Genomic DNA, 110,297 nt, shown 5'->3' with positions numbered 1-110,297 from the left:
ACCGATCACCACGGTGATGGTGCCCGGGTGCCGGACCCAACCGGTCTTGGGCCAGTATTTGCCGGCGTTGTGCGCGATCGGCAGCACCGGCAAGTCGGCATTGACCGCCAGCGCGCTGCCGCTGCGGGAGAACTTGCCCATCTGGCCATAGGGCACGCGGGTGCCTTCAGGGAAGATCAGGACCCAGACATTGTCCTTGAGCAGTTCGTCGCCCTTGCTGGCCACTTGCTTGAGCGCGGCCTTGGGGTTGTCGCGGTCGATGGCGATCGGGCGCAGCATGGCCATGGCCCAGCCGAAGAACGGCACGAACAGCAGTTCACGCTTGAGTACCTGGCTCAGCGGCTCGAAATAGGCCGAGAGGAAGAACGTCTCCCAGGTGCTCTGGTGGTTCGAGACAATCACGCAAGGGCGCTCGGGGACGTTTTCCGCGCCCTTCACTTCCACGTCGATCCCCAGAAACACCTTGCTCAGCCACAACGCGCAGCGGCACCAGTAGACGTTGATAAAGCGATAGCGCGCCTTGAACGGCAGGAAAGGCGCGATAAAAAAGCTCAGGGAGCACCACAGCAATGAACTGGTGCCCAGCAGCAGGTAAAAGAAGAAGGTTCTGATTGCCTGCAGGATCGACATAGCGACGTTTACCGTTGCGGGCATTGCCCGCCTCTAAAAAACGCACCCCTGACAGTCCTTGGCCAGCATGTCAGAAGAACGCTTTGTGGATAAGTTCAGTTGTGGACAAGTTCAGCGGCAATTGCCGCCAAGTCGTCAAAAATCAAGGTTCCAATCGGGAGGGTTTTGCCCAAGGTCTTTTCGCCTTTCCCGGTCTTCACCAAAACTGGCTGACAGTCGACGGCTTTTGCGGCCTCCAGGTCACCGAGACTGTCGCCCACAAACCATAGACCAGCCAGATCCACCGCGTAATGCTGGGCAATGGCCTGCAACATGCCGGGCTTGGGTTTGCGGCAGACGCAGCCGTCGTCCGGGCCATGGGGGCAGTAAACAATGAGGCCGAGCTCGCCGCCCTGCTCGGCCACCAGCGCGCGCAGGCGCTCATGCATGGCCTCGAGGGTGGCGATATCGTAGTAACCGCGAGCGATGCCCGACTGGTTGGTAGCGACCGCTACCGTCCAGCCGGCCTTGCTCAACTGCGCGATGGCCTCGACCGAGCCGGGGAGCGGAATCCACTCCTCCACCGATTTGATGTAAGCGTCGGAGTCGTAATTGATCACTCCGTCCCGATCGAGAATCAGCAGCTTCACGTACGCCTTACCCCAGCAACGAGATGTCGGCGACACCGAGGAACAGGCCTCGCAGGCGTGCCAGCAGCGCGTAGCGGTTGGCCCGCACGTTGGCGTCTTCGGCGTTGACCATCACCTTCTCGAAGAAGGCATCGACCGGCTCGCGCAGCGCAGCCAGGCGGGCCAGGGTCTCGCTGTACTGACGCGCCGCGGCCATTGGCTGTACGGCCTGGTCCGCTTGCTGGATCGCCGAGTACAAGGAGAACTCGTTGGCGTTGTCGAAGTACTTGGCTTCCACGGTGGTCGGCACGTTGCCTTCGATCTTGCTCAACAGGTTCGAGACGCGCTTGTTCACCGCCGCCAATGCCGCCGCTTCCGGCAACTTGCGGAAGGCCTGGACGGCTTGCACGCGCTGGTCGAAGTCCAGGGCAGAACCCGGCTTCAGGGCACGTACCGACAGGTAGGTGGCGACTTCTACGCCTTCGTCTTCGTAACGCGCACGCAGGCGGTCGAAGATGAACTCCAGGACCTGGTCGGCCAGGCCGGCGCTCTTGACCTTGCCGCCGAACGCGCTGACGGCGAACGCCACGGCTTCGGTCAGGTCCAGGTCGAGCTTCTTGTCGATCAGGATGCGCAGCACGCCCAGCGCGGCGCGGCGCAGTGCGTACGGGTCTTTGCTGCCGGTGGGCAGCATGCCGATGCCGAAGATACCGACCAGGGTGTCGAGCTTGTCGGCGATGGCCACGGCGGCACCGGTGACGGTGCTTGGCAGCTCGGCGCCGGCGCCACGCGGCATGTACTGCTCGTTCAGCGCCAGGGCGACGTCTTCCGGCTCGCCGTCATTGAGGGCGTAGTAATAACCGGCGATGCCTTGCATTTCCGGGAACTCGCCGACCATTTCGGTGGCCAGGTCGCACTTCGACAGCAGGCCCGCGCGCGCCGCACGCTGGGCGTCGCCGCCGATGCGCGGGGCGATGAACGCGGCCAGTTTGGAGACGCGCTCGGCCTTGTCGTAGACGCTGCCCAGCTTCTCCTGGAACACCACGTTCTGCAGGCGCAGGTTGAAGTCTTCGAGCTTTTGCTTCTTGTCCTGCTTGAAGAAGAACTCGGCGTCGGTCAGGCGTGGGCGAACGACTTTCTCGTTGCCCTCGATGATCTGGCGCGGGTCCTTGCTTTCGATGTTGGCCACGGTGATGAAACGCGGCAGCAGCTTGCCGTCGACGTCCAGCAGGCAGAAGTATTTCTGGTTGTCCTGCATGGTGGTGATCAGGGCTTCCTGCGGTACTTCGAGGAAACGCTCCTCGAACGAGCACACCAGCGGCACCGGCCATTCCACCAGGGCGGTCACTTCGTCCAGCAAATCGGCTGGAACGATGGCAGTACCTTCCTGCAGGCGCGCCAGTTCTTCGGTGCGCTTGCTGATCAGCTCGCGACGCTCGTTGGCGTCGGCCAGCACATAGGCGGCGCGCAGGTCGGCGAGGTAGTTGGCCGGCGAGGTGATGCGCACGCTTTGCGGGTGATGGAAGCGGTGGCCGCGGGAGTCGCGACCGGCCTTCTGGGCAAGGATGGTGCAGTCGATGACCTGGTCACCGAGCAGCATCACCAGCCATTGGGTCGGACGTACGAACTCTTCCTTGCGCGCGGCCCAACGCATGCGTTTCGGAATCGGCAGGTCGTTCAGCGAGTCTTCGACGATGGTCGGCAGCAGGCTGGCGGTCGGCTTGCCCTTGATGCTCTGGCTGTAGCGCAGCTTCGGGCCGCTCTGGTCGATTTCGCTCAGGTCCACGCCACATTTCTTGGCGAAGCCCAGGGCGGCCTGGGTCGGGTTGCCTTCGGCGTTGAAGGCGGCCTGGCGCGGCGGGCCGTCCAGGTTGATGCTGCGGTCCGGCTGCTGCGTGGCCAGCCCGCGGATCAGCACCGCCAGGCGGCGCGGCGCGGCGTAGACATGCTTGGCCTCAAAGTTCAGGCCAGCGGCCTGCAGACCTTTCTCGATACCGCCCAGGAAGGCTTCGGCCAGGGTGTTCAGGGCTTTGGGTGGCAGTTCTTCAGTGCCCAGTTCAACCAGAAAATCTTGCGCACTCATTGTGCCGCCTCCAACTTAGCCAACACTTCATCACGCAGGTCCGGCGTTGCCATCGGGAAGCCCAGCTTGGCGCGGGCCAGCAGGTAGGCTTGCGCGACGGAACGCGCCAGGGTGCGCACACGCAGGATGTACTGCTGGCGCGCCGTCACGGAGATCGCGCGACGGGCATCCAGCAAGTTGAAGGTGTGCGAGGCCTTGAGGACCATTTCATAGCTCGGCAACGGCAGCGGCTGATCCAGCTCGATCAGGCGCTTGGCTTCGCTTTCGTAGAAATCGAACAGTTCGAACAGCTTCTCGACGTTGGCGTGTTCGAAGTTGTAGGTCGACTGCTCCACTTCGTTCTGGTGGAACACGTCGCCGTAGGTCACCTTGCCGAACGGGCCGTCGGCCCAGACCAGGTCGTAGACCGAATCCACGCCCTGCAGGTACATGGCCAGGCGTTCCAGGCCGTAGGTGATCTCGCCGGTCACCGGGTAGCACTCGATGCCACCGGCTTGCTGGAAGTAGGTGAACTGGGTCACTTCCATGCCGTTGAGCCAGACTTCCCAGCCCAGGCCCCAGGCCCCGAGGGTCGGCGATTCCCAGTTGTCTTCGACGAAACGGATGTCGTGCACCAGCGGGTCGAGGCCGACGTGCTTGAGCGAGCCCAGGTACAGCTCCTGGAAGTTTTCCGGGTTCGGCTTCAAGACCACCTGGAACTGGTAGTAATGCTGCAGACGGTTCGGGTTTTCGCCGTAGCGGCCGTCAGTCGGGCGACGACTGGGCTGCACATAAGCGGCGTTCCAGGTTTCCGGGCCGATGGCGCGCAGGAACGTGGCGGTATGGAAAGTGCCGGCGCCTACTTCCATATCGTAGGGCTGAAGTACCACACAACCTTGCTCGGCCCAGTATTGCTGGAGGGCGAGGATCAAGTCTTGGAAGGTACGCACGGCTGGCGTAGGCTGGCTCACGAAATTCACCTGTTACTTGGGCTGCGATTTAAAGAGCGGGAGTATACCCGATTCAGTTGTGCGCACGCCCACTGGAGCCTTATGCCACGCTGCTTTTGGTGCAACGAAGATCCCCTGTACATGGCTTACCACGATCAGGAATGGGGCGTGCCGCTACGCGATGCGCAGCGCTTGTTCGAGTTGTTATTGCTCGAAGGGTTCCAGGCCGGCCTGTCCTGGATCACCGTCCTGAAGAAGCGCGAGCGTTATCGCCAGGTGCTGTTCGGCTTCGATGTGCAGCGCGTGGCGCAGATGAGCGATGCGCAGATCGACGAATTGATGCTCGATCCCGGAATCATCCGCAACCGCCTGAAACTCGCTGCCGCCCGGCGCAACGCCCAGGCCTGGTTGGCGCTGGAAGACCCGGTGGAGTTCCTCTGGTCGTTCGTTGGCGGAGTGCCGAAAATCAATCATTTCAAGGACCGCAGCGAGGTCCCGGCGGTCACTGCGCAAGCCGAGGCGATGAGCCGCGGCCTGAAAAAGGCCGGCTTCACCTTTGTCGGGCCGACCATCTGCTATGCGCTGATGCAGGCTTCGGGCATGGTCATGGATCACACCCGCGACTGCGATCGCTACGCCATCCTGACAAACGGCCGGTTAGAATAGCCCGCTTGCGACAAGGTTCATGATCCGGATATCAGGAGTCACCTGTGGATAAGTTTAAAGGCGCGCTGCTGGTAGGCGCTTTGCGATTGTTTGCCCTGCTGCCCTGGCGCGCGGTGCAGGCGGTCGGTTCGGCCATCGGCTGGATCATGTGGAAGACCCCCAACCGTTCCCGCGACGTGGTGCGGATCAACCTGGCCAAGTGCTTTCCGCAGATGGACGCCGCCGAACGCGAGCGCCTCGTGGGCCAGAGTCTGAAAGACATCGGCAAGTCGCTGACCGAAAGCGCCTGCGCCTGGATCTGGCCGGCCGAACGTTCGATTGCCCTGGTGCGTGAAGTCGAGGGCCTGGAGGTGCTGCAAGAAGCGCTGGCGTCGGGCAAAGGCGTGGTCGGCATCACCAGCCACCTGGGCAACTGGGAAGTGCTCAACCACTTCTATTGCAGCCAGTGCAAACCGATCATTTTCTACCGTCCGCCGAAGCTCAAGGCGGTGGACGAACTGCTGCGCAAGCAGCGGGTGCAACTGGGCAACCGCGTGGCGGCCTCGACCAAGGAAGGCATCCTCAGCGTCATCAAGGAAGTGCGCAAAGGTGGTGCGGTGGGCATTCCCGCCGACCCGGAACCGGCCGAATCCGCCGGGATCTTCGTGCCCTTCTTCGCCACCAGGGCGCTGACCAGCAAGTTCGTGCCCAACATGCTGGCCGGCGGCAAGGCGGTCGGGGTATTCCTGCACGCGCTGCGCCTGCCTGACGGTTCGGGCTACAAGGTGATCCTCGAAGCCGCGCCGGATGCGATGTACAGCACCGATACCGAAACCTCCTGCGCGGCGATGAGCCAGGTGGTCGAGCGCTATGTGCGGGCTTATCCGAGCCAGTACATGTGGAGCATGAAGCGTTTCAAGAAACGTCCGCCCGGCGAAGAACGCTGGTACTGACCGCCTGGCACGATCTGTGGATAACCTTTTGCCGAAGGTTATCCACAAAGGCTGCAGCAGAGCACAGCACATGCCCGATTCACGCAAATCCCTGAGGATCAAGATCCAGCACGAAAGCTTCGGCGAATGCCTGGGGCAGACGCGCAACCTGTCCGCCAGCGGGGTGTACGTCAAGCACCCGGCATTGGCGACGCTGCCCAAGGGCGCGGTGGTCTACGGCCAGGTGCAAGGCCTGCCGATGACCGCGCCGCGGGTGAAGATGGAAGTGGTGCTGGTGGACGCCGAGGGCATCGGCCTGCGTTACCTCTGAAACGTTCGGACATCCTGTAGCCGCTGCCGAGCTTGCGAGGCTGCGATCGACCGCGAAGCGGTCGCAAGACCAGACGCTGCGATTCGCCTGACAATCCCGCTGTTCAGATTCAGCGAGGACTTACGTCCTCGCGCGCAGCCTCGCTCCCTCGGCAGCGGCTACAGTCCGCCTTTGCCCTGGCGCTCGAGCTTCTTGAGAAACACCGTCATTTCCTTCTCTGCCTGTTTGTCGCCATGCGCGCGGGCCGCCTTCAGGCCCTGCTCCCAGGCCTGGCGCGCCGCTGCATAATCCTCCAGACCCTGGTAAGCCTTGCCCAGCAGCTTCCACGCCGCCGAATACTTGGGATCGAAGCCGACGCAACGTTGCAGGTGCTCGGCGGCCTTGGCGTATTCGTGCAGGTCCAGATAACCCTTGCCCAGGCCAAAGCGCAGCAGCGAGTTATCCACACCCTTGGCGAGCATTTTTTCCAGGGATTCGAGCATGAGGTCACCTTGAAATGAAGGGGCTGCGGGATCGCTATCGCGGGCACGCTCGCTCCTGTAGGAGCGAGGCTTGCCCGCGATGACGCCAGTACCAGCGACGCAGGTCCCGGATCAGAAGAAGCTCAACCCAACGTGGAACAACTTCTCCACATCGCGGATATGTTTTTTATCCACAAGGAACAGAATCACGTGGTCGCCCGCCTCGATCACCGTGTCGTCGTGGGCGATCAGCACTTCCTCGTCGCGAATGATCGCGCCGATGGTGGTGCCCGGCGGCAGTGCGATGTTCTCGATGGCCCGGCCGATTACCTTGCTCGACTTGGCATCGCCATGGGCAATCGCTTCGATGGCTTCGGCCGCGCCACGGCGCAGTGAGTGCACGCTGACGATATCGCCACGGCGCACGTGGGCCAGCAGGGTGCCGATGGTGGCCAGCTGCGGGCTGATGGCGATGTCGATATCGCCGCCTTGGATCAGGTCGACATAGGCCGGGTTGTTGATGATGGTCATCACCTTCTTCGCCCCCAGGCGCTTGGCCAGGAGCGAGGACATGATGTTGGCCTCGTCATCGTTGGTCAGGGCCAGGAAGATATCGGCGTCGGCGATGTTTTCTTCCATCAGCAGGTCGCGGTCCGAGGCGCTGCCCTGCAAGACCACGGTGCTGTCGAGGTTGTCCGAAAGGTGCCGGCAACGCGCCGGGTTCATCTCGATGATTTTCACCTGGTAGCGACTTTCGATGGCTTCGGCCAGGCGTTCGCCGATCTGCCCGCCACCGGCGATGACGATGCGTTTGTACGACTCGTCGAGACGGCGCATCTCGCTCATCACCGCGCGGATGTTGGCCTTGGCGGCGATGAAAAACACCTCGTCGTCGGCCTCGATCACCGTGGTGCCCTGGGGCAGGATCGGCCGGTCGCGACGGAAGATCGCCGCGACGCGGGTATCGACGTTGGGCATGTGCTCGCGCAGCTGGCGCAGTTGCTGCCCCACCAGCGGCCCGCCGTAATAGGCCTTGACCGCTACCAGCTGGGCCTTGCCTTCGGCGAAGTCGATTACCTGCAGGGCGCCGGGGTGTTCGATCAGGCGCTTGATGTAGTTGGTCACCACCTGTTCCGGGCTGATCAGCACGTCGACCGGAATCGCCTCGTTGTCGAACAGGCCGGCGCGGGTCAGGTAGGCCGCTTCGCGGACTCGGGCAATCTTGGTCGGCGTGTGGAACAGGGTATGGGCGACCTGGCAGGCGACCATGTTGGTTTCGTCGCTGTTGGTCACCGCCACCAGCATGTCGGCGTCGTCAGCGCCGGCCTGGCGCAGCACTGTCGGGAACGAGCCGCGACCCTGCACGGTGCGGATGTCCAGGCGGTCGCCGAGATCGCGCAGACGATCGCCGTCGGTGTCGACCACGGTAATGTCATTGGCTTCGCTGGCCAGGTGCTCCGCCAGGGAACCGCCCACTTGCCCCGCTCCGAGGATGATGATTTTCATCCAGTCACTCCCTTAGAACATTTATTGACCGCGCGCGGCGGCAATCTTGATCAGCTTGGCGTAGTAGAACCCGTCATGGCCACCTTCCTGCGCCAGCAACTGGCGACCGTGGGGCTGCTTCAAGCCGGCCGGAGGCTGACCCAGTTGCCCGGCGATGTCCAGTTCGCGCGCGCCCGGGGTACGGCCCAGGAAAGCCTCGATCACCTCGGTGTTTTCCGTCGGCAGGGTCGAGCAAGTGGCGTACAGCAGGATGCCGCCGACCTCCAGGGTCGACCACATGGCGTCCAGCAGTTCGCCTTGCAGGGTGGCCAGGGCGGCGATGTCGTCGGCCTGCCGGGTGAGCTTGATATCCGGGTGGCGACGGATCACCCCGGTGGCCGAACACGGCGCGTCCAGCAGGATGCGCTGGAACGGTTTGCCGTCCCACCAGGTGGCGATGTCGCGGCCGTCGGCGGCGATCAGCTCGGCGCTAAGGCCCAGGCGATCGAGGTTTTCCTGCACGCGCAGCAGGCGCTTGGCTTCCAGGTCTACCGCGACCACGCCGGCCAGCGCGGGCTCGACTTCAAGAATGTGGCAGGTCTTGCCGCCAGGGGCGCAGCAGGCGTCCAGCACCCGTTGTCCCGGCGCCAGCTCCAGCAGCTCGGCGGCCAGTTGCGCGGCTTCGTCCTGCACGCTGATCCAGCCCTCGGCGAAGCCCGGCAGGCTGCGCACGTCGGCGGCTTCATCGAGCACGATGCCGTCCTGGCTGTAGACGCAAGGCTTGGCGGCGACGTCGGCTTCGCTCAACAACTGGAGGTAGGCGGCGCGGGAATGGTGGCGGCGATTGACCCGCAGGATCATCGGCGGGTGGGCGTTGTTGGCGGTGCAGATGGCTTCCCACTGCTCGGGCCAGAACGCCTTGAGGGATTTTTGCAGCCAGCGCGGATGGGCGGTGCGCACCACCGGGTCGCGCTCCAGCTCGGCGAACAGCGCTTCGCTCTCGCGCTGGGCGCGGCGCAGCACGGCGTTGATCAGCGCCTTGGCCCAGGGCTTTTTCAGCTTGTCGGCGCAGCCCACGGTTTCGCCGATGGCGGCGTGCGCCGGGACGCGGGTATAGAGCAACTGATAGAGGCCCACCAGCAGCAGCGCCTCGACGTCGGCATCGGCCGCCTTGAACGGCTTCTGCAACAGCTTGGCCGCCAGCGCCGCCAGTCGTGGCTGCCAGCGCGCGGTGCCGAAAGCCAGGTCCTGGGTGAAGCCGCGATCGCGCGCTTCGACCTTGTCCAGCAGGATTGGCAGCGAACTGTTGAGCGAGGCTTTGCCATTGAGGACCGAGGTCAGGGCCTTGGCGGCGGCCAGACGTGGGTTCATTGGGCGTCCGCCGCTTGTCCGAGCACGGTGCCGGTGGCGAATTTCTCGCGACGGCTGTTGAACAGGTCGCTGAAGTTCAGCGCCTTGCCGCCGGGCAATTGCAGACGGGTCAGGCACAGCGCTTGCTCACCGCAGGCGACGATCAGGCCGTCCTTGCTGGCGCCGAGGATGGTGCCCGGCGCGCCCTTGCCTTCGGCGAGGCTGGCGGCCAGCACTTTCAGGGCTTCGCCGTTCAGGCTGCTGTGGCAGATCGGCCAGGGGTTGAAGGCGCGCACCAGGCGCTCCAGCTCCACCGCCGGGCGGCTCCAGTCGATCCGCGCTTCATCCTTGTTCAGCTTGTGGGCGTAGGTGGCCAGGCTGTCGTCCTGCACTTCGCCTTGCAGCGTCCCGGCGGCGAGGCCGGCGATGGCCTGCACCACGGCCGGCGGGCCCATTTCGGCGAGGCGGTCGTGCAGGCTGCCGCCGGTGTCGGTGGCGCTGATCGGGGTGCAGACTTTCAGCAGCATCGGCCCGGTGTCCAGGCCGGCTTCCATGCGCATCACGGTCACGCCGCTCGTCGCGTCGCCGGCTTCCACGGCGCGCTGGATCGGCGCCGCCCCGCGCCAGCGTGGCAGCAGCGAGGCGTGGCTGTTGATGCAGCCCAGGCGCGGAATATCCAGCACCGCCTGCGGCAGGATCAGGCCATAGGCGACCACCACCATCAGGTCCGGCTCGAGGGCCGCGAGTTCGGCCTGGGCCTGCGGGTCGCGCAGGGTTGGCGGCTGCTGCACGGGGATGTCGTGCTCCAGCGCCAGTTGCTTGACCGGGCTTGGCATCAGCTTTTGCCCGCGCCCTGCCGGACGGTCCGGCTGGGTGTAGACCGCGACGATCTCGTAAGGGCTGTCGAGCAGGGCCTTGAGGTGTTCGGCGGCAAATTCCGGGGTGCCGGCAAAGACAATGCGCAATGGCTCAGTCATGGGAGTTCTCGGTAATGAACAGCTCGGTAGTAAACATGCGGAAAAGAAAAAGGCTTGCCGTGGCAAGCCTTTGCAAAACGGTCATCAAGCCTGTTGGCGATGCTGCTTTTCCAGCTTCTTCTTGATCCGGTCGCGTTTGAGCGTGGACAGGTAATCGACGAACAATTTGCCGTTGAGGTGGTCGCATTCGTGCTGGATGCACACCGCGAGCAGGCCTTCGGCGATCAGTTCGTAAGGTTGGCCGTCACGGTCCAGGGCCTTGATTTTCACGCGTTGCGGACGATCGACGTTCTCGTAGAAGCCCGGTACCGACAGGCAACCTTCCTGGTACTGGCCCATTTCGTCGGTGAGCGGTTCGAACTCGGGGTTGATGAACACCCGTGGCTCGCTGCGGTCTTCGGACAGGTCCATGACCACGATGCGCTTGTGCACGTTGACCTGGGTAGCGGCCAGGCCGATGCCGGGCGCCTCATACATTGTTTCAAACATGTCGTCGACCAACTGACGCACTTCGTCGTCCACTACGGCCACTGGTTTGGCGATAGTGCGCAGGCGCGAGTCGGGAAATTCGAGGATGTTTAAAATGGCCATAAGCGTAGTTGCTACACGTGTGAAGTAAGTTCGGAGTCGGAGGCCTTGCGGTTTCTGGAAGGGCAACCGTTGTAAAACGTGCTCGATCAGGAGCAGGGAGCGCACAGGCGCTGGCGTTTCACGCGAATGCACATAATAAAGGGATTCACCGCATGAGGAAATCACTACTCGCCTTGCTGCTCGTGGGCTGGGCCGGTATCGGCCAGGCGCAGGTGCCGCTCCGGGAGGGTTATCCACAGCGCTACACGGTGGTGGCGGGCGATACCTTGTGGAGCATCGCCAATCGCTTTCTGCGCGATCCCTGGCAATGGCCGGCGCTCTGGCAGGCCAATTCCAGCCTGGCCGACCCCAACCTGATCTACCCCGGCGACTCCCTGGCGCTGGTGCAAGTCAACGGCGAGCCGCGCCTGACCCTGGAGCGCGGTGCTTCGCGCGGCACCCTCAAGCTGTCGCCCCAGGTGCGCCGCACACCGTTGGTCGAGGCGATCCCGACCATCCCGCTACAGGCCATCGACAGTTTTCTGCTGAGCAACCGCATCCTCGACCGGGCCGACGCCTTCGACAGCGCGCCTTATATCGTCGCCGGCGACGCCGAACGGGTGCTCAGCGGCACCGGCGACCGGATCTTCGCTCGGGGCCGCTTCGAGCCGGAACAATCGGCCTACGGCATCTTCCGTCAGGGCAAGACCTACACCGACCCGCAGAGCGGCGAGGTGCTGGGGATCAACGCCGACGAGATCGGCGGCGGCGAGGTGGTTGCGGTCGAGGGCGATATCGCCACCCTGCAATTGCAGCGCACCACCCAGGAAGTGCGCTTGGGCGACCGCTTGTTCAGCGGTGAACCGCGGGCGATCGACTCGGCCTTTGCGCCCAGCCCGCCAAGCCGCGCGGTCGAGGGGCTGATCATCGACGTGCCACGGGGTGTCACCCAGATCGGCGCGCTGGACGTGGTCACCCTGAACAAGGGGCGGCGCGACGGCCTGGTCGCAGGCAACGTGCTGGCGGTAATGAAAACCGGTGAAACCGTGCGCGACCGAGTGGTCGGTGACCCGGTGAAAATACCGGACGAGCGAGCGGGCCTGCTGATGGTTTTCCGCACCTACGACAAGCTCAGCTATGGCCTGGTGCTCAACGCTTCGCGCTCCCTGGCGATCATGGACAAAGTGCGTAATCCGTAAAAACCCTCAACAAGTTACCAACAGAGTTATCCACAGCTTGTTACGGCTGCGGACGGCCTTATAACGATCAAGGATGATCCCATGTCACTGCTTGCCCAGGTGCCGGTTTCCCCTGCGGAACTGGAAGCCCGTCTACGTTTGCATCGTTTGCCGGACCTCGGCCCGAAGCGTTTTCAGCTACTGCTCGAAGCCTTCGGCTCGGCCTCCCGGGCCATCAGTGCGCCGGCCAGCGCCTGGCATGCCCTGGGCCTGTCGAAAGGCGCGGCCGAGGCCCGGCGCAGCGCCGAAGTGCGTGATGGCGCCAGCCACGCATTGGCCTGGCTGGAGCGTCCGGGCCAGCATTTACTGATGTGGGACCAGCCTGACTACCCGTCACTGCTGCATGAAATTGCCGATGCGCCGCCGCTGCTGTTTGTTGCCGGTGATCCACGGATCCTGGAAAAACCGCAGCTGGCGGTGGTCGGCAGCCGGCGCGCTTCAAGGCCCGGCATGGACACTGCGGCGGCTTTTTCCCGCAGCCTGGCCGCGGCCGGTTTTGTTATCACCAGTGGCCTGGCGCTGGGGATCGATGGCGCGGCGCATCAGGCCGCGCTGGACGTCGGCGGGCAAACCGTCGGCGTGCTGGGTACCGGCCTGGAAAAATTTTATCCACAGCGCAACCGGCGCCTGGCCGACGCCATGATTGCCCAGGGCAGCGCGCTGGTTTCCGAGTTCCCGCTGGAGACCGGGCCCCATGCCAGCCACTTTCCGCGGCGCAACCGAATCATCAGCGGCTTGTCCCTGGGCGTGCTGGTGGTGGAGGCCAGCGTCGCCAGCGGTTCGCTGATCACCGCCCGGCTCGCCGCCGAGCAAGGCCGCGAGGTGTATGCGATCCCCGGGTCGATCCATCATCCCGGGGCCCGGGGTTGTCACCAGTTGATTCGCGATGGCGCGGTGCTGGTGGAAACCATCGAACATATCCTCGAAGCCCTGCGTGGCTGGCAGCGGCTGCCGGTATCCACGACCCCGTCGCCCGCCTCTGCCGCCCACCCGTTGCTGGCGCTGTTGCATGCCGCGCCGCAGACCAGCGAAGGCCTGGTCGATGCCAGTGGCTGGAGCCTGTCCAGGGTGCTGGCGGCGCTCACTGAACTGGAGCTTGAAGGCCGCGCGGTATGCGAAGCCGGCTGCTGGTTCGCGCGGGCAAGCTAGCCTGTGCGGGAAAACTGGCGATGCGGCGAGCAGACGGCTGTAAAAGCAGCCTCGCAATGCTTATTCAGGGCGTTATGGTCGAGCGCGCCGGGCGCTTCCTCGCTTGCCTTTGCCTTGCCTGATCGGCGCTCCTCGAGTTTTCGTACAGAACTAGGTTTTATGGGCAGGATCGGTAAACTGCGCACAGCCTTAATCCGGAGAGTCAGCAATGGTCAGCAGTTGGCGTGTGCAACAAGCCGCACGAGAAATTCGCGCAGGGGCGGTGATTGCCTATCCAACCGAAGCAGTCTGGGGGTTGGGTTGCGACCCGTGGAACGAAGAGGCGGTGGACCGGTTGCTGGCCATCAAGTCACGGTCTGTGGATAAGGGCCTGATCCTGATCGCCGACAACATCCACCAGTTCGATTTTCTTTTCGAGGATTTCCCCCAGGAATGGCTCGATCGCATGGCCAGCACCTGGCCGGGCCCGAACACCTGGCTGGTACCCCATCAGAATCTGTTGCCGGAATGGGTGACGGGGGTGCATGACACCGTGGCGCTGCGGGTCAGCGACCATCCGCTGGTGCGCGAGTTGTGCGCGCTGGTGGGGCCGCTGATTTCCACGTCGGCCAATCCCCAGGGCCGCCCGGCGGCCCGCACGCGGATCCGCATCGAGCAGTATTTCCGCGGGCAACTGGACATGGTGCTGGGCGGCAGCCTGGGCGGGCGCAAGAACCCGAGCCTGATCCGCGACCTGGTGACCGGCAAGATCGTGCGTCCGGCCTGATACCGCGTCATCGTTTATCGCGGGCAAGCCTCGCTCCTACGGATGTGGATCGCACACCATCGCGTAGGAGCGAGGCTTGCCCGCGAAGCATTTCAAGGCAACAGAATGGTCGAGCCGGTGGTGCGTCGCGCCGACAGTTCGGTCTGCGCCTTGGCCGCATCCGCCAACGGATAACGCTGGCCAATCTCGATCTTCAATTTGCCGCTGGCGATCATGCCGAACAGATCGTCGGCCATGGCCTGCAGGTTCTCGGCGTTGTTGGCGTAGCTGCCCAGGGTCGGACGGGTGACGTACAGCGAGCCCTTGGCCGCCAGGAGCCCCAGGTTGACCCCCTCCACCGCGCCCGAGGCATTGCCGAAGCTGACCATCAGGCCCCGTGGCTGCAGGCAGTCCAGGGAGGTCAGCCAGGTGTCCTTGCCCACGCCGTCGTAGACCACCGGGCATTTCTTGCCGTCGGTCAGCTCCAGCACGCGCTGGGCCACGTCTTCATGGCTGTAGTCGATGGTTTCCCAGGCGCCGAGGGATTTGGCCAGCGCGGCTTTCTGCGGCGAACTGACGGTGCCGATCAGCTTCACGCCCAGGGCCTTGGCCCACTGGCAGGCGAGCAGCCCGACCCCGCCGGCGGCCGCGTGGAACAGCACGGTTTCGCCGCCCTTGAGCTCGTAGGTCTGGCGCAGCAGGTATTGCACGGTCAGGCCCTTGAGCATCACTCCGGCCGCCTGTTCGAAGCTGATGCTGTCCGGCAGGTGCACGAGATTGTCCGCGGGCAGCACATGCGCATAGCTGTAGGCGCCCAGCGGGCCGCTGCCATAGGCCACGCGATCGCCGACCTTGAAACGGGTCACGGCGCTGCCCACGGCCTCGACCACCCCGGCCCCTTCGGCGCCCAGGCCCGATGGCAAGGCCGGTGGCGCGTAGAGACCGCTGCGGTAGTAGGTGTCGATGAAATTCAGGCCGATGGCCTTGTTGCTCACGCGGACCTGTTGCGGGCCCGGTTCGGCGGGTTGGTAATCCACATACTCGAGTACTTCCGGGCCGCCATGGGCGCGAAACTGGATACGTCTGGCCATCTGCAATGTTCTCCTCGGTCGTGTCGCGAAAGTGCGTTATCGGACTCCTACTGCTTGACCGTCGTCAACTGCGGCGGGCCCCTGTGCGGTGTTATGCTACGCGCCCATTTGCGCAGGCCCTCCGCTGTATCCCTGGCGCCGCGTAGCTTTGCCCGATTCAAGGTGATGCCATGACTACCCGCACCGAGGCCGTAAAAGCCTACCTGCTCGACCTGCAAGACCGCATTTGCGCAGCCCTGGAAGCCGAAGACGGCGGTACGCGCTTCGTCGAAGACGCCTGGACCCGGCCGGCCGGCGGTGGCGGGCGCACCCGGGTGATTGCCGACGGTACGGTGATCGAGAAAGGCGGCGTCAACTTCTCCCACGTGTTCGGCAGTGGCCTGCCGCCTTCCGCCAGCGCCCATCGGCCCGAACTGGCCGGCCGGGGCTTCGAGGCGCTGGGCGTGTCGCTGGTGATCCATCCGCACAACCCGCATGTGCCGACTTCCCACGCCAATGTACGGTTCTTCATCGCCGAGAAAGAAGGCGAAGAGCCCGTCTGGTGGTTCGGCGGCGGTTTCGACCTGACCCCTTATTACGCCAACATCGACGACTGCGTGCATTGGCACCGCGTCGCCGAGAAGGCCTGCGCGCCATTCGGCGCGGACGTCTACCCGCGCTACAAGGCCTGGTGCGACAGCTATTTCCACATCAAGCACCGCAATGAGCCGCGTGGCATCGGCGGCCTGTTCTTCGACGATCTCAACGAGTGGGACTTCGACACCAGCTTCGCCTTCATGCGCGCCATCGGCGACGCTTACCTCGAGGCCTACCTGCCGATCGTCCAGCGCCGCAAGGCCCTGGGCTACACCGAGAAGCAGCGCGAATTCCAGGAATACCGCCGCGGCCGCTACGTCGAATTCAACCTGGTCTACGACCGTGGCACGCTGTTCGGCCTGCAATCGGGCGGTCGCACCGAGTCGATCCTCATGTCCCTGCCGCCGCAGGTCCGCTGGGGCTACGACTGGAAAGCCGAGCCGGGCAGCGAAGAAGCGCGCCTGACCGAGTATTTCCTCCAGGACCGCGACTGGCTGGCGGGCTCCGCGTAAGGCGTTGCAGCCGGCTGGCCAGCGCTGGACGATAATGCAGATTGAACAGAACAGCGCAGCGCCCCTTGTTCGCCGGGGCGCGCAAGAGGGTTTTATCGGATGGATCAGTACGTCGTTTTTGGTAACCCGATCGGCCACAGCAAATCGCCGATGATTCATCGGCTGTTCGCCGAGCAGACCGGGCAGCGGTTGGCCTACACCACCCTGCTGGCGCCCCTCGACGATTTCGCCGGGTGTGCCCGCGCGTTCTTCGCCGATGGGCGCGGCGCCAACGTCACGGTGCCGTTCAAGGAAGACGCCTATCGCCTGGCCGACAGCCTGACCGCCCGCGCCCAGCGCGCCGGTGCGGTGAATACCTTGAGCAAACTCGCCGATGGCAGCCTGTTGGGCGACAACACCGACGGCGCCGGCCTGGTGCGCGACCTGACGGTCAACGCCGGCTTCGGCCTCACGGGCAAGCGCATTCTGCTGCTGGGTGCCGGCGGTGCGGTGCGTGGCGCGCTGGAGCCGTTGCTGGCCGAGCAGCCGGCGTCGCTGATCATCGCCAACCGCACGGTGGAAAAGGCCGAGCTGCTGGCCGAGCTGTTCGATGACCTGGGGCCGGTGTCCGCCAGCGGTTATGACTGGTTGCGCGAACCGGTGGACCTGATCATCAACGCCACCTCCGCCAGCCTCACCGGTGACGTGCCGCCCATCGCCGCCAGCCTGATCGAACCGGGCCAGACGGTGTGCTACGACATGATGTATGGCAAGGAGCCGACCGCCTTCTGCCGCTGGGCCAGCCAATATGGCGCGGCGATTTCCATGGATGGCCTGGGCATGCTCGCCGAACAGGCGGCGGAAGCCTTCTTCCTGTGGCGCGGCGTGCGTCCGGATACGGCGCCGGTGCTGGCCGAGCTGCGGCGCCAGCTGGCGCTCTGAGCGGTCGCGTCATCGTTGATCGCGGGCAAGCCTCGCTCCTACGCAAACGCATGCTTGCGTAGGAGCGAGGCTTGCCCGCGAACGCTTCGCCGCATTACCAATGCGCTCTCGCGCTCAATCCTCAAAGCGGATCGGGCATTTCTCCGCGCCTTCGAGCTTTCTCAACTCCTCGATCACCGAGGCCCGCGCGCGGCGCAGGGTCAGGCTGCGGTTCTGCCGCAGCAGGCGGCGGGCTTCCTGATGCAGCATGGCCACCCCGGAATAGTCGATGAAATTGATCTGCCGGGCGTCGATCACCAGGCGCGGCGCATGGCAGCGTTGCATGCGCACTTGCAGGTAATGGCTGGCGCCGAAGAAGATCGAGCCGCCGACCCGCAGGATGTCCTCGTCGCCTTCGCGCCCGTGCTGCACGCGCGGTTGCGAGGTGCGCTTGAGGTAGAAGAACAGCGATGCCAGGACCCCGGCATAAATCGCCGTCTGCAACTCCAGGAGCAAGGTGGCGACGCAGGTCAGGCTCATCACCAGGAATTCGGCGCGACTGACCCGGTACAGCGCGCGAATGCCGCGATGGTCCACCAAGCCCCAGCAGATCAGCAGGATGCTCCCGGCCATGGCCGGAATCGGAATATGCGCGATCAGCGCCGCGCCGGCCACGGCGAACAGCGCCACCCACAGCGCCGAGAACACCCCGGCCAGCGGCGAGCAGGCGCCGGCCTCGTAGCTCAGGGCGGAGCGGGTAAAGGAGCCGGACGACAGATAGCCGGAGAAAAACGCGCCGACGATATTCGACACGCCCTGGGCGCGGACTTCCTGGTTGGCATCGAGCAATTGTTCGGAGCGCGCCGCCAGCGAGCGGGCAATCGACAAGCTGGTCACCAGCCCCAGCATGCCCACCGCCACGGCGCTGGGCAGCAGGCGCAGGATCATGTCCAGGTCCAGCGGCAACGGGCTGAACGGCGGCAGCCGGCCGGTAAAGGCGCTGACCAGCTTGACCTGGCCGAACAGCGTCGGCCATAGCCACACCACCAGGCCGCTGAGGATCAGGCTGATCAGCAGCGACGGCCAGCGCGGCACCAGCAGCTTCAGCGCCAGGCCGACGGCCAGCGTGCCCAGGCCGAGGATCAATGAAGGTTTATCCACCGCATCGAGATGCTCGAACAGCGAGGTCAGGCTGTTCAGCGCGGTGGCTTCGCTCGGCAAATCCACGCCCAGCAAATTCGGCAATTGCCCGAGGGCGATCACCACCGCGGCGCCGAGGGTGAAGCCGAGCACCACCGAATGGGAGACGAAGTTCACCAACGCGCCGAAGCGCAACAGCCCCAGCAGCCACTGGAACACCCCCGCGAGCAGGGTCAGCAACAGGATCAGGGTGATGTAGTCTTGGGACGCCGGCACCGCCAGGGGGCTGACGCTGGCGTAGAGGACGATGGAAATCGCTGCGGTGGGGCCACAGATCAGGTGCCAGGAAGATCCCCACAGGCAGGCGATCAGCACCGGTACGACCGCGGCATACAGGCCGTATTCCGGGGGCAGGCCGGCGATCAGGGCATAGGCGATCGATTGCGGCAGCGCGAGGATGGCGCCGCTCAGGCCCACCAGCAGGTCGCGCCCGACGCTGGCGCGGGTCTGCCGGGGCAGCCAGCTCAGGAAGGGCAAGAGTGAATGGCGATTGGGCCAGGCCATGGGTCCTCGCGGTCGGGATGGGGCGAAAGGCGTCAGGGTAAAGCATTGCCGGCAAGCTTACCTGTAGGAGCGAAGCTTGCTCGCGATGCCGGCGACTCGGTCTTGCAGATGGACCGCGTGCACCGGTTTTTGGGGCTACTGCGTAGCCCATCGCGGGCAAGCCTCGCTCCTACGACGGGCGTTAGAGTTTGGCCTGCACTGCCGGCAGCGCATCCTTGCCATCGAGGGTCTTCACCCCGTCCAGCCACTTGTCCAGCACCGCCGGGTTGGCCTTGATCCAGGCCTTGGCCGCGTCGGCGTTGCTCACCTTCTTGTTGGCCACCTCGGCCATGATGCTGTTCTCCATTTCCTGGGTGAAGCTCAGGTTGCTCAGCAGCTTGCCAACGTTCGGGCAGGCCTGGGCATAGCCCTTGCGGGTCAGGGTGTAGACGCTGCCGGTGTCGCCGAAGTACTTCTCGCCGCCCTTGAGGTAGCGCATGTTCAGTTGCACGTTCATCGGGTGCGGGGTCCAGCCGAGGAAGGTGACGAACTTCTGCCGTTTCACCGCCCGCGAGACTTCGGCGAGCATTGCCTGCTCGCTGGACTCGATCAGCTTCCACTGGCCGAGGTTGAAGTCGTTCTTCTTGATGATCTCCTGCAACGACAGGTTGGCCGGCGCCCCGGAGCCGATGCCGTAGAGCTTCTTGTCAAACTTGTCGGCGAATTTGTTTAGATCGGCAAAGTCATGCACGCCCGCCTCCCAGACATAATCCGGCACCGCCAGGGTGAACTCGGTGCCGTCTAGGTTCTTCGCCAGCTGGGTGACATCGCCATTGGCCACGAACTTGTCGTAGAAGCCTTGCTGCGCGGGCATCCAGTTGCCCAGGAACACATCCACATGGCCATCCTTGAGCCCGCCGAAGGTGATCGGCACCGCCAGGGTGTCGACCTTGGCCTTGTAGCCCATGCCCTCGAGCAGGAAACCGGTGATGGCGTTGGTCGCGGCGATGTCGCTCCAGCCCGGATCGGCCATCTTCACGGTCTCGCAACCCTGTTCGGCCCAGGCCAGGGCCGGGATCGAAACACTGCCTAGCGCCAGAAGCGCGGCAGTCACTGCTGTGGATAACCTTTGCATGCTCTTCCCCTTACGTTATTGGTTTTGGCAGGGTTGTGGATAACGAGCCTTGCGCTCCAGATCGTCGAGGTCGATGTGGTTGCGCATGTATTGCGCACTGGCGTCGACCAGTGGCTGGTGGTCCCAGCTCTTGAGTTTGCCCAGGCTCAAGGCGCCGGCGACGAAGCGCCGGCGGCGCTGGCTGGCAAGGACCTGTTGGTGAATGGCCGGGATGTCCCATTTGGCGCGCGCCTCGCGGAGAAAATCCTCGAATAGCGGGCGATGTTGCGGCGATTGGCTGAGTTCTTCCTGCTCGCGGGGGTCGTTGGCGACATCGAAGAGCAGGCACGGGTCGTCCTCGCTGTAGATGAACTTGTAGCGGCCGCGGCGAATCATCATCAGCGGGCTGATGGTGCCTTCGGCCATGTACTCGCCGAAGACTTCGTCATGCCCGCCCTGCCCTTGCAGGTGCGGCACCAGGGAGCGGCCGTCCAGCGCCAGGCCCGGTTGCAGTTCCCCGCCGGCCAGCTCCACCAGGGTCGGCAGCAGGTCGGCGGTCGAGACCGCCTGGCTTACCCGGCCGGCGGCGAATTGCCCGGGCGCGCTGACCAGCAGCGGCACCCGCGCGGCCATCTCGAACCAGTGCATTTTGTACCAGAGGCCACGCTCGCCGAGCATGTCGCCGTGGTCGCCGGAGAAGACGATGATGGTGTCGTCGATCAGCCCGGTTTCCTCCAGGGTTTCCAGGAGTTTGCCGACGTTGCTGTCGATATAGCTGCAAGCGCCGAAATAGGCGCGACGCGCATCGCGGATCTTATCCACAGGCAGCGGCTTGTCCCACAGGTCGTAGACCTTGAGCAGGCGCTGGGAATGCGGGTCGAGCTCGGCCTGGGCCGGCGCCTGGGGCAGCGGAATATCCTCGTCGCGGTACAGGTCCCAGAAGGCCTTGGGAATGGTGTACGGGTCGTGCGGGTGAGTCATCGACACGGTCAGGCAGAACGGCTGGTCGCCGTCTTCGCGAACGTGATCGAACAGGTATTGGCGGGCCTTGAACACCACCTCTTCGTCGAAATCCAGCTGGTTGGTGCGCACGCACGGCCCGGCCTGCAGCACCGAGGACATGTTGTGGTACCAGCTTGGGCGCACGTCCGGCTGGTCCCAGTTCACCGCCCAGCCGTAGTCGGCCGGGTAGATGTCGCTGGTCAGGCGTTCTTCGTAACCGTGCAGCTGGTCCGGGCCACAGAAATGCATCTTGCCCGACAGCGCGGTGCGGTAGCCCAGGCGACGCAGGTAATGGGCGTAGGTCGGGACGTCGGCGGGAAAGTCGGCGGCGTTGTCATAGGCGCCGATCTTGCTCGGCAACTGGCCGCTGACCAGGGTGAAGCGCGAGGGCGCGCACAGCGGGCTGTTGCAGTAGGCCGCGTCGAACACCACGCCTTGGGCGGCGAGACGGCTCAGATGCGGCAGCTTGATGGGCGACGGACCGTAGAACGGCAACATTGGCGCGGCCATCTGATCGGCCATGATGAAAAGAATATTCTTGCGCTTCATGTATTCGCGGCATTCCATAGTGGGTAGTTATGCGAAAGTGCTGCGATCGAGCATGTAACCCGTGGCTTTTGCGGTAAAGCCCATGTGCGGCAATGACTAGGATAAGTACAGCTTATGTATGAAGCGCTTGGCGACCTGTCCCTGGACCTGTTTCGCGTATTCGAGGCGGCGGCGCGCCAGCGCAGCTTTACCGCCGCGGCGGTGGAGTTGGGCACCACCCAGCCAGCCATCAGCCAGCAGATCAAGCGGCTGGAGGAACGGCTCGGCACCCGGCTGTTCGACCGCATCTACCGTGGCATCGAACTGACCGAGGCCGGCAGCCAGCTGTTCGAACAGGTGCAGGCCGGTTTGCAGAGCATCGACAGCGGCCTGAGCGCCATCACCGCCCAGCATCAGCATGAGGTGCTGCAAGTGGCCACCGACTTTGCTTTTGCCGCCTACTGGCTGATGCCGCGCCTGCATCGCTTCCACGCCGCCAACCCGCAGGTGGACGTGAGCCTGGTCACCAGTGAGCGTAGCCACAACATGCTGCGCACCGACATCGACATCGCGGTGCTGTTTGGCGATGGCCGTTTCAAGCAGGGTGAAAGCCATTGGCTGTTCAACGAAGAAGTGTTTCCGGTGTGCAGCCCGCTGCTGCTCAAGGAGCGGCCGCTGCCCCTTCGCGCGCAGTCGCTGCTGGAGTTGCCGTTGCTGCACCTGAAGGGCGAAAGCAGCAGCCACTGGTTCGACTGGAGCGGTGTGTTCCGCGAACTGGGGATCGCTACCCCGCCGGCACCGGGGCAGCTGCGTTTCGACAACTACACGCTGCTGATCCAGGCGGCGATCGGTGGCCAGGGCGTGGCCATCGGCTGGCGCCACCTTGTGGATAACTTGCTGGCGCAAGGGCTGTTATGCCGGCCGATCAGCGAAACGGCGATTTCCCGCTACGGCTATTACGTGGTGCTGCCCCAGCGCAAGCGCCGCGGGCCGCTGATCCAGCGGTTTTTCGACTGGCTGATGGCCGAGCAGGCCGACAGCGCGCAATCCCTCAAGGGGCTGTCGCTGCCGCCCATTGCCCTTTAAGCGCCTTGAACACGGGGCCGAGGCAGACCCGCGACACCCCGGCCGGGCCGCCTTTAGCCTCAGCCCTGGGCCAGCACATCGACGAAATTCACATGCTCGCCCACATGCAGGTTCAGCTGCAGCTCATCGGCAATGCCGGCAGCCACCCGCGCCAGCCGCTGCACTGGTGCCACCTGTTCCGGCGCGAGCCTGCTGGCGGGCTGGCTGAAGTGTTCCAGGGCCAGCCCGGGCATGCTTTGCGGTGCATTCACCAGGGTCCAGCGCAGGGTGCTGCCTTGCAGCGCGTCGAGGATCGCTTCGGCGGCCTCGCGGTGGGGATAAACGGCCATCTCCGGCTGATCCAGCACTTCGAAATGCCCCACCAGGAACAGGCGCCGCACCCCCGCGGCCTGCATGCCGGCAATCAACGCGGTGACCGCCCGGACTTGCTCCTGGGGTTCGAGCAGCAGGTCTTCCGGTTCTTCAAGGCCCATGGGCAGCCCCGGGGCATCCAGCAAACAGGCGACCACATCGCTTCCGGCTACGCTTTGCCTGACTCGCGCGGCATCGAACAGGTCTCCGCATTTGGTCCGTAAACCCGGTAGCGGCGCGAGGGCCGTCAGGTCGTCGAGAATGGCGATGACTTCATGCTGGCGCCGCAGGAATTCGGCCATCAGCGCGCTGCCCAGGCTGCCCATGGCGCCATAGAGCACCAGCTTGACCACTGGGGTTTCGGCATTTTTCATGGCGCGGCTCGTTTCTTACACTGGTACGGTTATGACCTGTGGGCTGCCGCCAGGGTTCGACTTTGTCATGAGAGGTTCCATGCAACGCATCAAGGGCTATCACGCCCACGTTTATTTCGACGCCAGCACCATCGACCAGGCGCGAGCCCTGTGCGAACAGGCGGCGCAATTGTTTCCGCTGAAGATGGGGCGGGTGCATGAACGGCCGGTCGGCCCGCACCCGGACTGGAGTTGCCAGCTGGCGTTCGAGCCGCAATACCTGGGCGAGGTGCTGCCGTGGCTGGCGCTCAATCGCAACGGGCTGGTGGTGTTCCTGCACCCCGATACCGGCGACGACCTGAAGGACCACACCGAGCATGCGATCTGGATGGGAGCGATCAGGCCGCTGGACCTGTCGATTTTTTGAGCGTTTCGCTTCTACGCTCGCTCCCGTGGGAGCGAGGCTTGCCCGCGATGAACGATGGCGCGTTGTGACAGACACGCCGTATCGCCTTCATCGCACGCAAGCTGTGCTCCTACATCATGGCGTGATCAATACAGCACGCCATCGAGGATCTCGTAGACGATCCCGCTGGCCACCGCGATCAGCACGATATCGGCGCCCGTGCGCCGCCATTCATAACCCGGGTAATACGGCAGGTGCGCCAGGGCGCGGTTGCGGCCCTCCGCGCCCATGGTCGTCGCGCGGGTCGGCGACCGCAGGCAGCAGCGGGCTGGCGCTGAGGATCAGCACCCCGAGACCGGCAATCAGGCGTTTGGGTATTTTCATCGGCTTTTTCCCCCCCGGCACGAACAATAAAAAGGGGCTCAGAACCTGGTTCTGAACCCCTTGGTCTTGCTGCTTAGTCTGTGGGCGCCGAGGCTAATTCCTCTGTATCAGGAGCTCTACCCTTAGCTGACGCGGGCTTGACGTACCCCTTCGGCGAGCGAGGCGCAGAGGCCCAGCACGCCGTCCACCGCCTGCTCGGGGCTGGCGGCGTTGGCGATCTGGTCGATCAGCGCCGACCCCACCACCACGCCGTCGGCGAGACGGGCGATAGCCGCGGCCTGCTCCGGGGTGCGGATGCCGAAACCGATGCTGATCGGCAGGTCGGTGTGGCGACGCAAGCGGGTCACTGCTTCTTCCACGTGCTCCAGGGTGGCGGAACCGGCACCGGTCACACCGGCCACGGAGACGTAGTAGACGAAGCCCGAGCTGCCGTTCAGGACTTTCGGCAGGCGCACGTCGTCGGTGGTCGGCGTGGTCAGGCGGATGAAGTCGATGCCGGCGGCCTGGGACGGGTCGCACAGCTCGCTGTTATGTTCGGGCGGCATGTCGACCACGATCAGGCCGTCGACCCCGGCTTCCTTGGCCTCGGCGATGAAGCGCGGCACGCCGTAATGGTGGATCGGGTTGAAGTAACCCATCAGCACCAGCGGTGTGTCGTTGTTGCCGGCGCGGAACTCGCGAACCATTTGCAGGGTTTTCGCCAGGTTCTGCTTGGCCGCCAGGGCGCGGATGTTGGCCAGCTGGATCGCCGGGCCGTCGGCCATCGGGTCGGTGAAGGGCATGCCCAGCTCGATCACGTCGGCGCCGGCGGCCGGCAAGCCCTTGAGGATCGCCAGGGAGGCGTCGTAGCCCGGGTCGCCGGCAGTGACGAAGGTCACCAGGGCGGCGCGGTTCTGTTGCTTCAGTTCGGCAAAGCGCGTTTGCAGGCGGCTCATCAGTGTTTCTCCTGCTTGGATTGAGCGTTTTCCATGTGGTGCATCACGGTTTGCATGTCTTTGTCGCCGCGGCCCGAAAGGTTGACCACCATCAGGTGATCCTTGGGCAGGTTCGGCGCGCGCTTGAAGACTTCGGCCAGGGCGTGGGCGCTTTCCAGGGCCGGGATGATGCCTTCCAGGCGGCAGCACTGGTGGAACGCGGCCAGGGCTTCGTCGTCGGTCACCGAGGTGTATTCGACGCGGCCGATATCGTGCAACCAGGCGTGTTCAGGGCCGATGCCCGGGTAGTCGAGGCCGGCGGAAATCGAGTGGGCGTCGATGATCTGGCCGTCTTCGTCCTGCAGCAGGAAGGTGCGGTTGCCATGCAGCACGCCAGGCAGGCCGCCGTTCAGGCTGGCCGCGTGCTTGCCGGTCTCGATGCCGTAGCCGGCGGCTTCGACGCCGATGATCTGCACGCTCTTGTCGTCGAGGAACGGGTGGAACAGGCCCATGGCGTTGGAACCGCCGCCGATGCACGCCACCAGGCTGTCCGGCAGGCGGCCTTCCTGGGCTTGCAGCTGTTCGCGGGTTTCCTTGCCGATCACCGCCTGGAAGTCGCGGACCATGGCGGGATAAGGGTGGGGGCCGGCCACGGTGCCGATCAGGTAGAAGGTGCTGTCGACGTTGGTCACCCAGTCGCGCAGGGCTTCGTTCATCGCGTCCTTCAGGGTGCCGGTGCCGGCGACCACCGGGATCACCTCGGCGCCCAGCAGCTTCATGCGGAACACGTTGGCCTGCTGGCGCTCGATGTCGGTGGTGCCCATGTAGATCACGCAGTCCAGGCCGAAGCGCGCCGCCACGGTGGCGGTGGCCACGCCGTGCATGCCGGCGCCGGTCTCGGCGATGATGCGTTTCTTGCCCATGCGCCGCGCCAGGAGGATCTGGCCGATGCAGTTGTTGATCTTGTGCGCGCCGGTGTGGTTCAGCTCTTCGCGCTTGAGGTAGATCTTGGCGCCGCCGCAGTGCTCGGTCAGGCGTTCGGCGAAATACAGCGGGCTTGGACGGCCGACGTAGTCGCGCTGGAAATAGGCCAGTTCCTTGAGAAACTCCGGATCTTCCTTGGCCGCTTCGTATTCGCGGGCCAGGTCGAGGATCAGCGGCATCAGGGTTTCGGCGACGTAACGGCCGCCGAACGCGCCAAACAGGCCGTTGGCATCAGGGCCGTTGCGCAGATGGGTCTGGGTCATTGGGACGCTCCCGGTGATGGGTCAAAAGGGTGAATGCTGGAAAGACAATGGCGTTCACTCTACCCCTGACGTACCGGGCTGAAAACCGATAAGATCGCCACAACCTGTCAGGAAAACTCACATATCCCATGAGCCACGACCTGCCCCCGCTGAATGCCCTCCGGGCCTTCGAAGCCACCGCCCGCCTGAACAGCGTCAGCCAGGCGGCCGAACAGCTGCACGTCACCCATGGCGCGGTCAGCCGCCAGTTGAAAGTGCTCGAGGAGCACCTGGGGGTGAGCCTGTTCGTCAAGGAAGGTCGCGGCCTGAAACTCACAGATGCCGGCATACGCCTGCGCGATGCCAGCAGCGACGCCTTCGAGCGCCTGCGCACGGTCTGCGCCGAGCTGGCCCAGAGCACCGCCGATGCGCCCTTCGTACTCGGCTGTTCCGGCAGCCTGCTGGCGCGCTGGTTCATCCCGCGCCTGGGGCGGTTGAATGCCGACCTGCCGGACTTGCGCCTGCACCTGTCGGCCGGCGAAGGCGACCTCGACCCGCGCCGGCCGGGGCTGGATGCCTTGCTGGTGTTTGCCGAGCCACCCTGGCCGGCGGACATGCAGGTCTTCGAGCTGGCCGGCGAACGCATCGGCCCGGTGCTCAGCCCGCGCTACAGCCGTTACGAACAGTTGCGCCAGGCGCCGCCCAGCGCACTGTTGGACGAGGCGTTGCTGCAGACCACCTCGCGTCCGCAGGCCTGGCCCAGCTGGGCACGACAGAACGGCCTCGACGCCGGGGCGTTGAAGTTCGGGCAGGGTTTCGAGCATTTGTATTATTTGCTGGAGGCCGCGGTGGCCGGGCTGGGCGTGGCGATCGCGCCGCAGCCGCTGGTGGCCGAGGACCTGCGCGCCGGGCGCCTGGTTGCCCCGTGGGGCTTCTGCGAGACCCCGGGGCAACTGGCATTGTGGTTACCCAAGCGCGCCGCGGACGGGCGCGCCCGGCAATTGGCGCAGTGGCTCAGCAACGAGTTGCGCCAGACGGCTTAATTGCCGCGTTTGCACAGCAGGTAAGCGGCCAGCAGGCCCAGTGCGCCCACGGCAACGCCGGCGGTGGTCCAGGGGTGTTGCTGGGCATAGTCGCGGGTGGCGAGCCCGGTTTCCCGGGTTTTCACTTTGACTTCTTCATAGGCATCGCTGAGCAGGCTGCGCGAATGTCTCAGCGCGTTCTCGGCGTTGCTTTTCAGAGCCTTGAGGGTTTTGCGCGATTCGTCCGAAGCATCCTCCTTGAGGCTTTCCAGCGACCTGAGCAGGTTTTCGATCTCGGCTTCCATGCTTTCCAATGAGGCTTTGCGTAACGAATTGTTGGCCATGGTGGCTCTCCTGCATTGTTGGTGAGGGTCTGTAGGGTCCGACTGCACCGCTTGGCGAAAGTGCATTAAATCTGAACGTCGCGGGATCAAGGCTCATTCAAGCCGTTGCCAGGCTCGGTACGGAAAACGGCTGCTGCGCCTGGCCTGCGCTCGCCGATTTTCCATATAGAGCCTAGGCTTTGATCTACCTAAACAAGGAGAGAACGCCATGTCTGATCATCACACCTACAAGAAAATCGAACTGGTCGGCTCGTCCCCAAGCAGCATCGAAGACGCGATCAACAATGCGCTGGCCGAAGCCAGCAAGAGCATCCAGCACCTGGAATGGTTCGAAGTCACGGAAACCCGGGGGCATATCAAGGACGGCAAGGCCGCGCATTTCCAGGTCACGCTCAAGGTGGGCTTCCGGATTGCCAACAGCTGAGCCTGGGCTAGGCTGTTGAACTTGTGCGCTGGCCGATTGCCATAGGAAATGGCAAAGCGCTATATCCGCCTCGAGCCGAACAGGCCGGGGCTTGACGCTTCTTTTGATTCGACCAGGGAATGTGACCGATGAAAAACTGGGTAATGGCTTTAGCGTTGTTGAGTGTCGCGGGAACAGCCTTTGCTGCCGGCAAACCATGCGAAGAACTGAAAAGCGAAATCGCCGCGAAGCTCGACGCCAAGGGCGTGTCGGGTTACTCGCTGGAAATTGTCGACAAAGGCAGCGCGACTGACGGCAAAGTGGTCGGTACCTGCGAAGGCGGTACCAAGGAAATCGTCTACAAGCGCGGCTAAGCCCTTGTAGCAATGAACAAAGCCGACGCGCTGCGTCGGCTTTTTTATGCCCGGCGTTTAGCCAGGCCAGGCGTGCCCCCGTAGCCGCTGCCGCAGGCTGCGATCGCGACCCAAGGGCGCGCAAGGCTTCAGGATCACAGAGTCCTTTGGCCCGATTGCACTCAACCTTTCATCACCTGCGCCAGCAATTCATAGGAATGCAGGCGGTCGGCGTGTTCGTACAGGTCGCAGGTGAAGATCAGCTCGTCGGCGCCGGTCTGCTCGATCAGCACGTCGAGCTTGGCGCGGATCTTCGCCGGGCTGCCAATCATCGCCAGGCCGAGGAAGCTGCCCACGGCCTCTTTTTCGTGGGGCAGCCACAGGCCGTCCATGCTCTTCACCGGTTTGCGCTGCACCAGGCTCTGGCCGCGCATCAGCGCGAGGATCCGCTGGTACACCGAGGTCGCCAGGTAGTCGGCCTGTTCGTCGGTATCGGCCGCCACCAGCGGTACGCCGAGCATCACGTAAGGCTTGTCGAGCACGGCCGAAGGCTTGAAGTGATTGCGGTACACGCGAATCGCCTCGTGCATGTAGCGCGGCGCGAAGTGCGAGGCGAAGGCGTAAGGCAGGCCGCGCTCGCCGGCCAGTTGCGCACTGAACAGGCTCGAGCCCAGCAACCACACCGGCACCTGGGTACCGGTTCCCGGCACCGCGATTACCCGCTGGTCCGGGGTGCGCGGACCGAGGTAGGCCATCAACTCGGCAACGTCCTGCGGGAAGTCGTCGGCGCTGCCGGAACGTTCGCGGCGCAGGGCGCGGGCGGTCATCTGGTCCGAGCCCGGCGCGCGGCCCAGGCCCAGGTCGATGCGCCCGGGGTAGAGGCTTTCCAGGGTGCCGAACTGCTCGGCGATCACCAGTGGCGCGTGGTTGGGCAGCATCACGCCGCCGGAGCCCACGCGAATGCTCGAGGTGCCGCCGGCCAGGTAACCCAGGAGCACCGAGGTCGCGGAGCTGGCGATGCCGTCCATGTTGTGGTGTTCGGCGACCCAGAAGCGGGTGTAGCCGAGTTTTTCTACATGGCGGGCCAGGTCCAGGGAATTGCGCAGCGATTGCGCCGGGCTGCCGTCTTCGCGCACGGGGACCAGGTCGAGGGTGGAAAACTTTACGTCGGACAGTGGTTTCATGAACCTGCTTCTCCTCTGGGTGTGCAGGCCTTTGTCATGAGTCAAAACCTGCCGAATGCTGTAAGCCTGGTTCATGCAATGTGGGCATATACCCGAGTTTCAATGGCCAAGGTGAATTTGCTCTCCGGATAAACGGCAGGTTCAGACAGGATGAACTTCGCCCGGCCTTCTATCCTCTAGAACCCTGGATGCACAAAACCACAAGGGCGCGGCCTTTCGCGCCCGTTCTCGAGGAGACAGACATGAGCATCATCAAAAAAGCATCGGCTCACTGGGAAGGCGACCTGAAAACCGGCATTGGCTCGATTTCCACGGAAACCGGAGTGCTGCGCGACGCGCCTTATGGCTTCAAGGCGCGCTTCGAAGGCGGCAAGGGCACCAACCCGGAAGAACTGATCGGCGCCGCGCACGCCGGGTGTTTTTCCATGGCCTTCTCGATGATTCTCGGCGAGGCCGGGCTCAAGGCCGACAGCATCGACACCAACGCCGAGGTGACGCTGGACCAGGTCGCGGGCGGTTTTGCCATCACCGCGGTGCACCTGGTGCTCAAGGCGAAGATCCCCGGCGCCAGCCAGCAACAGTTCGATGAACTGAGCAAGAAAGCCAAGGAAGGTTGCCCGGTATCCAAGGTGCTCAATGCCAAGATCAGCCTGGATGCGACGCTGGTCAGCTAAGCCCCGCCCGAACCGTTGCGGCACATCGCCGGCAAAAAAACGAGCGTTGTGCCGCAACCGCCAACCGCTGCTCGATGGCTTGCGATTGCGCAGGCTTGGGGAAACTTCGCGCGGCAGATGTGCGCGGTGTCAGAACTCGTTTCATGAAAATGTGGTCGAATACCCGACTGCAGGCTCGGCCCATGACCTTGGGCGCTGCATCAAGGGGAGCTTCACTCATGAAACGTATTGTCCTGGCAGTAGTTTGTAGCGCGCTGGCCACCTCGGCCCTGGCGGCTCCGAAGGATTGCGAAGAACTCAAGAAAGAAATTGAAATCAAGATCCAGGCCAACGCCGTGCCCTCCTACACCCTGGAGATTGTCAGCAAGGAGGAAGCCGAAAAGCATGACGTGGCCATGGTGGTCGGTACCTGCGAATACGGCACCAAGGCGATCATCTATCAGCGCAACGACAGCTGATCGTTCAGATCACGCAGTTGACCTTGTGGTCTTCGGCCAGCAGCTCACGCTTGGCGTTGTACAGCCGGGCGCTGGGGGTAAAACCCAGCGAGCGCGCTTCCAGCAGGTAACGCTGGCCGGCTTGGAAATGGTCGTAGCGCACGCTCAGGTAGCACAGGCGCTCGGCCGGGTCGTTCATCATGCCCAGGCGCCCGCTGAACACCTCGAAATCGAAACGCACCATCAACTCATGACTGCCCGGGGTGACCTGGAAATAGCGGCCATCCTTCAGGCGCTGGTTGTCCAGGCGTTCGGCCATCAGCATCTTGCCGCCTGGCGTCGGGGTGGCGAAGTCGACCCAGGCTTGTTGCGGGTCCACCGCCGGCAGGGGGCTGGAGCAGGCAACGAGGCCGGTCAGGGCAAGGAGCAGCAAGGGTTGGCGCATGGTGTCGGCCGTCCGGGGGAAAGGCCTCAAGCATAGCGCCGATCAGGTGCGTTGGCAGCCGGCCGGTTGGCCGGTACCCACCAGGTTGCGCTGCTGATCGTAGAGCTTGGCCCAGGGCCGGAAACCGATATTGCCGGTCTGCAACTGGTAGCGCTGGCCGGCGTTGAAGTCCTTGTATTTCACATTCAGCTGGCAATCGCGCCACAGGGGTTCGCTGTCCGGGCCGATATTGGTGGGCTCCACGGCGAACTGGTAGCGCACCTTCAGCTCATGGTTACCGGGCTGGACCTCGAAATAGCGGCGATCCACCCAGGCCTTTTCATCTACTTCCAGGGCCTGCAGGGCGGTGTCCTGGTGGGTGTCGAGGTCGATCCAGGCTTGCGTCGGATCGGGAGTGGGGAGTCCGGCACAGCCGGTCAGGGTCAACAGTCCGGTGGTCAGCAGCAACACGCGCATAGCGAAACTCCAGGCAGGCGAGATAGTCTTGGGGGCAGACTCTCGAAGGATGATTCGATTTGATTAGGCCGCGTTCAAGCCATGGGTTACTTGATCATCTTTTACGCTTTTTGTTTCCGGGCTTGCTGCTTTTGTTACTCAACGGTTGCTCCAGCGTGGGCTATTACAGCCAGCTGGCCAGTGGCCAATGGCAGCTGCTGCGGGCCCGCACGCCGGTCGAGCAGGTAATCGCCGACCCGGCACGCGACCCGATATTGCGCGCCCACCTGGCCCAGGCGCAAAAGGCCCGGCGCTTCGCCAGCCAGCACCTGCACCTGCCGGACAACCAGAGCTACCGCCTCTACGCCGACATCGGCCGGCCTTACGTGGTGTGGAATGTCTTCAGCACCCCCGAATTTTCCCTGAGCCCCAAGACCCACTGTTTCCCGATTGCCGGCTGCGTGGCCTATCGCGGTTACTACAGCCAGGGCGCGGCCCGGGGCGAGGCGGCCTTGCAGAAACAGCAGGGTATGGATGTGGCCATCGGCGGGGTGGAGGCCTACTCGACCCTGGGCTGGTTCAACGACCCGATCCTCAGTTCGATGCTGCATTGGGGCGACGAGCGCCTGGCCACCCTGATCTTCCACGAGTTGGCCCATCAGCGCTTCTACGTGAAGGACGACACCGAGTTCAACGAATCCTTCGCCACCTTCGTCGAGCAGGAAGGCACCCGGCAATGGCGCGCGGCCCGTGGCTTGGCGCCGGCCAGCGATGCCGTGGTCAAGCAGCGGAGCCAATTCATCCAGTTGGTTCTCGATACCCGCCAGCGCCTGGAGCGCCTGTATGCCCTGCCGCTGCCGGCCGAGCAGATGCGCCAGCGCAAGGCCGCCGAGTTCGAACAGCTGCGCCGGGATTACCAGCAGCTCAAGAACAGCCAATGGCAGGGCGACGCGCGCTACGACTTCTGGATCAACGCCCCGCTGAACAACGCCAGGCTGCTGCCCTTTGGCCTTTACGACCAATGGGTGCCGGCGTTTGCCGCGTTGTTCAAACAGGTGGGCGGAGATTGGCCGGCCTTTTACCTGGCCGTGGAGAAGCTCGGCGCGCTGCCGGCTGAAAAGCGTAAGGCGGCGTTGCAAGCCTTGATGGGCGGCGCCTGAAAGCACGCCTTCGCGGGCAAGCCTCGCTCCTACGCCAAACTCTGCATCTCGGCGTAGGAGCGAGGCTTGCCCGCGAAGAGGCCAGAACGTCAAACCCAGATCGCATCCCAAAGCGAATAATCGCCCACCTTCCTCACCAAACCCGCGCGTAACGGGTTGGCCACGATATACCGCGCCACGGCCTGCAGATCCTCCGTCTTGCGAATGCCCCGATCATGGTAGCCACGTTGCCACACCGCCCCTTTGCGTTGTCGCTGGCGGTTCACCGATACGCAAATGCGCGAGCGGGTCCTGCCCATTAACACGGGCAACGTCGTGTCACGCAGCTCGACCAACCAGTGAAAATGATCGGGCATGACGACAAAGGCCAGCGAGCGGACGAGCTGCTCCCGTTCGGCCTGTTTGAACGCAGCCACGGCCAGGCGGCCCGAGTGGAAGTCGCTGAATAGCGGTTCCCGGTTTCGCGTGACGGAGGTGAGGACATAGATTTGACCAGGCTGCGAGTAACGTCCTGTGCGCAGGCGGTGAGCGTGATATTTGCGGGGCATGGGCGATCCTCCTTGATCGTGCTTTCAAGGCTAGATCGAAGAAGGAGCGGACGGTGGTTGGCTGTTGTTCGGGATGTGTCTGGCCAGACGCCTTCGCGGGCAAGCCTCGCTCCTACGGGAGGAAGCCCGCGATGGGCGGTGGCTTAGCGCTGCAGGAACGCCTGGTGCAGGTCGTCCAGGGTCTGGAAGTGATAGGCCGGTGCTTCGGTGCTCAGTTCTTCGTGGCTGCCGAAGCCATAACCCACCGCCGCCGCGTCCAGGCCGTTGCGGCGGGCGCCGATCAGGTCGTGCTTGCGGTCGCCGATCATCAGGGTGTCGCTCGGGTCCAGGCCTTCTTCGCTCATGAGGTGGCGGATCAGCTCGACCTTGTCGGTGCGGGTGCCGTCCAGTTCGCTGCCGTAGATCACCTTGAAGTGCCGGGCGAAGTCGAAGTGCCGGGCGATCTCGCGGGCAAACACCCATGGCTTGGACGTCGCGATGTACAGCTGGCGACCTTGCCCGCCGAGGGTTTCCAGCAGCGGCGTGACGCCGTCGAACACGCGGTTCTCATACAGGCCGGTGACTTTGAAGCGCTCGCGGTAGAAATTCACCGCCTCCCAGGCCCTGGCTTCGTCGAAGCCGTAGAACTGCATGAACGCCTGCAGCAGCGGCGGGCCGATGAAGTGTTCCAGCTTGCTCAGGTCGGGTTCGTCGATGCCCAGCTTGCCGAGGGCGAACTGGATCGAGCGGGTGATGCCTTCGCGCGGGTCGGTCAGGGTGCCATCAAGGTCGAACAGAACGGTTTGGTAATGCATGGGAATTCCTGGGCAGTGGGTCGGGCTCAAGCCTGGTCGTAGCCTTCGGCCAGGTGCAGGTCCTTGAGCTTCACGTAGTTGGCGGCGCTGTAGGTAAAGAAGGCGCGTTCCTTGTCGGTCAGCGGGCGGGCCTGTTTCACCGGGCTGCCCACGTAGAGGAAGCCGCTTTCCAGGCGTTTGCCCGGCGGCACCAGGCTGCCGGCGCCGACGATCACGTCGTCTTCCACCACCGCGCCGTCCATGACGATGCTGCCCATGCCGATCAGCACCCGGCTGCCGACGCTGCAACCGTGCAGCATCACCTTGTGGGCGATGGTCACGTCGTCGCCGATCAGCAGCGGGAAGCCGTCCGGGTTGAAGGGGCCGGCGTGGGTGATGTGCAGCACGCTGCCGTCCTGCACGCTGGTGCGGGCGCCGATGCGGATGCGGTGCATGTCGCCGCGGATCACCGTCAGTGGCCAGACCGAGCTGTCGGCACCGATTTCGACGTCACCGATCACCACCGCCGAACGGTCGACGAAGGCCCGCGGGGCAAGGATGGGCGTGTGGTTCTGATAGCTGCGAATGGCCAAGTTGGATACCTGCTCTGACATTTATTAATGGGGTCGATAGCTGCGGTGTGCGCCGATTGTAATTAAGATGACGCTACGTTTCTTCCAGCCAAGGTGCCAACCGTGAGTGTGAACAACCCTCTTCTGCAGCCCTACGACCTGCCGCCGTTTTCGGCGATCCGCGCCGAGCATGTACAGCCGGCCATCGAACAGATCCTGGCTGACAACCGCGCTGCCATCGCTGAAATCCTCAAGAACCAGGGCGCGCAGCCGACCTGGGCCGGCCTGGTATTGGCCATGGACGAATTCAACGACCGCCTGGGCGCGGCCTGGAGTCCGGTCAGCCACCTCAACGCCGTGTGCAACAGCGCCGAACTGCGCGAGGCCTATGAGTCCTGCCTGCCGGCCCTGAGCGCCTATTCCACCGAGCTGGGGCAGAACCGTGAACTGTTCCAGGCCTTCGAAGCCCTGGCCAGCAGCCCGCAAGCCGCCGGTTTCGACGTGGCGCAAAAAACCATCCTGGAACACTCCCTGCGTGACTTCCGCCTGTCGGGTATCGACCTGCCGCCGGAGCAGCAGAAGCGTTACGCCGAAGTGCAGAGCAAGCTTTCCGAGCTGGGCAGCCGCTTCTCCAACCAGCTGCTCGACGCCACCCAGGCCTGGACCAAACACGTCACCGACGAAGCGGCCCTGGCCGGCCTGACCGCCTCGGCCAAGGCGCAGATGGCTGCCGCGGCCCAGGCCAAGGACCTGCAAGGCTGGCTGATCACCCTGGAATTCCCCAGCTACTACGCGGTAATGACCTACGCCGAAGACCGCGCGTTGCGCGAAGAAGTCTACGCCGCCTACTGCACCCGCGCCTCGGACCAGGGCCCGATCGCCGGCCAGAACGACAACGGCCCGGTCATGCAGGAAATCCTCGACCTGCGCCAGGAACTGGCCCAGCTGCTGGGCTACGCCAACTTCGCCGAGCTGAGCCTGGCCACCAAGATGGCCGAGTCCAGCGACCAGGTGCTGAGTTTCCTGCGTGACTTGGCCAAGCGCAGCAAGCCGTTCGCCGCCCAGGACCTGCAACAGCTCAAGGCTTACGCCGCCGAACAGGGCTGCGCGGACCTGCAAAGCTGGGACAGCGGTTTCTACGGCGAGAAGCTGCGCGAACAGCGCTACAGCGTGGCCCAGGAAACCCTGCGCGCCTACTTCCCGATCGACAAGGTTCTCGGCGGCCTGTTCGCCATCGTCCAGCGCCTGTACGGCATCGAGATCGCCGAGCTCAAAGGCTTCGACAGCTGGCACCCGGACGTGCGCCTGTTCGAAATCAAGGAAAACGGCCAGCACGTCGGCCGCTTCTTCTTCGACCTGTATGCCCGCGCCAACAAGCGTGGCGGTGCCTGGATGGACGGCGCCCGCGACCGTCGCCGCACCATTGAGGGTGTGCTGCAAAGCCCGGTGGCCAACCTGGTGTGCAACTTCACCCCGGCCGACAGCGGCAAGCCTGCGCTGCTGACCCACGATGAAGTCACCACCTTGTTCCACGAGTTCGGCCATGGCCTGCACCACCTGCTGACCCGCGTCGAGCATGCCGGCGTATCCGGCATCAACGGCGTGGCCTGGGACGCGGTGGAGCTGCCGAGCCAGTTCATGGAGAACTGGTGCTGGGAACCGGAAGGCCTGGCGCTGATCTCCGGTCACTACGAAACCGGCGAGCCGCTGCCCCAGGACCTGCTGGAAAAAATGCTCGCGGCGAAGAACTTCCAGTCCGGCCTGATGATGGTGCGCCAGCTGGAATTCTCGCTGTTCGACTTCGAACTGCATGCCACCCACGGCGACGGCCGCTCCGTGCTGCAAGTGCTCGAAGGCGTGCGCGACGAGGTCTCGGTGATGCGTCCGCCGGCCTACAACCGCTTCCCCAACAGCTTCGCGCACATCTTCGCCGGCGGTTATGCGGCCGGTTACTACAGCTACAAGTGGGCCGAAGTGCTGTCGGCCGATGCTTTCTCGAAGTTCGAGGAAGAAGGCGTGCTGAATGCCGCGACCGGTCGCGCATTCCGCGAAGCGATCCTGGCCCGTGGCGGTTCCCAGGAGCCGATGGTGCTGTTCGTCGACTTCCGCGGACGTGCGCCGTCGATTGACGCACTCTTGCGCCACAGCGGCCTGACCGAGGACGCTGCGGCATGAGCGAGGCGCCCGTGAAGACGAAAAAACGCTTTATCGCCGGGGCGGTTTGCCCGGCGTGCAGCGAGCAGGACAAATTGATGATGTGGAGCGAAAACGACGTTCCCCATCGCGAATGTGTGGCCTGCGGTTATTCCGACACTCTCAATGAACAGGGCCTGTCGGTGCCCAAGGAACTGGGCACGCGGGTTAATACCACGGCCCTGAAGGTGCCGGATGCCAAGGTCCAGTCGGTGCAGTTTTTCCCCAACCCCAAGTTGAAGAAAAAGACCGACGAGCCCAAGTAACTGCCAATCCCCTGTAGGAGCGCAGCTTGCGCGCGATAGCGGTGTATCAGATACACCGCGGTGCTTTGATCGCCAGCAAGCTTGGCTCCTACCGGGATGCGGTCGAAGCTCAATGCTGCAACCCCACGCAGCCGCTCAATTCGCCGGCTTGCTGGCGCTCACCGTCTCCAGCCAGCTTTTCACCGAACAGGTGGCAAACACGCTGGTGCTGCAATCGCCATTGGCCAGGGCGGTGCGCAACTTGTCGACATCGGCCTGCATCATGTAGCGAATGCCGTCCTTGAAGTGGGAACTGTCGCCAAACCCGCCTCCGGTCATCTCGTTCAGCGCCTCCTCCTTGCTCCAGCCTTGAACCACCACCCGGTACATCGCCGACATCAGCCCGGTGCGGTCCGAACCGTGCTTGCAGTGCATCAGCACCGGCCCGTCGCTTTCGGCCGACTGGATCGCGCGCAAGGCCGCCAGCACATCGGCGTCGTCCACGTGGTTGGTGTGGTAAGGCAATTGCACCTGCTTGATCCCCGGGGCCTGCAGCCAGCTGGCGTCGGATTCCGGCAGGAAGTTGATCACCGTGCCGACCTTGAGCGTTTCCAGCAAAGGCACGGCGCCGCTGTCCGGCAAGGCGCTGCGGTAGAGCGTCGGCGATATCCGGTACAGGTTGTAATGCGCCGCCACGGGTTGGGCCCATTGGGCCGGACGGGTCGTGCCGGTGTCGGCGGCCTGCGCCAGGGGCCAGGCAAAAAGCGCCAGCAAGGACAGGCAGAAGGTGCGAAAAGTGAGCATGCGCAAGGTCACGGCCGGAAAAGGATGGAGCCTAGCTTCTGCCCGGGCCGGTCAACGCCCTGTGAGGGAGTCGTCAAAGAAACGTGAAGCCGTGTCAGAGAGTTTTGCGCGGCAATCGCGACTTTTTTCCCAAACAAACGATTTATTCGAATGCTTAGCCTGCTACCATTTGTAACCAAATTTTGCTGAACTGTGCTTTTTCCGGCGTCGGAATCGACCCCCAGCGCCGCCAGAACGACAAGCCACGCCATGACGCGGCTGCCCAACCCGTGAATGCCTAGTGTGAGGTGCACCCCCATGTCTGATCACGATCAAGACAACCCGCGGCGTGAGTTTCTACGCAAATCCCTGACCTTGATCCCGGTGGTCACGGTCGCCAGTACTGGTCTCGGCAGCTCGATGCTGATGGCTGCCCCCGAAGCGCCCAAGCCGGTGGAGCCTGCGCGAACCCCGGCCAGCTCCGAGGCTTACCAGCCGACCTATTTCACCGCCGAAGAGTGGGCCTTTATCCAGGCCGCGGTCGAGCGCCTCATCCCGGCCGACGAACAAGGCCCCGGCGCCCTGGAAGCCGGCGTGCCGGAATACATCGACCGGCAGATGAACACCCCCTACGCCGCGGGCGCCCTGTGGTACATGCAAGGCCCGTTCAACGCCGACGCCGCGCCGGAGATGGGCTGGCAGAGCAAGCTGGTGCCCAAGGAGATCTATCGCCTGGGCATTGCCGCGACGGATGCATGGTCGAAAGCCTTCAACGGTAAAACATTTGCCGCGCAAGACAGCGCTACCCGAGACGATTTGCTCAAGCAGCTTGAAGCGGGAAAACCGCAGTTCGACAGCGTTCCGCCGAAGATTTTCTTCAACCTTTTGCTGCAAAACACCAAGGAAGGGTTCTTCTGCGACCCGATCCATGGCGGCAATAAAGGCATGGTCGGCTGGACATTGATCGGCTTCCCCGGCGCGCGCGCCGATTTCATGGACTGGGTGGAACGCAACGAGCAATACCCGTTCCCGGCAGTGTCGATTCGCGGTGAGAGGGCTTGAGCATGGCAACGGTAATGAAGAAGGTCGACGCGGTAATCGTCGGGTTTGGCTGGACCGGCGCGATCATGGCCAAGGAGCTGACCGAGGCCGGGCTCAACGTGCTGGCGCTGGAGCGCGGGCCGATGCAGGACACCTACCCGGACGGCAACTACCCGCAGGTGATCGATGAACTCACCTATAGCGTGCGCAAGAAACTCTTCCAGGACGTTTCCCGGGAAACGGTGACCATTCGCCACAGCATCAACGACGTGGCCCTGCCGAACCGCCAACTGGGCGCGTTCCTGCCGGGCAATGGCGTCGGCGGCGCCGGCCTGCACTGGTCCGGCGTGCATTTTCGCGCCGACCCGATCGAGCTGCGCATGCGCAGCCACTACGAAGAGCGCTACGGCAAGAACTTCATCCCCAAGGACATGACCATCCAGGACTTCGGCGTCACCTACGAAGAGCTGGAGCCGTTCTTCGACTACGCGGAAAAAGTCTTCGGCACTTCGGGCCAGGCCTGGACTGTGAACGGCCAGCTGGTCGGTCAAGGCAAGGGCGGCAACCCTTACGCGCCGGACCGTTCGGACCATTTCCCGCTGGAGTCGCAGAAGAATACCTACTCCGCCCAGCTGTTCCAGAAAGCCGCCGGCGAAGTTGGCTACAAGCCGTACAACCTGCCGTCGGCCAATACATCGGGGCCGTACACCAACCCTTACGGCGCGCAGATGGGGCCGTGCAACTTCTGCGGGTTCTGCAGCGGCTACGTCTGCTACATGTACTCCAAGGCTTCGCCGAACGTGAATATTCTGCCGGCCCTCAAGCCGCTGCCGAATTTCGAGCTGCGCCCCAACTCCCACGTGCTCAAGGTCAACCTCGACAGCACCAAGAGCCGTGCGACCGGCGTCACCTACGTCGACGGCCAGGGCCGGGAGATCGAGCAGCCGGCGGACCTGGTGATTCTCGGCGCCTTCCAGTTCCATAACGTGCGCCTGATGCTGCTGTCCGGCATCGGCAAGCCGTACGACCCGATCACCGGCGAAGGCGTGGTGGGTAAGAACTTCGCCTACCAGAACATGGCCACCATCAAGGCCTACTTCGACAAGGACGTGCACACCAACAACTTCATCGGCGCCGGCGGCAACGGTGTGGCGGTGGACGACTTCAACGCCGACAACTTCGACCACGGCCCCCACGGCTTCGTCGGCGGCTCGCCGTTCTGGGTCAACCAGGCCGGCAGCCGGCCGATCGCCGGCACCTCCAACCCGCCGGGCACCCCGGCCTGGGGCAGCGCCTGGAAGAAGGCCACCGCCGACTATTACACCCACCAGGTGTCGATGGACGCCCACGGCGCCCACCAGTCCTACCGCGGCAATTACCTCGACCTCGACCCGGTGTACCGCGACGCCTACGGCCTGCCGCTGCTGCGCATGACCTTCGACTGGCAGGAAAACGACATCAAGATGAACCGCTTCATGGTCGAGAAGATGGGCAAGATCGCCGAAGCGATGAACCCCAAGGCCATCGCCGTGCTGGGCAAAAAGGTCGGCGACCATTTCAACACCGCGTCCTACCAGACCACCCACCTCAACGGTGGCGCGATCATGGGCACCGACCCGAAAACCAGTGCCCTGAACCGTTACCTGCAGAGCTGGGACGTGCACAACGTGTTCGTCCCGGGCGCTTCGGCCTTCCCCCAGGGCCTGGGCTACAACCCGACCGGCCTGGTGGCCGCGTTGACCTACTGGTCGGCCCGCGCGATCCGCGAGCAGTACCTGAAGAACCCCGGCCCGCTGGTCCAGGCATAAGGAGCGATGACCATGAAAACCCTCGTTATCGCGACCCTGGCGCTGCTCGGCAGCGCTTCCCTGTGCGCCGCCGAAGCCGACCGGCAAGCCCTGATCAAGCAAGGCGAATACCTGGCCCGCGCCGGTGACTGCGTGGCCTGCCATACCGCCAAGGACGGCAAGCCGTTCGCCGGCGGGCTGCCGATGGAAACCCCGATCGGCACGATCTATTCGACCAACATCACCCCGGACAAGACCGGCATCGGCGAGTACAGCTTCGACGACTTCGACAAGGCCGTGCGCCATGGCGTGGCCAAGAACGGCAGCACCCTGTACCCGGCCATGCCCTACCCGTCCTATGCGCGGGTCAGCGACGCCGACATGCAGGCGCTGTATGCCTACTTCATGCAAGGCGTGGCGCCGGTGGCCCAGGACAATCGCGACAGCGACATCCCCTGGCCGCTGAGCATGCGCTGGCCGCTGGCGGGCTGGCGCTGGATGTTCGCGCCGAGCGTGGCGGCCCTGCAAAGCGGCGGCCAGGCCAAGGCGGGCGAAGACCCGGTGGTCAGCCGTGGGGCTTATCTGGTGGAAGGCCTCGGCCACTGCGGCGCCTGCCACACGCCGCGCGCCCTGACCATGCAGGAGAAAGCCCTGAGCGCAACTGAAGGCAGCAGCTTCCTGGCCGGCAGCGCGCCGCTCGAAGGCTGGATCGCCAAGAGCCTGCGCGGCGACCACAAGGACGGCCTCGGCAGCTGGAGCGAAGAGCAACTGGTGCAGTTCCTCAAGACCGGCCGCAGCGACCGCGGCGCGGTGTTCGGTGGCATGAGCGACGTGGTGGTGCACAGCATGCAATACATGTCCGCGGACGACCTGACGGCCATCGCGCGCTACCTGAAGTCGCTGCCGGCGGTGGACGCCGACGACCAGCCGCACCAGTACGACAAGGCGGTGGCCGAGGCGTTGTGGAAGGGCGACGACAGCAAGCCGGGCGCCGCCGTGTACATCGACAACTGCGCGGCGTGCCACCGTACCGACGGCCATGGCTATACCCGGGTGTTCCCGGCGCTGGCGGGCAACCCGGTGCTGCAAAGCGCCGATGCCACGTCGTTGATCCATATCGTGCTCAAGGGCGGCACCCTGCCGGCGACCCACACCGCGCCGTCGACCTTCACCATGCCGGCCTTCGCCTGGCGCCTGTCGGACCAGGAGGTGGCCGATGTGGTCAACTTCATCCGCACCAGCTGGGGCAACCAGGGCTCGGAGGTGAAAGCCGCGGACGTGGCGGGCCTGCGCAAGGGCGACCTGCAGAGCACCTCGAACGACGACCTGGGGCAGGTGACGAAGCACAGCGGTGGCTGATATGCCGCTATCGCGGGCAAGCCTCGCTCCTACGGCGTTATAGGAGCGAGCGGCGACGATCCGACTTGCCCGCGATCTTCGTAGGAGCGAGGCTTGCCCGCGATACGCGCCGCCAGGCGCGTTTTCAGGTACGTTTTCAGCCCAGCGGCGCTAGGCAGATTCCCCACGCTCCATTACTGTATATAAACACAGTAATGGAGCGCCTCCCATGTTCAGCACCCTGCCCCCACGCGGCCGTGGCACCGCGACCAACCCGCACAACCGTTTTGCGCCGCAGCGCTCGGTGGCCTTCGACGACGGCTGGTACCAGGAAGCCCCGCTGACCCAGGGCACCGAGGTGCGTCTTGAGACGGCGAAATCCATCATCACCCGCAACAGCTCGCCGGACCTGCCCTTCGACCGTTCCATCAACCCGTATCGCGGTTGCGAGCACGGCTGCATCTATTGTTATGCGCGGCCCAGCCACGCCTATTGGGACCTGTCGCCGGGGCTGGACTTCGAGACCAAGCTGATCGCCAAGACCAATGCCGCGTCGATGCTCGAACAGCAGCTGTCCAAGCCCGGCTATAAATGCGCGCCGATCAACTTGGGCTCCAATACCGACCCCTACCAGCCCATCGAGCGCGAGCACCGGCTGACCCGCCAGACCCTGGAGGTGCTGCTGCGCTACCGGCATCCGGTGACGATCGTCACCAAGGGCTCGCTGATCCTGCGCGACCTCGACCTGCTGGTCGAACTGGCCGAGCAGCGGCTGGTGGCGGTGATGATCAGCCAGACCACCCTGGACGACGAGCTCAAGCGCATCCTCGAGCCCCGGGCGGCGGCGCCCAAGGCGCGGTTGCGGGCGATCCGGGTGATGCGCGAGGCGGGGATTCCCGTGGGGGTGCTGTGTTCGCCGATGATCCCGATGATCAACGACAGCGAACTCGAAAGCCTGCTGGCCGAGGCCCATGCCGCGGGGGCGCAAAGCGCGGCCTACATGATGCTGCGCCTGCCCCTGGAAGTGGCGCCGTTGTTCGAGGAGTGGCTCAACGCCCACTATCCGCAGCGGGCGGCCCATGTCCTGAGCCTGATCCGCCAGTGTCGCGGCGGTGAACTGTACGACAGCCGTTTTGGTGCGCGGATGCGCGGCGAAGGCCCGTTCGCGGCCCTGCTGGCGCAGCGTTTCGCCAAGGCCAGCAAACGCCTGGGGCTTGATCGGCGCGAAGGCTATAACCTCGACTGCGCGGCCTTCTGTCCGCCGGGCGGGCAGATGTCGTTGCTGTAGGGCGTATTGGCCTATGGTGGAGTAGAGCCGTGGCGCTTTCCCCGATACGCTGGTCACCTTTTGGCATCGCCAATAGTGGCGTTTTAGAGCGCTCCGTTCAGTTTGAGTTAAGTTTGGAAAGCTACCTTGTTCACCAAGTGACCGATGGGTCGCTTTCGGCGGTCTGGTTGTTTTTTAATCAATCGCTGGCGTCGTGCCGGATAAAACTGGAAAATTCACCTAAGGGCCTGAGCGAAAAGTCGGCACCGAGTGCAGCTGCTTTTCGACAGGAACTGATCCGTCAAAAAGAGGATGAATCATGAGTGACAAGGATAAACAGCCGTTGGCTGCGTCGGCTTCAGCGCCCACAGAGGTCGCCGAAAGCGCCGATGCAGCGTTGCAGACCATAGTTGACGGCTTTTTGCATTTTCATCACGAAGTCTTCCCGCAGCAGGAAGAACTGTTCAAGAAACTCGCCACGGCCCAGCGGCCGCGCGCGATGTTCATTGCCTGCGCAGATTCGCGCATCGTCCCCGAACTGATTACCCAAAGCGCCCCCGGCGACCTGTTCGTGACCCGCAACGTGGGTAACGTGGTTCCGCCTTACGGGCAGATGAACGGTGGTGTGTCCACGGCCATCGAATACGCGGTCATGGCCCTGGGCGTGCACCACATCATTATTTGCGGCCATTCCGACTGCGGCGCCATGCGCGCGGTGCTCAACCCGCAGAGCCTGGAAAAGATGCCGACGGTCAAGGCCTGGCTGCGCCACGCCGAAGTGGCCAAGACCATGGTCCACGAGAACTGCGATTGCGCCGACGAGAACGCCAGCATGCATGTGCTGACCGAAGAAAACGTCATCGCCCAGTTGCAGCATTTGCGCACCCACCCGTCGGTGGCCTCGCGCATCGCCAATGGCCAGTTGTTCATCCATGGCTGGGTGTACAACATCGAGACCAGCGAAATCAAAGCCTACGACGCGGATCAAGGGTGTTTCCTGCCGTTGGACGGACGCCATCCGATCCCTGTTGCGACGCCTAAAGCGCGCTTCTAAATCCTCCTAAAACCCAGTGGGGTTCAGCCATGACTGCCATCAGCGCGGTCAGGCTTTGCCACGCCTGAAGAAAGCTTCGGGAGAATCATCATGCGTGCTGCACAACTAAAAACTGTTTTGCCACGGGAGCTGCTCGCTTCCGTGGTGGTGTTCCTGGTGGCCCTGCCCTTGTGCATGGGGATCGCCATTGCCTCTGGCATGCCGCCGGCCAAGGGGCTGATCACCGGGATCATCGGTGGCCTGGTGGTGGGCTGGCTGGCCGGCTCGCCCTTGCAGGTCAGCGGTCCGGCCGCGGGGTTGGCGGTGCTGGTATTCGAGCTGGTGCGCCAGCACGGTATCGCCATGCTCGGGCCGATCCTGCTGCTGGCGGGCTTCCTGCAACTGGTGGCCGGGCGTTTGCGCCTGGGCTGCTGGTTCCGGGTCACGGCACCGGCGGTGGTCTACGGCATGCTCGCCGGCATCGGGGTGTTGATCGTGCTCTCCCAGGTGCACGTCATGCTCGACGCAAAACCCCAGGCTTCCGGGCTGGATAACCTTGCGGGCTTCCCCGAGGCGGTGGCGCAGGCCCTGCCGAGCCTGGGCGGCGGCTTTGGCTGGCAGGCCGGCTTGCTTGGCCTGTCGACCATGGCCGTGATGTTCCTGTGGGAAAAACTGCGCCCGCATTCACTGCGCTTTATTCCCGGGGCCTTGTTGGGCGTCGGCCTGGCGACCTTCGCCAGCCTGGTGCTGGCGTTGCAGGTCAAGCGAGTCGAAGTGCCGGCAAACCTCGCCGAGGCGATCGACTGGTTGCGCCCGGCCGACCTGCTCAACCTGGCGGACCCGACGCTGCTGATCGCGGCCTTTGCCGTGGCCTTTATCGCCAGTGCGGAAACCTTGCTGTCCGCCGCCGCGGTGGATCGCATGCACAGCGGGACGCGTTCGGATTTCGACCGTGAACTGTCGGCGCAGGGTATCGGCAACATGCTTTGCGGGCTGCTCGGCGCGTTGCCGATGACCGGGGTGATCGTGCGTAGTTCGGCCAACGTCCAGGCGGGCGCGACCACGCGGCTGTCGGCGATCTTCCACGGCCTGTGGCTGCTGGCGTTCGTGCTGTTGCTGTCCAGCGTGCTGCAAAGCATTCCGGTGGCCAGCCTGGCGGGCGTGCTGGTGTATACCGGCTTCAAGCTGGTGGACCTTAAGTCGTTCCGCAAGCTGCGCCGCTATGGGCCGATGCCGATGCTGACCTACGGCGTGACCGCGCTGGCGATTGTCTTCACCGACCTGCTGACCGGCGTGTTGATCGGTTTTGGCCTGACCCTGGTGAAGCTGGCCTGGGGGGCTTCGCGGCTGAAGATCAGCCTGGTCGACCTGCCGGCCGAAGGCGAAATGGAGTTGCGCCTGGTGGGCGCCGCGACGTTCCTCAAGGTGCCGGCCCTGACCCAGGCACTGGGCAACATTGCGCCAGGCACCACGGTGCATGTGCCGCTCAACAACCTGGGCTACATCGACCATGCCTGCCTGGAACTGCTCGAAGAATGGGGACGGGCCAATGCGGCCAAGGGCTCGAAGCTGGTGATCGAGTCCCGCGGGTTGAAGCGCCGCCTGGAGGGGCGTTTGCACACCAATGTGGGCGTAAGCCCGGCCTCGAAGCTGCAAGCCCGCGCCTGAATCCACCCTGCCCCCTTTCGCGGGCAAGCCTCGCTCCTACGGCCGGACTTGCTTCCGTAGGAGCACAGCTTGCGTGCGAAAAATGCGCCGCGGTCTATCTGGGGGACCGCGTTGGGCCCTTCGCGGGCAAGCCTCGCTCCTACGGCCGGACTTGCTTCCGTAGGAGCACAGCTTGCGTGCGAAGAACGCGCCGCGGTCTGTCTGGCGAACCGCGTTGGGCCCTTCGCGGGCAAGCCTCGCTCCTACGGCCGACCCCGCTTCCGTAGGAGCACAGCTTGCGTGCGAAGAACGCGCCGCGGTCTGTCTGGTGGACCGCGTTGGGCCCTTCGCGGGCAAGCCTCGCTCCTACGGCCGACCCCGCTTCCGTAGGAGCACAGCTTGCGTGCGAAGAATGCGCCGCGGTCTGTCTGGGGGACCGCGTTGGGTTTTTCGCGGGCAAGCCTCGCTCCTACGGCTTTGTGGGTCAGGCGGCGGGTTGGTCGAGTTCCAGTTCCACGCCCAGCTGGCGCGACAGGCAGGGCCAGCGTTTCCAGGCGGCGTCGGTGTCGGGGCTGTTGAGTTTTTCCCGGTAGGCCTCGACCGATTCCAGGGCGAAGCTCTCTCCGTCGAGCATGGTGTCGACCGCGTGGTGCACCGCTTCGTCCAGCTGGTTGGCGAAGGTCTCGCCGATCAACTGGTGGGCGATCAGGTTGGCGACCGTGGTGTCCAGCGGGATCAGCGGCTGGCCGAAATGGGTGATGTACAGGTCGTTGACCTCTTCCACCAGGCGATGGGCCAGGTAGGCCTCGTCCAGCAGGCTGTCCAGGCCTTCGTGGCCGGCCATGATGGCGGGCGGCTGGAGGAAGAACTGTTCGGCGATCTTCAGCACCGGCTTGACCTGCGATTCGATGCCGGCTTCGCGCGCGACTTCGTTGGCGGCGTCCAGCAGCTCTGGAACCTGGTCGATATAAGCGGCGACAAAACGGGTCATCACGCCCTGGGCATCCACTTCCGGCAGATGGATGGAGGGGTGCAGGTGGGGCAATTGGACTTCCAGCTGGCGGCGCAACTGGCCGGTGTCGGACTCGTGTTGATGGGCTCGTTGGATCTGCTCGCGCAATGCGGCGGTGTTCATGAATACTCCAGGAAACAAGGGCAATTAATTAGGGAAGACATAAGTTAGCCTGCTCACGAAAGCGCTTAAGACCTATTTCTCATAATTATTTCATGGTTAGTCGCCTGGGTTATATCGCTTCGCCACCATTCGTCGCCCATCCCTTTCCAACCGTGGCCTATAAGCCGGGGGCCAACTGTCTCAGCTGATTTACGGCAGCGCGTTGCGAGGTCGAAGTCGCTGTCTATACTCGGGTCTGTATGAAGTTAGCTGATGACGCCCGACTGCAGTCTGCAGCAAGGCTCGGCGGTTTAAGTTCGTAGTCTAGGCAGCCGCTCCCTTGGCCGCAGGCGAAAGCCGGCGGGATAACAAGAACGATAAGGGGAACCCGCAATGATGCGACATCCACCAGTCTGGATGGGCCTCCTGTTGTGGTCAGTATTCAGCCAGGCGCACGGCGCCTGGACCGTGAATATGGCGCCTGGAGCGACTGACATAAGTCACGCGGTATTCGACCTGCACATGACCATCTTCTGGATCTGTGTGGTGATCGGCGTCATCGTCTTCGGCGCCATGTTCTGGTCGATGATCCTGCACCGCCGCTCCACCGGCCAGGTGGCCGCGCGGTTCCATGAAAGCACGACGGTGGAAATCCTCTGGACGGTGGTGCCGCTGCTGATCCTGGTGGCCATGGCCGTTCCTGCCACCGCGACCCTGATCAAGATGTACGACGCCAGCGAACCGGACGTGGACATCCAGATCACCGGCTATCAGTGGAAGTGGCACTACAAGTACCTGGGCCAGGACGTCGAGTTCTTCAGCAACATGGCCACTCCCGCCGAACAGATTCATAACCAGAGCGCCAAGGGCGAACATTACCTGCTGGAAGTCGATCAGCCGCTGGTGCTGCCGATCGGCGCCAAGGTGCGCTTTCTGGTGACTTCCGCCGACGTCATCCATTCCTGGTGGGTCCCGGCCTTCGCGGTCAAGCGCGACGCGATCCCCGGTTTCGTCAACGAAGCCTGGACCCGCGTCGACAAGCCCGGCCTGTATCGCGGCCAGTGCGCCGAACTGTGCGGCAAGGACCACGGCTTCATGCCGATCGTGGTCGACGTCAAGACCCAGGCCGACTACGACACCTGGCTGGGCGAGCGTAAGGCCGAAGCCCTCAAGCTCAAGGAGCTGACCAGCAAGGAATGGACCCTCGAAGAGCTGGTGGCCCGTGGCGACAAGGTCTACCACACCGCCTGCGTGTCCTGTCACCAGGCCGAAGGCCAGGGCCTGCCGCCGATGTTCCCGGCGCTCAAGGGCTCGAAGATCGCCACCGGGCCGGTGGCGGACCACCTGAACATCGTCTTCCACGGCAAGCCCGGCACCGCCATGGCGGCCTTTGGCAAGCAGTTGTCGGAAGTCGACCTGGCGGCGGTGGTTACCTACGAACGCAACGCCTGGGGCAACAACAAGGGCGACATGGTGACGCCCAAGGAAGTCCTGGCTCTGAAACAGGCGGAAAGCAAATGAGCCGGCCTGTCGCGTGTTTTCGAAACCGGTCGGGGGCCAGTCGCCTCGCCCGCCCAGCCCGTCGTTCAACCCACACCTTCGCAGGAGACAGGCCATGAACGCTGTGAGCGATGAACAGGGTCATGCAATCGTTGGCGATCACGACCACGCCCACGGTCCCGCCAAGGGCCTGATGCGCTGGGTGCTGACCACCAACCACAAGGACATCGGCACCCTGTACCTGTGGTTCGCCTTCTCCATGTTCCTGCTCGGCGGCTCGTTCGCCATGGTGATCCGCGCCGAGCTGTTCCAGCCCGGCCTGCAGATCGTGCAGCCGGAATTCTTCAACCAGATGACCACCATGCACGGCCTGGTGATGGTCTTCGGCGCGGTGATGCCGGCCTTCGTCGGCCTGGCCAACTGGATGATCCCGCTGATGGTCGGCGCGCCGGACATGGCCTTGCCGCGGATGAACAACTTCAGTTTCTGGCTGCTGCCGGCGGCCTTCCTGATGCTGGTCTCGACCCTGTTCATGCCGGGCGGCGGGCCCAATTTCGGCTGGACCTTCTACGCCCCGCTGTCCACCACCTACGCGCCGGAAAGCGTGACCTTCTTTATCTTCGCCATCCACCTGATGGGCATCAGCTCGATCATGGGCGCGATCAACGTGATCGCCACCATCCTCAACCTGCGCGCCCCTGGCATGACCCTGATGAAGATGCCGCTGTTCGTCTGGACCTGGCTGATCACCGCGTTCTTGCTGATCGCGGTGATGCCGGTGCTGGCCGGCTGCGTGACCATGATGCTGATGGACATCCACTTCGGCACCAGCTTCTTCAGCGCCGCCGGCGGCGGCGACCCGGTGCTGTTCCAGCATGTGTTCTGGTTCTTCGGCCACCCCGAGGTGTACATCATGATCCTGCCGGCCTTCGGCGCCGTCAGCGCGATCATCCCGGCCTTCTCGCGCAAGCCGCTGTTCGGCTACACCTCGATGGTCTACGCCACCGCGAGTATTGCCTTCCTGTCGTTCATCGTCTGGGCGCACCACATGTTCGTGGTCGGCATTCCGCTGGTGGGCGAGCTGTTCTTCATGTACGCCACGATGCTTATCGCGGTGCCGACCGGGGTCAAGGTCTTCAACTGGGTCAGCACCATGTGGCAAGGCTCGCTGACCTTCGAGACGCCAATGCTGTTTGCCGTGGCCTTCGTGATCCTGTTCACCATCGGTGGTTTTTCCGGGCTGATGCTGGCGATCGCGCCGGCGGACTTCCAGTACCAGGACACCTACTTCGTGGTCGCGCACTTCCACTATGTGTTGGTGCCGGGAGCGATCTTCGGCATCTTCGCCTCGGCCTATTACTGGCTGCCGAAGTGGACCGGGCACATGTACGACGAAACCCTGGGCAAGCTGCACTTCTGGCTGTCTTTCGTCGGCATGAACCTGGCGTTCTTCCCGATGCACTTCGTCGGCCTGGCGGGGATGCCACGGCGGATCCCGGACTACAACCTGCAGTTCGCCGATTTCAACATGGTGTCGTCCATCGGCGCGTTCACCTTCGGCGCGACGCAGATCTTCTTCCTGTTCATCGTCATCAAGTGCATCCGTGGCGGCGAGCCCGCGCCGGCCAAGCCCTGGGACGGTGCCGAAGGGCTGGAGTGGAGCGTGCCGTCGCCCGCGCCGTACCACACCTTCACCACGCCGCCGGAAGTGAAATGAACAGCTGTCGCTGCGCGAGCGAGCGCGTGCGCGATAGCCGCGCAGCGGCGATCCGCCAGCCAGCGCGGGTTATCGGCGGCGACTTTTTCGCGAGCAGGTTCGCCCCTGCAGGGAGGTTGCCGGCATGGCCGAAATTTCGATGAAGAAACTGGTCACCCGCCTGCTGCTGGTGGTGACGGCGATGTTCGTCTTCGGTTTTGCCCTGGTGCCGATCTACGACGTGATGTGCAAGGCGCTGGGCATCAACGGCAAGACCGGCGGGCAGTATTCCGGCGAGCAGCAGGTGGATGCCTCGCGCCAGGTGCGGGTGCAGTTCCTGTCGACCAACGCGATCGACATGGTCTGGGATTTCTATCCCAAGGCCGACGACATCGTGGTTCATCCCGGCGCGGTGAACGAGATGATCTTCATCGCGCGCAACCCCAGCGATCGGCCGATGAGCGCCCAGGCGGTCCCGAGCATTTCGCCAAGCAGCGCCGCGATGTATTTCCACAAGACCGAATGCTTCTGCTTTACCCAGCAAGTGCTGCAGCCCGGTCAGCAGATCGAGATGCCGGTACGTTTCATCGTTGACCGCGACATGCCCAAGGATGTGAAGCACCTGACGCTGGCTTACACGCTGTTCGATATCACCGCGCGTCATCCACCGGTGGCGGTGAGCACCCGCACCGGCGGCTAAGACGTTCAAGCGTGCCCGATAAGGAGAACAATAAATGGCAACTCATGAGCATTATTACGTTCCCGCCCAGAGCAAGTGGCCGATCATCGCCACGGTGGGCATGTTCGTTACCGTGTTCGGCCTGGCCACCTGGTTCAACGACCTCAAGGCCGAGCGCGCGGAATCCCATGGCCCGCTGATTTTCTTCATCGGCAGCCTGTTGCTGGCCTACATGCTGTTCGGCTGGTTCGGCGCGGTGATCAAGGAAAGCCGCGCCGGCCTGTACAGCGCCCAGCTCGATCGCTCATTCCGCTGGGGCATGAGCTGGTTCATCTTTTCCGAAGTGATGTTTTTCATCGCCTTCTTCGGCGCGCTGTTCTACGTGCGCCAGGTGTCCGGCCCGGCGCTGGGCGGCGAAGGCAGCAAGGGCATCGCGCACATGCTCTGGCCGAGTTTCGAGTATGTCTGGCCGTTGCTCAACAACCCCGATTCCAAGCTGTTCCCGCCGCCCAAGGACGTCATCAGCCCCTGGGGCTTGCCGTTGCTCAACACCGTGCTGCTGGTGAGTTCCAGTGTCACCGTGACCATCGCCCACCACGCCCTGAAGAAAGGCCACCGCGGCGCGCTGAAGCTCTGGCTGGCGATCACCGTGTTGCTGGGCTGTGCCTTCCTCGGTTTCCAGGCCGAGGAATACCTGCACGCCTACCAGGAACTGGGGCTGACCCTGGGATCGGGCATCTACGGCGCCACGTTCTTCATGCTCACCGGGTTCCACGGTGCCCACGTGACCATCGGCACGCTGATTCTGTTCGTGATGCTGATGCGCATCATGAAGGGCCACTTCGACGCCGAGCATCAGTTCGGCTTCGAGGCGGCCAGTTGGTATTGGCACTTCGTCGATGTGGTGTGGATCGGCTTGTTTGTCTTCGTCTACGTGCTCTGAACCGCCTGGTTACCAGGGCGCGCGGGACACCAGCTGGCCGCTGAAGAAACCCCAGGCGATCAAGCCGACGGTGAGCGCGGCCAGGCACACACGAACGGTTAGCGAACGGAGCAGGCGATGGGAGCTGCTGTCGTCCTTGACCAGGAAGAACAGGCCACTGAACAGGCTGGCAAGCGTGGCGATCAGCAACAGGACGATGGCCGCTTTAAGCATGGTGGGCTCCGGGAGAAACGCGATGCGCTTGAGTATAGCCAGTCGATCTCGCCACTTTCGGGCCCTGGCATGAACGGCTTTCGCCCGGGCGTGCTGCCGACCCTGGTGGTGCTGGCGTTGCTGCCGGTGCTGGTGGCGCTCGGCTGCTGGCAACTGGGCCGGGGCGAACAGAAGCGCGAATTGCTGGCCAGCTACGCCGAACGGCGGGTGGCCGAGCCTTTGACCGTGGATGAGCTGCGGGTCGCGACCGATCCGGCTTTTCGCCGGGTGCGGTTGCACGGCCGCTTCGATGCCGCCCACAGCCTGCTGCTGGATAACCGCCTGCACGACGGCAAGGTCGGGGTCGAGCTGCTGCAACCCTTTCTCGACCAGGCCAGCGGTCAATGGCTGCTGCTCAACCGTGGCTGGCTGCCCTGGCCGGACCGGCGCACGCCTGTGGCGTTCAGCACTCCGGAACAGTCGTTGAGCCTTGATGCCTGGGTCTATGTCGCCCCCGGCGCGACCTTTCAACTGCATGCCGACCCACTGAATGCCCAGTGGCCGCGGCTGGTGACGACGGTCGATCCGGCCAGGCTCTGGAGTGAGCTGGGCCGCAGCGGCTTTGCCTATGAGCTGCGCCAGGAGCGTGGCCCGGGCGCCTACATGACCGAGTGGCCGGTGGTGGCCATGGGGCCGGAAAAACATCTGGGCTACGCCGTGCAGTGGTTCGCCCTGGCGCTGGCCCTGTGCGCTTTGTACCTCTATTTCGGATGGCATAACGCAAGGGAGAAAAACCATGGGAGCGGCCATGAATCCACCCAACATTTCTGAGGCCCAGGCGCCGCGCAACCGACGTCGCGGGCGCTGGCAGCTGTTGCTGATCGTGGCCATGGTGATCGGCCCGATGATCCTCGCCACCGGCATGTACAAGCTGCAGTTCTGGGTACCGGAAAGCCGCAGCTACCACGGCGAGCTGATCGGCAACGGCCAGAGCCGCGCCGACATCGGGGTCCAGGCCGACGAGACGCGCTGGCAGATCCTGGTCACCGCCCCACGGGATTGCGCCGCGGATTGCCAGCAACTGGTGTACCTGGCGCGGCAGATCCAGATCTCCCTGGGCCGCGACGCCTCGCGGGCCAGCCACGCCCTGGCCGCCGCCCAGCCGCTGGCCGACGATTACCAGGCCAAGCTGCAGCGCGAATACCCGCAACTGCAACGCTACCCGCTGGACCTGCCGGCCTACGCCAAGGGCGCCAGCGAACAGGGCGCGCCGCAGCTGTGGATCGTCGACCCGCACGGCAACCTGGTTTTGCGCTACGACGCCCGGGTCAAGGGCAAGGACCTGCTCAACGACCTGCGCCATCTGCTGAAACTGTCGAACATCGGATAAGGGCATCGTCATGGCCAAGCCTGGATTTCGCCTCGCCTTGTTTGCCACCTTGCTGGCGCTGATCGTGGTGCTGCTCGGCGCCTACACCCGGCTGACCCACGCCGGCCTCGGCTGCCCGGACTGGCCGGGTTGCTACGGCTTCATCGGCGTGCCGAAAAGCGAAGCCCAGCTGGCCCATGCCGAACTGCATTTTCCCGAGACCCCGGTGGAAGCCCACAAGGGCTGGAACGAGATGATCCACCGCTATTTCGCCGGCACCCTGGGCCTGTTGATCGTGCTGCTGGCGGCACGCTCCTGGAGCCACCGGCATCATCCCGGGCAACCGCTGAAGTTGCCGCTGTTCCTGCTGGCGGTGGTATTCGCCCAGGCCTTGTTCGGCATGTGGACGGTGACCCTCAAGCTGTGGCCGCAAGTCGTCACCGCGCACCTGCTGGGCGGTTTCGCCACCCTGAGCCTGCTGTTCTTGCTGACGCTGCGCCTGTCCGGCGTGCTGCCGGCGCTGATCGTGCCGCGGCGCCTGCAATACTGGGCCACGGCCGGGCTGGTGCTGGTAATCGGGCAGATCGCCCTGGGCGGCTGGGTCAGCTCCAACTACGCGGCGGTGGCCTGCATCGACCTGCCGACCTGCCACGGCCAATGGTGGCCGGCGGCGGATTTCGCCAACGGCTTTCACCTGACCCAGCACATCGGCCCCAACTACCTGGGCGGGCAGCTCGACAGCGACGCGCGCACGGCCATCCACCTGACCCATCGCATCGGCGCGCTGCTGGTGACCCTGGTGCTGCTCGGCCTGGCCTGGCAACTCAAGCATGTGGGCATGACTCGTCTCGCCGGGCTGGTGCTGGTGGCGCTGGCGGCGCAGGTCGGCCTGGGTATCAGCAATGTGTTGTTCCACCTGCCGCTGCCGGTGGCCGTGGCGCACAACGCCGGCGGCGCGGCGCTGCTGCTGACCCTGGTGCTGGTCAACTATCACGCCCGTACCAGCCTGGTTCGCGCCCGTTCGCACCTGCCGCTGGGCTGGCGCCTGAGCCCGCGCAAACATGCCGCCGGGCCCATCACCATTAAAGGAGAAATGCCATGGCGACTCTGACCGGCGAGCGTCACAGCCAGGCGATCTGGCGAGACTACCTGGAGCTGACCAAGCCCAAGGTGGTGGTGCTGATGCTCATTACTTCGCTGGTGGGCATGTTCCTCGCCACCCGCGCCGGGGTGCCGTGGACGGTGCTGGTGTTCGGCAACCTGGGCATCGCCCTGTGCGCCGGCGCGGCGGCGGCGGTGAACCATGTGGTGGACCGGCGGATCGATGCGGTCATGGCGCGCACCCACAAGCGGCCGCTGGCCGAAGGCCGGGTAGCGCCGGCGGCGGCGCTGGGTTTCGCCCTGCTGCTGGCCATTGCCGGGCAAGCCTTGCTGCTGGCGTTCACCAACCCGCTGACCGCCTGGCTGACCCTGGCGTCGCTGCTCGGTTATGCGGTGATCTACACCGGCTTTCTCAAGCGGGCGACCCCGCAGAACATTGTGATCGGCGGCCTGGCCGGCGCCGCGCCGCCGCTGCTGGGCTGGGTTGCGGCCACCGGGCATGTGACCGCCGAACCGCTGCTGCTGGTGCTCATCATCTTCGCCTGGACCCCGCCGCACTTCTGGGCCCTGGCCATTCACCGCAAGGAGGAATACGCCAAGGCCGACATCCCGATGCTGCCGGTGACCCACGGCGAGCATTACACCAAGGTGCATATCCTGCTTTATACCTGCGCCCTGCTGGCGGTCAGCCTGCTGCCCTATGCGATCCACATGAGCGGCCTGCTCTACCTGATTTGTGCCCTGGGCCTGGGCGCGCGCTTTCTGCAATGGGCCTGGGTGCTGTACCGTGGCAGCCGGCCGCACGCGGCGATCAACACCTTCAAGTACTCTATTTATTACTTGTTCCTGCTGTTTATCGCGCTGCTCGTAGACCACTACCTATTGTTGAACCTATGACTCGAACTCAGAAAACCGTCTTTATTCTCGTGGCGCTGGTGGCCCTGGTGCTGGGGCTCACCGTCAACAAAGTGCTGACCGGCAAGAACCAGGGGGACCCGACCGCATTGATCGATGCCGGGATCATCCTGCTGCCCCAGAGCCGCAACCTGCCGGACGTGAAAATGACCGACCAGGAAGGCCAGCCGGTGGTGCTCAATGAGCTCAAGGGCAAGTGGAGCCTGCTGTTCTTCGGCTACACCTTCTGCCCGGATATCTGCCCGACCACCCTCGCCCAACTGCGCCAGATCAAGAGCGAGCTGCCCAAGGAGGCGGTGGATAACCTGCAGGTGGTGCTGGTCAGCGTCGACCCGAACCGCGACACGCCGCAGCAGCTGAAGCAGTACCTGGGCTACTTCGACAAGGACTTCAAGGGCCTGACCGCGACTTCGGTGGAAGACGTGCAGAAGCTTGCCAATGCGGTGAGCATCCCGTTCATTCCGGCCGATACCAGCAAGCCCAACTACACCGTCGACCACAGCGGCAACCTGGCGGTGATCGGCCCGGACGGCACCCAGCGCGGCTTCATCCGCGCGCCGTTGAACAACCAGAAGCTGGTGGCCCAGCTGCCGGTGATGTTGCAACGCAAGTAACCCGGGACGCCTGAATCCTGTAGCCGCTGTCGCAGGCTGCGATAAGGCGCGTAGCGCCTTCCGAGGGCCTCAAGAGCACGTCTCCTGCGGAGCCGATCGCAGCCTGCGGCAGCGGCTACAGGGAACTCGGTAGGCAACTGAAACGAAACGGGGCGCCTTGAGGCGCCCCGTTTGTGTCTCTGCAACCGATCAGAACGCCGGCACCACGGCGCCTTTGTACTTCTCGAGAATGAACTGCTTCACCTCCGCGCTGTGCAGGGCGGCAACCAGTTTCTTCATGGCGGCCGAATCCTTGTCGTCAGGACGGGCCACCAGGATGTTCACGTAAGGCGAGTCCTTGCCTTCGATCACCAGGGCGTCCTTGGACGGGTCCAGCTTGGCTTCCAGGGCGTAGTTGGTGTTGATCAGCGCCAGGTCGACCTGGGTCAGCACGCGCGGGATGGTCGCGGCTTCCAGCTCACGGAATTTCAGGTCCTTGGTGTTCTCGGTGATGTCTTTGACCGTGGACAGGATGTTGTTGGAATCCTTGAGCTTGATCAGGCCGGCCTTGGCCAGCAGCAGCAAGGCGCGGCCGCCGTTGGTGGCGTCGTTGGGGATCACCACGTTGGCGCCACCCGGCAGTTCCTCGAGCTTCTTGAACTTGTTGGAGTAGGCGCCCAGCGGCTCCAGGTGCACGCCGGCGACGCTCACCAGGTGGGTGCCCTTGGCCTTGTTGAACTCATCCAGGTACGGCTGGTGCTGGAAGAAGTTGGCGTCCAGGCGCTTTTCGGCGACCTGCACGTTTGGCTGGATGTAGTCGGTGAAGACCTTGACCTTCAGGTCCACGCCTTCCTTGGCCAGCGCCGGCTTCACGAATTCGAGGATCTCGGCGTGAGGCACCGGAGTGGCGGCCACGGTCAGGGTGTCAGCGGCGTGCGCGGAGAACGCGGCAACGGCGGCGAAAGCGACGAGTAGTTTTTTCATCCAGCTAGCTCCTTGTGAGGCGCCCGGGTGCCGGACGCCTGCCGGCCAGGGCCGACTTATTTTCGGGAAAAGTGCACCACCAGCTTGTCGCCGACGGTTTGCAGAACTTGAACCAGCACCAGCAACAGCACCACGGTGACCACCATCACATCGGTCTGGAAGCGCTGGTAACCGAAGCGGATCGCCAGGTCGCCGAGACCGCCCGCGCCTACCACGCCCGCCATGGCGGTGTAGGAAACAAGGGTAATCGCTGTCACGGTAATTGCCGCGAAAATACCCGGACGGGCTTCCGGCAGCAGGGCATTGGTGATGATCTGCCGGGTGGTCGCGCCCATCGACTGGGTGGCTTCGATGATGCCGCGGTCCACTTCGCGCAGCGCGGTTTCCACCAGGCGGGCGAAGAACGGCGTGGCACCGACCACCAGGGGCGGGATCGCCCCGGCGACACCCAGCGAGGTGCCGGTAATGAGCACGGTGAAAGGAATCATCACGATCAGCAGGATGATGAACGGCAGCGAGCGCAGGATGTTCACCAGCAGCGACAGCAAGGCGTAGAGGCTCTTCTGCTCCAGCAGCTGGCGCGGGCTGCAGAGGAACAGCAACACGCCCAGCGGCAGGCCCAGCAGCACGGTGAACAGCAGCGAGCCACCGAGCATCAGCAGGGTGTCGCCGGTGGCCAGCCAGATTTCGTACCAGTCGATATTGGCGAAGAAACTTGTCAGCAGTTCCATTAGCGCAGCACCTCCATGTGGACATCCGCCGCGCTGAAGTGGGCGAACGCCGCCTCCATGTCACCGCCGGTGATGGCCAGGGTCAGTTGCCCGTAGGGGACGTCTTTGATGCGGTCGATGCGGCCGGCGAGGATGCTGTAGTCGACCCCGGTCTCGCGGGCCACGGTGCCCAGCAGCGGCGCGTAGGTGGCATCGCCCTGGAAGGTCAGGCGCACGATGCGGCCCGGCACGTGGGCGAAGTCGTCGCGCTGCTCGCTTTCGTCGATCTGCTCGTCTTCCTGGACGAAACGCTTGGTGGTCGGGTGCTTGGGGTGCAGGAACACCTCGGCCACCGAACCCTGCTCGACGATCTCCCCGGCATCCATCACCGCCACCTGGTCGCAGACGCGACGGATCACGTCCATTTCATGGGTGATCAGCACGATGGTCAGTTGCAGTTCGCGATTGATCTCGGCCAGCAGCTGCAGGACCGACGCAGTGGTTTGCGGGTCCAGGGCGCTGGTGGCTTCGTCGCACAGCAGGATCTTCGGCTTGGTCGCCAGGGCGCGGGCGATGCCGACGCGCTGCTTCTGCCCGCCGGACAGCTGGGCCGGGTATTTTTTGGCGTGATCGGAAAGACCGACGCGGGCCAGCAGCTCGGCCACGCGCTGGTCGATCGCGCTGCGCGACAGCTCGCCGGCCAGGGTCAGCGGCAGCGCGACGTTGTCGGCCACGGTCTTGGAGGCCAGCAGGTTGAAGTGCTGGAAGATCATCCCGACCTGCTGGCGGAAACGGCGCAGGCCATTGGCGTCCAGGGCGGTGACTTCTTCGTCGTCGACGATGATCTTGCCGCCGCTGGGGTTTTCCAGGCGGTTGATCAGGCGCAGCAGGGTGCTTTTACCCGCGCCGGAATGGCCGATCAGGCCGAATACCTGGCCATTCTCGACCTTCAGGCTGGTCGGATGCAGGGCGGGAATATCCTTACCGGCGACCCGGTAGGTTTTATGGACGTTTTGAAACTCGATCACGTAGCGAACCTTGTGGGGCGCGTTAGAAAAGGATCAGCGGTTAGCCGGGCGCGCATTTTAGCCTGTCCGTATAGAGGTTCTTAGCATTTATTTTGTATTCATCCTTCGATTTGGCAATAACGCGATCAAAGGTCATAAAAAAGGAACGGCACCCAAGCCTTGTCAGTCACTGCTTAAGCCACTCGAAAAAAGCCAGGTGCCTTGCCTGGCGATTTTGACCGATGAAGCCCCGGCCTGCCGGGACTTTGCCAACGAGGAGTTTTGTCTGATGAGCAGCAAGAAGCCGAGCCTACCGAAAAGCCAGCTGGCCGGGACCGATACCCTGGACCGCGGCAACACCAACAGCAAGCTGCAAAGCCTGGAGACCTTCCGCTCCGATGCCAGCGAACAGGCGCTGCGCACCAACCAGGGGGTGAAGGTCGCCGATAACCAGAACACCTTGAAGGCCGGCGCCCGCGGGCCTTCGTTGCTGGAAGACTTCATCATGCGTGAGAAGATCACGCACTTCGATCATGAGCGGATCCCCGAGCGTGTCGTGCATGCCCGCGGCACCGGCGCCCATGGCTACTTCCAGGCCTACGAGAACCATTCGGCCCTGACCAAGGCCGGCTTCCTGCGCGACCCGGGCAAGAAGACGCCGGTGTTCGTGCGTTTTTCCACGGTGCAGGGGCCGCGCGGGTCCGGCGACACCGTGCGCGACGTGCGCGGTTTCGCCGTGAAGTTCTTCACCGACGAAGGCAACTTCGACCTGGTGGGCAACAACATTCCGGTGTTCTTCATCCAGGACGCGGTCAAGTTTCCCGACTTCGTCCATGCGGTCAAACCCGAGCCGCACAACGAGATCCCCACCGGCGCCTCGGCCCACGACACCTTCTGGGACTTCGTGTCGCTGCAGCCGGAGTCGGCGCACATGGTGATGTGGGTGATGTCCGACCGGGCAATCCCGAAAAGCCTGCGCAGCATGCAGGGTTTTGGCGTGAACACCTTTCGTTTTATCAACGCCGAAGGCACCTCCAGCTTCGTCAAATTCCATTGGCAACCGACAGTGGGCACCTGCTCGCTGGTCTGGGACGAGGCGCAGAAACTGGCGGGCAAGGACACCGACTTCCATCGTCGCGACTTGTGGGAGTCGATCGAGAGCGGCGATTACCCGGAATGGGAGCTGGGCGTGCAGGTGATAGTCGAGGAAAACGAGCACAAGTTCGATTTCGACATCCTTGACCCGACCAAGCTGGTTCCCGAGGAACTGGTGCCGATCACGCCGCTGGGCAAGATGGTGCTCAACCGCAACCCGGACAACTTCTTCGCCGAGACCGAGCAGGTTGCCTTCTGCCCGGGGAATATCGTGCCGGGTATCGACTTCTCCAATGACCCGCTGCTGCAAGGCCGGCTGTTTTCCTACACCGACACCCAGCTCAGCCGCCTCGGCGGGCCGAACTTCCACGAACTGCCGATCAACCGCCCGGTGGCGCCCTTCCACAATGGCCAGCGCGATGCCATGCACCGCAGCACCATCGACAAGGGCCGGGCGTCCTATGAGCCGAATTCCATCGATGGCGGCTGGCCGAAAGAGACGCCGCCAGCGGCCGAGGACGGTGGCTTCGAGAGCCATAACGAGCGTATCGACGCGCACAAGATCCGCCAGCGCAGCCCGTCCTTCAGCGACCATTTTTCCCAGGCGCGGCTGTTCTTCAACAGCATGAGCAAGCATGAGCAGGAACACATCATCGCCGCCTACAGCTTCGAGCTGGGCAAGGTCGAGCGCGAAGCGATCCGCGCACGCCAGGTCAACGAGATCCTGGCCAATATCGATCTCGAGCTGGCCAAGCGGGTCGCCCAGAACCTGGGCTTGCCGGTGCCCAAGGCGGGCACTGTCGAGGTGCCTGAACTGACCCCCGATCATTCGCCGGCCCTGAGCCAGGCCAATCTGCTTTCTGGCGACATCAAGACTCGCAAGGTGGCGATCCTGGCGGCCAACGGGGTCGACGGCAGGGCCATCGCCGGGTTGAAAAAGGCCCTGGAAGCCGAAGGCGCCCGCGCCAAGTTGCTGGGGCCGACCTCGGCGCCGGTGACCACGGCGGATGGTAAGACCCTGGCGGTGGACGCTTCCATGGAAGGACTGCCGTCAGTGGCGTTCGACGCGGTGTTCGTGCCGGGTGGCGCCAAGTCGATACAGGCCTTGAGCAACGATGGCGTGGCTTTGCATTACCTGCTCGAAGCCTACAAGCACCTCAAGGCGATTGCCTTGCACGGCGAGGCCAAGCAATTGCTGGATGTGCTCAAGCTGGAGGTGGATGCGGGGTTGATCGTTGGCGACGATGCCCAGGCGTTGAAGGCGTTCTTCAATGCGATTGCCCATCACCGGGTCTGGGAGCGGGAGCCGAAGGCCAAGGCGATTCCGGCCTGATGCGATGACGCTTGCGTAGGAGCACAGCTTGCGTGCGAAAGGGTTTGGCGCCGCGCTAATTGAGCGCGGGCAAGCCGGATCGCCGCCCGCTCGCTCCTACGGAGGTGGCGTTACTGCGGTTTGCGTGGGGTCAGCACCATCTGGGCCGGGACGTGGCGCAGGATCTGCCGTTCGACTTGCAGGTCGAACTCGCTGTCGAGCTTCTTCACCCGCTTGCTCAGCAGGGTGTTCAGCCAGGGGTAATCCTCGGTGCGCGGTGCCTGGATGGTCACGTCGCACTGATAATTCACCACATCGGCGGCGATCGCATCGAGTTGCCGGCGCAGTTGCTTGATATCGGTGAGGTTCAGCGCAACCGTGGTGCTTTCGGCGGCCGGGTCGATCAGCTTGGCCGCTGGCCTGGCTTCGGCGGCCTTGAGCGCGGCTTCGGCTTTTTCCAGCTCGGCTTTGCGGGCCTGGGTGATGGCGCCGTTGACGCCACCGGTCAGGGCCGGGGCCTTGGGCATCAGCGCGCGTGCACGGCTCAGGGCCGTGGCGGCTGCATTGACGTCACCCTTCTGCAGCACGATCTGGCTGCGCTGCAAATAGGCTTCGGCCAGCTGGCGCTGGTATTGCTCGAGCTGCGGATCGTTGGGCGACTGGGCCTGCAAGGCGCTCAACTGGTCTTCGGCGGTGGCCAGTTCGCTGCTGGCGATATTTTGTTGCAGCTGTGCGATGGCCGTGGCCCGGGCGTCGGGCACTTCGGCCGGCGGCGTGCTCTGGCAGGCCCCCAGCATCAGGGAAAATGCGACAAGGAGCAGATAACGGGAGGCGAACGGCTTCATTCCTGCGACTCTCTAATTGCGCAAAAAGCGAGCAAGTCTACACCCCTCGACGAGGCAGGACAAAACTCAGCAGAAACAATGCGGCGGCCGTGACCACAATCGACGGCCCCGCGGGGGTGTCCTTGAACCACGACAACGCCAGCCCGCCACAGACCGCGAGTATGCCCAGCAGGCTCGCGCCCAGCGCCATCTGCTCCGGGGAGCGGGCGTGACGTTGGGCCGCAGCCGCCGGAATGATCAGCAACGAGGTAATCAGCAAGACCCCGACGATTTTCATCGCCACCGCGATCACCACCGCGATCAACAGCATCAGCGCCAGGCGCAGCGACGCCACCGGCAAGCCTTCGACCCTGGCCAGCTCCTCGTGCACGGTAATCGCCAGCAATGGTCGCCACAGGGCTACCAACAGCAGCAGGACCGCGGCGCTGCCGCCGAGAATCCACGCCAGGTCGCCAGGGCTGATCGCCAGCAGGTCGCCGAACAGATAGGCCATCAGGTCGATCCGCACGTCATGCATGAAGCTTAGTACCACCAGCCCGAGGGAGAGGGTGCTGGGAGCGAGAATCCCCAGCAACGTATCCGAAGCCAGCGGCTGGCGCTGTTGCAGGGTGACCAGCAGCACCGCCAGCAGCAGGCAGCCGACGGTTACCGCCACCGCCGGGCTGACGTCCAGCAGGAAGCCCAGGGCCACGCCGAGCAAGGCGGCATGGGACAGGGTGTCGCCGAAATAGGCCATGCGCCGCCAGACCACGAACGATCCGAGGGGACCCGCCACCAGCGCCAGCGCCAAACCTGCGAGCAGGGCGTACAACAGAAAATCAGCCATGCTTGCAGCTATCTCCGTGAACATGAACGTGGCCGGCCGCGGCCCCGGTGACCACCGAACCGTGCAGGTCGTGGGCGTGGTCGTGATGGTGGTGGTAGATCGCCAGGCTGGGCGCGTTCTGGCCGAACAGCTCGACGAAGGCCGGGTCGCCGCTGACCTGTTCCGGGTGGCCGGAGCAGCACACGTGGCGGTTGAGGCAGACCACCTGGTCGGTGGTGCTCATCACCAGGTGCAGGTCGTGGGAAACCATCAGCACGCCGCAGCCGTGGCGATCGCGCAAGCGGGTGATCAGGCTGTACAGCTCGGCCTGGCCGGCGACGTCCACGCCTTGCACCGGTTCGTCGAGAACCAGCAGTTCCGGCTCGCGCAGCAGGGCGCGAGCCAGCAGCACGCGCTGCATTTCACCGCCGGAGATGCTTTGCACCGGGCTGTCGATCACCTGCTCGGCACCGACTTCATTCAGCGCGGCCAGGGCTCTGGCACGGTCCACGCCGGGCACCAGGCGCAGGAAGCGCAGCACCGACAGCGGCAATGTCGGGTCGACGTGCAGCTTCTGCGGCATATAGCCGACCCGTAATTTCGGCTTGCGCCAGACGCTGCCGCTGTCGGGCTTGAGCAGGCCGAGCACGGCACGCACCAGGGTGGTCTTGCCGGCACCGTTGGGGCCGATCAGGGTGACGATCTGCCCCGGTTCGACGCTGAGCTGGATGTTATCCAGCACGGCCTGCCCGGCAAAGGTCACCGCGACCTGATCGAGGCGGATCAAGGCAGTGCTCATCAAGCCCCCTGGCAACCCGAGCAGAGGCCGACCACTTCGACCGTCTGGCCCTCGACGACAAAGCCGACATCGCGGGCGCTGCTGATGATCGCGTCGCTGATGGATTTCTGTTCAAGCTCGATGGCGGCGTGGCAGACGCGGCAGATCAGGAACTGGCCCTGGTGCGCGTGTTCCGGGTGGTTGCAGCCGACGAAGGCGTTGAGCGAAGCGATGCGGTGCACCAGACCGTTTTCCAGCAGGAAATCCAGGGCGCGGTACACGGTTGGCGGCGCGGCGCGGCGCCCGTCCTGCTCACTGAGCACCGCGAGGATGTCGTAGGCACCCAGTGGCTTGTGGCTTTGCCAGACCAGTTCCAGCACCCGCCGACGCAGGGCGGTCAGGCGCAGGCCTTGGCGTGCGCACAGGGCATCGGCCTCGGACAGCGCGCTGTGCACGCAGTGAGAATGGTCGTGGGGGCGACTGGCAAGAGGGGTTTTAGGCATGAGCGGCGACGATAATGGTGAGAGACGTTATTATGTTACCCGTTCTCGCCTCTTCGAGTGGTCATCGTGTCCCGACTTTTTAGCCTTTTTGTCGCTTTTTCCACCAGTTTGTTCGTGATCAGCTCGGCCCAGGCCGAAGTCCGGGTCCTGACCAGCATCAAACCCCTGCAATTGATCGCCGCCGCCGTCCAGGACGGCATCGCCGTGCCCGAGGTTCTGCTGCCGCCGGGGGCCTCGCCGCACAACTATGCGTTGCGCCCTTCCGACGTGCGCAAGGTGCAGTCGGTGGATTTGCTCTACTGGATCGGCCCGGACATGGAGGGCTTCCTGCCACGAGTGCTCAAGGGACGCACCCAACCAGTGCTGGCGGTACAGGACCTGCCGGGATTGAAACTCCGTCATTTCGCCGAAGATGAACACTCGCACGCCGAAGAAGCCGACGAACATGACCACGATCACCGCCCCGGCAGCCTCGACGCGCACCTCTGGCTGTCATCGGTTAATGCACGGGTCATTGCCGACCGCATGGCGGCCGACCTGAGCGCCATCGACCCGGCCAACGCCGCGCGTTACCAGAGCAACGCCAAGGCCTTCGACCAGCGCCTGGATGCCCTGGATGCGCGCTTGAAAGCCCGCCTGGCGCCGATCGCCGGCAAGCCTTATTTCGTCTTCCACGAAGCCTTCGATTACTTCGAAGACGCCTATGGCCTCAAGCACGCCGGGGTGTTCAGCGTGGCGGCCGAGGTGCAGCCGGGCGCGCAGCACGTCGCGGCGATGCGCAAGCGCTTGCAGGAAGTCGGCAAGACCTGTGTGTTCAGCGAGCCGCCATTGCGCCCGCGCCTGGCCGAAACCCTGGTGGCGGGCTTGCCGGTGAAGCTGGCGGAGCTCGATGCGTTGGGCGGCTACACCCCGGCCACCGCGCAGGGTTATGAGCAATTGCTGGAGAAGCTGGGCAACGATCTGGCAGGTTGCCTGGAATCGTTGTAACGGCTGCTGGCGCTATCGCGGGCAAGCCTCGCTCCTACAGGGGATTTGTAGGAGCGAGGCTTGCCCGCGAGGCTTTCATAGGGCGAAAGGCAATGGCGCGCTGACTTGCTGGCGCTGGGCCAGGCGCAGCTGGAATTCCATCGGGTCGTGAATCAGCACGTCCTGCCCGGCGAAGGACTCGGCGGCAATCAGGCGCGACAGCCAGAAGCGCACGCAGGCGACCCGCAACATGGTGGGCCACAGCTCGGCCTCGGCGGCGGTGAACGGCCGCAGGGCCGCGTAGGCACCCAGCAAGGCCCGGGCGCGGGCGCCGTCGAGCTGGCCGTCGGCGTCGGAGCACCAATCGTTGAGGGCAATTGCCACGTCGTACAGCATCGGCCCGGAGCAGGCGTTGTAGAAATCGATCAGCCCGGTCAGGTGCGTGCCTTCGAACATCGCGTTGTCGCGGAACAGGTCGGCGTGGATATTGGCCCGCGGCAGCGCGAGGATTTTCACTTTCTGCTCGGCGATTTCATCCAGGGCTCGTTGCAGCAGCTCCCGCGCCTGGGCGTCGAGATGCGACAGCATGTGCGTGCCCTCTTCCTGCATCCAGTCCAGGCCGCGATCGGTCTTGCGCTTGATCATGTTGTCCCGGGTGGCCAGGTGCAGATGCGCCAGCAGCTCGCCGACCTGCGCGCAATGCTGGGCATTGGCCTCCTTGATGTGCTTGCCGGCCAGGCGCGGTTGCAGCAGCGCCGGCTTGCCGGCCAGCTCGCGCAGGGCCACGCCGTCGGTGGTGCGCAGCGCGTAAGGTACCGGCAGGTCGGCGTCGTGCAGCACGTCCAGTAGCTCGATGAAGAACGGCATTTCCTGGACCGGGCCGCGCTCGACCAGGGTCAGGACGAACTCGCCCTGTTCCAGGCTGATGAAGAAATTGGTGTTTTCGCTACCAGCGGCAATCCCCTGGAAGTCAAGCAGGCGGCCGAGCCCGTAAGGGGCGAGAAAGGTTTCCAGCTCGGGCCGAGCCAGGGGAGTAAACACAGACATGGTTAAAAACTGCCGTTGCGGGCGCTGCTGTCGAGGCAGCGCCGGTTGAAGTTAGGAGCGGTTTACCACTCGAAAATTTTCCATGCCGGAATCAGCATATCCGGCTGGTCCGAACGAATGAAGTTGCCATCGGAACCGTCGGCACGCACCAGAAAGTAGGGTTTGCCGCCCTTCGGTGTGACCTTGATGGCGTACAGGAAACCGTTCTGGCGGTACTCCTGGATGGTCTTGTCGCCTTCCGTGCGAATGGTCACTTCCGGATCCGCCGACGGCGCATCCTCCGCCGCAATCACGGCCATCGGCGCGATTGCAATCAGGCTGGCCAGCAGCAAGCGATTTAGTGTGCGCATGATAACCTTGTCCCTTTGTCGTCAACGGTCCCGCTATTCTAGCGCCGGACCCGCCGAAAAGGTTGATCCTGCTCATGAGCCAAGCCCCCCTCGTCCTGGTGGACGGTTCGTCCTACCTGTACCGCGCCTTTCACGCGCTGCCACCGCTGACCACTTCCAAAGGCATGCCGACCGGTGCGGTCAAGGGCGTGCTGAACATGCTCAAGAGTCTGCGCAAGCAGTACCCGGACAGCCCGTTCGCCGTGGTGTTCGATGCCAAGGGCGGGACCTTCCGCGATGACATGTACGCCGAGTACAAGGCCAATCGCCCGAGCATGCCCGATGACATGCGCGTACAGATCGAGCCGCTGCACGCCAGCGTGATTGCCCTGGGCTTTCCGCTGTTGTGCGTCGAGGGCGTCGAGGCGGACGATGTGATCGGCACCCTGGCCCGTAGCAGCGCGGCGGCCGACCGCCCGGTGGTGATCTCGACCGGCGACAAGGACATGGCGCAGTTGGTGGATGGGCACATTACGCTGGTCAACACCATGTCCGGTAGCAGCATGGACGTGGAGGGCGTGAAGGAGAAATTCGGCGTCGCTCCCGAGCAGATCATCGATTACCTGGCGCTGATGGGTGACTCCTCCGACAACATTCCGGGGGTGCCGGGCATCGGCCCGAAAACCGCTTCCGGCCTGCTGGTGGGAGTGAACGGCGGTCTGAACGAGTTGTACGCGCAGCTCGATATCGTCCCGAGCCTGCCGATTCGCGGGGCCAAGACCCTGCCGGCCAAGCTCGAGGAGCACAAGGAGATGGCTTTCCTCTCCTATCAGCTGGCGACGATCAAGGTCGATGTGCCGCTGGATATCGGCCTGGACGACCTGCATCTGGGCGAACCGGATCGCGAAAAACTGGTCGAGCTGTATAGCCTGCTGGAGTTCAAGAGCTGGCTCGACGAGTTGCAGCGCGATGCCAAGCGTCTTGAGCTAAGCGCCGTGGTGGCGCCCGAGGTGACGGTCGACCTGCTGACGGTTGTCGAGGTCGAAGTCGCTGCGCCGGTCAGTATCGAGGCACAGTACGAAACCATCCTCGATCAGGCGCGTTTCGATGTCTGGCTGGAAAAGCTGAAGAACGCCAAGCTGTTCGCCTTCGATACCGAAACCACCGGCATCGACGCCCAGCAGGCGCAGCTCGTGGGGCTGTCCTTCGCCGTGCAGGCCAACGAAGCAGCCTATATTCCGCTCGCCCACTCTTATATGGGGGCGCCGCAGCAGTTGGATCGTGACACTGTCCTGCGGGCCCTGAAACCGATTCTTGAAGACCCGGACAAACTCAAGGTCGGCCAGCACGCCAAGTTCGACATGAACATCCTGGCCAATTGCGCCATCGGCGGCGATCAAGCCAACGGCATCACCGTGCGCGGTGTCGCCTTTGACACCATGCTCGAATCCTACGTGCTCAATTCCACGGCCACCCGGCATGACATGGACAGCCTCGCGGAAAAGTACCTGGGCCACACCACCGTGAGTTTCCAGGACATCGCCGGCAAGGGCGCCAAGCAGCTGACGTTCGATCAGATCGACCTCGAACTGGCCGGGCCTTATGCCGCCGAGGACGCCGATGTGACCCTGCGCCTGCATCAGGTCCTGCATGAAAAACTGGCCGCGATCCCAAGCCTGGCCAGCGTGCTGAGCGATATCGAAATGCCCGTGGTGCCGGTGCTGGCGCGGATCGAGCGCCAAGGCGCGCTGGTGGATGCCGACTTGCTGCGTGTGCAGAGCATCGAGCTTGGCGACAAGATGGTGGCGCTGGAGCGGGAAGCCGTGGATATCGCCGGCGAAGAATTCAACCTGGGTTCGCCCAAGCAACTGGGTGTGATTCTCTACGACAAGCTCGGCCTGCCGGTGCTGAAGAAAACCGCCAAAGGCCAGCCGTCCACCGCCGAAGAAGTGCTGGCCAAACTGGCCGAGGATGATTACCCGCTGCCCAAGGTGTTGATGCAATACCGCACTTTGAGCAAACTCAAGAGCACCTACACCGACCGCCTGCCGGAGCAGATCAACCCGCGTACCGGGCGGATCCACACCTCCTACCATCAGGCGGTGGCGTCTACCGGGCGCTTGTCGTCCAGCGATCCGAACCTGCAGAACATCCCGGTGCGTACCGCCGAGGGCCGGCGTATCCGCCAGGCCTTTATCGCGCCACCTGGCTACAAGCTGCTGGCGGCGGACTATTCGCAGATCGAACTGCGGATCATGGCGCACCTGTCCCGTGACGAAGGGTTGATGAACGCCTTCCGCAACAACCTCGATGTGCACACCGCCACGGCGGCCGAGGTGTTCAAGGTCGAGCTCAAGGACGTTACCTCGGACCAGCGCCGCAGTGCCAAGGCGATCAACTTCGGCCTGATCTATGGCATGGGCGCCCAGAAGCTCGGCAAGGACATCGGTGTCGATACCAAGACCGCCAAGGCCTATATCGACACTTACTTTGCCCGCTACCCCGGGGTGCGTGAATACATGGACCGTACCCGTGCCCAGGCCGCGGACCAGGGTTATGTGGAAACCCTGTTCGGGCGTCGCCTGTACCTGCCCGAAATCAACTCCAGCAAGCCGCAGGAGCGCGCCGCCGCCGAACGTACGGCGATCAACGCGCCGATGCAGGGCACGGCGGCCGACATCATCAAGAAGGCCATGGTGGCGGTGGATAATTGGCTGGCGACGTCAGGCCTGGATGCCAAAGTCATCCTGCAAGTGCACGACGAACTAGTGCTGGAAGTGCGCGAAGACCTGGTGGAACGAGTGAGCGAGGAGATTCGCGACCACATGAGCAAGGCCGCGACCCTGGATGTGCCGCTGCTGGTCGAAGTCGGCGTGGGCAGCAACTGGGACGAGGCGCACTGACAGTCGCTTTTTGCCGCGGCATAGTGCCGCGGTAAAAGGCTGGCGGAGGGCTTTAGTGCGGAAACTTTCATCGACTATTACCAATAGTTTTTGAAAGCCCCCGGAACTTAATCAGTCAACGCCCACTCAGAGTATCTGAATGGCTGGTGAAGCCCTTCGATGCTCCTATGTTGTGTTAAGTGTTGGCAGATATCTGGACCCCGCCCTAGCGGTCCGGAACTTGGACCCCGAACTTCTCCTCCCCATACGAAGTCCGGGGTTTTTTTTGCCCCAAAACTGCCTGTGGCGCGATCATGTTGCGTTAAAAACGGGCGGGAAATGCTCATTTAGGCCCCTAAGTCGAATGCGACCCCAGCCGTTCCCGCCAGTTTTTGCCTTGCCTGATCACCCCACAGGCAGTTTTGCGTATGTCTTTCAGGCCTCGGTTTCGGCGCCTTTGTCCGCCAGTTCCATCCAGCCCGCCAGTACAGTGTAGGCCTCTTCCAGGCCCATGCGTTTTGGTGCCGAAAACAGCTGGATGGTGACGTTGTCGCCCCAGCCCTTACGGATTTGCGACTGCACCTTGAGCAGGGTGTTCTTGGCCGCGCCGTAGGTCAGTTTGTCGGCCTTGGTCAGCAGGATGTGCATCGGCATGCCGCTGGCGACGGCCCAGTCGAGCATCAGCAGGTCGAAGTCGGTCATCGGATGGCGGATGTCCATCATCAGAATCAACCCTTTCAGACTCTCGCGGCTGCCCAGGTAGGCTTCCAGGTGACGCTGCCAGTGTTGCTTGAGCGGGATCGGTACTTTCGCGTAACCGTAACCCGGCAGGTCGACCAGACGGCGATCGTCGTCTAGCTTGAAGAAGTTCAACAGCTGCGTACGGCCCGGAGTTTTCGAGGTGCGTGCCAGGCTGGCATGGGTCAGGGTATTCAGGGCGCTGGATTTGCCAGCGTTGGAACGCCCGGCGAAGGCCACTTCGAAGCCTTCGTCGTCCGGGCATTGATCGACTTTGGCGGCGCTGAGCATGAAAGTGGACTGTTGGCACAGACCAAGAATGGGGTTTTTCAGTTGCATGGGATTTCCGATAGGGGCGGTGCCGAGAATGGGCGCGGCGAGCGGTGTCGTTTCCGTTTCAGTAACGCCAGTATATAATGCCGCAGATTTTGTGTGCGCTTTGTCCCAGCGTAGGATGAAGTTCACGAGAGCGATAGACCTTGATTGCGCATTAGAACGCAGAACGCTCTCAACCCTGAAAAGGTCGTTTTATGACGAAATGGCTGCTGGCTGCCGGCGTCCTGATACCGCTTTACAGCGCTCAGGCTACACAGGATCCGGAAGCTGTGTACAACCGTGTTTGTGGGGCTTGTCATTCCGGCCAACTACCAACGGCTCCCCGCAAGGGGGACCAGGGAGCTTGGGCGCCGAGGCTGGCGCAAGGTATGGAGACGCTGGTGCAACACGTGACCCAGGGTTTCAAGGCGATGCCGCCGCGTGGTTTGTGCATGGACTGCAGTGCCGAGGATTACCGAGCCATCATCCTTTGGATGAGCGAGTGATCCCGGTCCATAACTCTTAACCCTTAGCCGTAGTTGGATTAGCTGATGAACAAATTACTCGTGAGTCTGCTGTTGACCTTGGGCATCACAGGTGTCGCCCATGCTGCAGGCGACGCTGCTGCCGGTCAGGCGAAAGCCGCTGTATGTGGCGCTTGCCATGGTCCGGATGGGAACAGCATGGCGCCTAACTTTCCAAAGCTGGCGGGTCAGGGTGAGCGTTACCTGAACAAGCAGTTGCACGACATCAAGTCCGGCAAGCGCCAGGTGTTGGAAATGACTGGCCTGCTGACCAACCTGAGCGATCAGGACCTGGCCGACCTCTCCGCCTACTTCGCCAGCCAGAAAGGCAGCGTCGGTGCAGCGGACCCGAAAGTCGTGGCTCGCGGTGAAGAGTTGTTCCGTGGCGGCAAGCTGGATCAAGGCATGCCTTCCTGCACCGGTTGCCATGCGCCTAACGGCACGGGTAACGCGGCTGCCGGCTTCCCGCACTTGAGTGGCCAGCATGCGCAGTACGTAGCCAAGCAGTTGACCGACTTCCGCGAAGGCAACCGCACCAACGACGGCGACACCATGATCATGCGCAGCATCGCCGCCAAGTTGAGCAACAAGGATATCGAAGCAGTATCCAGCTACATCCAGGGCCTGCACTGAGGCCGGCGATCATGTTGCGAAAGGGTCTAGCTTGCGCAACGTTAATGATCGATTAATCTGTTGATGAAAGCATAAAGGGTGGCTCAGGCCGCCCTTTTTTATGGCGTCTGCCGCTACACTAGCGAACTCAAGCCTGCCATGACCTGTCTGCGAACAGGCCGCGCGAGGCGACCTTACTTGTTCAGGAGTAAAGCATGCGTAATCTGATTCTCAGCGCCGCTCTCGTCACCGCCAGCGTGTTTGGCATGACTGCTCAAGCCGCCGAGCCCCTCGAAGCTGGTAAACAATACGTAGAGCTGAGCAGCGCCGTTCCGGTTGCGGTGCCTGGCAAGATCGAAGTGGTCGAGCTGTTCTGGTATGGCTGCCCGCACTGCTACGCCTTCGAACCGACCATCAACCCATGGGCTGAAAAACTGCCGGCCGATGTCAACTTCGTGCGTATCCCGGCCATGTTCGGCGGTATCTGGAACGTTCACGGCCAACTGTTCATCACCCTGGAATCCATGGGTGTCGAGCACAAAGTCCACAAGGCTGTATTCGAAGCCATCCACGACGGCAAGAAGCTCGCTTCCCCTGAGGAAATGGCCGAATTCCTGGCTGGCGAAGGCGTCGACAAGGACAAGTTCCTGAGCACCTACAATTCGTTCGCCGTCAAAGGCAAGGTCGAAGACGCGAAGAAAAAGGCCCAGGCCTATCAGATCTCCGGCGTACCGACCATGGTCGTCAACGGCAAGTACCGTTTCGACCTGGGCACCGCCGGTGGCCCTGAAGGTGCCTTGAACGTCGCCGACCAGTTGATCGCCAAAGAGCGGGCGGCCAAGTAAGCGAGCCTGGTCCATGCGACGTTGGGGTACGGAACGCATCGTTGGCCTGCATGATCCGCGGGTCAACGAGCATCATGTGGCATCCTCCGGCCTGCCGGCAGACAGCCGCCTGCGGCTGCTCAGTTTCAATATCCAGGTCGGTATCAGTACCGAACGCTATCGGCATTACCTGACCCGTGGCTGGCAGCACCTGCTGCCGCACAATGGCCGCGCCGACAATCTGCAGAAAATCGGTGAGCTGCTGGGCGACTTCGATCTGGTCGCCCTGCAGGAGGCCGATGGCGGCAGCCTGCGCTCGGGCTACGTCAACCAGGTCGAGCACCTGGCCCAGCTCGGTGCCTTCCCCTACTGGTATCAACAGCTCAATCGCAATCTCGGTCGCCTGGCCCAGCACAGCAATGGTGTGCTCAGCCGCCTGCGTCCCTGGGCGATCGAAGACCATCCGCTGCCCGGGCCCAAGGGCCGTGGCGCGATCCTGGTGCGCTTCGGCGATGGCCCCGAGGCCTTGGTAGTGGTGATGATGCACCTGGCCCTGGGGGCTCGAACGCGTACCCGGCAGCTGGCCTATATCCGCGAAATGATCGGCGGCTACAAGCACCAGGTGTTGATGGGCGACATGAACACCCATGCCAGCGATCTGCTGGAACACTCGCCGTTGCGCGACCTCGGCTTGCTGGCGCCGCAACTGGAAGCGACGTTTCCCAGCTGGCGCCCGCAACGCTGCCTTGATCATATTTTGCTCAGCCCCAGCCTGACGCTGGAGCGGGTCGAAGTTTTGGCCCAACCGATTTCCGATCACCTGCCGGTCGCGGTAGAGATTCGTCTGCCGGGTTCGCTCACGGCCGATGCATTGCCCGCGTTGAGTCCTGCCCCTCGCGGAACCCATGAATGAGCGACGACGCCCAACGTTGGAAAGAGAAATACCTCAAAAGTATCGAACAACAGGAAAAACTCGAGCGACGCTGGAATGCCCGCCTCGACCTGCTTCGCCGTGGCCTGGTGCGCAGCACGCTGGCGGCCGAGGGCACTGACCGCGCCGTCGACCAGTGCATGAAGGAAATGCGTGAAGTGGTGCGCACGGACGAAATGGATGCGGCCCTGGCGGCCCTGTTGCCGCGCCTGGAAAAAGCCGTGCTGGATTCCGAGCAGCGCCGCGAAACCCGCGTCGAGCAAATGAGCAGCGCCCTGACTTCGCTAGTCGGCCAGTTGCAGAAGCTGCCGCTGCCTCGCGAGGTCAGCCGGCCGCTGAAAAATTTTGCCAAGCAACTGGATGGCCGCGTTGGCCAGGCGCGGGAAATCCCGCTGTTGCTCGGCGAACTGAGCGGCCTGCAAGGCAAGGCGCTGAGCCTGTTGGAGAACCCTGCCGAGCCGAGTCGCCCAGGTTTGCTGCAGCGCCTGTTTGGTGGCCGTGAGGCTGACGAAGCGCCTGCACCGGCCGAGGCCGGGACGCCTGTGTTGGTGGCGGTGCCGGCTGCGGTGCAACCGCCACCTGTGGAAAAAACCGAAGCGCCGTCACCTCGTGTCGAGGCCGCGCCCGCACGGCCGGCCGTAGCGCCAGCGCCGGTGATCGACAAGGTTGCCGCCGTCAGCCCGCCGCCCGAGCCCGAGTCTCAGCCGCAGCCGCAGCCGCAGCCGCAAGTTGCGCCCGAGCTCAGTGCGGTGGCCCAGGTCGAGGCTTTTGTGCCGCCGGTGCTTGAGTTGGAGAAGCCCCCCGCCGTCGAGCCGCTGCCGCCGATGCCGGAACCACACACACCGCCGTTGCCAGTCGCGCCTGAGCCTGTCGAAGCACCGCCAGCGGTCTTGCCGGCGACTGTCGAACCTTCGGTTGCCGTCAGCCCTGGCAACCCGGACGAGTTGATCGTTACCGCGCCCGCCGAGGCCGCGCCGGCGCCAGTATTGCTCGACCGCTTGCCGTTGCCGGCCGCCATGGCCGAGATGCTGGCGACGGTCGACCCGCAGCAGGCCGGGCAAGATGTGCTGTACGCCCTGCCCGACTCGCCGGAACCGTCCTACAGTTCGGTGGCCAGGCACATCGAACATACCCTGCTCGGCCTGCTGGACGACCTGAGCCTGCCCGAGCGCCACCGACCGCAAGCCGAGTCGATGCGCGATCGCCTGCAACATGGGTTGAACTGGTACGAACTGTTGCCGATCCTCGATGATCTGGCAGTTTTGATGCTGGCGATCACCGACAGCGGCCAGCATGAATTCGAGGCGTATCTCAAGCAGCTCAACGAGCGCCTGGAAACCTTCCAGAGCCATCTGCAGGCCGCCAGCGACGGGCATGCCGACAGCAGCTCCGCGGCGCGCGAGATGGACACGCAAATCCGCGAGCAAGTCGATGGCCTGCAAAGCAGCGTTCAGGAAGCGGCGGATCTGGACGACCTCAAACACGTCCTGGAAAGCCACCTGGAAGGCCTGCTTGGCACCATGGACCACCACCAGAGGCAGCGTGACGAGCGCGAGAAGGAAGTGGCCGCGCGCCTGCAAAGCCTGGCCGAACGGGTGGCGAGCATGGAGCAGGAAGCCCAGGGCTACCGTGAACACCTGGAAGAGCAGCGGCAGAAAGCCTTGATCGACCCCCTCACCGGCCTGCCCAATCGCGCGGCCTGGAGCGAACGCCTGGAACACGAAGTGGCGCAGTGGCAGCAGCACGGCAACACCTTGCTGCTGGCGATGCTCGACCTCGACCACTTCAAGCGCATCAACGACAACTACGGTCACCTGGCCGGCGACAAGGTGTTGAAGATCATTGCCGGCGTGCTGCGCAAGCGCCTGCGGGGCAGTGACTTCATCGCCCGCTTCGGCGGTGAGGAGTTTGTCCTGCTGATACCCAATACTTCATTGCCGGTCGGCATGCGTCTGGTGGAAACCTTGCGCGCCGCCATCGAAGCCTGCCCGTTCCACTTCAAGGGCGAGCGAGTGACCATCACCATGTCCATCGGCATGAGTGCTTTCAAATCGGGAGAGCGCAGCGAACTGGTGCTTAAAAGAGCCGATCAGGCGCTGTACCGGGCCAAGGAAGCGGGGCGCAACCGGGTGGAACTGGGCTGACGCATAATTTGTTCCATTTTGTATAAACCGCTGTTTTTGCCGGTTTTCCGCCGGGGCAGTACGTTACACTGTTGCATTATTTTCTCCAGCGTACTGCCTTCCGCCATGAAAGTTCTTGCTCTCGCCCTGTCTCTTTTATTGCTCGCTGGTTGCACCAGCGGCCCGCGCATCGACACCAGCCACCCCTCGGTCAACTTCGATGAACGGGTGCAGTTCGTGGTGGTGCATTACACCTCGGCTTCGATGGAGCGCTCCCTGCAATTGCTGACTCACGGCCAGGTCAGCAGCCACTACCTGATCGGCGACGACAAGGCGGGGACCATCTACAAACTGGTGGATGAGCAATACCGCGCCTGGCACGCCGGCGAGAGCCAGTGGCAAGGCCGCACCTGGCTGAACTCCAGTTCCATCGGGATCGAGATCGTCAATCCGGGTTTTCGCGACCTGCCCACCGGCCGCGTCTGGTATCCCTACAGCGAAGCGCAGGTGCAGAGCCTGATCGTGCTGCTCAAGGACATCAGCAAGCGTAACAACATCGCGCCGCAGCACATCATTGGTCACAGCGATATTGCCCCGCTGCGCAAGCTCGATCCGGGCCCGCTGTTCCCCTGGAAGCGCCTGGCCGAAGCCGGGTTGGGCCGGTGGCCGAATGCCCAGGCCGTGGCGCGCCAGCAAGCGTTCTTCGCCGCCTCGCTGCCAAGCATCTCCTGGTTCCAGCAGGAGCTGGCACGCCTGGGCTACGAGACGCCACAGACCGGCCAACTGGATGTAGCAACCCGCCATGTGCTGGCCGCATTCCAGATGCATTATCGGCCGTCGCGTTTCGACGGCCAGCCGGATGCGGAGAGCGCTGCGATCCTGCAGGTTCTCAACCAGACAAAATAATGACGCCCGCCCGACGGTCAGGGCTTTTTCTCAATCAGTAGCTATAACTCATTGGTAACCTTCGGATATCCAATGATGCCGGCCGTTCGTGAACCCCTTCGCAGTTGGTTCTATCGCCCCTGGCTGTTGGCGATGTGTGCGGCTGTGCTGAGTGCGGCCTTGCTGCTGGCGGCGAGTTTGGGCGTTGCGATGCATGAGGCGCAGCTGCGCGAAAGCGAGCAGATGAATGCCCAGGGCCAGCGCTTTCTCGAACGCCTCGAGCAACTGTTCGGCCAGCTGCGTGAAGGCCTGGATGTGCTCGAGGCGCAGCCGCTGCGCGAATGCAGCCCCGACATGTTGGTGACCCTGCAGCAGATCAGCTTCAGCTATCGCTTCATTTATGAAGCGGCCTACGTCGATGCTTCCCAGGCCTGTACCAGCTGGCCACACCAGGACAACCTGGCCGTGATGCGGCCACCGGATATCCGCGGGCCGACCTACAGCTACTGGCTGAACACCTCCACCGAACCCAATGAAAACCGCGCCGCGCTGATGCTCGGGCGCGGCAATTTTCGCGTGGCCACGTCGCGCGGGCACCTGACCGACATGGTCGACTTGCCCGCCAATAGCAGCCTGATGGTGGTACTCGACCAGGGCACGCGTGCCGTCCCGGTGCTGGGCCCGGCGCTGGGCTGGCCGCCGACCGAGCCGTGGCCGCCCAAAGGCCGAAGCCTGCTGCACGTGACCGAGGACCAACTGATTTACCGCATGCCGACCACCAACCCGGAGTATCAGTTGGTGCTCGTCACCCCTCGCTACAACATGCAGCGGGAAATGTTCGAGAGTTGGTGGTGGTTGCTGCCCAGCAGCCTGGTGCTGGCGATCTTCATCGGCGGCCTGACTTTCCAGCTGGCCCGGCAACGCCAGTCCCTGGGGGCGGAATTGCAAGGGGCATTGCGCCGTGGCGAGCTGCAGGTGCTGTATCAACCCATCTTCGATCTACGAACGCGCCAGTGCGTCGGTGCCGAGGCGCTGCTGCGCTGGCGACGTCCGGATGGCTCCCTGACCAGCCCGGAGCTGTTCATTCCCATGGCGGAGAACACCGGGCAGATCCGCCCCATTACCGACTTTGTCCTGCAACGCCTGCTCGAGCAGCTGGGGCATTTGCTGCGCGCCAATCCGCACCTGTACATCTCGGTCAACCTGGCGGCCTGCGATGTCATGGTCCCGCGGATCGGCAAGGTGATGGCGCGCCTGCTGGCGCTGCATCGGGTGGCCGCGCGGCAGATTGCCTTTGAAGTCACGGAGCGCGGGCTGATCGACGTGGTGGTCGCCCGGCATAACCTGCAAGCCTTGCGCGATGTCGGCCATCAGGTGCTGATCGACGACTTCGGCACCGGCTATTGCAGCCTGGCCTACCTGCAGACCCTGCCGGTGGATTGCCTGAAGATCGACAAGGCTTTCATCGATGCCCTGGGGCATGACGCGGCCAGCAGCGGCGTCGCCCCGCACATCATTCGCATGGCCCATGCCCTGCAGCTCAAGGTGATTGCCGAGGGCATCGAGTTCGAGGATCAGGCGGTGTTGCTGAGCAGCGAGGGCGTGCATTTCGGCCAGGGCTGGCTGTTCGCCCAGGCGCTCAGCGCGGTGCAGTTCATCGATCTGATCACCTGCGGGCGCCGGGTGAATTCGCGGCGCGTGGATGACAAGGGCTAGAACCTAGAGCGGCAGGGCCAGGTAAAACTGCGTTCCTTGCCCGGGCCGCGAGTACACCCCCATGCGCCCGCCATGCAGTTGCACGATCTCCTTGCACAGCGCCAGGCCCAGGCCGGCGCCGCCTTTCTTGCGTCCGACCTGGACGAAAGGTTCGAAAATCCGCCCCTGCTGCCCGTAGGCGATGCCTTCGCCATTGTCTTCGACGCTGATGATCACCCGTTCGCCGTGCCGACGAGCCTGCAAGCGGATCAGCCCACCCTTGGCGGTATGCCGCAGGGCGTTGTCGATCAGGTTGTCGAGCACCCGTTCCAGCTGCATGCGGTCGGCGTGCAGCCGCGGCAGCGGTGCCTGTATTTCCACCAGCAACTCGATGTCCTGCGCCGTGGCCGCGCCAAGGAAGCGGTTGCGCGCCTGGTCCAGCAGTTCTTCGAGGATGCAGGGCGCCAGGGTGAGTTTCTGCAGGCCGTTCTGATAGCGGGAAAAGTTCAGCAGGTCGTTGATCAGTTGCATCAGGCGCTGCATTTCTTCGTTGACGGTGTTCAGCAGGTCGGCTTCGCGGGACTCTTCGGGAAAGCGCAGGCGCTCCTGCAACAGGCCGAACGCCATGTGCATGCCGGTCACCGGCGTGCGCAATTCATGGGAGGCACGCAATACGAACTCGCTGCGCACACGCTCGAAGGCTCGCTGCTCGGTGACGTCGTGCAGCACCATCACCGCGCCGAGGATATGCCCCTGGGGATGGCTGACCGGGGTCAGGCTGTACGTCAGCAAGCGCGACTCGCCATCGACCTCGATGCTTAAGTCCTCCGGCGCCCGCTCCAGGGTGCCGCCGCGCAGCACCAGTTGCAGCTGTTCATCGAGCTCCGGGCGCCCCAGGGCGGTGCCCAATCCTTGCCCGAGACGCTCCTCGTCCCAGCCCAGCTGACGTTGCGCCACTGGGTTGAGGTGTTCCAGGTGGCCCTGGCGGTCGATCATCAGCAAGCCGTCGTCGATGCTGTCGAGCACCGATTGCAGGCGCTGCTGGCCGGCCAGCAGTTCATCGACATTGGTCGCCTGATGCTCGCGCAGGGCTTGGGCCATGATCCCGAAGCGCCGGGTCAGCAAGTTCATCTCGGCAGCCGCAGACAGCGGCAGGGTCACGTCGAAGTTGCCCTGGCCGATATTGTCGGCGGCCTTGGCCAGTGCTTCGATGGGGCCGCCAAAGCGCCGGGCGATGCCGTGGGCGGTGATGAAACCGATGATCAGCACAGCCAGGCCGACCAGGCCCAGCAGGCCGGCGATCAGCAAGGCGCGATTGCGGGCCTGGTGTTCGATGTCATTGATGTTGTCCAGGGCCTGCTTGTGCTCGCCGATCAAGCCATTGCGCAGGGTATTGAAGCGGTGGGTCAGTTCGGTATTGCCATTGACCCCTGCCGAGCTCCCGTCGGCGCGCTCGAAGGCTTCGAAGAACTTCTGGTAGTCATCGCGTGCCTGGGTGAAGCCGTTGTGCACGTTGTTCTGCCGTTCATGCTCGATGCCTTGGTCGAGCAGCGCCAGGTATTCCTGCCTGGATTCATCCAGCGCCGCGCGGTCAGGGTTGTGGTTGAGCATGATGATCAACTGGTCGCCCAGGGTCTGCCGCAGCTTGAGCCCCAAATCCAGGGTGATGAAGTTGTTGCGGATCAACGCTTCCTGGGTCTTGGCCATCTGCATCACGCTGACCAGCCCGAGCAACAATCCGAGCAGCGCCACGGTGATCAGCGCCGAGATGCTCAGAAACAATCTCGTGCGCAGTTTCATCGCTAACTTCATGAGGTGCGGCTCACAGGTTGTACTGTTTGCGTTTGCGGTACAGCGTCGAGGCGTCGATGCCGAGTGTCTTGGCCGCCTGGTCGAGGGTGTCGCTGGTGGCCAGCACGGCGCCGATATGGGCCTTTTCCAGTTCGTCCAGGCTCAAGGGCGCGCCGATGCGCGGCGTGTTGTTGGCGGGTTGCTCGGCCATGCCCAGGTGGCTGATCTCCACTTTCTCCTGGGGACAGATGATGCTGGCGCGTTCCACCACGTTGCGCAGCTCGCGGATATTGCCCGGCCAGCGATAGTTGAGCAGCGCCTCGCGGGCCTCGTCGCTGAAACCCCGGGCGGGGCGCGCGTATTCCTTGACGAAACGCGCGAGGAAACGGTCGGCCAGGGTCAGGATGTCTTCGCTGCGTTCGCGCAGCGGCGGCAGGTGCAGCGTGATGACGTTCAGGCGGTACAGCAGGTCTTCGCGAAAACGGCCGTCGCGCACCATGTCCTCGAGGTTGAGGTTGGTCGCCGCGAGGATGCGCACGTCGGCGCGGCGGGTCACCGGGTCGCCGACCCGTTCGTATTCCTTGTCCTGGATGAACCGCAGCAGCTTGGGTTGCAGGGTCAGCGGGAAGTCGCCGATCTCGTCGAGAAACAGCGTGCCGCCGTCGGCCTGGTTGACCCGGCCCAGGGTGCTTTCGCTGGCGCCGGTGAACGCGCCGCGGCTGTGACCGAACAGCTCGCTCTCCATCAGCTCGGCATTCAGCGATGGGCAGTTGATGGTGACGCAGGACTTCCTGGAGCGCTTGCTCCAGCCGTGAATGGCCCGCGCCAGCTCGCCCTTGCCGGTGCCGGACTCGCCGAGGATCAGGATATTGGCGTCGGTGCCGGCGACCTGGCGAGCGGTTTCCAGGACCACTTTCATCGCCGGGCTGTGGGAGTCGAGGCCGTCCTTGGGTTTGCGCACTTCGCCTTCGAGGGCTTCCAGGCGGGCCGAGAGCTGGCGGACTTCCAGCTGCTTGGCGGTGGCCAGGCGCAGCTGATCGGGGCTGCAGGGCTTGACCAGATAGTCGGCGGCACCGGCCTGGATCGCGTCCACCGCGGTATCGACGGCCGAATGGGCGGTGACTATCACCACCCGCATCCAGGGCGCCTGGATGCGCATCTGGGCCAATACATCCAGGCCGTTGTCTTCACCCAGGCGCAGGTCGAGGAAGCACAAGTCGAACACCTGGCGCTGCAGCAAGGCCTCGGCCTGAGCGGCGCTGCTGGCGGTGGCGACGGTGTAGCCCTCGTCCTCCAGGCAATAACGGAAGGTACGCAGGATTGCGGACTCATCATCTACCAGAAGAATGCGGCCTTGATTTTCCGGTGCTGATTCCATGTCCGAGGCTCCTGAAGTGAGTGGTTTTATTTAGTCCCGGAAAAATCGGGCAAGTTGCATGGTTAATTCTGATCGATTCCCGCGCTTGCAGGTAAGCCATCTGCGGGAGGTATTGCTAATCGGTTGAAAACAATAGGTTTTTATTATTTTTAGGACTTTTCCTCGAACCGCTCGGTACCTGCTCAGGGTACGCCATGCATTTTTCAGCCGGGTTTTGTCCTCGAATGCCGGGCCAATCGTGCAAATCGCACGGTATCCACGGTGCCATCGTGCAGGATGGCGTATGAAGAATAGCCCTGATATTTGTTAACTAATTGTTTTTATTGAGTTTATTTATATGGGCAAAAGCTGGCATGCAGCCTGCAACGAGCTGATCAGACTCGGCAGACAAGCCGCAGGCGCAGCAACAAGCGCCTGAGAATAACGACCCGCGTGGGAGGAGCTTCAGGATGAAACGCCAACGTCTCGTCCAATTGTCTGTTTCACCCTTGCAGCAGGGATTGTTCGCCATGCTGGCATTGCTGGTAACCCTGATTGGCGGCCAGCAGTTTTCACGTTGGGAACAGAGCCAGCAGCAAGAAGCCGTGAGGTTGCCGGCTCACCACACCACTCAAACTCACTTCAGTGCGGTGAGCACGCGGTTTGCGGATTCCGCCCCGATGCTGTTGATGGATGTCGACCAGGCCCAGCCTGGCGCCGACACGCCTTATCAGGAGCGCTGGGTGTTCTAGGGCAAAACAGCCGGTGCGCGCAAATGAGCGGGCCGGCCAGGCAGCACCTCTAAATAGAAGCGTAAGGAGAATTACCATGTTGAGCTGGGCAATCACATTCCTGATCATTGCCATCATCGCCGCGGTTCTGGGCTTCGGTGGTATCGCGGGCACCGCCACGGGTATCGCCAAGATTCTCTTTGTCGTTTTCCTGGTGATGTTCATTGCTTCCTTCTTCTTCGGCCGTCGTGGTCGAGGTTGAACATGAGCGTTTCTTTGAAAGCATTGGCCGCCGCCCTGTTGCTGGGCGGCGCGGCCACGGCGATAGCGGCCAACGACGGTCAGGCCCGGGTCAGCGAACTGCTGAACAGCGACCCGCAATACCGTGAAACCTGGCAGGAAGTCGTCGAAAAGGAAGAGCGCCTGTCGGAATGGGTGATGAACCTCTCCGGTGATGCGCAGCAAATGAATGCGGTGGAAGAAGACGGCGAAAAGTATCTGGTCGGGCCGCTGTGCGAAACCGCCGATACCTGTCGCAACCAGCGCCTGATCGTGGCGTTCAGTTTCGACAAGAAAGATGCCTACGCCATGTTGGTCGAAGTGCCGGCGGGCCTGCCCGCGGACAAGTCGCCGACCCGCCATGCCCAATACCGCTTTCTCGGCAAGCCGGATGCTGGCATGCAGGGCTTGCTCATGGAGCAGCTGAAAAAGGACCCGAACTGGTACTGAACGCGGTTCGCAAGGTTCGATCATGGAAAGCAAGCGCCCCCGGGCCTGCTTTCCGTTGCACGGCCCCGAGGAGGGGCAGCGCATGACCAGGGGGCCGGGACGTTCTGATCGAATTGGATCGGAGTGACCTAGGGGTACAGGGAGTGCCTCCGCAAGGGCCGGGTCAGGAAACTGCGACGCAAGCTCGCCAGCCGTTCAGGCTTGGCGACTTGCGTCGTGTTTGTCTGTCACAAACCGTTGTGGCAGAGCGCTGGCCTGCTTTCTTCAGGCGGGGCGCGACAAATATTCCCAAGATGCGTGGCCTAACCGTTTCACGGTATTTCTTTGCGACCGTACATCGAGAAACTTTTGTCTTTTTCCAGATGGGTTTTCTGGTTCTAACGTAAGAACTTTCCCTTCTTTCAAGGGTCATTTCGAACCCTCTCAAAAGCGCTGAATGCCGCCTGAAATGGCCGTTTCACGGTAGATGACCGGGCCGAAATGTCGCATTCGAACCGGTTGGGACGCCCGTTTCGTTTATAAAAACTCATGCCGATTCGGCATAGGGTAGGCGTTTACGGCATTAGACGCGCTCCCCTTGCGTCGGAATAGTTGCGCCTTTTTTCGCCCGCAGAGAGCCGTAAATACTCGCTCGGGGTGACCTTATACGGGGGCCGATGCACAGACTTTTCCGCCATTGAGCGTTCCAGTTCGCGCATCAGCCCGAGTCCAACTGAAGTAAGGGTAATGATATGAAGAAGGCAAAACTAAGCCTCGCCTGGCAGATCCTCATTGGTCTGGTGCTGGGGATTGCAATTGGTGCGCTGCTCAACCATTTCAGTGCCGAAAAAGCCTGGTGGATCAGCAACGTCCTGCAACCTGCGGGCGATATCTTTATCCGCTTGATCAAGATGATCGTGATCCCGATCGTGATCTCCTCGCTGATCGTCGGTATCGCCGGCGTGGGCGACGCCAAGAAACTCGGGCGTATCGGCCTGAAGACCATCATCTATTTCGAAATCGTCACCACCATCGCCATCCTCGTTGGCCTGGTGCTGGCCAATGTGTTCCACCCGGGCGCCGGCATCGACATGAGCACCCTGGGGACCGTGGATATTTCCAAGTACCAGGCGACCGCCGCCGAGGTACAGCATGAACATGCGTTCATCGAAACCATCCTCAACCTGATCCCGTCGAACATCTTCGCGGCCATGGCCCGTGGCGAGATGCTGCCGATCATCTTCTTCTCGGTGCTGTTCGGTCTCGGCCTGTCGAGCCTGCAGGCCGACCTGCGCGAGCCGCTGGTGAAGATGTTCCAGGGCGTTTCGGAAAGCATGTTCAAAGTCACCCACATGATCATGAACTACGCCCCGATCGGCGTATTCGCCCTGATCGCGGTGACCGTGGCCAACTTCGGTTTCGCTTCCCTGCTGCCATTGGCCAAGCTGGTGATCCTGGTCTACGTGGCCATCGCCTTCTTCGCCTTCGTGATCCTGGGCCTGATCGCTCGCCTGTTCGGCTTCTCGGTGATCAAGCTGATGCGCATCTTCAAGGATGAGCTGGTGCTGGCCTACTCCACCGCCAGTTCGGAAACCGTGCTGCCGCGCGTGATCGAGAAGATGGAAGCCTACGGTGCGCCGAAAGCCATCTGCAGCTTCGTGGTACCGACCGGCTATTCGTTCAACCTCGACGGTTCGACCCTGTACCAGAGCATCGCGGCGATCTTCATCGCCCAGCTGTACGGCATCGACCTGTCGATCAGCCAGCAGCTGCTGCTGGTCCTGACCCTGATGGTCACCTCCAAAGGCATCGCCGGCGTACCGGGCGTGTCCTTCGTGGTGCTGCTGGCAACCCTGGGCAGCGTGGGCATTCCGCTGGAAGGCCTGGCCTTCATCGCCGGTGTCGACCGCATCATGGACATGGCCCGTACCGCGCTGAACGTGATCGGCAACGCCCTGGCGGTCCTGGTCATCGCTCGCTGGGAAGGCATGTACGACGACGCCAAGGGCCAGCGCTACTGGAACTCCCTGCCGCACTGGCGCAGCAAGGAGCCGCTGCCGGCCGGTGAAGTCACCAAAGGCTGATACCTGTAGCCGCTGCCGAAGGCTGCGATAAGGCCGAAGGCCTTCAGCGATCTTGAATACGCCGCGGCCGTCCCGGCCGATCGCAGCCTGCGGTAGCGGCTACAGAAGTCTTTACGCCGTCATCATCGACAAACCCCGGTTAATCCGGGGTTTGTCGTTTCTGTCTGCCCCGCTATCATTCGCCGCATCTTTTGGGGGAATAACCGATGCTCAATGGCCTGTGGCTTGGCTTCTTCGTCGTGGCGGCCGTTTCCGCGCTGGCGCAGTGGCTGGTTGGCGGTAACGCCGGGATCTTCGCGGCGATGGTGGAAAGCATCTTTGCCATGGCCAAGCTGTCGGTGGAAGTGATGGTGCTGTTGTTCGGCACCCTGACTCTGTGGCTGGGCTTCTTGCGCATCGCCGAAAAGGCCGGGATCGTCGACTGGCTGGCCAAGGCCCTGGGCCCGCTGTTCACCCGCCTGATGCCGGATGTGCCGCCGGGGCACCCGGCCATCGGCCTGATCACCCTGAACTTCGCCGCCAACGGCCTGGGGCTGGACAACGCCGCCACGCCGATCGGCCTCAAGGCCATGCGCGCCCTGCAGGACCTCAACCCCAGCGAGACCACGGCGAGCAACGCGCAGATCCTGTTCCTGGTGCTGAATGCCTCGTCGCTGACCCTGCTGCCGGTGACCATCTTCATGTACCGCGCCCAGCAAGGCGCCGCCGACCCGACCCTGGTGTTCCTGCCGATCCTGCTGGCCACCAGCGCCTCGACCCTGGTCGGCCTGCTGTCGGTCGCGGTGATGCAGCGCCTGCGCCTGTGGGACCCGGTGGTGCTGGCTTACCTGATCCCCGGCGCGCTGGCCTTGGGCGGCTTCATGGCCTTGCTGGCGACGATGTCGGCCACCGCGCTGTCGTCGCTGTCGTCGATCCTCGGCAACCTCACCCTGTTCGGCCTGATCATGCTGTTCCTGGTGGTTGGCGCGTTACGCAAGGTCAAGGTCTACGAGACCTTCGTCGAGGGCGCCAAGGAAGGTTTCGACGTCGCCAAGAACCTGTTGCCGTACCTGGTGGCCATGCTCTGCGCGATCGGCGTACTGCGCGCCTCCGGAGCCCTGGACTTCGGCCTGGACGGTATCCGTCACCTGGTGGAATGGGCCGGCTGGGACACGCGTTTCGTCGATGCCCTGCCGACGGCGCTGGTCAAGCCGTTCTCCGGCAGTGCCGCGCGGGCGATGCTGATCGAGACCATGCAGACCCAAGGCGTGGACAGTTTCCCGGCGCTGGCCGCCGCGACTATCCAGGGCAGCACCGAGACCACGTTCTACGTGCTGGCGGTGTACTTCGGTTCGGTCGGCATCCAGCGCGCGCGACATGCGGTCGGCTGCGCGCTGCTGGCCGAACTGGCCGGTGTGGTGGCGGCGATTGCGGTGTGCTACTGGTTCTTCGGTTAAGGGTTGGAGCGGTTCGCGGGCAAGCCTCGCTCCTACCAAGACCGTAGGAGCTAGGCTTGCCCGCGAAAAAACCTCAGCGCCGTACCAACTGGCTACCCTGCTTCACCGTCCACTCCACCACCTGCCGGTTCAAGGCATCTCCCGCCTGGCCAAACCCGGCGACCACCGCCGGCACCTGGGTATCGCTCAGCGGCTGGCGCACTTCAAAGCGCTGGCTGGCCAGGATCTTCTGGTCGTAGCCGCGCACCAGGCGCGCATCCAGGCGAATCACCACCGCTACCGCCTGGCCCTGATATTCGCTCTGGAACGCCTGCAGGTTGCCGCCCAGCTCGAGGTCGGTCTGCACATCGCTGTCGTCGGTGCCCAGCAGCTGCACCCGGCCATCGGCGAGGAACCCGTCCAGCAGCCGATTGCGCAGCAACACCGGCGCCGGATCGCTCCAGCGCGCGTCCTTGTAGCTGCTGATCACATCGCCTTGAGGGATGACGGCGATTCTCGCGCTGTTCAAGGCGTCGCTCGCCTGGGGCTTGGTCAGGCGCAGCGACCAGGGCTGCGCCTGGCCCTGCGCCTTGGCTGCGGCGCCCTGGGTGGTGGGCAGGCGATAGATATCCACCGGGTCGGCCTGGGGCAGAATCGAGCAGGCGCCGCTCAAGGCGAGGCCGGCGACCAGGGCCAGGCGGCTGAATGGGCGATAGGCACGCGTCATGGCGTGAACTCCTTGTTCTTGTCACTGCCCAGCAGGTAGCCGCTGGGGTTGGCTTCCAGGCGGCGCGAAATGGCCCGCAGCGAGCTCAGGGTATCGCGCAGCTCGCGTACCGCCGGCGCCAGGCCATTGAGGCCCTGGATGCCGTTGTTCAGCGAGTCCTGGTTATCGGTCAGCAGTTTGTTGATGGTGGCGCTGCTCTGTTCCAGCGACTGCATGGCCAGCTCGGCGCTGCTGAACATCTGCTTGCCCTGCTCGTTGAGCAGGCCGTTGGCGTTGCGCATCAGTGCGCTGGTCTGTTCCAGGGTGGCGCTGGCCTGCTTGCCGATGGACGCCAGCTGCTGCATGGCCTGGCGCACGTCGCCGCGCTGTTCGGCGATGACCCCGGTGGTCTGCTCCAGGTGTTCGAGGGTTTTGCTGACGCGTTCGACGTTCTCTGGCGAGAACATGCTGTTGGCGTTATGCAGCAGCAGGTTGACGCTGGTCATCAGGTCTTCGCTGTTGTTCAGCAGGCGGGCGATCGGCGAAGGCGAGGCGACGATCACCGGCAGTTTGCCGTCCTTGCCCTTGAGCGGCTGGCTTTGCGGGGTGCCGCCACTGAGCTGGATGATCGAGGTCCCGGTGATGCCGGTCAGGGTCAGCTTGGCCTGGGTGTCTTCCTTGATCGGGGTTTCGCCGCTCAGGCGGATCCGCGCCAGGACCCGGCGCGGGTCGTTCGGGTCCAGGCGCAGGCTGATCACATCGCCGACCTTGATCCCGCTGTACTGCACGGCGCTGCCTTTGGACAGGCCGCTGACAGCCTCGTTGAACACGATCTCGTAGTCCTTGAACTCCGTGTCGACGCTGGACTTGGCCAGCCACAGGCCGAACAGCAGGGCGCCGACCACCACAATCACGGTGAACAGGCCGATCAGTACATGATGGGCTCGGGTTTCCATGTCATACCTCGTTGAGCTGTGTAGCGGCCTGATACGCCGCGCGGCCGCGAGGGCCATGGAAGTATTCGTGAATCCAGGCGTCGTCGGTCTCGGCGACCTGGTCGATGGCATCGGCCACCAGCACCTTTTTCTGTGCCAGCACCGCCACCCGGTCGGTGATGGTGTACAGCGTGTCCAGGTCGTGGGTGACCAGGAACACGCTCAGGCCCAGGGCGTCACGCAGGGTCAGGATCAGTTGGTCGAACGCCGCGGCGCCGATCGGGTCGAGGCCGGCGGTGGGTTCGTCGAGAAACAGAATGTCCGGGTCCAGGGCCAGCGCCCGGGCCAGGGCGGCGCGCTTGATCATGCCGCCGGACAGCGAGGCCGGGTATTTGTCGGCCGCCGACAGCGGCAGCCCGGCCAGCGCCAGTTTTACCGCCGCCAGGTGTTCGGCGTCGGCGCGGCTCAGGCCGGCATGCTCGATCAGCGGCAGGGCGACGTTTTCGGTCACGGTCAGCGACGAGAACAGCGCGCCCTTCTGGAACAGCACGCCAAAGCGCCGTTCGATCAGCGAGCGCTCATGTTCCGCCAGGCTCGGCAGGTTCTGGCCGAACACCCGCACCGAACCCTCGCTGGGCTGGCGCAGGCCGATGATGCTGCGCAGCAGCACCGACTTGCCGCTGCCCGAACCGCCGACCACGGCCAGAATCTCGCCCTTGTACAGGTCCAGGTCGAGGTTTTCGTGCACGCTCTGCGGGCCGAAGCGATTGCACAGGCCGCGGACTTCGATCACCGCCTCGGTGGGCGCACGGGTTGAACGGTTCACCAGCCCATCTCCATGAAGAACAGTGCGGCGACGGCGTCGAGGACGATCACCACAAAAATCGATTGCACCACGCTGGAGGTGGTGTGGGCGCCCACGGACTCGGCGCTGCCGCTGACCTTGAAGCCTTCCAGGCAGCCGATGGCGGCGATCAGGAAGGCGAAGATCGGCGCCTTGACCATGCCCACCAGGAAATGCTGCACGCCGATGTCCGATTGCAGCAGCGCAAGGAACATCGCCGGTGAGATATCCAGCGACAGCGCGCAGACCACCCCGCCACCGACGATGCCCGAGAGCATCGCCAGGAAGGTCAGCATCGGCAGCGCCACCAGCAGCGCCAGGACCCTCGGCAGCACCAGCAGCTCCATGGGGTCCAGGCCCAGGGTGCGGATCGCGTCGATTTCCTCGTTGGCCTTCATCGAGCCGATCTGCGCGGTAAAGGCACTCGCGGTCCGCCCGGCCATGAGGATAGCGGTGAGCAGCACGCCGAACTCGCGCAGGAAGGAAAACGCCACCAGGTCCACGGTAAAGATGCTGGCGCCGAAACTCTGCAGCACCGTGGCGCCGAGGAACGCCACCACGGCGCCCACCAGGAAAGTCAGCAAGGCGACGATGGGCGCGGCGTCGAGGCCGGTCTGCTCGATATGCGCGACCATCGGCGTGATGCGCCAGCGCTTGGGGCGCAGCAGGCCGCGGGCCAGGGTTTCGAGGATCAGGCCGACAAACCCCAGCAGCTTCAAGGTGTCTTGCCAGACGGCATCGACCGCCTTGCCGATCCGCGTCAGCAGCAGGATGCCGACCGAGATTTCCGGCTCCTTGAGCGGCACGCAGAAATCGCTCAGCGAGCAGTAGACGGTCTGCAGCAGCGCGCGGTCGGCCGCGGACAGGGTGCAGTCCGGGTGTTCGGTGGACTGGCCGAGCCGCTCCGAGCCCAGCATCTCCACCAGCAGCGAGGCGCCCGCGGTATCCAGGGCGCCGAGGCCGTTGAGGTCGATGTGGGTGCTGCTGTCGTATTGTCCGGCCAGCTGTTCGCACAGCTGCTTGAGCTCGGTGTAATGGGCGAGCGTCCAGTCCCCCGTGACTCGCAACCGCGAGGGGGAACTCGACGCATCCAGTTGGGCATTGCCGGCCGTCGCGCTCTGGGTCATAGGCTCCGTGCTTGTATGGCTTTTACGCAGTGCTACGTAATACCACGATCAAAGCGACTTTGCCTTGTACTAAGGTGCTGTGTTCTGTGCGCCGCTGCCGACGATCTTGAAGCGCAGCACGCCAATGACCTGCCCGTCTTCGGTCAGCACCCGGACCTGCCAGCTGCCGGCCGGATCGCCGGGGAAATTCTGCTTGTGCGACCAGGCGCGGTAGCCCTCCTTGCGCCCGCCGTGGATATCCAGGGCCACCCGGTCGACCTCTTTGCCGTTGAATTGCCAGACGTGATAAATGCGCTCGTCCAGCCCGCGCGGCGCATTGATCGCGGTGTAGGCATACAGCCCGCTGCTGCGCACGTCGTTCACGCTGACTTCCTTGAGGCTGGCGCCGGGGGTGCGGTCCTGCAAATGGGTGCTGATGGCTTCCTCGGTGATCCACAAGGTCGCCGGCGGGACCCAGGAGCGCAGCAGCCAGCCCGTGCCGCCGATGGCCAGGGTCATGCCCAGCAGCATCAGCGCGCCGCGCAGGTTGCGGATCGGAAAGATCGACGCGAGGCTGGGGAACGACAGCAGCATGGCGATGCCCAGGGCCAGCTTGAAGCTCTGCGCGGTGGTCAGGTGCAGGATGATCGGCAGCGCGGTCAGCAGCGCGGCGAACAGCGTCAGGGTGTGCAGGGCGAGGAACAGCCAGCGGCGCGGGGCCAGCCATTTGTAGTACAGCGGGTCGATGATCGAGACCAGCGCCGAGGCCGCCAGCAGGCCGGTGAAGACCAGTTGCCCGCTGTTCCAGGCGGTGGTGATGAAGAAGAACGGCAGGACGAAGAACAGGCTTTCCTGGTGGATCATCTGCGTGGCGTAGCGCAGTAGCGGCTGGGGAATTTCCCGCTTGAAGACCCGGGTGAACAGTTGGGTCAGGCTGTTTTCCAGCATCAGCCAGATCCAGCTCACCAGCATGATCACGGCGATCCAGGTGGCCAGGCCCTGTTGGCGGTCCACCAGGATGAAACTGCCGACGCCGGAAATGAAACCGCCGAGTGCAATGACTCCCGGGTAGCGCTTCATCAATTCCAGGATGCGCTGTACGTAATGAGTCAGGTTTGGCATTCGGCGATTCACACTAGAAAAAAATCCCCGACAGAATAACGGTTTAGCTGGGTAAAAGACGCATCAGGCACGGATTCGTTTGCGATAAGCCCGCCATCCGCACAGCACCAGAACAATCAGTGCCAGCATCCCCAGGACCAGCCCGCTCAACGCCGCGTAGCTCAGCAGCGGTTTTTCGATCCGCAGGTAGCCGGGCTGCTCCAGTAGCTTGCGCATGGCCTGGTTGGCCTGCTTCAGGCTGACGGCTTGCAGGCGCTTGGCCGGGTCGCTGAAACGCCCGTCCGCGTAGTCGCTCAAGGCACTCCAGTAATAATCCGCCAGTGCGCTGTTGCCCTGCACCGCCCAGGCCTGGCGAGCAATGGCGGCCTGTTGCAGGCGAGCGAAGGTCGCCGGGTCCAGGCCGTCCTTGAGCAGTTGCGCCTTGAGATCCTCGATCGCCTGCCGGGCCTCGGGCACGTCGGCGCGTTCCAGGTCGGCATTCAGGCTAAGAAAGCCGACGCCGCCGAATACTTCGCGCTCGCTGCTCGGTCCGTAGGAGAGTTCATGCTGCAGGCGCAGCTTGCGGTACAACGCCCAGTCCAGGTAGTTCTTGAGCAGATCGAAGGTTTCGTCGTGCTGCCGTTCGAGGGCCGGTTCGGGGAACAACCAATGCAGTTTGGCGCTGTCGCCGACCCAGCCACGGATCAGGTTGCGCTCGGCGGCGGCCGTTTGCTGGATGTCCGGCAGGCCCTGGTGCTCGCTCGGCTCCACCGGTTCCAGCGCGCCGTAGCTGCGCTCCAGGTAGGCGGGCAACAGGCGGTCGAGGTCGCCGACGACGATCAGGGTCATGTTGTTCGGCGCGTACCAGTCCTTGCGCAGCTTCTCCAGCTGTTCGAGGGTCAGTTGATCGACTTCGGCCCGTTCGGCGCACTTCAGGCCCAGTTCCACCGCCAGCTGGTTGCTGGCGGTGTGGCCCAGGTCCTGGCGGTCCAGCCAGCGTTGCAGGTGCGAGTAATGGCCGCCGTCTTCGCGTTCGACCACCCTTTTTGCCGTTTGCAGCGCGTGGTCGTTGAGCTCGGTGCGGGTCAGCAGGGCCAACAGCAGGTCCAGGACCTTGCGCTGGTTTTTCGCCGGGGCCTCGATGACGAAGGTGGTGTCGGCATTGCTGGTATAGGCGTTCCATTCGCCGCCCAGGGCTTGCATGCGCTCCTCCAGCCCACCCTCGCCGCCGGCGTCGATCCCGCTGAACAGCAAGTGCTCGAGCAGGTGCGGCAGTTCCTTGTCGGCGCAGCCGAAGTCGTCCAGCCCTACCCCGACCACCAGGCGAATCGCCACATGGCCGCGTTCGTTCCCCGGCTTGAGCAGCAATTGCAGGCCGTTGGGCAGCATGTAGCCTTCGACCTGGAAGCGATCCAGGGCAAACGAGTGGGCTGATCCGAGCAGCAGGCAGGCGAACAACAGACAACGCATAACAGGTTCCTTACGACGGGCGTAAGTTCAGGTTCTGTACCCAAACCGCCGCTTGGCGACTTTCCGTACAGAACCTTCTGACTTCGGGTAACTGTGGACGTTCAGGGTGAATGAGTGATGTCAGCCATATCGTCCACGGCGAGCGCGCCGGTTTCGGAGGAGCCCAGCACCACATAGGCACTGCCGCAAAACAGCGAATTCAAGCGCTTCATATCGGCGATCAGCTCCAGGTGCAGCGAACTGGTCTCGATGCTCTGGACGATTTTACGTTGCAGGCGGCTGACATGGGCATGGGCCAGGCGACGTTCCTGGGCGCGAAAGCGGCGTTTTTCCCGCAGCAGCTGCCGCGCGCTTTCCGGATCGGCGCTGAGAAACACCGACAGCCCGAGGCGCAGGTTGGCGATCAGCTGGTTATGCAGGCCGGCCAGTTCTTCCAGGCCGACTTCGGAGAAGGAGCGGCGTTGCGCGGTCTTCTGCTGCTGGACCTTGCGCAGCATGCGTTCGATCAGGTCGCTGGCCAGCTTCAGGTTGATGGCCAGTTCGATGATTTCGGCCCAGCGCCGGCTGTCCTGCTCGCCCAGGTCCTCGCGGGGCATTTGCGCCAGGTAGAGCTTGATCGCGCTGTAGAGCACTTCGACGTCGTCGTTGAGGTTGCGCATTTCCTGGGTGATGGCGGTCTGCTTGCCGCGCAGCACATCGAGCATGGCCTCGAGCATGTTGTCGATCAGGTCGCCGATGCGCAGGGTTTCCCGCGCTGCGTTGGCCAGGGCCAGGCTGGGCGTGGCCAAGGCCGCCAGATCGAGGTGGCGAGGCTTGGCCCGGCCATTGGTTTCCGGGCGTTCCGGCAGCAACCAGGCACAGACTTTGGCCATTGGCCCGACTGTCGGCAGCAGTACCAGGCAGCGCAGGGTGTTGTAGAGCAGGTGGAAACCGATCACCACTTCTTGCGGGCTGAAGTCCAGGCCGTCCATCCACTGGGCGAGCGGGTCGAGCACCGGAATGATCAGCACCAGGCCGATCAGCTTGTACAGCAGGCTGCCCAGCGCCACCTGGCGGCCGGCGGCGTTCTGCATGTTGGTGCTGAGAAAGGCCAGCACCCCGCTGCCGATGTTGGCGCCGATCACCAGGCCGATGGCCACCGGCAGGCTGATCACGCCGGCGCCGGCCAGGGTCGCGGTAAGCAGCACCGCCGCCAGACTGGAGTAGGAAATCATGGCGAACAACGCGCCCATCAGGGCGTCGAGCAGGATGTCGCCGGTCAGCGAGGCGAACAGGACTTTCACACCCTGGGCATGGGTGATGGGCGCGGCGGCCTCGACGATCAATTGCAACGCTAGGATGATCAGCCCCAGGCCGATTCCCACCCGTCCGAGCTGGCCGGCCCGGGTCTGTTTGCGCGACAGGAAGAAGATCACCCCGAGAAAGATCAGCAGCGGCGACAGCCAGGACAGGTCGAAAGTCAGGACCCGGGCCATCAGCGCGGTGCCGACGTCGGCGCCGAGCATGGTCGCCAGGGCGGGCGTCAGCGCCATCAGCCCCTGGCCGACGAACGAGGTGACCAGCATCGCCGTGGCGTTGCTGCTCTGCACCATGGCGGTGACCAGGATTCCGGAGATGAACGCCAAGGGGCGCTTGGCCATGTTCTGGCCGATGAGGTGCCGCAGGTTCGAGCCATAGACCCGCAGGATGCCGGTGCGGACGATGTGCGTGCCCCAGATCAGCAGGGCCACGGCGGATAGCAAATTGAGCAGGGTGAGCATAACGGCCCCCTGTGGTGAATAGCGCCCCAGAGGGGCAAGTTAACGGTGCCGCGCGTTGTTCTACGTTCTGTACTTAAGCTGTAGTTGGCTAACGGTCTGTGCGCCAGCATCGCATAGCCGATGCGGCGATTGAAACAAAACTGTCATAAAGAAAACGACTTTCTGCAGGCGTGAAAAAGGGGCTCGAAAGCCCCTTTTTCATTGCGCTCTCCGGTTATTGACCCGGGATGTCCTTGCGCAGTTTCACTGGCTCCTGCTGCTTTTTCTTTTTCGCGATGGCAGTGCGCATCTTGATGTTGATCGCCTCCACCGCCAGCGAGAAGGCCATGGCGAAGTAGACGTAGCCTTTTGGTACGTGCACTTCGAACGCCTCGGCGATCAGGACGGTACCGACCACCAGCAGGAACGACAGCGCCAGCATCTTCAGCGACGGGTGCTTGTCGATGAACTCGCTGATGGTGCCCGAAGCCAGCATCATCACCAGTACGGCAACGATGATCGCCGCCACCATGACCGGTACATGGGAAACCATGCCGACGGCGGTGATCACCGAGTCCAGGGAGAACACGATGTCGATGATCGCGATCTGGATGATGGTGTAGAGGAAGTTGCCGCCCTTGCCGCTTGGCTCTTCCGCGGTTTCGTCCTCGCCTTCCAGGGCGTGGTACATCTCCTGGGAGCTTTTCCAGAGCAGGAACAGGCCACCGAAGAACAGGATCAGGTCACGCCCGGAAATACCCTGGCCGAAGATCACGAACAGGTCGGCGGTCAGGCGCATGACCCAGGTGATCGACAGCAGCAGGAGAATCCGCGTGATCATGGCCAGCGCCAGGCCGAAAATCCGGGTCCGTGCCTGCATGTGCTTGGGCATGCGGCTGACCAGGATCGAGATCATGATGATGTTGTCGATACCCAGGACGATTTCCAGGGCAGTCAAGGTAAAGAAGGCAACCCAGATTTCCGGGTTGGTCAGCCATTCCATGTGTATTCCTTTGAGCGAGTGTTGTACCGCGCCAGTCGAGGCTTTCGACAACGAAGTCTAGCGGCCGGCGCAGTGAGTCAATTGCTTTTTATAGAGCGCTGAACAGCGGAAAAATCCCCATCAGCAAGGCGGCGAACATTATGCACAGGCAAACCAGTACTGCCCACTTGAGGGTGAAGCGCTGGTGATCGCCAAACTCGATACCGGCCAGGGCTACCAGCAGGTAGGTGGATGGTACCAGCGGGCTGAGCAAGTGGACGGGTTGGCCGACGATCGAGGCACGTGCCATTTCCACCGCGGTGATGCCGTAGTGGCTGGCGGCCTCGGCGAGGACGGGCAACACACCGTAATAGAAGGCGTCGTTGGACATGAAGAAGGTGAACGGCATGCTCACCAGCGCGGTAATCACCGCCAGGTATGGGCCCATGGCTTCGGGGATCACGGCCAGCAGGCTCTTGGACATGGCGTCGACCATGCCGGTACCGGACAGGATGCCGGTGAAGATACCCGCGGCGAAGATCAGCCCGACCACCGCCAGCACGCTGCCAGCATGGGCCGCGACGCGATCCTTCTGCTGTTGCAGGCACGGGTAGTTGACGATCATCGCGATACTGAACGCCACCATGAACAGCACGGGCAGCGGCAATAGGCCGGCAATCAGGGTGCACATCAGGCCGAAGGTCAGGGCGCCGTTGAACCAGATCAGCTTCGGACGGCGGGCGTCCGGGAATTGCGACACGCTGATTTCGCTGTGGTCGATCTCGTCGCCCTGCAGGTGCAGTTCACCCAGGCGCGCACGTTCGCGCTTGCCGTACATATAGGCAATCACCAGGATCGCCACCACGCCGGCCAGCATCGCCGGGATCATCGGCACGAAAATATCCGACGGATCGACATGCAGCGCACTGGCGGCACGCGCGGTCGGGCCGCCCCACGGGGTCATGTTCATCACGCCGCCGGCCAGGATGATCAGGCCGGCCATGATCCGCGGGCTCATGCCGATGCGGCTGTAGAGCGGCAGCATGGCCGCCACGCAGATCATGTAGGTGGTGGCGCCGTCGCCGTCCAGGGACACCACCAGCGCGAGCACGGCGGTACCGACCGAAACCTTCAGCGGGTCACCCTTGACCAGCTTGAGGATCTTGCGCACGGCCGGGTCGAACAGGCCGGAGTCGATCATCAGGGCGAAATACAGGATGGCGAACATCAGCATCACGCCAGTCGGCGCCAGCTTGGTGATGCCTTCGAGCATCATCGGGCCGATCTTCGGGGCAAAGCCGCCGAACAACGCGAACAGGATAGGAATGATGATCAGGGCGATCAGCGCGGACAGGCGCTTGGTCATGATCAGGAACATGAAGGTGATGACCATGGCGAAGCCAAGGAAAGTCAGCATGGGAATACTCCAGGCGTAGCGCGGCTAGGGAATGGCGAACCGAGGGGGATCAGCGCAGAACGGGAAGCGCGGGACGTGCTGGAGGAAGCGGGGCGAAAAGGCGGGTACGAACGGACATCAGAATCACCATTGTTGTTGTTAATTGGGCCGGGAGGGCGCGAAAACGCTCATTGGCCAACCGGTCTATTGCCGGTAGTGGGGGCGATCCTAATCGCGGAAGCTTTCAGCTACCTTTCGTTATGGAAAGCAATGATGAGAGGGGCCGCGAGCCGATGTGCGGTTAAAAAATAACCAGCGGGCTCGCTGGCCGGGTTTCCGGAGCATTCGATGGGAGGTTCTTTTCATGAGCCTGTTGCATACCGGCGGTTGCCACTGCGGCCAGCTGCGTTATCAGTTCAGCGGGCCGCTGCGCGATATCGCTCATTGCCATTGTTCGATCTGCCGACGGGTCAGCGGCGGCCTGGTGACCACCTGGATCACCCTGCCCCGCCCGGCTTTTCAATGGCTGGCCGGGACGCCGGCGCGCTACGATTCTTCGCCCGGCTGTGCGCGGTATTTCTGCCCGAACTGCGGCGCGCATCTGGCGCTGGTTACCCAGTTGAGCCCGGACAGCATCGACGTGACCATCGCCACCCTGGACCATCCCGAGCTGGCGCCGGCCGAGCGGCATATCTGGACCGACAGCCGTTTGCCCTGGCTGCATCTGGATGAGCACTTGCCGGGAGAGGCCGAGGAGACGTTATAGGTCGCGGGCGAGCCTTGAATGCGTAGGAGCGAGGCTTGCCCGCGAAGCTCTTGAGGTTACGGCAACTCCAGCCCGCCCGCCGCCTTGTGCAAGGCCCGCAGGTGTTCGCCGAGCTGTTTCAGGTTGGCCTCGTTGGCGGCGATTTCGGCGGCGCGGCTCGGTTCCAGCAAGGCCCGCACCTCCTTGTCCAGGTCGCCGGTCAGGGCCTGCAACTGTTTCTGGCGCAGGCTGCTTTCCGCTTCCAGGCGTTGCCATTCGCCCGGCTGCGGCAAGCCATACCCGCTGCTACCGAGCAATTCGGCCGGACGACTGAGGAAACCGCTGCTGGCGAGGATTTCCTGCAGGGTCTTGTTGGCCTTGTCCATGCCGCCGTTCTGCAGCTCGCGAGCCCCCAGATACCGCTGCTTGACCTCATCCTGGGCCAGCAGCAGCTGACGCCGGAAGCTCGCCTGTTCGAGCAGCAGCAAGGCCGCGCTGGTGCGCAGGTCCGCCTGGTCGAACCACTGGCGACGCTGCGCGGCACTCAGGGACAGCCAGTCTTCCACGCTGTTCTGCTTGATCGGCAGGTGCTTTTTCAGCACCTCGAACATCGCCTGGTAACGGTCGCGGAAGGAGTCGAAGCGATACCCCAGGCGCAACGCTTCGCGAGGATCGTCCAGCACGCTGGTGTCGGCCAGGCCACGGCCCTTGAGCACTTCCAGCAAGCCATTGGGCATGATGCTGTCCAGCCCGGTGAACTGGGCATTGTTGCTGCCACTGCGCAGCAGCTTCAGGCTTTCCACGGCGCAGTTGTTGGACAGGAAGTAATAGTTGCCGTCGTAGCTCCAATGCATCTCGGCCGCGCGCTCGACCACTTCTTCGATCTCGCTGCGCGACAGCTTCAGCGGCACCGAGGCCAGGCTGCGCAACTCGGTCTTGGTGTATTCGTCGATGACCTGGGCCAGCGGCAGGATAAACAGGCGGGACGGGTATTTGCCGACCAGGCCGTCCCAGCTCGACAGCTGCACGTCGCCGACAAAGGCCCGGTAGGACAGCACCAGGTGCTGGTCCAGGTCCAACCGGCAATCCGGCCCGCGCGGCCGGCCAGGTGCGCAGATCACCAGGCGCAGCATGCTGTGCCCCCAGCGGCTGACCCAATTCTGGTTGGCTTCGGCCAGCAGGTAATCCACGGCATAGACCCGTTCCGGGTCGACCTTGCCCAGCGGCTGCTTGGCGAAGTCATTGCCGGCGTTGAGGAAGGCAAAGGACTGGGCACACGTGTCCTTGGCCTTCGGCGCCCAGCCGAAGTGTTCCTGGTAATAGCGGTAAAGCGCCGGGCGCCGGCAGGCGTAGCTCGGGTCGAGGAGGAAATACTCCATGTTTACCGCGACGAACTCTTTCGGGTTGGTCGTTTCGTAGATATCCGGGCTGCGGGCGACCTGGCGGTTGTATTGCTCGCGTTCGCCGCGGCGGCCGACGTATTGCGGCCAGCCGGCGAGGTCGAGCAGGCGCGGGTCGTCGCTGAGGGTGAAGCGGCGCGCAGTCTGGCCACGGCACTGGTCCGGCAGCCCGATCAGGCCCGAGGCGCTGTTCTGGCGGCTGCAACGCTGGATTAACGTGCGCTCGGCGCCCGACCACAGGCGCGAGCGGTCATAGATATGGGTGAGTTCATGCAGCACGGTGGCGAGCATTTCCCGGCGCACGGTGCCATGAGGGCGATGGGTTTTCTGGGTGGCCGCGCTGCCGTCGGCGAGGCTGGCCAGCAGTTTGCGATTCAGGTCGAGCTCGTCGACCAGCGATGCCTGGCCATAGGCGTTATGAGGCATGTTGTCGGTCCAGCCGACGTCGATGCGACGGTCCAGTTGCTCGATGAAGCGCGGCGGTAGCGCTTGCATCGCCTCATCCAGCAGCGCCTGGGTGGCGTGCTGTTGCTGCGGGCTCAAGCCTTCGGCCTTGAGCCGCAGTTGCAAGCCGGCCTGAGCGCTGTTGCCCAGGAGTAACAGCGCTGCGCCCAGCAGCCAGGCAGCGAGCGGCCTCACAATGCGAGGATGGCTTCGGCGAGCACCTGGTCACTGGCGTCGCGGGCTTCCGGCACGCGGTTACGCAAGGTATCGAAAGCGGCTTCCAGCTGGACACCACGAATGCCGCCATCGCTGGCGACAAAACTGGCGGCATCGTCATGCGCGGCCCGTACGATTTTCGAGTCGCGGATGGAGGTGGTGGTGTCCGAGGTGAAATCGATGGTGCGCTCAAAGGCTCGAACGATGATGTTACTGGTGGCTACCAGGGTTTGTGCCTGGGCCACATCGGCCAACAGCAACAGGCCAAGGGTGGCAGCAATCAGCGGGCTACGCATGGAACGACTCCGGGATGACAGGGATAGTTATTGGACGAGAATTGCCTGCGCCAGTTCAAGGTCGCCGACATGAAGTTGTGGCTGGGTTTTACGCAGGTATTTCAGGGCTGACTCCAGCCGGGCTCCACGCAGGTGGCCGTCAGTGGCGACGAACGCCGCGGCGTCATCCTGGGCGGCCACGATGCGTTTGTTGTCGAAAGGCGCGGACGTCACCTTGCTGGTGGCGTAGCCCGTGATGACCAGGCCTTGTGTGCTCAGGTCGAAGGCTGCGACTGGGGCTGCCCAGCACGCGGCAATCAAGGAAGGGACGGTAAGCAAGGATGTGAAAAAACGCATGAGTCTCGACAGCTGGAAAACCAGCGGCAAGGCTAGCGCAATGCCCGGGCGAGAGCCAGCGCCCAGGGTTTCGGGTGCGTTGGGCGCACCCGTCGCCGGACCGAGGGTCAGATCGTCAGGATGGCCTGAGCGAGCTGGGCGTCGGTAGCGCTCAGTTGTGGCAACTGTTGGCGGATATGGTCAAACGCGCTTTCCAGTTTCACACCGCGAATGGCGCCTTCGGTGGCGACAAAGCTGGCGGCGTCGTCACGAGCGGCGCGCACGATTTTATTGTCGCGAAGCGAGGATGTGACGTCGGAAGTTGCATCGGAAGTGGCTTTGAGCGCACCGACTAGCGCATCGGTGGTAACGATAAAGCTGGAGGCGTGGGCATTGGAGGCCAAGGCCAGCAAGGCAGCAGCGCTGAGCAGGCGAAGACGGGACATAGGTAAAAACTCCTTGATAACAGATAGGGTGGTGCTGAGTGGGCACCGGGTAGCCACTGCGGGGCAGAATCAGGCGCCCCATCAGGAATATCGCTACACGCTACAGGATATTAGGCCCACCCTATCTGTTCGAATAGCCCTCTTCTGCTGTCTGGGGACGAACTAGCGCCAGAAGGGCTTTTCCAGTTCCGCCATGCGATCGCTGTGGCTGATGCCAACGTCGGACAATTGCTGATCGTTGAGCCCCGCCAGCACACGGCGTGTTCGGGCGTTCTGGTGCATCTGACACAAGGCGCGGTACAGGCGTTGCCATGCGCTAATCTGAGGATGGGAAAAGGTTAGAGGTGCGATACGTCCTGGTATGTGGTTCATGGTGCGGTCCTTTCGGCAGGCCGAAGTCAGGGACTTGGGACACCATGTTGCTACTCGTACAGCGGCGTATACAGATACACCAGGGTCAAATTGTACTGGTTCAGTTGTATTTATATTAAAACTGTACCGGTCATGCTTGAACCTTTCTGTACGGCTAAATCTTGGGTTGCCGGACTGCCAAAACGACAAAACCCGTCGCGGTTGCCCGCGACGGGTTTCGTTTTTTCAATTCGGGGTGCTGGCGGTGGACCCGGTGGGTCAAGGCCAGCGACGCTAACTTAGCGCCAGAACGGCTTGCTCAGCTCTTCGTAGCGTTGAGCTTCGCTGATACCTGCGTCAGCCAGCAGACGCGAATCCAGGCGAGCCAGTTGGTGGCGGCTGGAGATGCGGCGCTGCCACAGCATCAGGTTGGCGAGAACGCGCAGAGGCAGGGAAGCCTGGGTTTTTGCAGCTTTGTCTTCGAAGAACAGTTCGGAACTGAGTGTACGTTCCATGGTGTGCATCCTTCCGCTTGTGGCGGGATTAGGTAGTGGTTTAACTGGTGCCCATGATCCTCCTCTCGCGCCAGTCTCTGTAGATACAGTTCATCTGTATTGTGAGGGACCAGTTAACTGTTTATAGGTGCTGTACTGTTCGGAAATGATGCAACTGTACCTGTCAGCACCATTTAGGTGCGTTTCGAGGTGTTTTGTCGAAAGTGACCAGCGTTTTAGGGGTTAAAAGACCGGTACAGTAGTACAGTTTTTGAAAGCTGCTTGAGGGGTATCGATGAGCTGGCGCAACTGTTCTTGTGCCAGCCCCCGACTGTACCCATCACACAGCGAGCATGCGCCCGGTTTCTTCCAGGTTCATGTGCCAGCGCAGCGCATCGCGCAGGATGTGGGGGGTGTGACCGCCCAGCGCGCAGGCGGCGGTGAAGTAATCATTCAACGCCTGGCGATAGTCCGGGTGCACACAGTTGTCGATGATTACCCGTGCCCGCTCCCGTGGGGCCAGGCCGCGCAGGTCGGCCAGGCCGATCTCGGTCACCAGGATGTCGACGTCGTGTTCGGTGTGGTCGACATGACTGACCATCGGCACCACGCTGGAAATCGCCCCGCCCTTGGCAATCGACTTGGTGACGAAGATCGCCAGGTGGGCGTTGCGGGCGAAGTCTCCCGAGCCACCGATGCCGTTCATCATTCGCGTACCGCAGACATGGGTGGAGTTGACGTTGCCGTAGATGTCGAACTCCAGGGCGGTGTTGATGCCAATGATGCCCAGGCGGCGCACCACCTCAGGATGGTTGGAGATCTCCTGCGGGCGCAGCACCAGCTTGTCCTTGTAGCGCTCCAGGTTGCCGAACACATCGGCGTTGCGGCGGCTCGACAGGGTGATCGAACTGCCCGAGGCGAAGCTCAGCTTGCCGGCGTCGATCAGGTCGAAAGTCGAGTCCTGCAGCACTTCGGAGTACATCGTCAGGTCTTCGAACGGCGATTCGATCAGGCCGCACATTACCGCGTTGGCAATGTTGCCGATGCCCGCCTGCAGCGGGCCGAGCTTGTTGCTCATGCGGCCGGCATCCACTTCCTGCTTGAAGAAGTTGATCAGGTGATTGGCGATGCCTTGGGTTTCGCTATCTGGCGTCGAAACGGTGGATGGCGAGTCTGCCTGGTTGGTAATGACGATAGCGACGATCTTTTCCGCCGGGATCGGGATGGCCGTGCTGCCGATACGGTCATCGACCTTCACCAGCGGAATGGGCGTACGGGTCGGCCGGTAGGTCGGTATATAGATGTCGTGCAGGCCTTCCAGGTTCGGGTTGTGCGCCAGGTTGATCTCGACGATCACGTGCTTGGCGAAGATCGCGAAACTGGCGGAGTTGCCCACCGAGGTGGTCGGCACGATATGGCCCTGCTCGGTGATCGCCACGGCTTCGATGACGGCGATATCCGGCAGCTTGAGCTGCTGGTTGCGCAGCTGTTCCACGGTTTCCGAGAGGTGCTGGTCGATGAACATCACCTCACCGGCGTTGATCGCCTTGCGCAGGGTGCTGTCGACCTGGAACGGCATGCGCCGGGCCAGGACACCGGCCTCGGTGAGTTGCTTGTCGAGGTCATTGCCCAGGCTGGCGCCCGTCATCAGGCTGATTTTCAGTGGGGTCAGCTTGGCGCGTTCGGCCAGCGCATGGGGCACGGCCTTGGCTTCGCCGGCGCGGGTGAAGCCGCTCATGCCGACGGTCATGCCGTCCTGAATCAGAGCGGCGGCGTCGGCGGCGCTCATCACCTTATCCAACAACGAAGGCAAGCGGATACGATCACGGTACATGGATTGTTATCTCGGGCAACGGAAGCAAGATGCGCAGTCTAGTGATTTCAAAAAAATTCGTCCCGCTACCAAGGTCGAATGAAAGACCGCGATTTAGAGCCTTTGGTCGGGTTTGTGCGGGAAATAAAAAACCCCAGCCTACTAAAGGCTGAGGTTTTGGGTGTTGCGCTGGAGCAGGTTTTACTCGACGGCTTTGACCATGTCTTCGATGACTTTCTTGGCGTCGCCAAACACCATCATGGTCTTGTCCAGGTAGAACAGTTCGTTGTCCAGGCCGGCATAACCGCTGGCCATCGAGCGCTTGTTGACGATGATGGTCTTGGCCTTGAACGCCTCGAGAATCGGCATGCCGGCGATCGGCGATTTCGGATCGTTCTTCGCCGCCGGGTTGACCACGTCGTTGGCGCCGAGCACCAGCACCACGTCGGCCTGGCCGAACTCGGAGTTGATGTCTTCCATCTCGAACACCTGGTCGTACGGCACCTCGGCCTCGGCCAGCAGTACGTTCATGTGGCCGGGCATGCGCCCTGCTACCGGGTGGATCGCATACTTCACGGTCACACCGTGGTGGGTCAGCTTTTCGGTCAGCTCTTTCAGCGCGTGCTGTGCCCGAGCCACCGCCAGGCCATAGCCTGGAACGATGATCACGGTGTCGGCGTTGGTCAGTAGGAAGGTCGCGTCGTCGGCCGAGCCGGACTTCACCGGACGAGCCTCTTGCGCGCCTGCCGGGCCGCCAGCGTCGGCAGTGTTGCCGAAGCCGCCAAGCAATACGTTGAAGAACGAGCGGTTCATCGCCTTGCACATGATGTAGGACAGGATTGCACCGGACGAACCCACCAGGGAGCCGGCGATGATCAGCATCGAGTTGTTCAGCGAGAAGCCGATCCCCGCCGCTGCCCAGCCCGAATAGCTGTTAAGCATCGACACCACCACCGGCATGTCGGCACCGCCGATCGGGATGATGATCAGCACGCCCAGCACGAAGGCCAGCACCAGCATCAGGGCGAAAGCGCCGAGGTTGCCGGTGAGCATGAAGGTCACGCCCAGGCCCAGGGTTGCCAGGCCGAGAATCAGGTTCAGCTTGTGCTGGCCGCCGAACTGTACTGGTGCGCCCTGGAACAGGCGGAACTTGTACTTGCCCGACAGCTTGCCGAAGGCGATCACCGAACCGGAGAAGGTAATGGCACCGATGGCCGCGCCGAGGAACAGCTCCAGGCGGTTACCGGCTGGAATCGCATCGCCCAGCTGCTTGACGATACCCAGGGACTGCGGCTCCACCACGGCAGCGATGGCAATGAACACCGCTGCCAGGCCGATCATGCTGTGCATGAAGGCCACCAGTTCCGGCATCTTGGTCATTTCCACGCGCTTGGCCATGATCGAACCGGCGGTGCCGCCAATCAGCAGGCCGACGATCACGTAGCCGATGCCAACAGTCGCCAGTTCCGCGCCGAGCTTGAACACCAGGCCGACGGTGGTGACGATCGCCAGCGCCATGCCGAGCATGCCGAACAGGTTGCCGCGACGCGACGTGGTTGGGTGCGACAGCCCCTTGAGGGCCTGGATAAAGCAGATCGACGCGATCAGGTAGAGCGTCGTTACCAAATTCATGCTCATTACTTGGGCGCCTCTTCTTTTACGGCTTTCGGGGCTTTTTTCTTGAACATCTCAAGCATGCGGCGGGTTACCAGAAAGCCACCGAACACGTTGACCGCGGCCAGGGCCACGGCCAGCGTGCCCATGGTCTTGCCCAGCGGGGTCACGGTCAGGGCGGCGGCCAGCATGGCACCGACGATGACGATCGCCGAAATGGCGTTGGTTACCGCCATCAGCGGTGTGTGCAGCGCGGGTGTAACGTTCCAGACCACGTGATAACCGACATAAATCGCCAGCACGAAGATGATCAGGTTGTAGATACCGGGGGAGATAAGCTCTTCCATCGTCTGAATCCCTGCTTAGGCGTTTTTACGGATGACTTGGCCGTCGCGGCACATCAGGCACGCGGCGACGATGTCGTCTTCTAGGTTGACCTCGAACTGACCTTCTTTGGTGAAGACGAGCTTCAGGAAGTCCAGCAGGTTGCGGGCATACAGCGCCGAGGCGTCGGCCGCTACGGCGCCGGCCAGGTTGGTCGGGCCGACAATGGTCACGCCGTTCTCGACGACTACCTGATCCGCCACGGTCAGCGGGCAGTTGCCGCCCTGGGCCGCAGCCAGGTCGATGACCACCGAGCCTGGCTTCATCTGGGCCACGGTTTCGGCGCTCAGCAGGAGCGGCGCCTTGCGGCCTGGAATCAGTGCGGTGGTAATCACGATGTCCGCCTGCTTGGCGCGCTCGTGTACGGCCTGGGCCTGGCGCTGCATCCAGCTGGCCGGCATCGGGCGCGCATAGCCGCCGACACCGACGGCGCATTCACGTTCTTCATCGGTCTCGTAAGGCACGTCGACGAACTTGGCGCCCAGGGATTCGATTTGTTCCTTGACCGCCGGACGCACATCCGAGGCTTCGATCACGGCACCCATGCGCTTGGCGGTGGCGATGGCCTGCAGACCGGCCACCCCGGCACCGAGAATCAGCACGCGAGCGGCTTTCACAGTGCCCGCGGCGGTCATCAGCATCGGCATGAAGCGCGGGTAGTAATGGGCAGCCAGCAGCACCGCCTTATATCCGGCGATGTTGGCTTGCGAGGACAGCACATCCAGGCTCTGAGCCCGCGAGGTACGCGGCGCTGCTTCCAGGGCGAAGGCGGTAATCCCGCATTCGGCCATCTTGGCGATGGTCTCATTGCTGAACGGATTGAGCATGCCCACCAGGACGGTGCCGCTTTTGATCAGGGCCAGCTCGCTGTCGCTGGGAGCTACGACTTTGAGAATCAGCTCGGCGCCGAATGCATCGTTGGCGCTGCCAATGGTTGCACCTGCCGCTTCATAGGCACTGTCGACAACGCTGGCGTTGATGCCGGCGCCGCTCTGCACAGTGACTTTATGACCCTGGCCGATCAGTTTCTTGATGGTTTCCGGGGTTGCAGCAACCCGTGTTTCACCCGTTTGGGTCTCGAGAGGAACACCAATGTGCACGTCAAATCTCCTGCGTGATCTTATTGCTTTCGATCTTTTCTAGAAGGCCAGCGCACTGCGGATGGTGCAGCTGGGGCGGCCGATCAGCACGATCCCGCCAGAATCAAGGCGGGGCGCGGCATTTTGCAGGCGAACATAACGCCCTTCAAGGGATTATGAGGGGTGACGGAAAATTAACTACAAGTCACCCCGTGACCGAATGTCGCAAGGGTACGGCTCAATCCCTTGTAGGCCGTGACTTGTAAGGATTTCGGCGGAAAATAAAACAATTTTCACATTGGTCATGTGAATGGGCTTTTATGACCCCCATAAAACCCTACAAGCCACGTGGTTAGGCGCTTGTAGGACGGTTGTCCCGCTTATCGATACAGTCTGCTTAAATGCGACATTTAGTTATATCTGTAGTGTTTTGTGTTTATTGACTACGAAGTCAGCTTGTCTCCCTGCCCTGCTATTTCTCCAGGCTGTAGCTTTGAGCCTGCTCCACCAGCCAATCGCGAAACGCCCTTAAAGATGCCGATTCCACCTTGCGCTCTGGAATCATCAGGTAATACGCCTTGATGCTCGTCAACGCTTCGGGGTTGGCAATCACTAGGCGCTTTTCCCTTAGTTCCCGTTGAATAAGGAATGGCGGGATCAGGGCGATACCCATGTCGTGCATAGCGGCCTGGGCCAGCATGGAGAATAGTTCGTAACGCGGGCCTGTCATGTCGCGAGGGATATTCAGGTGCTGTGAGTTGAACCATTGGCGCCAGGCATAGGGGCGCGTGGTCTGTTGCAGTAGCGGCAATTCGGCGATTTCCTCGGCGCTCAGCCGAGTGCGGTTGCCCAGCATTGTCGGGCTGCACACCGGCATCGGGTTCTCGCCCATCAGGCGATGAGATTGGGTGCCCGACCAGTCGGCGTCGCCAAAATAGATCGCCGCGTCAAAGTCGGTATCGGCGAACAGAAAAGGCCGGGTGCGGTTGGTCAGGTTGACCGTGACCTCCGGGTGCCGTTGCTGAAAATCCTTGAGACGGGGCAGCAGCCATTGGGTGCCGAACGTCGGGACCACGGCCAGTTCGATGACATTGGCGCCCTGCTGGCCCATGACCGAAAGCGTGTCGCGCTCCACCGCATCCAATTGGGTGGCCACGCGACGGCTGTAGGAGAGCCCGGCCTCGGTCAGCTTGACGCCGCGTCGAGACCGACGAAACAGCTCGACCCCGAGAAACTCTTCCAGGCTGGCGATCTGTCGGCAAATGGCGCCTTGCGTCAGCGAAAGCTCCTGTGCCGCCTTGGTAAAGCTCTCATGACGTGCGGCGGCTTCGAAGCTGATCAGGGCGGCGGTGCTGGGAATCTTTCTACGCATGTACGGCAATCTCACTAATGGACTCGCTAAAAGCCGCTTTCGGCTGTTACGGAGTGAGAAATTAGCACAACAGTATGCTAAATCCTCGTTTGCCGCGGCCGCAAAGCCGGCCTAGGATCAGTCCACGAAATGTTGACCTACTTCACGAGGACTCACTCATGGGCGGTAAAGCAAGCTTCAACTGGATCGATCCCCTTCTGCTGGATCAACAGCTCACTGAAGAAGAGCGCATGGTGCGCGACAGTGCCGAGCAATTCGCTCAGGGCAAGCTGGCGCCGCGGGTGCTCGAAGCTTTCCGTCATGAAAAGACCGACCCGGCGATTTTCCGCGAAATGGGCGAAGTCGGCCTGCTGGGCGCAACCATTCCTGAGCAGTACGGTGGCAGCGGTCTGAATTATGTCTGCTACGGCCTGATTGCCCGTGAAGTGGAGCGTGTGGATTCCGGCTACCGCTCGATGATGAGCGTGCAGTCCTCCCTGGTGATGGTGCCGATCAACGAATTTGGTACTGAGGCCCAGAAACAGAAGTACCTGCCGAAACTGGCTTCCGGCGAGTGGATCGGTTGCTTTGGCCTGACCGAGCCCAACCATGGCTCCGATCCGGGTGCGATGATTACCCGCGCTCGCAAGGTGGACGGTGGTTACAGCCTGACCGGCAGCAAAATGTGGATCACCAACAGCCCGATCGCCGACGTGTTTGTGGTCTGGGCCAAGGACGATGCTGGCGACATCCGTGGCTTCGTCCTGGAAAAAGGCTGGAAGGGCCTGAGTGCTCCGGCCATTCACGGCAAGGTCGGCCTGCGCGCCTCCATCACCGGCGAAATCGTCATGGACAACGTCTTTGTGCCGGAAGAGAACATCTTTCCGGAGGTGCGTGGCCTTAAAGGTCCGTTCACTTGCCTGAACTCTGCCCGCTACGGCATTTCCTGGGGCGCTTTGGGTGCGGCCGAGTTCTGCTGGCACACCGCTCGCCAATACACGTTGGACCGTCAGCAATTCGGCCGCCCGCTGGCGGCTACCCAACTGATCCAGAAAAAACTGGCGGACATGCAGACCGAGATCACCCTCGCCCTTCAAGGCTGCCTGCGTTTGGGCCGGATGAAGGATGAAGGTACGGCGGCGGTGGAAATCACCTCGATCATGAAGCGTAACTCCTGTGGCAAGTCGCTGGACATTGCGCGCATGGCTCGCGACATGTTGGGCGGCAACGGCATTTCCGACGAGTTCGGCATCGCCCGTCACCTGGTCAACCTGGAGGTAGTGAACACCTACGAAGGCACCCACGACGTCCATGCGTTGATCCTGGGTCGCGCGCAGACCGGCATCCAGGCGTTCTATTAATAGGAGAACGACCATGGGCGCGTTATCTCATTTGCGGGTGTTGGACTTGTCGCGAGTGCTGGCCGGGCCTTGGGCCGGCCAGATCCTGGCGGACCTGGGGGCCGAGGTGATCAAGGTCGAGCGTCCGGGCAACGGTGACGATACGCGCGCCTGGGGGCCGCCCTTCCTCAAGGATGCTTATGGTGAGAACACCACCGAGGCGGCGTATTACCTGTCGGCCAATCGCAACAAGCAATCGGTGACCATCGACTTCACTCGGCCGGAAGGTCAGCGCCTGGTGCGCGAACTGGCGGCCAAGTCCGATATATTGATCGAGAACTTCAAGGTCGGCGGTTTGGCGGCTTATGGGCTGGACTATCAGTCGCTGAAAGAGCTCAACCCCAATCTGATTTATTGCTCCATTACTGGCTTCGGTCAGACTGGGCCTTACGCCAAGCGTGCTGGCTACGACTTCATGATTCAGGGGCTGGGGGGGCTGATGAGCCTGACCGGGCGTCCCGAGGGTGATGAGGGCGCTGGGCCGGTGAAGGTTGGCGTGGCGTTGACGGACATTCTGACGGGGCTGTACTCGACGGTGGCGATTCTTGCCGCGCTGGCGCATCGGCAACACAGCGGTGGCGGGCAGCACATCGATATGGCGCTGCTGGATGTGCAGGTCGCGTGCCTCGCCAACCAGGCGATGAACTACCTGACCACCGGGGTTTCTCCCAAGCGCTTGGGGAATGCTCACCCGAATATCGTGCCGTATCAGGACTTTCCGACGGCGGATGGCAATTTCATTCTTACCGTGGGCAATGACGGGCAGTTCCGCAAGTTTGCCGAAGTGGCGGGCCAGCCGCAGTGGGCGGACGATCCGCGCTTTGCGACTAATAAAGTGCGGGTTGCCAATCGTGCGGTACTGATTCCGCTGATTCGTCAGGCCACTGTGTTCAAGACCACCGCTGAATGGGTCGCCCAGTTGGAGCAGGCGGGGGTACCTTGTGGCCCTATCAACGACCTGGCGCAGATGTTCGAGGATCCGCAGGTCAAGGCGCGCGGTTTGGCGATCGAGCTGCCTCATGTATTGGCGGGGTTGGTGCCTCAGGTGGCAAGTCCGATTCGTCTCTCCGAAACACCGGTTGAGTACCGTTATGCGCCTCCTCTATTAGGAGAGCATACCGCCCAGGTTCTGCAGCGAGTGCTGGGGCTTGAGCTTGAGTCCGTAGACGCCTTGCGAGCCTCGGGCGTGCTGTGAATGTGTCCTTCTATATAGAGAGCATCTAATCCTTCTATATAGAAGGCTTGAAAACACCCTGTTTCAGGGTGTTTTCAAGTTTATTCATAGTAAAAGCAAATTAGGGGTTGACGGCAGATTCTGGAAGTCTATAATTCGCCCCACTTCCGGCGCAGTCGAAACGGAAAACTCCTTGAGATTCAACGAGTTACACGGTTTTCGGCAGCGGTCACGCTTCAGCTCATCGAAGCCCGAAGGAGTTGATTCGGCAGTGTGTTTTCGCCGAGTTAACGGTTCGATCTTCTCGGTCGAAAGCGGAGAAAAAGAGGTGTTGACAGCAGCGTGTAACGCTGTAGAATTCGCCTCCCGCTGACGAGAGATCGGAAGCGCAAGTGGTTGAAGTTGCAAAGGAAACTTTGAAAACTTCTTAAAATAACCGCTTGACAGATGCAGAG

At 63.2% G+C, this 110,297-nt stretch carries 111 protein-coding genes and 1 pseudogene (1 of these 112 running past the window's edge); 52 read left to right on the top strand and 60 right to left on the bottom strand.

Annotated features, from left to right (window positions below):
• The 4 genes from BLV20_RS03935 to glyQ form a co-directional block, all read right to left on the bottom strand.
• Positions 1–630, bottom strand: the 5' portion of a protein-coding gene (locus BLV20_RS03935) for a lysophospholipid acyltransferase family protein (RefSeq protein ID WP_092297316.1). 141 nt of this gene lie to the left of the window's left edge; 630 of the gene's 771 nt are visible here — the first part of the coding sequence; the start codon lies at positions 628–630; the stop codon falls past the left edge of the window.
• A 95-nt stretch (positions 631–725) separates the two neighbouring features.
• Positions 726–1,259, bottom strand: a complete 534-nt coding sequence (gene gmhB, locus BLV20_RS03930) for a D-glycero-beta-D-manno-heptose 1,7-bisphosphate 7-phosphatase (protein WP_092297313.1) — start codon at positions 1,257–1,259, stop codon at positions 726–728.
• A 7-nt stretch (positions 1,260–1,266) separates the two neighbouring features.
• The gene (glyS, locus tag BLV20_RS03925; protein ID WP_092297310.1) at positions 1,267–3,321 is read right to left on the bottom strand and encodes a glycine--tRNA ligase subunit beta; all 2,055 of its coding nucleotides are present in this window, start codon (positions 3,319–3,321) and stop codon (positions 1,267–1,269) included.
• Entirely contained in the window at positions 3,318–4,271 is a 954-nt protein-coding gene (glyQ, locus tag BLV20_RS03920; protein WP_003177094.1) for a glycine--tRNA ligase subunit alpha, read from the bottom strand. Before glyQ ends, glyS begins: the two co-directional genes overlap by 4 nt.
• 81 nt (positions 4,272–4,352) lie before the next feature.
• Between glyQ and tag the strand changes: the two genes are divergently transcribed.
• The 3 genes from tag (at position 4,353) to BLV20_RS03905 (ending at position 6,158) form a co-directional block, all read left to right on the top strand.
• Entirely contained in the window at positions 4,353–4,916 is a 564-nt protein-coding gene (tag, locus tag BLV20_RS03915; RefSeq protein ID WP_092297307.1) for a DNA-3-methyladenine glycosylase I, read from the top strand.
• Positions 4,917–4,960: 44 nt separating this feature from the next.
• The gene (locus BLV20_RS03910) at positions 4,961–5,848 is read left to right on the top strand and encodes a lysophospholipid acyltransferase (protein WP_007921020.1); all 888 of its coding nucleotides are present in this window, start codon (positions 4,961–4,963) and stop codon (positions 5,846–5,848) included.
• Positions 5,849–5,918: 70 nt separating this feature from the next.
• Positions 5,919–6,158 (top strand): pilus assembly protein PilZ, encoded by a 240-nt coding sequence (locus BLV20_RS03905; protein WP_092297304.1) that lies wholly within the window; start codon positions 5,919–5,921, stop codon positions 6,156–6,158.
• A gap of 158 nt (positions 6,159–6,316) precedes the next feature.
• Here BLV20_RS03905 and BLV20_RS03900 read toward each other — a convergent pair whose 3' ends face one another.
• The 5 genes from BLV20_RS03900 to def all read right to left on the bottom strand — a co-directional run bounded on the left by BLV20_RS03900 (position 6,317) and on the right by def (position 11,022).
• On the bottom strand, positions 6,317–6,640 hold the full coding sequence (locus BLV20_RS03900; protein ID WP_092297301.1) for a tetratricopeptide repeat protein: 324 nt from the start codon (positions 6,638–6,640) through the stop codon (positions 6,317–6,319).
• A 111-nt stretch (positions 6,641–6,751) separates the two neighbouring features.
• Complete coding sequence (gene trkA / locus BLV20_RS03895) at positions 6,752–8,125, bottom strand: Trk system potassium transporter TrkA (RefSeq protein WP_092297298.1); 1,374 nt, start codon at positions 8,123–8,125, stop codon at positions 6,752–6,754.
• Between the two features lie 21 nt (positions 8,126–8,146).
• Complete coding sequence (gene rsmB / locus BLV20_RS03890) at positions 8,147–9,475, bottom strand: 16S rRNA (cytosine(967)-C(5))-methyltransferase RsmB (protein WP_092297295.1); 1,329 nt, start codon at positions 9,473–9,475, stop codon at positions 8,147–8,149.
• Entirely contained in the window at positions 9,472–10,431 is a 960-nt protein-coding gene (gene fmt / locus BLV20_RS03885; protein WP_092297292.1) for a methionyl-tRNA formyltransferase, read from the bottom strand. The genes rsmB and fmt overlap by 4 nt, the downstream gene beginning before the upstream one ends.
• A gap of 84 nt (positions 10,432–10,515) precedes the next feature.
• The gene (gene def, locus BLV20_RS03880; protein ID WP_009046227.1) at positions 10,516–11,022 is read right to left on the bottom strand and encodes a peptide deformylase; all 507 of its coding nucleotides are present in this window, start codon (positions 11,020–11,022) and stop codon (positions 10,516–10,518) included.
• 152 nt (positions 11,023–11,174) lie between these two features.
• Between def and BLV20_RS03875 the strand changes: the two genes are divergently transcribed.
• The 3 genes from BLV20_RS03875 to BLV20_RS03865 all read left to right on the top strand — a co-directional run bounded on the left by BLV20_RS03875 (position 11,175) and on the right by BLV20_RS03865 (position 14,154).
• Positions 11,175–12,200 carry a LysM peptidoglycan-binding domain-containing protein gene (locus tag BLV20_RS03875; protein ID WP_092297289.1) on the top strand — a complete coding sequence of 342 codons (1,026 nt, stop codon included), beginning with the start codon at positions 11,175–11,177 and terminating at the stop codon, positions 12,198–12,200.
• Positions 12,201–12,281: 81 nt separating this feature from the next.
• Positions 12,282–13,388: a DNA-processing protein DprA gene (gene dprA / locus BLV20_RS03870; protein WP_092297286.1), complete on the top strand. Its 1,107-nt coding sequence runs from the start codon at positions 12,282–12,284 to the stop codon at positions 13,386–13,388.
• Positions 13,389–13,596: 208 nt separating this feature from the next.
• Positions 13,597–14,154 carry an L-threonylcarbamoyladenylate synthase type 1 TsaC gene (locus tag BLV20_RS03865; protein WP_092297283.1) on the top strand — a complete coding sequence of 186 codons (558 nt, stop codon included), beginning with the start codon at positions 13,597–13,599 and terminating at the stop codon, positions 14,152–14,154.
• 92 nt (positions 14,155–14,246) lie between these two features.
• Here BLV20_RS03865 and BLV20_RS03860 read toward each other — a convergent pair whose 3' ends face one another.
• Positions 14,247–15,224, bottom strand: a complete 978-nt coding sequence (locus BLV20_RS03860) for an NADPH:quinone reductase (RefSeq protein ID WP_092297280.1) — start codon at positions 15,222–15,224, stop codon at positions 14,247–14,249.
• A gap of 170 nt (positions 15,225–15,394) precedes the next feature.
• Between BLV20_RS03860 and hemF the strand changes: the two genes are divergently transcribed.
• Both hemF and aroE read left to right on the top strand, forming a co-directional pair.
• Positions 15,395–16,312, top strand: coding sequence for an oxygen-dependent coproporphyrinogen oxidase (gene hemF, locus BLV20_RS03855; RefSeq protein ID WP_092297277.1), 918 nt, complete (start codon positions 15,395–15,397; stop codon positions 16,310–16,312).
• 99 nt (positions 16,313–16,411) lie between these two features.
• Positions 16,412–17,233, top strand: a complete 822-nt coding sequence (gene aroE / locus BLV20_RS03850; RefSeq protein WP_092297274.1) for a shikimate dehydrogenase — start codon at positions 16,412–16,414, stop codon at positions 17,231–17,233.
• 114 nt (positions 17,234–17,347) lie between these two features.
• Here aroE and BLV20_RS03845 read toward each other — a convergent pair whose 3' ends face one another.
• The 3 genes from BLV20_RS03845 to betC all read right to left on the bottom strand — a co-directional run bounded on the left by BLV20_RS03845 (position 17,348) and on the right by betC (position 21,560).
• Positions 17,348–18,916 carry a SulP family inorganic anion transporter gene (locus BLV20_RS03845; protein ID WP_092297271.1) on the bottom strand — a complete coding sequence of 523 codons (1,569 nt, stop codon included), beginning with the start codon at positions 18,914–18,916 and terminating at the stop codon, positions 17,348–17,350.
• Positions 18,917–19,097: 181 nt separating this feature from the next.
• Positions 19,098–20,030: a choline ABC transporter substrate-binding protein gene (gene choX / locus BLV20_RS03840; RefSeq protein ID WP_092297268.1), complete on the bottom strand. Its 933-nt coding sequence runs from the start codon at positions 20,028–20,030 to the stop codon at positions 19,098–19,100.
• Positions 20,031–20,045: 15 nt separating this feature from the next.
• Positions 20,046–21,560 carry a choline-sulfatase gene (gene betC / locus BLV20_RS03835; RefSeq protein WP_092297265.1) on the bottom strand — a complete coding sequence of 505 codons (1,515 nt, stop codon included), beginning with the start codon at positions 21,558–21,560 and terminating at the stop codon, positions 20,046–20,048.
• A gap of 114 nt (positions 21,561–21,674) precedes the next feature.
• Between betC and BLV20_RS03830 the strand changes: the two genes are divergently transcribed.
• The gene (locus tag BLV20_RS03830) at positions 21,675–22,625 is read left to right on the top strand and encodes a choline sulfate utilization transcriptional regulator (protein ID WP_092297262.1); all 951 of its coding nucleotides are present in this window, start codon (positions 21,675–21,677) and stop codon (positions 22,623–22,625) included.
• A 59-nt stretch (positions 22,626–22,684) separates the two neighbouring features.
• Here the strand turns inward: BLV20_RS03830 and BLV20_RS03825 are convergent, their stop codons facing one another.
• The gene (locus tag BLV20_RS03825; RefSeq protein WP_092297259.1) at positions 22,685–23,350 is read right to left on the bottom strand and encodes an NAD(P)-dependent oxidoreductase; all 666 of its coding nucleotides are present in this window, start codon (positions 23,348–23,350) and stop codon (positions 22,685–22,687) included.
• Between the two features lie 79 nt (positions 23,351–23,429).
• Here BLV20_RS03825 and BLV20_RS03820 point away from each other — a divergent pair, with 79 nt between their 5' ends.
• Entirely contained in the window at positions 23,430–23,756 is a 327-nt protein-coding gene (locus tag BLV20_RS03820; RefSeq protein WP_009041492.1) for a DOPA 4,5-dioxygenase family protein, read from the top strand.
• Between the two features lie 125 nt (positions 23,757–23,881).
• On the opposite strand, the pseudogene BLV20_RS03815 reads toward BLV20_RS03820, so the two are convergent.
• The 3 genes and pseudogenes from BLV20_RS03815 to trpB all read right to left on the bottom strand — a co-directional run bounded on the left by BLV20_RS03815 (position 23,882) and on the right by trpB (position 26,280).
• Positions 23,882–24,119: pseudogene (locus tag BLV20_RS03815) on the bottom strand (RcnB family protein).
• 122 nt (positions 24,120–24,241) lie between these two features.
• Positions 24,242–25,054 (bottom strand): tryptophan synthase subunit alpha, encoded by an 813-nt coding sequence (gene trpA, locus BLV20_RS03810; RefSeq protein ID WP_092297256.1) that lies wholly within the window; start codon positions 25,052–25,054, stop codon positions 24,242–24,244.
• On the bottom strand, positions 25,054–26,280 hold the full coding sequence (trpB, locus tag BLV20_RS03805; RefSeq protein WP_092297253.1) for a tryptophan synthase subunit beta: 1,227 nt from the start codon (positions 26,278–26,280) through the stop codon (positions 25,054–25,056). Before trpB ends, trpA begins: the two co-directional genes overlap by 1 nt.
• Before the next feature lie 128 nt (positions 26,281–26,408).
• Here trpB and BLV20_RS03800 point away from each other — a divergent pair, with 128 nt between their 5' ends.
• Positions 26,409–27,302, top strand: a complete 894-nt coding sequence (locus BLV20_RS03800; protein ID WP_092297250.1) for a LysR family transcriptional regulator — start codon at positions 26,409–26,411, stop codon at positions 27,300–27,302.
• Here the strand turns inward: BLV20_RS03800 and BLV20_RS03795 are convergent.
• Positions 27,299–27,625, bottom strand: a complete 327-nt coding sequence (locus BLV20_RS03795) for an ElaB/YgaM/YqjD family protein (RefSeq protein ID WP_092297246.1) — start codon at positions 27,623–27,625, stop codon at positions 27,299–27,301. The genes BLV20_RS03800 and BLV20_RS03795 overlap by 4 nt on opposite strands.
• A 208-nt stretch (positions 27,626–27,833) precedes the next feature.
• Between BLV20_RS03795 and BLV20_RS03790 the strand changes: the two genes are divergently transcribed.
• Positions 27,834–28,049, top strand: a complete 216-nt coding sequence (locus tag BLV20_RS03790; protein WP_092297243.1) for a dodecin — start codon at positions 27,834–27,836, stop codon at positions 28,047–28,049.
• 128 nt (positions 28,050–28,177) lie between these two features.
• Positions 28,178–28,402, top strand: coding sequence for a DUF1161 domain-containing protein (locus BLV20_RS03785; protein WP_092297240.1), 225 nt, complete (start codon positions 28,178–28,180; stop codon positions 28,400–28,402).
• A 161-nt stretch (positions 28,403–28,563) separates the two neighbouring features.
• On the opposite strand, the gene BLV20_RS03780 is transcribed toward BLV20_RS03785, so the two are convergent.
• Positions 28,564–29,565 carry an LLM class flavin-dependent oxidoreductase gene (locus tag BLV20_RS03780; protein WP_092297236.1) on the bottom strand — a complete coding sequence of 334 codons (1,002 nt, stop codon included), beginning with the start codon at positions 29,563–29,565 and terminating at the stop codon, positions 28,564–28,566.
• A gap of 242 nt (positions 29,566–29,807) precedes the next feature.
• Between BLV20_RS03780 and BLV20_RS03775 the strand changes: the two genes are divergently transcribed.
• Both BLV20_RS03775 and BLV20_RS03770 read left to right on the top strand, forming a co-directional pair.
• A complete protein-coding gene (locus tag BLV20_RS03775; RefSeq protein WP_092297233.1) occupies positions 29,808–30,239 on the top strand; it encodes an OsmC family protein in 432 nt (143 codons plus the stop codon).
• Between the two features lie 218 nt (positions 30,240–30,457).
• Positions 30,458–30,697, top strand: a complete 240-nt coding sequence (locus BLV20_RS03770; RefSeq protein ID WP_092297230.1) for a DUF1161 domain-containing protein — start codon at positions 30,458–30,460, stop codon at positions 30,695–30,697.
• 4 nt (positions 30,698–30,701) lie between these two features.
• Here the strand turns inward: BLV20_RS03770 and BLV20_RS03765 are convergent, their stop codons facing one another.
• Positions 30,702–31,121, bottom strand: coding sequence for a PA0061/PA0062 family lipoprotein (locus BLV20_RS03765; protein ID WP_092297227.1), 420 nt, complete (start codon positions 31,119–31,121; stop codon positions 30,702–30,704).
• A gap of 42 nt (positions 31,122–31,163) precedes the next feature.
• Complete coding sequence (locus BLV20_RS03760; protein ID WP_092297224.1) at positions 31,164–31,577, bottom strand: PA0061/PA0062 family lipoprotein; 414 nt, start codon at positions 31,575–31,577, stop codon at positions 31,164–31,166.
• 59 nt (positions 31,578–31,636) lie between these two features.
• On the opposite strand from BLV20_RS03760, the gene BLV20_RS03755 reads away from it, so the two are divergent.
• A complete protein-coding gene (locus BLV20_RS03755; RefSeq protein ID WP_092297221.1) occupies positions 31,637–32,716 on the top strand; it encodes an aminopeptidase in 1,080 nt (359 codons plus the stop codon).
• A gap of 89 nt (positions 32,717–32,805) precedes the next feature.
• Here BLV20_RS03755 and BLV20_RS03750 read toward each other — a convergent pair whose 3' ends face one another.
• The 3 genes from BLV20_RS03750 to BLV20_RS03740 form a co-directional block, all read right to left on the bottom strand.
• Positions 32,806–33,264 (bottom strand): REP-associated tyrosine transposase, encoded by a 459-nt coding sequence (locus BLV20_RS03750; protein WP_092297218.1) that lies wholly within the window; start codon positions 33,262–33,264, stop codon positions 32,806–32,808.
• Positions 33,265–33,407: 143 nt separating this feature from the next.
• Positions 33,408–34,058, bottom strand: a complete 651-nt coding sequence (locus tag BLV20_RS03745) for an HAD family hydrolase (protein ID WP_092297215.1) — start codon at positions 34,056–34,058, stop codon at positions 33,408–33,410.
• 26 nt (positions 34,059–34,084) lie between these two features.
• Positions 34,085–34,630 (bottom strand): gamma carbonic anhydrase family protein, encoded by a 546-nt coding sequence (locus BLV20_RS03740; RefSeq protein WP_092298464.1) that lies wholly within the window; start codon positions 34,628–34,630, stop codon positions 34,085–34,087.
• A gap of 102 nt (positions 34,631–34,732) precedes the next feature.
• On the opposite strand from BLV20_RS03740, the gene prlC reads away from it, so the two are divergent.
• Both prlC and BLV20_RS03730 read left to right on the top strand, forming a co-directional pair.
• Positions 34,733–36,784, top strand: a complete 2,052-nt coding sequence (gene prlC / locus BLV20_RS03735) for an oligopeptidase A (protein ID WP_092297212.1) — start codon at positions 34,733–34,735, stop codon at positions 36,782–36,784.
• Positions 36,781–37,068 (top strand): YheV family putative zinc ribbon protein, encoded by a 288-nt coding sequence (locus BLV20_RS03730; protein ID WP_092297209.1) that lies wholly within the window; start codon positions 36,781–36,783, stop codon positions 37,066–37,068. Before prlC ends, BLV20_RS03730 begins: the two co-directional genes overlap by 4 nt.
• 135 nt (positions 37,069–37,203) lie before the next feature.
• On the opposite strand, the gene BLV20_RS03725 is transcribed toward BLV20_RS03730, so the two are convergent.
• On the bottom strand, positions 37,204–37,851 hold the full coding sequence (locus BLV20_RS03725; RefSeq protein WP_092298461.1) for a phosphatase domain-containing protein: 648 nt from the start codon (positions 37,849–37,851) through the stop codon (positions 37,204–37,206).
• Between the two features lie 297 nt (positions 37,852–38,148).
• Between BLV20_RS03725 and BLV20_RS03715 the strand changes: the two genes are divergently transcribed.
• The 7 genes from BLV20_RS03715 to BLV20_RS03690 all read left to right on the top strand — a co-directional run bounded on the left by BLV20_RS03715 (position 38,149) and on the right by BLV20_RS03690 (position 45,964).
• Positions 38,149–38,892, top strand: coding sequence for a gluconate 2-dehydrogenase subunit 3 family protein (locus BLV20_RS03715; protein WP_092297203.1), 744 nt, complete (start codon positions 38,149–38,151; stop codon positions 38,890–38,892).
• Positions 38,893–38,894: 2 nt separating this feature from the next.
• Positions 38,895–40,679: a GMC family oxidoreductase gene (locus BLV20_RS03710; protein ID WP_092297200.1), complete on the top strand. Its 1,785-nt coding sequence runs from the start codon at positions 38,895–38,897 to the stop codon at positions 40,677–40,679.
• A 12-nt stretch (positions 40,680–40,691) separates the two neighbouring features.
• The gene (locus BLV20_RS03705) at positions 40,692–42,017 is read left to right on the top strand and encodes a cytochrome c (protein WP_092297197.1); all 1,326 of its coding nucleotides are present in this window, start codon (positions 40,692–40,694) and stop codon (positions 42,015–42,017) included.
• A 208-nt stretch (positions 42,018–42,225) separates the two neighbouring features.
• Positions 42,226–43,284 carry a PA0069 family radical SAM protein gene (locus BLV20_RS03700; protein ID WP_092297194.1) on the top strand — a complete coding sequence of 353 codons (1,059 nt, stop codon included), beginning with the start codon at positions 42,226–42,228 and terminating at the stop codon, positions 43,282–43,284.
• A gap of 29 nt (positions 43,285–43,313) precedes the next feature.
• On the top strand, positions 43,314–43,586 hold the full coding sequence (locus tag BLV20_RS30840) for a hypothetical protein (RefSeq protein WP_139192677.1): 273 nt from the start codon (positions 43,314–43,316) through the stop codon (positions 43,584–43,586).
• Positions 43,583–44,317 carry a carbonic anhydrase gene (locus tag BLV20_RS03695; RefSeq protein WP_092297191.1) on the top strand — a complete coding sequence of 245 codons (735 nt, stop codon included), beginning with the start codon at positions 43,583–43,585 and terminating at the stop codon, positions 44,315–44,317. The genes BLV20_RS30840 and BLV20_RS03695 overlap by 4 nt, the downstream gene beginning before the upstream one ends.
• 90 nt (positions 44,318–44,407) lie before the next feature.
• Positions 44,408–45,964: a SulP family inorganic anion transporter gene (locus BLV20_RS03690; RefSeq protein ID WP_092297188.1), complete on the top strand. Its 1,557-nt coding sequence runs from the start codon at positions 44,408–44,410 to the stop codon at positions 45,962–45,964.
• A gap of 463 nt (positions 45,965–46,427) precedes the next feature.
• Here the strand turns inward: BLV20_RS03690 and BLV20_RS03685 are convergent, their stop codons facing one another.
• The gene (locus BLV20_RS03685) at positions 46,428–47,078 is read right to left on the bottom strand and encodes a hypothetical protein (protein ID WP_092297185.1); all 651 of its coding nucleotides are present in this window, start codon (positions 47,076–47,078) and stop codon (positions 46,428–46,430) included.
• Between the two features lie 372 nt (positions 47,079–47,450).
• Here BLV20_RS03685 and coxB point away from each other — a divergent pair, with 372 nt between their 5' ends.
• The 4 genes from coxB (at position 47,451) to BLV20_RS03665 (ending at position 51,875) form a co-directional block, all read left to right on the top strand.
• A complete protein-coding gene (coxB, locus tag BLV20_RS03680) occupies positions 47,451–48,578 on the top strand; it encodes a cytochrome c oxidase subunit II (RefSeq protein ID WP_092297182.1) in 1,128 nt (375 codons plus the stop codon).
• Positions 48,579–48,672: 94 nt separating this feature from the next.
• On the top strand, positions 48,673–50,274 hold the full coding sequence (gene ctaD / locus BLV20_RS03675; protein WP_092297179.1) for a cytochrome c oxidase subunit I: 1,602 nt from the start codon (positions 48,673–48,675) through the stop codon (positions 50,272–50,274).
• Positions 50,275–50,398: 124 nt separating this feature from the next.
• Positions 50,399–50,953: a cytochrome c oxidase assembly protein gene (locus tag BLV20_RS03670; RefSeq protein WP_092297176.1), complete on the top strand. Its 555-nt coding sequence runs from the start codon at positions 50,399–50,401 to the stop codon at positions 50,951–50,953.
• 34 nt (positions 50,954–50,987) lie between these two features.
• Positions 50,988–51,875, top strand: a complete 888-nt coding sequence (locus BLV20_RS03665; RefSeq protein WP_092297173.1) for a cytochrome c oxidase subunit 3 — start codon at positions 50,988–50,990, stop codon at positions 51,873–51,875.
• 9 nt (positions 51,876–51,884) lie between these two features.
• On the opposite strand, the gene BLV20_RS03660 is transcribed toward BLV20_RS03665, so the two are convergent.
• Positions 51,885–52,088, bottom strand: coding sequence for a twin transmembrane helix small protein (locus BLV20_RS03660; RefSeq protein ID WP_092297170.1), 204 nt, complete (start codon positions 52,086–52,088; stop codon positions 51,885–51,887).
• 69 nt (positions 52,089–52,157) lie between these two features.
• Between BLV20_RS03660 and BLV20_RS03655 the strand changes: the two genes are divergently transcribed.
• From BLV20_RS03655 to BLV20_RS03635, 5 genes are read left to right on the top strand one after another with little or no spacing between them, the layout of a single operon-like run.
• Positions 52,158–52,898, top strand: coding sequence for an SURF1 family protein (locus BLV20_RS03655; RefSeq protein WP_092297167.1), 741 nt, complete (start codon positions 52,158–52,160; stop codon positions 52,896–52,898).
• Positions 52,864–53,457 carry a hypothetical protein gene (locus tag BLV20_RS03650; RefSeq protein ID WP_092297164.1) on the top strand — a complete coding sequence of 198 codons (594 nt, stop codon included), beginning with the start codon at positions 52,864–52,866 and terminating at the stop codon, positions 53,455–53,457. Before BLV20_RS03655 ends, BLV20_RS03650 begins: the two co-directional genes overlap by 35 nt.
• A 10-nt stretch (positions 53,458–53,467) precedes the next feature.
• A complete protein-coding gene (locus BLV20_RS03645; RefSeq protein ID WP_092297161.1) occupies positions 53,468–54,547 on the top strand; it encodes a COX15/CtaA family protein in 1,080 nt (359 codons plus the stop codon).
• Entirely contained in the window at positions 54,535–55,434 is a 900-nt protein-coding gene (gene cyoE, locus BLV20_RS03640; protein WP_092297158.1) for a heme o synthase, read from the top strand. Before BLV20_RS03645 ends, cyoE begins: the two co-directional genes overlap by 13 nt.
• Entirely contained in the window at positions 55,431–56,066 is a 636-nt protein-coding gene (locus tag BLV20_RS03635) for an SCO family protein (protein WP_092297155.1), read from the top strand. Before cyoE ends, BLV20_RS03635 begins: the two co-directional genes overlap by 4 nt.
• A gap of 189 nt (positions 56,067–56,255) precedes the next feature.
• Here the strand turns inward: BLV20_RS03635 and BLV20_RS03630 are convergent, their stop codons facing one another.
• From BLV20_RS03630 to BLV20_RS03620, 3 genes are read right to left on the bottom strand one after another with little or no spacing between them, the layout of a single operon-like run.
• Complete coding sequence (locus BLV20_RS03630) at positions 56,256–57,029, bottom strand: MetQ/NlpA family ABC transporter substrate-binding protein (RefSeq protein ID WP_092297152.1); 774 nt, start codon at positions 57,027–57,029, stop codon at positions 56,256–56,258.
• Between the two features lie 56 nt (positions 57,030–57,085).
• Complete coding sequence (locus tag BLV20_RS03625; RefSeq protein WP_007924307.1) at positions 57,086–57,760, bottom strand: methionine ABC transporter permease; 675 nt, start codon at positions 57,758–57,760, stop codon at positions 57,086–57,088.
• A complete protein-coding gene (locus BLV20_RS03620) occupies positions 57,760–58,767 on the bottom strand; it encodes a methionine ABC transporter ATP-binding protein (protein ID WP_092297149.1) in 1,008 nt (335 codons plus the stop codon). Before BLV20_RS03620 ends, BLV20_RS03625 begins: the two co-directional genes overlap by 1 nt.
• Before the next feature lie 214 nt (positions 58,768–58,981).
• Here BLV20_RS03620 and katE point away from each other — a divergent pair, with 214 nt between their 5' ends.
• On the top strand, positions 58,982–61,174 hold the full coding sequence (gene katE, locus BLV20_RS03615; RefSeq protein WP_092298458.1) for a catalase HPII: 2,193 nt from the start codon (positions 58,982–58,984) through the stop codon (positions 61,172–61,174).
• A gap of 110 nt (positions 61,175–61,284) precedes the next feature.
• Here katE and BLV20_RS03610 read toward each other — a convergent pair whose 3' ends face one another.
• The 4 genes from BLV20_RS03610 to zur are packed head-to-tail and all read right to left on the bottom strand — an operon-like array spanning position 61,285 to position 64,084.
• On the bottom strand, positions 61,285–61,998 hold the full coding sequence (locus tag BLV20_RS03610) for a PA5502 family lipoprotein (RefSeq protein ID WP_092297146.1): 714 nt from the start codon (positions 61,996–61,998) through the stop codon (positions 61,285–61,287).
• Positions 61,999–62,035: 37 nt separating this feature from the next.
• Positions 62,036–62,824 (bottom strand): zinc ABC transporter permease subunit ZnuB, encoded by a 789-nt coding sequence (gene znuB, locus BLV20_RS03605; RefSeq protein WP_007924303.1) that lies wholly within the window; start codon positions 62,822–62,824, stop codon positions 62,036–62,038.
• A complete protein-coding gene (gene znuC / locus BLV20_RS03600) occupies positions 62,817–63,602 on the bottom strand; it encodes a zinc ABC transporter ATP-binding protein ZnuC (protein WP_092297143.1) in 786 nt (261 codons plus the stop codon). The genes znuB and znuC overlap by 8 nt, the downstream gene beginning before the upstream one ends.
• On the bottom strand, positions 63,602–64,084 hold the full coding sequence (zur, locus tag BLV20_RS03595; protein ID WP_007924301.1) for a zinc uptake transcriptional repressor Zur: 483 nt from the start codon (positions 64,082–64,084) through the stop codon (positions 63,602–63,604). The genes znuC and zur overlap by 1 nt, the downstream gene beginning before the upstream one ends.
• A 57-nt stretch (positions 64,085–64,141) precedes the next feature.
• Here zur and BLV20_RS03590 point away from each other — a divergent pair, with 57 nt between their 5' ends.
• Positions 64,142–65,071, top strand: a complete 930-nt coding sequence (locus BLV20_RS03590) for a zinc ABC transporter substrate-binding protein (protein ID WP_092297141.1) — start codon at positions 64,142–64,144, stop codon at positions 65,069–65,071.
• A 75-nt stretch (positions 65,072–65,146) separates the two neighbouring features.
• Here BLV20_RS03590 and BLV20_RS03585 read toward each other — a convergent pair whose 3' ends face one another.
• Together BLV20_RS03585 and BLV20_RS03580 are read right to left on the bottom strand one after the other, a co-directional pair.
• Positions 65,147–66,097, bottom strand: a complete 951-nt coding sequence (locus BLV20_RS03585) for a homoserine kinase (protein ID WP_092297138.1) — start codon at positions 66,095–66,097, stop codon at positions 65,147–65,149.
• Positions 66,098–66,159: 62 nt separating this feature from the next.
• Positions 66,160–66,447 carry a DUF2782 domain-containing protein gene (locus tag BLV20_RS03580; RefSeq protein ID WP_025806817.1) on the bottom strand — a complete coding sequence of 96 codons (288 nt, stop codon included), beginning with the start codon at positions 66,445–66,447 and terminating at the stop codon, positions 66,160–66,162.
• A gap of 74 nt (positions 66,448–66,521) precedes the next feature.
• Between BLV20_RS03580 and polA the strand changes: the two genes are divergently transcribed.
• Positions 66,522–69,329, top strand: a complete 2,808-nt coding sequence (gene polA / locus BLV20_RS03575; RefSeq protein ID WP_092297135.1) for a DNA polymerase I — start codon at positions 66,522–66,524, stop codon at positions 69,327–69,329.
• 414 nt (positions 69,330–69,743) lie between these two features.
• Here the strand turns inward: polA and yihA are convergent, their stop codons facing one another.
• Positions 69,744–70,385, bottom strand: a complete 642-nt coding sequence (gene yihA / locus BLV20_RS03570) for a ribosome biogenesis GTP-binding protein YihA/YsxC (RefSeq protein WP_007924293.1) — start codon at positions 70,383–70,385, stop codon at positions 69,744–69,746.
• A gap of 191 nt (positions 70,386–70,576) precedes the next feature.
• Here yihA and BLV20_RS03565 point away from each other — a divergent pair, with 191 nt between their 5' ends.
• The 7 genes from BLV20_RS03565 to BLV20_RS03535 all read left to right on the top strand — a co-directional run bounded on the left by BLV20_RS03565 (position 70,577) and on the right by BLV20_RS03535 (position 77,976).
• Positions 70,577–70,867 (top strand): c-type cytochrome, encoded by a 291-nt coding sequence (locus BLV20_RS03565; protein WP_009041528.1) that lies wholly within the window; start codon positions 70,577–70,579, stop codon positions 70,865–70,867.
• A 45-nt stretch (positions 70,868–70,912) separates the two neighbouring features.
• On the top strand, positions 70,913–71,518 hold the full coding sequence (locus BLV20_RS03560; RefSeq protein WP_092297132.1) for a c-type cytochrome: 606 nt from the start codon (positions 70,913–70,915) through the stop codon (positions 71,516–71,518).
• Positions 71,519–71,712: 194 nt separating this feature from the next.
• Positions 71,713–72,342, top strand: a complete 630-nt coding sequence (locus tag BLV20_RS03555; RefSeq protein ID WP_092297129.1) for a thiol:disulfide interchange protein DsbA/DsbL — start codon at positions 71,713–71,715, stop codon at positions 72,340–72,342.
• A gap of 13 nt (positions 72,343–72,355) precedes the next feature.
• Entirely contained in the window at positions 72,356–73,234 is an 879-nt protein-coding gene (locus BLV20_RS03550; RefSeq protein WP_092297126.1) for an endonuclease/exonuclease/phosphatase family protein, read from the top strand.
• Positions 73,231–75,396, top strand: a complete 2,166-nt coding sequence (locus tag BLV20_RS03545; RefSeq protein WP_092297122.1) for a GGDEF domain-containing protein — start codon at positions 73,231–73,233, stop codon at positions 75,394–75,396. Before BLV20_RS03550 ends, BLV20_RS03545 begins: the two co-directional genes overlap by 4 nt.
• A 105-nt stretch (positions 75,397–75,501) precedes the next feature.
• Positions 75,502–76,281, top strand: a complete 780-nt coding sequence (locus BLV20_RS03540; protein ID WP_092297119.1) for an N-acetylmuramoyl-L-alanine amidase — start codon at positions 75,502–75,504, stop codon at positions 76,279–76,281.
• A gap of 72 nt (positions 76,282–76,353) precedes the next feature.
• Positions 76,354–77,976, top strand: a complete 1,623-nt coding sequence (locus tag BLV20_RS03535; protein WP_092297116.1) for an EAL domain-containing protein — start codon at positions 76,354–76,356, stop codon at positions 77,974–77,976.
• Positions 77,977–77,979: 3 nt separating this feature from the next.
• Here BLV20_RS03535 and BLV20_RS03530 read toward each other — a convergent pair whose 3' ends face one another.
• Together BLV20_RS03530 and algB are read right to left on the bottom strand one after the other, a co-directional pair.
• Complete coding sequence (locus BLV20_RS03530; protein WP_092297113.1) at positions 77,980–79,767, bottom strand: KinB sensor domain-containing domain; 1,788 nt, start codon at positions 79,765–79,767, stop codon at positions 77,980–77,982.
• Between the two features lie 10 nt (positions 79,768–79,777).
• Complete coding sequence (gene algB / locus BLV20_RS03525; RefSeq protein WP_092297110.1) at positions 79,778–81,124, bottom strand: sigma-54-dependent response regulator transcription factor AlgB; 1,347 nt, start codon at positions 81,122–81,124, stop codon at positions 79,778–79,780.
• 449 nt (positions 81,125–81,573) lie between these two features.
• Between algB and BLV20_RS03520 the strand changes: the two genes are divergently transcribed.
• The 5 genes from BLV20_RS03520 to BLV20_RS03500 all read left to right on the top strand — a co-directional run bounded on the left by BLV20_RS03520 (position 81,574) and on the right by BLV20_RS03500 (position 86,062).
• The gene (locus BLV20_RS03520) at positions 81,574–81,855 is read left to right on the top strand and encodes a hypothetical protein (protein WP_092297107.1); all 282 of its coding nucleotides are present in this window, start codon (positions 81,574–81,576) and stop codon (positions 81,853–81,855) included.
• A gap of 76 nt (positions 81,856–81,931) precedes the next feature.
• Positions 81,932–82,096, top strand: a complete 165-nt coding sequence (locus BLV20_RS03515; RefSeq protein ID WP_003177151.1) for a DUF1328 domain-containing protein — start codon at positions 81,932–81,934, stop codon at positions 82,094–82,096.
• 2 nt (positions 82,097–82,098) lie between these two features.
• Positions 82,099–82,563 (top strand): inhibitor of vertebrate lysozyme family protein, encoded by a 465-nt coding sequence (locus BLV20_RS03510; protein ID WP_092297104.1) that lies wholly within the window; start codon positions 82,099–82,101, stop codon positions 82,561–82,563.
• 731 nt (positions 82,564–83,294) lie between these two features.
• Positions 83,295–84,626, top strand: coding sequence for a glutamate/aspartate:proton symporter GltP (gene gltP, locus BLV20_RS03505; protein WP_092297101.1), 1,332 nt, complete (start codon positions 83,295–83,297; stop codon positions 84,624–84,626).
• Positions 84,627–84,832: 206 nt separating this feature from the next.
• Positions 84,833–86,062: a nucleoside recognition domain-containing protein gene (locus BLV20_RS03500; protein WP_092297097.1), complete on the top strand. Its 1,230-nt coding sequence runs from the start codon at positions 84,833–84,835 to the stop codon at positions 86,060–86,062.
• A 73-nt stretch (positions 86,063–86,135) separates the two neighbouring features.
• On the opposite strand, the gene BLV20_RS03495 is transcribed toward BLV20_RS03500, so the two are convergent.
• The 9 genes from BLV20_RS03495 to BLV20_RS03455 form a co-directional block, all read right to left on the bottom strand.
• Positions 86,136–86,768: an ABC-type transport auxiliary lipoprotein family protein gene (locus tag BLV20_RS03495; protein ID WP_092297094.1), complete on the bottom strand. Its 633-nt coding sequence runs from the start codon at positions 86,766–86,768 to the stop codon at positions 86,136–86,138.
• The gene (locus BLV20_RS03490; protein ID WP_092297091.1) at positions 86,765–87,703 is read right to left on the bottom strand and encodes an MlaD family protein; all 939 of its coding nucleotides are present in this window, start codon (positions 87,701–87,703) and stop codon (positions 86,765–86,767) included. The genes BLV20_RS03495 and BLV20_RS03490 overlap by 4 nt, the downstream gene beginning before the upstream one ends.
• A 1-nt stretch (position 87,704) precedes the next feature.
• Complete coding sequence (locus tag BLV20_RS03485; RefSeq protein WP_092297088.1) at positions 87,705–88,508, bottom strand: ABC transporter ATP-binding protein; 804 nt, start codon at positions 88,506–88,508, stop codon at positions 87,705–87,707.
• On the bottom strand, positions 88,505–89,653 hold the full coding sequence (locus tag BLV20_RS03480; RefSeq protein WP_092297085.1) for an ABC transporter permease: 1,149 nt from the start codon (positions 89,651–89,653) through the stop codon (positions 88,505–88,507). Before BLV20_RS03480 ends, BLV20_RS03485 begins: the two co-directional genes overlap by 4 nt.
• A gap of 69 nt (positions 89,654–89,722) precedes the next feature.
• A complete protein-coding gene (locus BLV20_RS03475) occupies positions 89,723–90,754 on the bottom strand; it encodes a DUF5924 family protein (RefSeq protein ID WP_092297082.1) in 1,032 nt (343 codons plus the stop codon).
• A 63-nt stretch (positions 90,755–90,817) separates the two neighbouring features.
• Positions 90,818–92,203, bottom strand: coding sequence for a M16 family metallopeptidase (locus BLV20_RS03470; RefSeq protein ID WP_092297078.1), 1,386 nt, complete (start codon positions 92,201–92,203; stop codon positions 90,818–90,820).
• Between the two features lie 101 nt (positions 92,204–92,304).
• Positions 92,305–93,963: a Na/Pi cotransporter family protein gene (locus BLV20_RS03465; protein WP_092297075.1), complete on the bottom strand. Its 1,659-nt coding sequence runs from the start codon at positions 93,961–93,963 to the stop codon at positions 92,305–92,307.
• Positions 93,964–94,177: 214 nt separating this feature from the next.
• Positions 94,178–94,945, bottom strand: coding sequence for a TerC family protein (locus BLV20_RS03460; protein WP_092297072.1), 768 nt, complete (start codon positions 94,943–94,945; stop codon positions 94,178–94,180).
• Positions 94,946–95,033: 88 nt separating this feature from the next.
• Positions 95,034–96,341 carry a CitMHS family transporter gene (locus BLV20_RS03455; RefSeq protein WP_092297069.1) on the bottom strand — a complete coding sequence of 436 codons (1,308 nt, stop codon included), beginning with the start codon at positions 96,339–96,341 and terminating at the stop codon, positions 95,034–95,036.
• Positions 96,342–96,684: 343 nt separating this feature from the next.
• Here BLV20_RS03455 and BLV20_RS03450 point away from each other — a divergent pair, with 343 nt between their 5' ends.
• Complete coding sequence (locus BLV20_RS03450; RefSeq protein WP_092297066.1) at positions 96,685–97,086, top strand: GFA family protein; 402 nt, start codon at positions 96,685–96,687, stop codon at positions 97,084–97,086.
• A gap of 56 nt (positions 97,087–97,142) precedes the next feature.
• Here the strand turns inward: BLV20_RS03450 and BLV20_RS03445 are convergent, their stop codons facing one another.
• The 11 genes from BLV20_RS03445 to BLV20_RS03395 all read right to left on the bottom strand — a co-directional run bounded on the left by BLV20_RS03445 (position 97,143) and on the right by BLV20_RS03395 (position 107,289).
• Positions 97,143–99,104 (bottom strand): DUF7844 domain-containing protein, encoded by a 1,962-nt coding sequence (locus BLV20_RS03445; RefSeq protein WP_092297063.1) that lies wholly within the window; start codon positions 99,102–99,104, stop codon positions 97,143–97,145.
• The gene (locus BLV20_RS03440) at positions 99,101–99,421 is read right to left on the bottom strand and encodes a DUF2388 domain-containing protein (RefSeq protein WP_092297060.1); all 321 of its coding nucleotides are present in this window, start codon (positions 99,419–99,421) and stop codon (positions 99,101–99,103) included. The genes BLV20_RS03445 and BLV20_RS03440 overlap by 4 nt, the downstream gene beginning before the upstream one ends.
• A gap of 27 nt (positions 99,422–99,448) precedes the next feature.
• Complete coding sequence (locus tag BLV20_RS03435) at positions 99,449–99,757, bottom strand: DUF2388 domain-containing protein (RefSeq protein ID WP_092298455.1); 309 nt, start codon at positions 99,755–99,757, stop codon at positions 99,449–99,451.
• A 107-nt stretch (positions 99,758–99,864) separates the two neighbouring features.
• Positions 99,865–100,182, bottom strand: coding sequence for a DUF2388 domain-containing protein (locus tag BLV20_RS03430; protein WP_092297056.1), 318 nt, complete (start codon positions 100,180–100,182; stop codon positions 99,865–99,867).
• Between the two features lie 162 nt (positions 100,183–100,344).
• Positions 100,345–100,554, bottom strand: coding sequence for a DUF1127 domain-containing protein (locus BLV20_RS03425; RefSeq protein WP_175540135.1), 210 nt, complete (start codon positions 100,552–100,554; stop codon positions 100,345–100,347).
• Between the two features lie 278 nt (positions 100,555–100,832).
• Entirely contained in the window at positions 100,833–101,048 is a 216-nt protein-coding gene (locus BLV20_RS03420) for a DUF1127 domain-containing protein (protein ID WP_007924247.1), read from the bottom strand.
• Between the two features lie 319 nt (positions 101,049–101,367).
• On the bottom strand, positions 101,368–102,861 hold the full coding sequence (locus BLV20_RS03415) for an acetyl-CoA hydrolase/transferase family protein (protein ID WP_092297053.1): 1,494 nt from the start codon (positions 102,859–102,861) through the stop codon (positions 101,368–101,370).
• A gap of 180 nt (positions 102,862–103,041) precedes the next feature.
• Positions 103,042–104,478, bottom strand: a complete 1,437-nt coding sequence (locus BLV20_RS03410) for an NAD(P)(+) transhydrogenase (Re/Si-specific) subunit beta (RefSeq protein ID WP_092297050.1) — start codon at positions 104,476–104,478, stop codon at positions 103,042–103,044.
• A complete protein-coding gene (locus BLV20_RS03405) occupies positions 104,478–104,801 on the bottom strand; it encodes an NAD(P) transhydrogenase subunit alpha part 2 (protein ID WP_003187010.1) in 324 nt (107 codons plus the stop codon). The genes BLV20_RS03410 and BLV20_RS03405 overlap by 1 nt, the downstream gene beginning before the upstream one ends.
• A 15-nt stretch (positions 104,802–104,816) precedes the next feature.
• Positions 104,817–105,938, bottom strand: coding sequence for a Re/Si-specific NAD(P)(+) transhydrogenase subunit alpha (locus BLV20_RS03400; protein WP_092297047.1), 1,122 nt, complete (start codon positions 105,936–105,938; stop codon positions 104,817–104,819).
• Between the two features lie 451 nt (positions 105,939–106,389).
• Positions 106,390–107,289, bottom strand: coding sequence for a LysR family transcriptional regulator (locus tag BLV20_RS03395; protein ID WP_092297044.1), 900 nt, complete (start codon positions 107,287–107,289; stop codon positions 106,390–106,392).
• Between the two features lie 158 nt (positions 107,290–107,447).
• On the opposite strand from BLV20_RS03395, the gene BLV20_RS03390 reads away from it, so the two are divergent.
• Positions 107,448–108,629, top strand: coding sequence for an acyl-CoA dehydrogenase (locus BLV20_RS03390; RefSeq protein ID WP_092297041.1), 1,182 nt, complete (start codon positions 107,448–107,450; stop codon positions 108,627–108,629).
• A gap of 13 nt (positions 108,630–108,642) precedes the next feature.
• On the top strand, positions 108,643–109,863 hold the full coding sequence (locus tag BLV20_RS03385) for a CaiB/BaiF CoA transferase family protein (RefSeq protein WP_092297038.1): 1,221 nt from the start codon (positions 108,643–108,645) through the stop codon (positions 109,861–109,863).
• Positions 109,864–109,947: 84 nt separating this feature from the next.
• On the opposite strand, the gene BLV20_RS31665 is transcribed toward BLV20_RS03385, so the two are convergent.
• The coding region (locus BLV20_RS31665) for a hypothetical protein (RefSeq protein WP_256577646.1) at positions 109,948–110,297 on the bottom strand (350 nt) is incomplete at its 5' end.

It is taken from the genome of Pseudomonas sp. NFIX28 (assembly GCF_900107395.1).
Lineage (GTDB): Bacteria > Pseudomonadota > Gammaproteobacteria > Pseudomonadales > Pseudomonadaceae > Aquipseudomonas.
This window is presented reverse-complemented; position numbering and strand designations above follow the sequence as displayed.

What these genes read in the sequence shown, in the direction of transcription:
- BLV20_RS03760 (WP_092297224.1), bottom strand. Translation starts at nt 31,577, where the DNA reads ATGCGCGTGTTGCTGCTGACCACCGGACTGTTGACCCTGACCGGCTGT.
- BLV20_RS03455 (WP_092297069.1), bottom strand. Translation starts at nt 96,341, where the DNA reads ATGCTGACTTTCCTTGGCTTCGCCATGGTCATCACCTTCATGTTCCTG.
- BLV20_RS03465 (WP_092297075.1), bottom strand. Translation starts at nt 93,963, where the DNA reads ATGCTCACCCTGCTCAATTTGCTATCCGCCGTGGCCCTGCTGATCTGG.
- BLV20_RS03655 (WP_092297167.1), top strand. Translation starts at nt 52,158, where the DNA reads ATGAACGGCTTTCGCCCGGGCGTGCTGCCGACCCTGGTGGTGCTGGCG.
- BLV20_RS03535 (WP_092297116.1), top strand. Translation starts at nt 76,354, where the DNA reads ATGATGCCGGCCGTTCGTGAACCCCTTCGCAGTTGGTTCTATCGCCCC.
- BLV20_RS03900 (WP_092297301.1), bottom strand. Translation starts at nt 6,640, where the DNA reads ATGCTCGAATCCCTGGAAAAAATGCTCGCCAAGGGTGTGGATAACTCG.
- BLV20_RS03510 (WP_092297104.1), top strand. Translation starts at nt 82,099, where the DNA reads ATGAGCGTTTCTTTGAAAGCATTGGCCGCCGCCCTGTTGCTGGGCGGC.
- def (WP_009046227.1), bottom strand. Translation starts at nt 11,022, where the DNA reads ATGGCCATTTTAAACATCCTCGAATTTCCCGACTCGCGCCTGCGCACT.
- BLV20_RS03770 (WP_092297230.1), top strand. Translation starts at nt 30,458, where the DNA reads ATGAAACGTATTGTCCTGGCAGTAGTTTGTAGCGCGCTGGCCACCTCG.
- BLV20_RS03425 (WP_175540135.1), bottom strand. Translation starts at nt 100,554, where the DNA reads ATGAACCACATACCAGGACGTATCGCACCTCTAACCTTTTCCCATCCT.
- BLV20_RS03460 (WP_092297072.1), bottom strand. Translation starts at nt 94,945, where the DNA reads ATGGAATGGCTGACCAACCCGGAAATCTGGGTTGCCTTCTTTACCTTG.
- BLV20_RS03625 (WP_007924307.1), bottom strand. Translation starts at nt 57,760, where the DNA reads ATGGAACTGCTGACAAGTTTCTTCGCCAATATCGACTGGTACGAAATC.
- dprA (WP_092297286.1), top strand. Translation starts at nt 12,282, where the DNA reads ATGTCACTGCTTGCCCAGGTGCCGGTTTCCCCTGCGGAACTGGAAGCC.
- BLV20_RS03745 (WP_092297215.1), bottom strand. Translation starts at nt 34,058, where the DNA reads ATGCATTACCAAACCGTTCTGTTCGACCTTGATGGCACCCTGACCGAC.
- glyS (WP_092297310.1), bottom strand. Translation starts at nt 3,321, where the DNA reads ATGAGTGCGCAAGATTTTCTGGTTGAACTGGGCACTGAAGAACTGCCA.
- fmt (WP_092297292.1), bottom strand. Translation starts at nt 10,431, where the DNA reads ATGACTGAGCCATTGCGCATTGTCTTTGCCGGCACCCCGGAATTTGCC.
- tag (WP_092297307.1), top strand. Translation starts at nt 4,353, where the DNA reads ATGCCACGCTGCTTTTGGTGCAACGAAGATCCCCTGTACATGGCTTAC.
- BLV20_RS03750 (WP_092297218.1), bottom strand. Translation starts at nt 33,264, where the DNA reads ATGCCCCGCAAATATCACGCTCACCGCCTGCGCACAGGACGTTACTCG.
- trkA (WP_092297298.1), bottom strand. Translation starts at nt 8,125, where the DNA reads ATGAAAATCATCATCCTCGGAGCGGGGCAAGTGGGCGGTTCCCTGGCG.
- choX (WP_092297268.1), bottom strand. Translation starts at nt 20,030, where the DNA reads ATGCAAAGGTTATCCACAGCAGTGACTGCCGCGCTTCTGGCGCTAGGC.
- BLV20_RS03685 (WP_092297185.1), bottom strand. Translation starts at nt 47,078, where the DNA reads ATGAACACCGCCGCATTGCGCGAGCAGATCCAACGAGCCCATCAACAC.
- BLV20_RS03875 (WP_092297289.1), top strand. Translation starts at nt 11,175, where the DNA reads ATGAGGAAATCACTACTCGCCTTGCTGCTCGTGGGCTGGGCCGGTATC.
- BLV20_RS03825 (WP_092297259.1), bottom strand. Translation starts at nt 23,350, where the DNA reads ATGAAAAATGCCGAAACCCCAGTGGTCAAGCTGGTGCTCTATGGCGCC.
- BLV20_RS03780 (WP_092297236.1), bottom strand. Translation starts at nt 29,565, where the DNA reads ATGAAACCACTGTCCGACGTAAAGTTTTCCACCCTCGACCTGGTCCCC.
- BLV20_RS03830 (WP_092297262.1), top strand. Translation starts at nt 21,675, where the DNA reads ATGTATGAAGCGCTTGGCGACCTGTCCCTGGACCTGTTTCGCGTATTC.
- BLV20_RS03665 (WP_092297173.1), top strand. Translation starts at nt 50,988, where the DNA reads ATGGCAACTCATGAGCATTATTACGTTCCCGCCCAGAGCAAGTGGCCG.
- BLV20_RS03490 (WP_092297091.1), bottom strand. Translation starts at nt 87,703, where the DNA reads ATGGAAACCCGAGCCCATCATGTACTGATCGGCCTGTTCACCGTGATT.
- BLV20_RS03565 (WP_009041528.1), top strand. Translation starts at nt 70,577, where the DNA reads ATGACGAAATGGCTGCTGGCTGCCGGCGTCCTGATACCGCTTTACAGC.
- BLV20_RS03420 (WP_007924247.1), bottom strand. Translation starts at nt 101,048, where the DNA reads ATGGAACGTACACTCAGTTCCGAACTGTTCTTCGAAGACAAAGCTGCA.
- BLV20_RS03845 (WP_092297271.1), bottom strand. Translation starts at nt 18,916, where the DNA reads ATGGCCTGGCCCAATCGCCATTCACTCTTGCCCTTCCTGAGCTGGCTG.
- gltP (WP_092297101.1), top strand. Translation starts at nt 83,295, where the DNA reads ATGAAGAAGGCAAAACTAAGCCTCGCCTGGCAGATCCTCATTGGTCTG.
- BLV20_RS03395 (WP_092297044.1), bottom strand. Translation starts at nt 107,289, where the DNA reads ATGCGTAGAAAGATTCCCAGCACCGCCGCCCTGATCAGCTTCGAAGCC.
- BLV20_RS03765 (WP_092297227.1), bottom strand. Translation starts at nt 31,121, where the DNA reads ATGCGCCAACCCTTGCTGCTCCTTGCCCTGACCGGCCTCGTTGCCTGC.
- BLV20_RS03550 (WP_092297126.1), top strand. Translation starts at nt 72,356, where the DNA reads ATGCGACGTTGGGGTACGGAACGCATCGTTGGCCTGCATGATCCGCGG.
- BLV20_RS03645 (WP_092297161.1), top strand. Translation starts at nt 53,468, where the DNA reads ATGGCCAAGCCTGGATTTCGCCTCGCCTTGTTTGCCACCTTGCTGGCG.
- BLV20_RS03545 (WP_092297122.1), top strand. Translation starts at nt 73,231, where the DNA reads ATGAGCGACGACGCCCAACGTTGGAAAGAGAAATACCTCAAAAGTATC.
- BLV20_RS03475 (WP_092297082.1), bottom strand. Translation starts at nt 90,754, where the DNA reads ATGCCAAACCTGACTCATTACGTACAGCGCATCCTGGAATTGATGAAG.
- BLV20_RS03715 (WP_092297203.1), top strand. Translation starts at nt 38,149, where the DNA reads ATGTCTGATCACGATCAAGACAACCCGCGGCGTGAGTTTCTACGCAAA.
- BLV20_RS03630 (WP_092297152.1), bottom strand. Translation starts at nt 57,029, where the DNA reads ATGAAAAAACTACTCGTCGCTTTCGCCGCCGTTGCCGCGTTCTCCGCG.
- aroE (WP_092297274.1), top strand. Translation starts at nt 16,412, where the DNA reads ATGGATCAGTACGTCGTTTTTGGTAACCCGATCGGCCACAGCAAATCG.
- coxB (WP_092297182.1), top strand. Translation starts at nt 47,451, where the DNA reads ATGATGCGACATCCACCAGTCTGGATGGGCCTCCTGTTGTGGTCAGTA.
- BLV20_RS03495 (WP_092297094.1), bottom strand. Translation starts at nt 86,768, where the DNA reads ATGACGCGTGCCTATCGCCCATTCAGCCGCCTGGCCCTGGTCGCCGGC.
- BLV20_RS03785 (WP_092297240.1), top strand. Translation starts at nt 28,178, where the DNA reads ATGAAAAACTGGGTAATGGCTTTAGCGTTGTTGAGTGTCGCGGGAACA.
- BLV20_RS03390 (WP_092297041.1), top strand. Translation starts at nt 107,448, where the DNA reads ATGGGCGGTAAAGCAAGCTTCAACTGGATCGATCCCCTTCTGCTGGAT.
- BLV20_RS03790 (WP_092297243.1), top strand. Translation starts at nt 27,834, where the DNA reads ATGTCTGATCATCACACCTACAAGAAAATCGAACTGGTCGGCTCGTCC.
- BLV20_RS03795 (WP_092297246.1), bottom strand. Translation starts at nt 27,625, where the DNA reads ATGGCCAACAATTCGTTACGCAAAGCCTCATTGGAAAGCATGGAAGCC.
- BLV20_RS03730 (WP_092297209.1), top strand. Translation starts at nt 36,781, where the DNA reads ATGAGCGAGGCGCCCGTGAAGACGAAAAAACGCTTTATCGCCGGGGCG.
- BLV20_RS03660 (WP_092297170.1), bottom strand. Translation starts at nt 52,088, where the DNA reads ATGCTTAAAGCGGCCATCGTCCTGTTGCTGATCGCCACGCTTGCCAGC.
- BLV20_RS03410 (WP_092297050.1), bottom strand. Translation starts at nt 104,478, where the DNA reads ATGAGCATGAATTTGGTAACGACGCTCTACCTGATCGCGTCGATCTGC.
- znuB (WP_007924303.1), bottom strand. Translation starts at nt 62,824, where the DNA reads ATGGCTGATTTTCTGTTGTACGCCCTGCTCGCAGGTTTGGCGCTGGCG.
- BLV20_RS03705 (WP_092297197.1), top strand. Translation starts at nt 40,692, where the DNA reads ATGAAAACCCTCGTTATCGCGACCCTGGCGCTGCTCGGCAGCGCTTCC.
- BLV20_RS03820 (WP_009041492.1), top strand. Translation starts at nt 23,430, where the DNA reads ATGCAACGCATCAAGGGCTATCACGCCCACGTTTATTTCGACGCCAGC.
- yihA (WP_007924293.1), bottom strand. Translation starts at nt 70,385, where the DNA reads ATGCAACTGAAAAACCCCATTCTTGGTCTGTGCCAACAGTCCACTTTC.
- zur (WP_007924301.1), bottom strand. Translation starts at nt 64,084, where the DNA reads ATGCCTAAAACCCCTCTTGCCAGTCGCCCCCACGACCATTCTCACTGC.
- hemF (WP_092297277.1), top strand. Translation starts at nt 15,395, where the DNA reads ATGACTACCCGCACCGAGGCCGTAAAAGCCTACCTGCTCGACCTGCAA.
- BLV20_RS03580 (WP_025806817.1), bottom strand. Translation starts at nt 66,447, where the DNA reads ATGCGCACACTAAATCGCTTGCTGCTGGCCAGCCTGATTGCAATCGCG.
- BLV20_RS03530 (WP_092297113.1), bottom strand. Translation starts at nt 79,767, where the DNA reads ATGAAGTTAGCGATGAAACTGCGCACGAGATTGTTTCTGAGCATCTCG.
- rsmB (WP_092297295.1), bottom strand. Translation starts at nt 9,475, where the DNA reads ATGAACCCACGTCTGGCCGCCGCCAAGGCCCTGACCTCGGTCCTCAAT.
- BLV20_RS03710 (WP_092297200.1), top strand. Translation starts at nt 38,895, where the DNA reads ATGGCAACGGTAATGAAGAAGGTCGACGCGGTAATCGTCGGGTTTGGC.
- BLV20_RS03405 (WP_003187010.1), bottom strand. Translation starts at nt 104,801, where the DNA reads ATGGAAGAGCTTATCTCCCCCGGTATCTACAACCTGATCATCTTCGTG.
- algB (WP_092297110.1), bottom strand. Translation starts at nt 81,124, where the DNA reads ATGGAATCAGCACCGGAAAATCAAGGCCGCATTCTTCTGGTAGATGAT.
- BLV20_RS03695 (WP_092297191.1), top strand. Translation starts at nt 43,583, where the DNA reads ATGAGTGACAAGGATAAACAGCCGTTGGCTGCGTCGGCTTCAGCGCCC.
- BLV20_RS03725 (WP_092298461.1), bottom strand. Translation starts at nt 37,851, where the DNA reads ATGCTCACTTTTCGCACCTTCTGCCTGTCCTTGCTGGCGCTTTTTGCC.
- BLV20_RS03585 (WP_092297138.1), bottom strand. Translation starts at nt 66,097, where the DNA reads ATGTCTGTGTTTACTCCCCTGGCTCGGCCCGAGCTGGAAACCTTTCTC.
- BLV20_RS03610 (WP_092297146.1), bottom strand. Translation starts at nt 61,998, where the DNA reads ATGAAGCCGTTCGCCTCCCGTTATCTGCTCCTTGTCGCATTTTCCCTG.
- BLV20_RS03690 (WP_092297188.1), top strand. Translation starts at nt 44,408, where the DNA reads ATGCGTGCTGCACAACTAAAAACTGTTTTGCCACGGGAGCTGCTCGCT.
- cyoE (WP_092297158.1), top strand. Translation starts at nt 54,535, where the DNA reads ATGGCGACTCTGACCGGCGAGCGTCACAGCCAGGCGATCTGGCGAGAC.
- BLV20_RS03865 (WP_092297283.1), top strand. Translation starts at nt 13,597, where the DNA reads ATGGTCAGCAGTTGGCGTGTGCAACAAGCCGCACGAGAAATTCGCGCA.
- polA (WP_092297135.1), top strand. Translation starts at nt 66,522, where the DNA reads ATGAGCCAAGCCCCCCTCGTCCTGGTGGACGGTTCGTCCTACCTGTAC.
- BLV20_RS03700 (WP_092297194.1), top strand. Translation starts at nt 42,226, where the DNA reads ATGTTCAGCACCCTGCCCCCACGCGGCCGTGGCACCGCGACCAACCCG.
- ctaD (WP_092297179.1), top strand. Translation starts at nt 48,673, where the DNA reads ATGAACGCTGTGAGCGATGAACAGGGTCATGCAATCGTTGGCGATCAC.
- BLV20_RS03430 (WP_092297056.1), bottom strand. Translation starts at nt 100,182, where the DNA reads ATGTCCCGTCTTCGCCTGCTCAGCGCTGCTGCCTTGCTGGCCTTGGCC.
- BLV20_RS03635 (WP_092297155.1), top strand. Translation starts at nt 55,431, where the DNA reads ATGACTCGAACTCAGAAAACCGTCTTTATTCTCGTGGCGCTGGTGGCC.
- BLV20_RS03500 (WP_092297097.1), top strand. Translation starts at nt 84,833, where the DNA reads ATGCTCAATGGCCTGTGGCTTGGCTTCTTCGTCGTGGCGGCCGTTTCC.
- BLV20_RS03480 (WP_092297085.1), bottom strand. Translation starts at nt 89,653, where the DNA reads ATGACCCAGAGCGCGACGGCCGGCAATGCCCAACTGGATGCGTCGAGT.
- trpB (WP_092297253.1), bottom strand. Translation starts at nt 26,280, where the DNA reads ATGACCCAGACCCATCTGCGCAACGGCCCTGATGCCAACGGCCTGTTT.
- BLV20_RS03800 (WP_092297250.1), top strand. Translation starts at nt 26,409, where the DNA reads ATGAGCCACGACCTGCCCCCGCTGAATGCCCTCCGGGCCTTCGAAGCC.
- znuC (WP_092297143.1), bottom strand. Translation starts at nt 63,602, where the DNA reads ATGAGCACTGCCTTGATCCGCCTCGATCAGGTCGCGGTGACCTTTGCC.
- BLV20_RS03555 (WP_092297129.1), top strand. Translation starts at nt 71,713, where the DNA reads ATGCGTAATCTGATTCTCAGCGCCGCTCTCGTCACCGCCAGCGTGTTT.
- BLV20_RS03435 (WP_092298455.1), bottom strand. Translation starts at nt 99,757, where the DNA reads ATGCGTTTTTTCACATCCTTGCTTACCGTCCCTTCCTTGATTGCCGCG.
- BLV20_RS03515 (WP_003177151.1), top strand. Translation starts at nt 81,932, where the DNA reads ATGTTGAGCTGGGCAATCACATTCCTGATCATTGCCATCATCGCCGCG.
- BLV20_RS03415 (WP_092297053.1), bottom strand. Translation starts at nt 102,861, where the DNA reads ATGTACCGTGATCGTATCCGCTTGCCTTCGTTGTTGGATAAGGTGATG.
- BLV20_RS03650 (WP_092297164.1), top strand. Translation starts at nt 52,864, where the DNA reads ATGGGAGCGGCCATGAATCCACCCAACATTTCTGAGGCCCAGGCGCCG.
- BLV20_RS03775 (WP_092297233.1), top strand. Translation starts at nt 29,808, where the DNA reads ATGAGCATCATCAAAAAAGCATCGGCTCACTGGGAAGGCGACCTGAAA.
- BLV20_RS03860 (WP_092297280.1), bottom strand. Translation starts at nt 15,224, where the DNA reads ATGGCCAGACGTATCCAGTTTCGCGCCCATGGCGGCCCGGAAGTACTC.
- BLV20_RS03450 (WP_092297066.1), top strand. Translation starts at nt 96,685, where the DNA reads ATGAGCCTGTTGCATACCGGCGGTTGCCACTGCGGCCAGCTGCGTTAT.
- BLV20_RS03560 (WP_092297132.1), top strand. Translation starts at nt 70,913, where the DNA reads ATGAACAAATTACTCGTGAGTCTGCTGTTGACCTTGGGCATCACAGGT.
- BLV20_RS03520 (WP_092297107.1), top strand. Translation starts at nt 81,574, where the DNA reads ATGAAACGCCAACGTCTCGTCCAATTGTCTGTTTCACCCTTGCAGCAG.
- BLV20_RS03440 (WP_092297060.1), bottom strand. Translation starts at nt 99,421, where the DNA reads ATGCGTAGCCCGCTGATTGCTGCCACCCTTGGCCTGTTGCTGTTGGCC.
- BLV20_RS03905 (WP_092297304.1), top strand. Translation starts at nt 5,919, where the DNA reads ATGCCCGATTCACGCAAATCCCTGAGGATCAAGATCCAGCACGAAAGC.
- trpA (WP_092297256.1), bottom strand. Translation starts at nt 25,054, where the DNA reads ATGAGCCGCCTGCAAACGCGCTTTGCCGAACTGAAGCAACAGAACCGC.
- BLV20_RS03670 (WP_092297176.1), top strand. Translation starts at nt 50,399, where the DNA reads ATGGCCGAAATTTCGATGAAGAAACTGGTCACCCGCCTGCTGCTGGTG.
- betC (WP_092297265.1), bottom strand. Translation starts at nt 21,560, where the DNA reads ATGAAGCGCAAGAATATTCTTTTCATCATGGCCGATCAGATGGCCGCG.
- BLV20_RS03540 (WP_092297119.1), top strand. Translation starts at nt 75,502, where the DNA reads ATGAAAGTTCTTGCTCTCGCCCTGTCTCTTTTATTGCTCGCTGGTTGC.
- BLV20_RS03385 (WP_092297038.1), top strand. Translation starts at nt 108,643, where the DNA reads ATGGGCGCGTTATCTCATTTGCGGGTGTTGGACTTGTCGCGAGTGCTG.
- BLV20_RS03470 (WP_092297078.1), bottom strand. Translation starts at nt 92,203, where the DNA reads ATGCGTTGTCTGTTGTTCGCCTGCCTGCTGCTCGGATCAGCCCACTCG.